This window comes from Paenarthrobacter sp. NPDC057355 (assembly GCF_042667405.1).
Lineage (GTDB): Bacteria > Actinomycetota > Actinomycetes > Actinomycetales > Micrococcaceae > Arthrobacter.
The window spans coordinates 1-113581 of sequence record NZ_JBHVAL010000006.1; the positions used below are offsets into that span (position 1 = coordinate 1).

Consider the following 113581-nt stretch of genomic DNA (forward strand, 5'->3'; position numbering starts at 1 on the left):
GGGGTCGCTTATGGCCCATCCCAAGGGGATTTATGGGCCATAAGTGACCCCGCGTTGCTTGTTGGCTGCTCCTAGCCGAAGTACTTCGGCAGGGTTGCTTCGTGGGCGTCGCGGAGGGCATCCAGGGAGAGCTCGTCCACGCCGTTGATCTCCAGCTTTCCGCCGGCGGCGTCGACAACGCCGATCCGGAGGTGGGCGAAGCCGCGGGCCGTGCACATGTCCTTGAAGCGGACTTCCTCGGAGCGTGGCACGGACACGATCGCCCGGGCCTGGGACTCGGAGAACAGTGCCGTGAACAGGTCCACGCCGTCGCGCTCCATGAGTTCCTCAAGGGCGATACGGGCGCCGACGCCGTAGCGCAGCGAGGACTCAACCAGAGCAGCCGCGAGGCCACCTTCGGAGAGGTCGTGTGCTGCGTCCACCATGCCGTCGCGGGAAGCGTTGATCAGGATCTGGCCCAGTTCACGCTCCGCTGCGAGGTCAACCTTCGGCGGCAGGCCGCCGAGGTGTCCGCGCAGGTTGGACCACTCCGAGCCGTCCAGCTCGGCTGCCGTTGTACCCAGCAGGTAGATGGCCTGGCCATCTTCGCGCCAGCCCGACGGCGTACGGCGGGCGACGTCGTCGAGCTTGCCCAGGACTGCCACAACGGGGGAGGGGTGGATCGGCGTGGTGCCGGTCTGGTTGTACAGGGAAACGTTGCCGCCCGTGACCGGGATGCCGAGTTCCATGCAGGCGTCCGAGAGGCCACGGATGGCTTCGGCCAGCTGCCACATGACATCCGGGTCCTCGGGGGAACCGAAGTTCAGGCAGTCGCTGACAGCCATCGGAACGGCGCCGGAGGTGGCGACGTTGCGGTAGGCCTCGGCCAGGGCAAGCTGTGCACCCTGGTACGGCTCAAGGTAGGTGTAGCGGCCGTTGGCGTCGGTGGCCAGGGCAACACCCAGGCCGGATTCTTCGTCAACGCGGACCACACCGGCGTCGTCCGGGAACGCCATGGCAGTGTTGCCGCCGACGTAGCGGTCGTACTGCTTGGTGATCCAGGACTTGCTGCACATGTTCGGCGATGCAACGAGTTCGGTGACGGCTGCTGCCAGCTCGGACGGAGCAGACGGGCGGCCTGCATCTTCGACCGAACCGGTGAAGGAGTTTGCCTGGACCGAGTCCTGCCACTCCGGGCGGGCGAACGGACGGTCGTAGACAGGGCCGTCGTGCGCTACGGTGCGGGGATCGACGTCGACAATTACTTCGCCTTCCCAAGTGATGATGAGGCGCCCGGTGTCGGTGACTTCACCCAGCCAGGAGTACTCAACGGCCCACTTGTCCATGACGGCTTCGAAGGCTTCGATGTTCTCCGGGGTGACCACGGCCATCATGCGTTCCTGCGACTCGGACATGAGGATTTCGCCCGGGGTCAGCGTGGGGTCGCGCAGGAGCACGGAGGTCAGCTCAACCTGCATGCCGCCGTCGCCGTTGGAGGCGAGCTCGGACGTGGCGCAGGAGATGCCTGCCGCGCCGAGGTCCTGGATGCCTTCAACCAAGGAGCCCTTGAAGAGCTCCAGGCAGCATTCGATGAGGACCTTCTCAGCGAAGGGGTCGCCCACCTGGACGGCAGGGCGCTTGGACGGCTTGGTGTCGTCGAAGGACTCCGAAGCCAGCACCGAAGCGCCACCGATGCCGTCGCCACCGGTGCGTGCACCGAAGAGGACAACCTTGTTGCCCTTGCCGGAAGCGTTGGCCAGGCGGATGTCCTCGTGGCGCATGACGCCCACAGCCAGCGCGTTCACCAGCGGGTTGCCCTGGTACACGGAGTCGAAGACCATTTCGCCGCCGATGTTCGGCAGGCCGAGGCAGTTGCCGTAGCCACCGATGCCGGCAACGGCTCCGTGCATGACTCGTGCGGTGTCCGGGTGGTCGATGGCGCCGAAGCGCAGCGGGTCCATCACGGCTACCGGGCGGGCGCCCATGGAGATGATGTCGCGGACGATGCCGCCGATGCCGGTTGCGGCACCCTGGTAAGGCTCAACGAACGACGGCGAGTTGTGGGACTCGATCTTGAACGTCACGGCCCAGCCGTCGCCCAGGTTGGTCACACCGGCGTTTTCGCCGATGCCCACCAGCATGTCCTTCTTCATTTCCTCGGTGACCTTCTCGCCGAACTGGCGGAGGTGGTTCTTGGAGGACTTGTAGGAGCAGTGCTCGCTCCACATAACCGAGTACATGGCCAGTTCGGCGCCGGTGGGGCGGCGGCCGAGGACCTTGACGATCTCGTCGAATTCGTTCTGCTTCAAGCCCAGTTCGGCCCAGGGAAGTTCCGTGTCCGGGGTCTTGGCAGCGTGCTCAACGGTGTCGATGTTGAACTTCTTGGTGGTTTCCGTGGTCACTTGTCGCCTCCCACAATCTTGGTCAAAACGGAGGTGAAGAAACCGAGGCCGTCGGTGTCGCGGGGAGCGCCGTCGAGGGACTCCGGGCCGAAGCCGGTCTCGACTGCGTGCTCGGGGTGCGGCATGAGGCCCACTACGTTGCCGGCGGCGTTGGAGATGCCGGCGATGTCGCGGCGGGAGCCGTTCGGGTTGAAGCCCACGTAGCGGAACACCACGCGGCCCTCAGCCTCAAGGGCATCCAGGGTCTTCTCGTCAGCGATGTACTGACCGTCCTGGTTCTTCAGCGGCACGATGATTTCCTGGCCGTCGGCGTAGTCCACGGTCCAGGCGGTGTTGGCGTTTTCCACGCGCAGAGTCTGGTCGCGGCAGATGAACTTCAGGTGGTCGTTCTTGATCATGGAACCGGGGAGCAGGTGCGACTCGGTCAGGATCTGGAAGCCGTTGCAGATGCCCAGGACAGGCAGCTTGGCGTCGGAGTTGGCGGCGTCGATGATTTTGGACATCAGCGGCGCGAAACGGGAGATGGCGCCGGCGCGCAGGTAGTCGCCGTAGGAGAAACCACCGGGGATGATGACAGCGTCAACGTCGCCAAGTTCAGAGTCTGCGTGCCAGAGCGAAACCGCCGTGCCACCGGCAAGACGCACTGCACGGGCGGCGTCGCGGTCGTCCAGCGTGCCGGGGAAGGTGACGACGCCGATCTTGGCGCCTGCCAATCGGGGCTCCGCGGCGACGGCCACGGCCTCGCCAATCAAGGGGATCGAAGTCATATCAGGCCTCAACGACCTCGACGTTGACGACATCCTCGATCACCGGGTTGGACAGGAGGGTCTCGGCTGCTTCGCGGGCCTGGGCCAGGATAGCGTCGGTCACCTCGCCGTCGACCGTCAGTTCGAAGCGCTTGCCCTGGCGGACTGCGCTGAAGCTGTTGAAGCCGAGGCGGGGCAGTGCACCCACGATGGCCTTCCCCTGGGGGTCCAGAATCTCGGGCTTGGGCATGACGTCAACGACGATCCGGGGCATCCGGTAACTCCTGTGCGTGAGTTGGGTGAACCTTAAATAAGGCTGCCGCGGAGGTGCCGTCTCACGCCGTTCAGCCGCGTTCAAACATCGTGATCAACACAGGGTTGACCGCGGTTGTGAACAGCATTGTTTGAACGGCATGAGGGCGCTCCGCGAGCTTGCATAACCATTCTACCGGGAGCGGCGCTCATACCCTATTCAGCATGATTCTGCGAGGACACCCCGCCGTCGCGGCAGAAATTGGGCCATTTTGAACGCCCGACGGCGGCACTTGCGGGCGGCTGTCAGTGCTGGCCGCGCCGGGCTCGCGTCACTAGGATTGGCCCATGGCTGAGAAACCGAAATCCATGGTGCTGGGCGTTGTGGCCGCAGCCGTCTTTGCGGGTCTGGGCCGCATGGTGATCCAAAAGATCAAGGCGGACCTGGCTGCCCGGGATCACAGGGTCACCGCCCCCTTGGATGCGGAGACGCGGGCGAAAATCAGCGAAGCCCTGCGCAAGCCCCGATAAACGCTAAGCGGGCCCGATGCAGCCCGACAATAGCGCACGTACAAATGCGCTATTCCAACGGGTTAAACGGCGTGAATCCGGCGTATTTTTGAGTTACATGCGGGGGTTCACCCCCCTGGTAAGACAAAGACAACCAGGAGGAACGATGACCGATCACATTGCAGAAGTATCCGCTTGCAGCGTTGGCAGCTGCGGATTCAACCACGACGGCTGTACGGCTTTTGGGATCACCATTGGCGGTACCCAGGACCACGCTTCCTGCGCAACGTTCATTGACACCAATGCCATGGGCGGACTTCCCAAGGTCCTGGCGCACGTTGGTGCCTGCCAGCGCTCCGAGTGCGTCCACAACAACAACCTCATGTGCGAGGCACACGATGTCAGGGTGGGCCCGGGGCGGGAAGCCGCTGACTGCCTGACATACGAGCACGCCTGATTCTTCCGACTACCGAAAAGCGGGCCCGCCCCCATGAGGAGGACGGGCCCGCTTTTTGCTGCGGGTGCTACTTCTTGGCCGACGCGGACGTGGTGTCCTTGGGGTTGTCGGCCTCCTTCATTTCCTGCTCTGCCGTGGCCTGTATCAAGGCCAGCAGCTCAGGGTCGAGGCCCGGCGCAAGCTCTTCCTTGCGTTCGGGGGACATGGTCATCGGGAAACCGTCCGGCATTGTCTCGGTGCTGAGCTCGGTGCCGTCGTTGGAGGGCGAAGCCCCGCGGTAGAGCTTGCCCGCTTCGCTGAGGTTGTCAGCACTGAATGTGTACTGGACGCTCTGAAGCCCCAGGTCCAGGAGCTTCTTCACTTCCGGGAACTGTTCAGCATTGGTCTTCGGGATCGGCAGGACCTTGCCCCAGTTCACGCCCAGGCTTTCCAATGCCTTGGCATAGGCATTCTCGTGCGCTTGGTCGCGGACAATCAGGTACGCGATGGTGGATCGCGCCGTCTTGTTTTCCGTCATCTCGTAGATGCGGCATTTCTGCAGCCGGCCGGTGGATTCCAGCATCAGGTTGTAGAGCAGGTCCAGGACCAGGTTTCCGCTGTTGTACACATAGGAGCCACTCCACGGGTTCCCCGCCGCGTCAACGGGCAGGGCGCCTTGGGCACCCACCAGGTAGTGGTGGATGTTGCTGTGGTCCAGGGCGATGTTCAACGGGGTGGCACCGCCCGCGCCCGGCTGGTCCACGGGATCGTTCTTCTTGCCTTGGTAGCGGGGCGAACCGTCAAGGAGCTGCGCGATGGTTGTTCCAATGAGTTCAACGTGGCTGATCTCTTCGGTGCCGATGCCCTGAAGGAGGTCCTTATAGGGCTTTGATGCAGGATCCCCGCGGAAGTTCATGCTTTGGAAGAGGTACTGCATCATGGTCCGCATTTCGCCGAATTGCCCGCCCAGGCCTTCCTGGAGGGCGTTGGCGGCAGCGGGGTCGGGTTCGTCAGCGGCGATTTGGTTGATGAGAAGTTCAGTGTGCAGGTACATTGCGATTCCTCACGTTGTTCATGCTGCGTCCGCGGGATGGAAACCCACTGCTGGCCACCCCGGAGTGCCTACCATAAGCATGCTTACTAATTTTGCGCAAGGAACTTCTGAGATCCGCCCGGCCTGCTGCCCGTGTGCCCTGCTGCCTGCCTAGCCAGCCACTTGGTTGGTCAGCGGCTGCCCCTCCTTAAGAGCTTTTACGTTGGCCGTGACCAGCGGGCCGGCACCCTTGGGCCGGTTGCCGGCCACGTGGGGCGTGATGATCAGGTTCGGAGCTGCCCATAGTTGGGAATCGGCGGGGAGCGGCTCCACCTTTGTCACATCCAGTGCGGCCGCGCGCAAGCGGCCTTCCTGCAGGGCCGCCAGCAACGCGTCCTCGTCCACGGTGGCGCCGCGGCCCACGTTTACGAAAATTGCGCTCGCCGGGAGGTGACGGAGGATGTCCTCATGGAGGGCATCGGTGGTTTCGGCGGTGGCGGGCAGGATCGAGATCAGGAGATCCGTGGATCCCAGGACTTCGTGGAACTCATCTGCCGCAACCACCGGAAAGCCGTAGCGCTCGCCTTTGGAACTTGCGACGCCGGTGACCTTGGCACCCAGCGCGGCCAACAGCGGAGCCAGCCGCCCCGCGATGGAGCCGAACCCCCAGATGGTGACGTTGGCGCCGTCGAGCGTGTAGAGCTGTTCGGTGGCGGGATCGGACTGGGCTGTGTTGTACGGCTGGTTCCACGTGGCGGCTTTTTGGGATTCCAAGAGGACATCCAGGCGGCGAACAGCTGCCAGTACCAGGGCCAGGGCATGCTCTGCTACGGGCCCATCGTGAAGCGAGCGGCCCGAGGTGATGGCGACGGTGTCGGCAAACCCGGCGGCCAAAACGGAGTCCGGTCCTGCCGCAAGTGTTTGGACCAGCCGCAGGGATGGCATCTGCTTGGCAGCATCTTCCAGGTTCCCGGCGGTGTTGCGCCAGGCCACCAGCACTTCGGCGTCGCGGTGCGCGCTGGGGATGGGCTGGTCCACCTGATACACCACGATGTCGTTGTCGAGGCTTGTCAGGTCGAGGTCGATGGTGTCCGGGACGAGGATTTTCACTGCGGCTCCAGGGGTCAGTGGGGTGGGTTGGCTCTTCCCCGAGGCTACAGGCTGGCCGGGGTGGCAGCTTTCCCAAGCTTCATCCCTGGCAATGTGACGGCGAGCACCCTATGGTTGTAGGACGTTCGACGTAGCACGTAACACGAACGTCCTGCTTGTATCCGAGAAAGGACAATGGATTTGAGATCCACATCCCCCGCACCGCTCGCTCGCTTGGTCATGGCCGGAGCACTTGGCCTTGGCCTGGTGGCCGGGCTGGGACTGCCTGCGACCGCCGCACCCCTTCCAACCACCGACCCCTCGGCCGCACCCGGGTCGTTCACCGAGGCCAACATCGCAGCGGACCGCGCCGCTGCCAACTTCTTCTACCGCATCCCCGCGCTGACCTACTTGGGCAACAACGCGGTGCTTGCCGCGTGGGACGGTCGGCCGGGTTCAGCCGCCGATGCGCCCAACCCGAACTCGATCGTGCAGCGGCGCAGCACCGACGGCGGCCAGACATGGGGGCCTGTGCAGGTCATAGCCGCCGGCCATGTAGGAGACGCAAGCGGGCCGAAGTACGGCTACAGCGATCCGTCCTATATCTACGACGCCGAGGCGAACAAGGTGTTCGCCTTCTTTGTCTACTCCAAGGACCAGGGTTTCGGCGGCAGCCAGTTCGGCAATGACGACGCCGACAGGACAGTGATCTCCTCAGCGGTCATCGAATCCTCGGACGGGGGAGTCACCTGGAGCCAGCCCCGGCTCATTACCAGCGTCACCAAGCCCGGCACCAGCAAGACGAGCCCGGTGCCAGGGGATGTCCGTTCCAACTTCGCTTCCTCCGGCGAAGGCATCCAGCTCAAGTACGGGCCCTACAAAGGACGCCTGATCCAGCAGTACGCCGGTGACGTCCGCCAGGCCGATGGCAGCAACAAGATCCAGGCGTACAGCGTCTACTCGGACGACCACGGACTGACTTGGAAGAAGGGTGCCAACGTCGGGGACCGGATGGACGAGAACAAGACCGTGGAACTCTCGGACGGACGGGTACTCCTGAACTCCCGCGACAACGCCAACCAGGGCTACCGCAAGGTGGCCGTTTCCACCGACGGCGGAGCCACCTATGGCCCGGTCACGCAGGACACAGAACTGCCTGATCCCGCCAACAATGGCTCCATCGCACGCATGTTCCCGAATGCGGTGCAGGGTTCGGCGGATGCGAAGAAGCTAATCTTCACCAACGCCAATTCCAAGACCGGCCGGGAGAATGTCTCGGCCCGCGTGTCATGCGACGACGGCGCTACCTGGCCCGGCGTCCGCACCATCCGCTCCGGTTTCTCCGCCTACTCCACGGTGACCAGGCTTGAAGACGGCAAGTTCGGGGTGCTCTACGAGGGCAACTACACGGACAACATGCCCTTCGCAAAGTTTGACGACGCCTGGCTGAACTACGCCTGCGCGCCGCTGTCCGTCCCCGCGGTCACCACTGCTCCAGGCGCTACCCAGCAAGTTGCCATCACCGTGACCAACCAGGAAGCCACCACGCTCAACGGTGCCAACGCCACGATCTACACGCCAACAGGTTGGTCGGCCACCACGGTGCCCGTTCCTGCGCTGGCTCCGGGTGCCTCGGCCACCGTCAATGTGGCATTGACGGCGCCCGCAAGCGCCAGCGGCCCACAGAACCTGAACGCAGCATTTACGACGGCGGACGGCCGGGTTTCGCAGTACACCTTCACCGCCACGGTCCCGGTGGCGCCGCAAGTGGGCCTGACAATTACGGGGACGGCCCCTGCCCGTGATGTTGTTGCCAATCCGTACCAGGTGGGCGAGCAGCTCAGCTATTCACTGAACGTCAAGAGCACTTCCAACGTCACGGCCAACTCGGTGCCGCTTTCGGGGACGTTCGACTCCGGCTTCCTGCCGCCGTCGGCCCCTAACTGCCGTTACAACAACCTCGCCGCCGGTGCCAGCTACAACTGCACCACCGCCAAGCACGTGATCACGGCGGCGGATGTCGAGCGTGGCTACTTCGTCCCGGAGGCGAGCTTCAGCATCACTTCAAGCACAACGCCGACGCTCACCAAAACTGTTGCGTTCACCGGTGCTGCGGTCGCCTTGCGCGACGGGCTGGTGACGGCCGACATCAGCGGGGCGCGGGCCGACGCCGGGCGTGACCTCGCAACCCAGCCCTACGCGGCAGGCGACCTTGTCCCGTATTCCTTCACCGTCAGGAACACGGGTCCACTCACGGAGAAAGTGGTTCCGACAGCGGGCAACTTCAGCCCGTTCCTGCCTGAAGGGCCCGGGAACTGCCGCTACCTCTCCTTGGCAGTTGGGCAAAGCTACCAGTGCACCACACCCCGGCATGCCGTCACAGCGCAGGAGGCCGCGCAGGGCTTCTTCGTTCCGGTGACCACGTGGGAAGTCAGTTCAGCGGGCCAGAGCACCAAGACATACCAGATCAATGGGGGCGAGGTGGACCTCAAGGTCCGGGACGCCGCGCTTTCCGCAACAGTCTCCGCCGAGTGGAAGGACGCGGACGGTGACCGCTTCGCCAGCGTTGGCGACCCCGTGACGTACACCTACACCGTGGGCAACGCGGGGAACGTGGATCTGAGCGGTGTGGAAGCTCCCGTCGCCGGGATCTCGGTTGCTTACCTTGCCGCCGGCGACAGTGTGACCGCGACGCGTGAGCATGTGCTGACGGCCGCCGACGTCGCTGCGGGGTCCCTGGCGGCGGTGACTTTCGAGGCCGCGGCCCGCAACGGTTCCTTGGAGGCTGCGGCATCGGCAGCGGGAGATCCCCTGGAGTTGAAGGTCCAGCCCACCCGGCCCGAAAGCAGCCCGGTCCTTAATGTCCAGGATTTGGGTGAGCCGCCCACCGACCTGGGCACCGAAGACAAATACCGTACCGGTCAGAAGGTGGTGCTGAAGGGTCTCGAATACGGGGATTGGTACTACGTGTATCTGAACAAGACGGGGTATCGGCTTGGCTGGATCTTCCCCACGACGGACAACACCGTGGAGTTCATCCTTCCTCCCGATGTGAAGAACGGCCGGGATGACGTCGTAGTACTCGGCAGAGACGGTCAGCAAGTCTCTTTTGATCGGCTGCAGGTGACGCCCAAGGGCTGATTCCTGCGTGCGGGGGAGGCCGCCTGCGACCGCCGGCGGTCTCTCCTTCGGGCTGCCCGGAAATTGTTGCACGCCCCCATAGACTCGGGGTAGCGGGCAGAAGCCTGCTGCATCGTTAAAGAACAAAAGATCCGACTGCAATCGGATCCTTGTTCAGCGCGGTGCGCTCAGTTGGTGCGGTACGAGGGGCATACACCCTCAACCCTCACAAGTTGAGTGTATGTCCCTTGGCGCGAGGGGTGCAAGCATTCATCGCGCTGCCGCACCCTGCCTTATGGGAGGGGTGCTGCAATGACTCGACGGCGGAAACGCAACGAGCCTTGGGGCCGCCTGAACCTGCTGGTCAATCTCAGCCGCCTTGTGGTTGAGTTCGTCCGCTGGCTCTGGCACACACAACCCTAGCGGGTTACGGCAGCCGCAGGCCCTGGTCTGCGGCTGCTGTTTTGACATTTTTCAGCTAACGCCGCGCCACGGGTGTGACAAGACAAATTAACCAAAATGTGCTTTATGTCATATTCGGCTCTCACTAGATACTCTATGACTCGGCTGGTTGCGCGGCTTTGACAAGAACTGTCAAAGGTTCAACCATCTGAAAGTTGACAGGCCTTGGCGATGGAGCCCGGGCCTCCTCAGTGAAAGGTGCAACCACTCGTGAAATCACAAGGAAAGAGCTTCGTCAGAAGCGGGGGACTCCGGAAGGTCGCGGCGCTCGCCGTCGGCTTGCCGTTGCTTCTCTCGTCCATGGCGACGCCGGCCCAGGCCGCCCCAACCCCGGAAGCGCCTGGAAACGTTGCAGGCGTGGCCAAGAAGAACCTTGACCCCGGCTCCTACAAGGACGGCCGCTACATGGTGGTCCTTGCCGAGAAGCCTGCAGCAACATACGACGGCGGAACGGCGGGTCTTGCACCTACCAAGCCGGAAGAAGGCAAAAAGCTCGACGCCGACAGCGCCGAGGTGAAGCAATACCAGCAGCACCTGCAAAAGAAGCAGCAGGAAGTCGCGCAGCAGGAAAACGTCACCATCAAGCGCGAGTTCACCACCGCCGTCAACGGTTTCAGTGCCACCCTCACAGCAGACCAGGCCATCAACCTGGCCAAGGATCCGAAGGTCCTGATGGTCGCGCCCGACACCCAATACGCGCCTGACTACTCCACCACCGATTTCCTGAAGTTGAGCGGCCCCAGCGGCACGTGGGCAACGCAGTACGGCGGCCAGGAAAACGCCGGCAAGGGCACCGTTGTGGGTGTCATCGACACCGGCTATACCCCTTCCAACCCGTTCTTCGCCGGTGAGCCGGTAGGACCCCTGGTCGGCAACCCCCAAGTGGGCGTGCCCTACCGCACTGCGGACGGCAAGATCGCCATGCTTAAGGCCGACGGCGACACTTTCGTCGGCGAATGCCAGCCGGGCACCGGAACTGGCGCCGACTACGACGGCAGTGCCTGCAACTCCAAGGTCCTGAGCACGCACTACTTTGCCGATGCCTTCCTGGAGACTGTCCCGCCGGCAAACCGTGCCCCGGAAGAAGTCATTTCGCCCGTTGACGTGGACAGCCACGGCACCCACACCGCCAGTACCGCAGCCGGCAACGGCAACGTCGATGCCGTTGTGGATGGCCGGAGCTTCGGAACAACCAGCGGCATCGCACCGGCCGCCAAGCTCTCCATCTACAAGGTTTGCTGGGAAGACACCGATCCTTCAACGGGTGGTTGCTACGGCTCCGCCTCGGTGGATGCAATCGAGCAGGCCATCCTGGACGGCGTGGACGTGCTGAACTACTCCATTTCCGGATCCACCACCTCCACCACCGACCCCGTGTCGCTGGCATTCCTCTCCGCGGCTTCCGCAGGGATCTTCGTGGCCACCTCGGCCGGCAACTCCGGACCCACCGCCAGCACCGTCAACCACGGCGCTCCCTGGCTGACGACTGTTGCCGCGACGTCGTTCTCCCAGGAACTCCAAGGCACCGTTGAATTCTCCGATGGCAGCAAATTCCGCGGAGCGAGCATCATGAACCGCGAGGTGCGCGGGGCCGGCGTCGTGCTGTCCACCAATGCCGCCAGCGGCACCGGCAACGCAGCCCTCTGCGCCCCCGGGTCCCTGGACCCGGCCAAGGTGGCAGGCAAGGTTGTGGTGTGTGACCGCGGAGTCGTGGACCGCACGGCCAAGAGCGCGGAGGTCCTTCGCGGCGGCGGTGTGGGCATGATCCTGGTCAACCTGACTGACTCCTCGCTGGACACGGACAAGCACGTCATTCCCACGGTCCACGTGAACCCGCCCGCAACGCAGACCATCAAGGACAAGGTCACGGCCAACCCGGCCATCACCGTGTCCCTGATCAACCGCGACACCACCGGTTTGCCGCTGGAAGCACAGCCGCAGATCGCCGGATTCTCCTCGCGCGGCCCGCTGCTCGCCACCGACTCCGACCTGCTGAAGCCGGATGTCTCAGCACCCGGCGTCGCCATCCTCGCCGGTGTTTCCCCGATCGGAACCGGTGGGGACAACTTCGGCTTCCTGTCCGGAACCTCCATGGCCTCCCCGCACGTAGCCGGCTTCGGCGCACTCATCCTGGCCAAGAACCCGCAGTGGTCCCCGGCCACGGTAAAGTCCGCCATGATGACCACCGCCGGCCCGGTCAAACTGGCCAACGGAACGGTCAACAAGGATGTCTTCGCTACCGGTGCCGGACAGGTTGACCCCGCAAAGGTCCTCAACCCGGGCCTGGTCTACGACGCAACCACCGAGGATTACCTGAAGTTCATCCAGGGCACCGGAATGGATCTGGGTATGGAAGGGCTCGGCACCACAGCTGCGCGCGACATGAATGTTCCTTCCTTCGCACTGGGCAACCTGGCCGGAAAGATCGAGGTGACCCGTACGTTGACGGCGCTGACCGCCGGCACGTACAGGGCCTCCGTTGACGTTCCCGGCGTCAACGTCAAGGTGACACCGTCCGTGCTGACCTTCGGCGCTCCGGGCGAGAAGAAGACCTTCAAGGTCCAGTTCGAGAACAAGAACGCCGAGCTGGGCAAGTTCGCCATGGGCTCGCTGAACTGGCAGGGTGCCAACAAGACCGTCACCTCACCGATCGCCGTCCGTCCCCAGTCCGTGATCGCGGACAAGGCGCTGGCGTTCACGGGCACCGGTCCCAACGGATCGGGCACCATCAACATCACCTCGGGCACCAACCTGCCGGTGGGTGTGACCATTGATGGCCTTTCCAAGGCCGACTCTTCCGCGATCGAACTTGTTCCGGGTCCGTTCGCCGGTGAGACCAACGCGTCCAACTTCGTGAAGAAGGTGACCGTGGGTGCGGGCAGTGCCCTCGCCAAATTCTCCGTGATTTCCTCCAACGAGGCCGCCGACTTCGACATGCTGGTCCTGACACCGTCCGGCCAGCAGCTTCCGGCCGCGACGGCCTCTGCCAGCGAAACGCTGTCCGTTCCCAACCCGGCACCCGGCGATTACTACGTCTTTGCCAACCTCTACGCCAGCCCCAACAACCAAGCCACCAAGGCAACCGTTGATGCCGCCGTACTGGGTGCGAACCAGGGCAACGCCACTGTGACGCCGAATCCGATCCGCCTGCCCAACGGCAAGACGGGCCAGATCTCGCTGAACTGGAAAAACCTTGAACCCGGTTCCTACATTGGCCGCCTGACCTTCGCGGGCACCAGTGAGCCGAGCTTCGTCACGGTCCTGGTCAACCCCGGCGGCGCGGTAGTGGTCCCGGACGAGGAAGACCCCAAGAAGGACAAGAAGGACAAGAAGCCGCGCGGCAAGATCCGCGCTGACGAGCCGACTCAGAGCAACAACGCCGGCTAGTCACCCGCACTAACAACGCGGGGTCACTTATGGCCCGTTCGGGCACCCGTTATGGGCCATAAGTGACCCCGCGTTGCGTCTTAAACGGCGCCGGTCGAGCCTCCGGTGTTGCCCAGCAGCGCCGATACGGCCTTCCAGCGCGCAATCTCGCAGCCGTCGGTCCTGCTGAAGTGGCTGTGCACCTTGCGACCACGGAACCAACCTGTCACTTCGGCCACTTGGGGCCCGCCGTACTGCTGCGTGCAGATCCGGTCCAGCCGTGGTTCCGGGAAGAAAATCTCCTCCCCAAACTGCTCGACGGCGGCAAGCGCCGCAGGCGCGTCCGGCAGGTTCGAGTCCACTGACTCCGGGTCCGGCGACAGGACACCGGCGGCGGACCGGAGGTGGAAGACCCTGCTTTCAGCGCCAGGCGACTCTGTCAGCGTGACGGTGAGGTCGACGTCGTACTCGGTGGGGTTCGGGGAGACCATGGTGACCTTTCGCTGGTGGCGTCGGGTGCTCAGGCGGCCTGCCCGCTCAACTCGGCCAAGAGCGGGCCCACTGCCTGGAGCACACGGGCCCGCAACTCCTGGGATTCGGCTGCGAAGGCCCGCTGGTATTCAACGTACTCGGCCTTGCCGGGTGGTGTCTCAATCCTGATGGGCGCGTAGCCCCATTCTTCGAGGTCGTAGGGCGAGGCCTGCATGTCCATGGCGCGGATCCGCCACGACAACTCAAAGCAATCCATCACCAGTTCACTGGGCAGCGCCGGAGTCAGCTTGTAGGCCCACTTGTAGAGGTCCATGTTGGCGTGCAGGCATCCGGGCTGTTCCATGGTCCGCTGGTTTTCGCGGGTGGGCGTGAGCTCGTTCAGGGGAATGGCGTCCGGAGTGTAGAAGCGGAAGGCGTCGAAGTGCGAGCAACGGATGCGGTTCTCTTCCACCACGGTGTCCGTGCCCTCGCCGCCGAGCCGCAGCTTCAGGTATTCGTGTCGCAGCTCGAACTTCTCCTGCCGGTACACCATGGCCCACTCGTGCAACCCGAAGCAGCCGAACTGCGCAGGGCGCTTTGCCGTGCCGGACAGGATGATCCCCGCGAAGCGGACGGCTTCGGCTCGGTCGGACAGGAAGCCGGCCCGGTCGAAGGTAACCGCAGGCGTACCCTCAGGCAGTCCCACGGAGGCGAGTTCGCCGTCGTCGAGCGTCCTGTAAAACTTCCAGCCGCCGCGTTCCAGCGCCCGCGGGCCACTGAGGACCACGCCGTCCCCGGGGTGCCAGCGCAGCAACTGCCCTGGCTTCTGGGTGTAGTACGTGAAGAGGAAGTCCTCGACCGGGTGCTTCTTGCCTGCAGAACGGCGCGCAAGGTAGGGGTCCGCGTATTGCGCAACGCGGGCTTGATGGGCAGCCTCCAGCCCAAGCCATTGCTCCTGGGGGAGGTGCCGCAGCCTAGTGGCCGCCATCGGATCCGAGGACGGTCTTGGCCGCGTCCCACATACCGATCTGGCAGCCGTCAGTGCGGCTGAAGGCGGCGTTGACTTCCTTGCCCTCCACGGAGCCGGTCACCGTGGCAGTCGCAGGACCGCCGTACTGCATGGTGCATGCACGGTCGGTCTGCGGGGGAGCGGGGCTCAGCAAGGCGGGATTGCTCTTGATCGCCGCGCAGGCCTCTGCAGGGGACGGGTGCTTGCTCTCCGCGGCCGGCACCCCGCCGGTGCAGACCAGCGTGAAGTTTTGGGGCGAGGCCTCCGGGGTCTCCAGGAGCGTGATGGACAGTTGGGCGTCGCCTGAACCGGCTGCGGCGGAGGGGCTGCTGGTGGCCGGGCTGCTGGTGGGGGCCGGGCTACTGGAAGCGCCCGACGACGGCGCCTGGCCAGTGCTGCCCGGGGAACCTGGGGCGGGGGTGCCTGAGCATGCGGCGAGGCCGGCGACAGCAAGTACTGCCAGTAGTAGTCGGACAAATCGCAGGCGCATGGAATCTCCTAGGTTGCTCCCATTTTACGTGGCTCTGGTGGAGGTGCGCTGGGTGGCAGCAATGAGGCCGGTCATGGCTTGATGGAGTTCGGCGACTTCTTCACGGCTGAGCTGCAGGCGATCACGGATTTCACCGGGTACTTCGGTGGCCCTGGCGCGGAGCGCCGCTCCTTTGTCCGTGAGCGTTATGGCGAGTGCACGCTCGTTGCCAGCGACGCGCTCGCGGGTGATGAGCTGCGCTTCTTCCAGGCGCTTCAACAGGGGCGAGAGGGTGGCGGGATCGTGGAGGAGGCTGTCGCTGATGTCCTTCAGCGTCCGGGGGCTACGTTCCCACAGGGCCAGCATCACCAAGTACTGGGGGTGGGTCAGCCCGAGTTTCTCCAGGACCGGTTTGTAGACGCCCACGACGCTCCGTGAGGCAACCGTGAGGGCAAAGCATAGTTGGCGTTCCAACAGGAGGTCGTCGGTTTCCTGGGTGGTGTGGCTGACGGTTGTCATTGCTTCCTCCTGCTCGCTGCACTGACGAGGTTACACGTTGGACTGCGTGAATTAGTTAGCGCACTAATGATTAGCGTACTATGAAGGTATTGAACCGTCGAACACCGAGGAGTCGATCAGCGTGGCAAAGGAATCCTTCACCCGGAAATTCATGCGCGCGACGGGGAAGTTCCGCGTCATCTTTGGGCCGGCGCACAGCAGCTCCCTGGACCACGAAATGACAGAAGCCAACCGGAAGCTGCTCGCCCAGCGGCAGGCTGAAGCGCAGCAATGGGAGACCGTAAGCCGTCCGGACGGCAGCACGTACGTGGTGCCCCGCAATCCCGACGACAAGTCCCTGCGCTAAGCCGCCGTCGGGACCCCGCCGGACAGCCGCCGTCGAAATGGCACTTAATGACAATCCGGCCGCCCCGGATTGTCATTAACTGCCAACTCGGCGCTCCTCTGATCTGGAGCCTTTTTGGGTCCTCCGGCGTAAAATTGCCTCACTGAAGGGCGCCAGCTCCTTCTCTTTCCCGTCCGGGAGGAGGTGGAAGAACATGGGACGCAAGTTGGAGAGCTTCCAGCATGTGACCGAGCGGTTGCAATACGTCTTTGGGCCGGCAACCCACGGCGATACGGATGCTCCGGTGGTGCACAAGCATGACGATTTCGAAACGGCTTCTGAGGAAGACCTGAAGAACTTCGATATCGAGACCGATTCCGAAGGCCATCACTACGCCGTCCGGAACAATGATCCCGGCCCAACATCCACGGACTACTCGGTGTGAGAATCCCTGTTGCAGCAATAATCAGCATGCTTATTATATGAGTGAACCATGCACGTTATCGCCGCAGCTGAAGGGGCAGTCACATGAGTTTTCACGATGATGCCGCAAGAATGCCGGTTGGCCCGGACCGGGAAGAGCGTGGAGCGCCACCGCCCCTTGCCTCAAGCAGCAGGCCGACACGGACGGCAGCGCTGTGGGTGGCTGTTGCCGTGGGCCTGGTGGTCCTGGTGATGCTGATCATTTTCTTCGTCCAGAACCAGGACATGACCACCGTCCGCTTCCTCGGGTTGGAGGGAACGCTGGCTCTGGGCACCACGCTGTTTATCGCGGCTGTGGGTGGCGGAGTCCTGGTAGCCCTTGCCGGTGGTGCGAGGATCCTTCAGTTGAGGATCGCCAGTCATCGGCGCCAGAAAACCCTCAACGGGCCAGGCGCGAGGCCGTAGGTTAAATGCGGAGGGACCGGAGCGTGTGTGCTCCGGTCCCTCCGCAATTTAATCCCGACGGCGGCACTCCCTGACGACGTTCAGTCCGCCGGGGTGGTGGGTCGTCTTAGCCTTCGCAGTCAGTGCAGTAGGCAACGCCATCTTTTTCGCGCGCAATCTGCGAGCGGTGGCGGACCAGGAAACAGGAGTTGCAAGTGAACTCGTCGTTTGCCTGCGGGATGACCTGGATGACCAGTTCTTCGGCGACGATTTCGCCGCCAGGGCCGCTGGCGTCAAGGCCGTCGGTTTCGTCCAGTTCCAGCACGACGCTCTTGGCCGTGGGGGCGCTGGCAGATTGAAGAGCCTGGAGGGACTGCTCCTGGTTCTCTTTTACATCGGTACGGAGTTCGTCGTAATCGGCTGCCACTTTTTAAATGCCTCTTCGTGTTAGGGGGTTACCGGGTATGCAACGTACAGCATGCCATGAAAATTCCATACCATACCCCAGTTCTACAGCTTGTGGCGAAAACCACGTACGCGGCGGTCAAAAAAGGCCGCCACGCACGGAAATCATACTCCTGTATTACCGGAGCTCGATGTCAAGGGACTTCGTCAGCCGCATGGCGACCCACCAGCAGCCGGAACGTGCCTGGCTCAAACTTCCACCCGCCGTAGTGTACGACAAAGACGTGGACATGGCCGAAGGGCTGCGGCAGCTCATCGAAGTCCTCCTGGCGCCCACTCACCCAACTGAGTAACAGATAAGGCCGTTCTGAGCACTCAGAACGGCCTTATCTGTTACTTACATGGGCTGATCGCCCGGGGTGCTTCTTTAGCGGCCGGTGCCGCCGTAGACGGTAGCCTCAGCTTCGCCGTCGAGCTCGAATGCATTGTGGATGGCGCGTACGGCGTCATCGAGGGCATCGGCGCTGGTGACGACGGAGATACGGATCTCGGAGGTGGAGATCATGTCGATGTTGATGCCAGCGTCGGAGAGGGCCTTGAAGAAGGTAGCCGAGACGCCTGGGTGCGAACGCATGCCCGCACCGATGAGGGAGAGCTTGCCGACGTGCTCGTTGTACTCGATGCTCTCGAAGCCGATCTGTGCCTCAGCGGCGCGGAGGGCGGCCAACGCGTCGGCGCCTTCCACGATCGGGAGGGTGAACGAGATGTCCGTGCGGCCGGTGCCGTGCGTGGATACGTTCTGGACGATCATGTCGATGTTCGAGTGGGCATCGGCGATTACCTGGAAGATCGCGGCAGCCTTGCCGGGGATATCCGGGACGCCTACAACGGTGACCTTGGCTTCGGACCGGTCGTGCGCAACGCCGGAGATGATTGGCTGCTCCAAGGCAACTCCCTCTTGAATCGTGAACTTTTCGTCAGCGCCCGGGATGACCCAGGTGCCTTCCTTGTGGCTGAATGAAGAACGGACGTGCAGCGGCACACCGAAACGGCGGGCGTACTCCACGCACCGGAGGTGCAGGATCTTGGCGCCGGAAGCGGCCAGTTCCAGCATTTCCTCGCTGGAGATCCGGTCGATCTTTTGGGCCGAGGACACTACGCGGGGGTCTGCGGTGTAGATACCGTCAACGTCCGTGTAAATTTCGCAGACATCGGCTTCCAAGGCTGCGGCCAACGCGACGGCGGTGGTGTCCGAACCGCCGCGGCCGAGGGTGGTGATCTCGTTGGTGCTGCGGCTCATGCCCTGGAACCCGGCGACGATGGCGATGTGCCCCTTGTCCAGCGCCGTGCGGATGCGGTGGGGGTCGACGTCGATAATCCTCGCCTTGCCGTGGATGCCGTCGGTAATCATGCCGGCCTGGGAGCCCGTGAAGGACTGCGCCGAGGCGCCGAACTTGTTGATGGCCATGGCGAGCAAAGCCATGGAAATACGCTCACCGGCGGACAGCAGCATGTCCATTTCTCGGGCAGGCGCGGAGTCTGTCACCTGTCCGGCCAAGTCCAGGAGTTCATCGGTTGTGTCGCCCATTGCTGAGACAACCACCACAACCTCGTTGCCGGCCTTCTGCGCATCCACGACGCGCTGTGCGACCCGCTTGATGCCATCAGCATCGGAAACCGAGGAGCCGCCGAACTTTTGGACGATCAGCTGCTTGGTAATGGCTGCCCCGCCTGCGAGCTCGTCGATCTTCACTTCGGTAGTGGGCATAGTCATGCGCGCACCCTCACTGCATCAATAGGGTTCGAACGCGGCATGCTGAATTCCAAATTGGAGCACGCCTGCGTAGCTTATTTGCCCAGTTTATCGCCGGGCACAGTGCTGGCAGGAATTGTGACCACATACCGGCCAGGGAGGAGCCCCTGCCCGCCTGGTCACTCACCAACCGGAGGTGGCCGGTCCGCCCTTGAACCTTCTTCCGGAAACGGATGTTGGTGCCGGCCCTCCCGGCGTACCATCCACCTCATGAGGACTGCGAGTGGCGATGGTCCGCGTTCCTGACCACCCGGGCCCGGACGCCGGCTGGGATGAGCCGGGTTACGAGGTAATCGGAGGCGGGCTGGTGGACGATCAGCCGCGTGCAGCCCCGCGCGACGACGCTTCGGAGCCACTGAAGGACACCCCTTTCGCGGAGGCAGTCCGGACCGCCTGGCAGGACGCGGAGAAGTCCTTCAGATCGTGGTTGTTTTGGTTCTCGTGCTGCTTTGGCGTCGGGCTTTCGTGGGCAGCGGCCGCGCTCTTGTTCGTTTCGGCGCGGATGAATGGCTGGGTCCGGGACGAGCTGCCCGCGGCCACGTTCGTCATCACCGCTCTCCTGCTGGCATTTGCGGCCGCCGTCTTGGGAGCCAGCTGGGGATTCAGACAGACTCCCGGAAGCCTTCCGACAACGCTCCTGGCAGGGGCCATGCGGGGATGCGCCTTGGCTGTACCGGCCGCGCTGGTCCTGGTCGTGGTGGGCAGCAGTGCCGGTGGGCCGATCGCACTGGCGGGTGCAGCCGTCGTCGTGATTGTCCTGGAAGTGGCCCTGTTCGGGCTCCTTGGTGCCGGTTCCCGCGCCTGCTTCGCGGGGAAGGCTGCCGGCGTTGCCCTGGTTGCCGTGCTGGTGGCTTTCTTCTGCGTGGGAAACGTGGTTCTCACCATTCTGCTGCTGCCAGGCACTTCGGAGGTGGCCAGCGCATCCGTCCCCGTGAACGTGCAGCGCGATGACGCCGGGAGGACCACTTCCTACGAGTGCGTTGGCGACCTGCATCCGGTGGAGGTGGCACACACGGAAAGGGTTGCTTGGCTGGCTGCTTCCAATCCGGCATTGTTGCTGGGCAGCGTCGGGGCAGGGTTCGTTCCACCGGACAACGAGGTCGCCTGGGTGCTGTCAGGGTTGCAGTTCGCCGCCGACGGGCCATCCGCAGACGTCCCCTGCCTCAACGGTGTGACAAGTGATGGGCTGCCGCCGGCCATGCCCGTGGCACTGACGGGTTTTGCGATTCAGGCTGGCGTGGCAGTCTTGGTGGCGCTCCTGGGGCGCAGGCTGGCGTCCCGTAGGTTGGCTGCCAAGCCCGCCGCTTGAAGGGCTACAACAGGGCGTTCCGACGCCCCTCGAATGCACGACCCAACGTGACCTCGTCGGCGTACTCCAGATCTCCGCCGACGGGCAGCCCGGAAGCCAGCCGCGTCACGGCGACACCGATCGACTTGAGCATCCGGGCAAGGTACGTAGCCGTTGCTTCGCCTTCGAGATTGGGGTCTGTGGCGATGATGATTTCCTGGATGGCGCCGTCGTTGAGCCGGGTGAGGAGTTCGCGGATGCGCAGCTGTTCGGGACCGATGCCGGCGATGGGGTTGATGGCCCCACCGAGGACGTGGTACCTGCCCCGGAAGGACCGGGTCCGCTCTACAGCCAGCACGTCCTTGGACTCTTCCACCACGCAAATAACCGACGGATCACGACGCGGATCACGGCAGATATTGCACGTTTCCTGCTCGGTGACGTTGAAGCAGACGGAGCAGAACTTCACGCGTTCCTTGACGGTGGTGATGGCCGAGACCAGGCGTTTCATGTCCTCGGGGTCGGCCTCCAGGATGTGGAACGCCAGGCGCTGCGCTGATTTCGGGCCCACGCCGGGGAGCCGGCCGAGCTCATCAATCAGCTCCTGAACTGCACCTTCGTACACAATGTCCTCGTTTGTTTGAAATCAATGCTGGAGTCAGCGGGTTTGCAGGGGAGAACCGTCCAAGGCGCGCTCTTCGATCAGCTTTCCGCCCAGAATACGCTCCACGGCTGCCCGCCCAAAGACCCTCGATTCCTCGATGGTTTCGTCCTCCGGGCTTGGGATGTCCTCGGGTGCAGCAACCGGGGCTGCTTGCGTCCGGACGGGTGCTTGGACGCGCCCTGCCTGGGCTTCGGGGCTGTTGGTCAGCCGCTGGTAGAGGCTCTGGCGGCCGTTGGAATTGCCCGACGGCGCGTCCTCCTCGAGCGTGGCAACGGAACCGCGCGCTTCGTCGGGTTGCGTCGCCAAGGAAGGCCAGGTCGGGATGGGGCTGGCGGGCTGTCCGCTCCCGGTTGCCGGGGCGGTGCCTGCCGTGGCCGCCGGCGCTTGCGTTCCTGGCCAGCTCGACGCCGGTGCGACGTCCCAGCTGGAGCTTGGGTTCTGCTCGGCATTGGTTGGGTGACCGTAGGATGCGGTTGCCGTCTCCGGGACCTGGGCTGCGGCGGGCTCGTAATCGGGGGCAGCCACTGAAGGTGCGGGGGCTTCCTCCTGGGTGGACGCTGCCTTGCCCACGTTGGATTCGGTTCCGACCACCCACGTGCCCGGGGCCTGCTCTACTGCGCGGGACCACGGGTCATCGGACGGCTTGGGCGCGGCGGGTGCCTGTGCCGAGGACCCTGCCCCGGAGGGTGCTCCAGCTGCGTTGGGTGCTCCAGCGGGGGAGGCCTCGGGGTACCCCTGGGACCCTGTGCCCCGGCCGTAGCCGGAAGGAGGCTCCCAATCAGCCGGTGGCTCTTCATCCAACGGCGGGGCGTCCTCGTCCAGCGGCGGTCCCCAGTCGTCATCGGGGTAGGAGTAGTCGCCGGCGGCCGCGGCGGGAGCAGCTGCCACGGGTGCGGCTGCCACGGGTGCCGGGGCAGAAGGCGCCGGGGCCGCAGGCGTCACCGGGGCTGCTGCTGGTGCCGGAGTCTGCTTGGGAGCCGGCTCCTGGGGTGAAACCTGCTGCGGGGCGGCCTGGCCAGGGTTCGCTGGCGCAGGAGCCACTTCTGCCGCAGGCGCCAAACCCCATGCGGAGTCAACCGACGACACCTGTGCCGCAGCCGACGAGTCAGCCGCCGACGATACAGCCGTCGACGATACGGCAGAAGCGCCCGTTGGGGATAGGGCAGCCGGGGTCTCCCGGCTAGTAGGCGCTTTTGGGTTTGGCTCAGAGCTCGCTGAGCTGTTGCCGCCAGCCACTGCCACGATCTGGCAGTCGATGCCGATTGTCTTGTGGATCGCCTGGCGTAGGTTCTCGGAATGGTCTGCGCGTCCAAAAGCACCGGCAAGGCCGCCGGTAGTGAACGCGAGGGTAAGCACCTGTCCGTCGAACTGGGCGACCTGTGCGTTGGGTTCAACGAGTGCCCACGTACTGCGCTTGATCTTGGTCAGTGTTTGCAGAACGTCCGGCCACGCCCGCCGAAGTGTCTCGACGTCGCCGCCGCCCGCAGGAGCGGGGCCCTGGGCTGCTGCCTGTGCCACGGGTGGGGCTGCCGGCGGAGCAGCGTGCTCTGCCGGTTGGGTGGTCCGCGGCTGAACGGCCTCCTGCTGGGCAGGTGCCTGCTGAGTGGGCCGTGTTTGGGGAGCCGCTGCTTGGGGTTTCCGGTCTGCGGCAGGGCGGTCCTCGACTGGCCAGTCGTTCGTCGAAACGCGCGGGGCTGTCAGCCCTTCGCGTGCGGCGGCATCGGTAGACGGCGCCTGGGTGGGCGCGGCCGATGGCGCAGGACCAGCAGGAGCCGGGCTTGCTTCCGCACGGGAGGCCGCGGCCTCGGGAACCGGTACTGCTTGGGCAGGAGCTGCGGCAGGCGCAGCCTGGGCCGGCGCAGCAGAAGGAGCCGCCTGCTTTGGAACCTCAGCGGCAGGTGCCGCCGCAGCAACGACCGGAGTACCGGCGTCGCCCGCGTAATTCAGGCGACGTTCCACGCGGTCAATCCGCGCTGCAATTCCGCGCTCCGTTTGCTCGGAGCTCGGCAGCAGAATGCGGGCGCACAGCAGCTCAAGGTGCAGGCGCGGTGACGTGGCACCCGTCATTTCGGTGAGTGCCGTGTTGGTGACATCGGCGGCGCGGGAGAGCTCAGCGGCACCCAGGTTGGTGGCTTGGTTGCGCATCCGTGCGATTTGGTCCTCGGGCATTCCGCGGAGGATCGCCTGGGCACTCTCGGGCATGGCCTGAACGATGATGAGGTCGCGGAACCGTTCCAGGAGGTCTTCGACGAAGCGTCGGGGATCGTGGCCGGTCTGGATGACCCGGTCAACAGCCCGGAAGACCGTGGCGGCATCGGCGGCGGCAACGGCGTCGACGATGTCATCGAGCAGCGACGCGTGGGTGTAACCGAGCAGCGCCACCGCGAGTTCGTAGTCCAGGCCGTTGGGGCCCGCGCCGGCCATGAGCTGATCGAGCACCGAGAGGGTGTCACGGACAGAGCCGCCACCGGCCCGGATCACCAAGGACAGCACGCCCGGAGCGACCGGAACGTTCTCCTGCCTGCAGAGCAACTCAAGGTACTGCATGAGCGGCTCCGGCGGCACCAACCGGAAAGGGTAGTGGTGCGTGCGGGAGCGAATGGTGCCGATGACCTTGTCTGGCTCCGTGGTGGCGAAGATGAACTTGATGTGTTCCGGCGGCTCTTCGACGATCTTGAGGAGCGCGTTGAAGCCGGCCGACGTGACCATGTGGGCCTCGTCGATGATGAAGATCTTGTAGCGGTCCCGGACCGGGGCGAACGTAGCGCGCTCGCGGAGGTCGCGGGCATCGTCCACGCCACCGTGGCTGGCAGCGTCGATCTCGATGACGTCCAGGGAACCCGAACCGCCACGGGCCAGTTCGACGCAGCTGGGGCACTTGCCGCACGGGGTGTCAGTGGGGCCCTCGGCGCAGTTCAGGCAGCGTGCCAGGATGCGGGCAGAGGTGGTCTTACCGCAGCCGCGCGGGCCGGAGAAGAGGTAGGCGTGGTTCACGCGGTTCTTCCGGAGCGCCGTCATCAGCGGCTCCGTGACGTGTTCCTGCCCGATAACGTCCGCGAAAGAGTCCGGGCGGTACCTTCGATACAGGGCAGTTGTAACAGTCACAAGTGAAACCTACCTATAGGGACTGACATTTAAATAAGAGACCCCTCATGCACCCGCCAGAGCCCATCTACCCTTGCTACCTTCCGGTCCTGGGGGAGTTCAACAGGATGACGCCACATGAGGGGCCGTCGACAAGCTTACCCGAACTTGGTTCGCCGTTCGAATCGGGCTCAGTCGGTGTGGAAAACGCTCGACGGCGGGCGGTTGGCAGCGACATCGGTGCATTGTCTGAGGCGTGGAATAGGATCGCCAAACCAGCCCCGCTGCAACGGCCCGGGAGGGTGATTTTCGCATGGGTCGGAGATCTACGGTTTAGGCGGAGGCATGGCGACGTTTGCGTTTATTGACGAGTCCTTAGTGAGTCGTCGAAATGGTGATGATGTCTATGTTCTTGGAGCGGTGGTGCTTGCCCAGTGTGACGTTGACAGTGCTCAGGAAGTCTTGCTGACACTGAAAAGCAGATCGGCCAAGAAGCTCCATTGGCGCGATGAACAAACTCTTTCACGCCGCAGGCTGGTCAAGGAACTGTCCAGCTTGCCCCTGACTTGCTGCGTCGTGGTTCGATCCCAGCCCAAGGGAGACAGCCAGGAAAGGCAGCGAAGACTTTGTTTGGAGCGGCTGTTTCATGAGCTCGATTATCTCGGGGTTTCGCGCGCGGTCATTGAGTCCCGGGGTAACGCAGACGACAGACGCGACATGAAAATGCTTCAAGTCCTGCGTTCGGCACGTGCGATAGGCCCCGGCATTCGGATGGAACACATTCCCGGGCCTAAAGAGCCCATGCTTTGGGCGGCGGATGTCTTATGCGGCGCTGTCGCGCAAGGGGAACAGGGTGTGGCTGATTACTTTAACCAGATAGCTTCCCTGGCCCACGTACATCGGATCTGATGAGAGCTTAAAGCGCGAAGCCCCAGGCCCTGTCATCCGGCAGGAACTCCTGAGGCTCACTTCCACGACCACCTCAATGGTATGGCGTGCTATTAGTATCCGTTGGCAAGGCTGGCCAAGTCAATCGGTGGGGCCAATCACCGCCACCCACTAACCGGCCACGTCATGAAAGCCGGCTCCTCGTAAGGGTGCGCCGCCCGCAGGGCCAGCACTACGCCGTCGAGCGCTGCTTCCTCAACCACGCACTCAACCCGGATTTCCGGCACCTGCTCCTCGATCCCCACCTCTCCGACGAACGGCCGGGCCCCCGGTTGGGGAGTGAACCGGCCAGTGCCTGGTGATGTGTAGAAGCAGTGGGAGTAGTCGCCGATCCGGCCCGCGCCTGCGTCTCCGATGGCCAGCAAAACCTCTTCGATGTGCGTCTCCGGTACGTAAACCACCAATGCATGAAGCTGCGTCATGGAGACATCTTGTCAGCAAATTAGGCTACAAAGCGGTCTCAACCATTGCAAAAGAAGGAACGGCGGCGGACCATGTTTATGTACACCGATTGGGGCAATCTCAAGGTTGTGAGCTGCGGGGCCTGGGGGCGAGGGGCCGGACCCGGTAGCTCAACGGTTGTGCCGCAAGAATGGGCGCGTTGGGGGCGTCCATTTTTCCGTTAAGCGGACCTTCTTCGTGCCTGTCGGGCGGCGCCGATTTCGCTCGATTACACGATGCTGAAATTCTCAGGTACAGTTGTATCTGCTTTCGAATCGGAAGCAAGGAGAATTCGCCTAGCGGCCTATGGCGCACGCCTGGAACGCGTGTTGGGTTAACGCCCTCGGGGGTTCAAATCCCCCATTCTCCGCGTTTGGCCCCAGTCTTCGGACTGGGGCCTTTTGCGTTCCTGGACGCTAACCTGCGTCGGCTGCGTTCCCGGATGCTAACCGGCGTCGGCCTGTTGCTCCGCATCCTGCTGCTGGGCTTCAGCCACCCGCTCCAGGACCTCGCGGCACGCTGCCGTGGCCGGGTGGATCCTGCCGGCCGTCCTGGTGGAGGTGAACACCGTCCGCTTGGGCAGCCCTGGAAGATCAAGCAGTTGGACAGTCCGGCTCCGGCCCGTCCAGACGAGGTCCGGCATGAGGGCTACGGCATTGCCTGACTCAATGAGCCGGATCTGTGCTTGGAGGTCGGCGGTTTCGTAACGCACGTCCGGTTCGAAGCCAGCCGACCGGCATGCCTGCTCGGCCCAGTGGCGGGAAGCCGCACCCCTTGGCTCCATGACCCACGGCATCGATGCCGTGTCCGCGAGCGAGGAAACCGTCTCGCCACCCAGCCCGACAGGGGGAGTGGCCAGGCGGATGGCGTCGCTGGTCAGCGTGACGCGGTCCAACCCGCTGTGGTGCGGCGCAGCATGTCCGGGGTACTGCTCGGCCACCACCAGGTCGAAGTCCCGTGCCCACGTTTCGTAGAGGGCTGTCTCCGGCTCGCGCTGGGTCATTTCCACACGCACTTCCGGGTACTCCTGACGCATGATGCTGAGGAAGCCGGGCAGAAGTGCCAACGCGGCCGATTGGAAGACGGCCAGACGGACTGTTCCGGTGACCATGGACAGGGAAGCGGCGAGTTCGGTTTCGGCCCGCTCCAGCGTCTCCAGCAGGGCAGCGGTGTGCGCCACGAGGATCTCTGCCTGCGGCGTGAGTTGTACGCGGCGGCCGGCCTTGCGCAGCAATTCCACCCCGGCTTCCTTCTCCAGGAGCGTCAATTGCTGGGACACGGACGAGGGGCTGTACTGCATTGCGTCGGCCACTTCGGCAAGGGTGCCGCGGATCTTCAGTTCGTGCAGCAAGCGCAGCCTGCGGACGTCCAACACGATGGCCTCCAAAGGTTCGGGATGGGTAATGAATATTCGTCAGAAAAGATCGCTTTTCCTAATGGGATTGTAGATCCATACTGATGGAAACAAACAAACTTCTCCGCCTCAGAAGGAGCCCCCATGACCAGCACCCTCCCGGATGCCACAGCCCCGCGCACCCAGGATTCCGGGCAGTTCGATGCTCTGGCCCACGAAGCCATTGCGTTGGTCCGCCACTGGTTGACCGAAGCCAGCAAGATCCCCGTCGACGTGTCCGCCCAGCGCCTCGCCGGCGTCCTGAAGGACCCGAACGGCCTGGACTTCACGGTCGGATTCGTCGACGGCGTCATCCGCCCCGAGGATCTGTCCGTCGCCGGCCGCAAACTGGCCGAACTCGCCCCCAAGGTGCCGAAGTTCCTTCCCTGGTACATGCGCAGTGCTGTCCGCGTCGGCGGCGTCATGGCTCCGATCCTCCCGCAGGTGGTTATCCCGATCGCCCGCCGGGTTCTCCGCGAAATGGTGGGCCACCTGATCGTTGATGCCACCGACGCCAAGCTTGGCCCGGCCATCGCGAAGATCAAGCAGGACGGCGTGCACCTGAACGTGAACCTCCTGGGCGAAGCTGTCCTGGGCGAGCACGAAGCACAGCGCCGCCTCGAGGGCACGCTCAAGCTGCTGGCCCGCGACGACGTGGATTACGTCTCCATCAAGGAGTCCTCCACCGTGGCGCCGCACTCTCCGTGGGCCTTCGACGAAGCCGTCGACCACGTTGTGGAAAAGCTCACCCCGCTTTACCGCCTTGCGGCATCCTTCCCCAAGCCCAAGTTCATCAACCTGGACATGGAGGAATACAAGGACCTCAGCATGACCATCGCGGTGTTCAAGCGCATCCTGGACATGCCCGAATTCAAGAACCTCGAGGCCGGCATCGTCCTCCAGGCATACCTTCCCGACGCCCTCGGTGCCATGCAGGAACTGCAGGAGTGGGCCACGGCCCGCCGCGCCCAGGGTGGCGCGCCCATCAAGGTCCGCGTGGTCAAGGGCGCCAACCTTCCCATGGAGCAGGTTGAGGCCTCGCTGCACGATTGGCCGCTGGCAACGTGGGGCACCAAGCAGGACTCCGACACCAGCTACAAGAACGTCATCAACTACGCCCTCACCCCGGAGCACGTTGACGCTGTCCGCATCGGTGTTGCCGGCCACAACCTCTTCGATGTTGCCTTCGCCTGGCTGCTCGCCAAGCAGCGCGGGGTCACGGAGGGCATCGAGTTCGAGATGCTCCTGGGCATGGCAACCGGCCAGGCTACGGCTGTCCGTAAGGACGTCGGCAGCCTCCTGCTCTACACGCCGGTGGTCCACCCGGGCGAGTTCGACGTCGCCATTGCCTACCTGATCCGCCGTCTCGAAGAGGGCGCAAGCCAGGAAAACTTCATGTCCGCGGTCTTTGAGTTGAGTGAAAACGAAGCCCTGTTCAAGCGCGAGCAGCAGCGCTTCCTGAACTCCCTGGCCAACATGAAGGACGAGGTTCCGGCTCCCAACCGCCAGCAGGACCGCCGTCTCCCCGCCGAGCCCGCGCTGACCGAGGGCTTCCGCAACACCCCGGACACCGACCCCGCCCTGCCGGCAAACCGTGCCTGGGGCCGTGACATCCTGGGGCGCATCCCCGGTTCCACGGCTGGGAACAAGATCGTGGAGTCCACCAAGGTTTCCGACGCCGCCGAGCTTGAGCAGATCATCACGACGGCGGTCGAAGCCGGCAAGGCGTGGGGCGCACGCCCCGCCGCGGAGCGTGCAGCCATCCTGCACCGCGCCGGTGAGGTCCTGGAGGCCCGCCGTGCCGAACTCCTGGAGGTCATGGCCTCCGAAACCGGCAAGACCATCGACCAGGGTGACCCCGAAGTCAGCGAAGCAATCGACTTCGCGCACTACTACGCCGAGCGTGCCAAGGACCTGGAAAAGGTCGACGGCGCCACTTTCGTCCCGGCCAACCTCACCGTGGTTACTCCGCCCTGGAACTTCCCGGTGGCGATCCCCGCCGGTTCGACCCTCGCGGCACTCGCCTCAGGTTCCGCCGTCGTCATCAAGCCCGCAAAGCAGGCCCGCCGCTCCGGTTCCGTCATGGTGGATGCACTCTGGGAAGCCGGCGTCCCCAAGGACGTGCTGGCTCTCGTACAGCTCGAAGAGCGGGACCTTGGCACCCAGCTGGTGTCGCACCCGAGCGTTGACCGCGTGATCCTGACCGGTGGCTACGAAACCGCGGAGCTGTTCCGCTCCTTCCGCCAGGACCTGCCGCTGCTCGCCGAGACCTCCGGCAAGAACGCGATCATCGTCACCCCGAGTGCCGACCTTGACCTGGCGGCAAAGGACGTTGTGTACTCGGCGTTCGGCCACGCCGGCCAGAAGTGCTCCGCTGCGTCCCTGGTGATCCTGGTCGGTTCGGTGGCCAAGTCCGCCCGCTTCCACAACCAGCTCATCGACGCTGCCCGCTCCCTGACCGTGGGCTACCCGGAGAACGCCACCACCCAGATGGGCCCGATCATCGAGCCCGCCAACGGCAAACTCCTCAACGCGCTCACCACACTGGGTGACGGCGAAAGCTGGGCGGTTAAGCCCGAGCGCCTCGACGAGACGGGCCGCCTGTGGTCGCCGGGCATCCGTTCGGGTGTCAAGCGCGGCTCCTACTTCCACCTCACCGAGTTCTTCGGACCGGTCCTGGGTGTCATGACCGCCGAGACCCTTGAGGAAGCCATCGCCATCCAGAACGAGATCGAGTACGGCCTGACCGCCGGCCTGCACTCGCTGGATTCCGCTGAAATGGGTGTCTGGCTGGACAAGATCCAGGCCGGAAACCTGTACGTCAACCGCGGCATCACCGGTGCGATCGTGCAGCGCCAGCCGTTCGGTGGCTGGAAGAAGTCGGCCGTCGGTGCCGGAACCAAGGCCGGCGGACCGAACTACCTCATCGGCCTGGGCAGCTGGGTCCCCGCTGAAGCCAAGGCCAAGCGCGGCACCGTCCTTGAAGGTGCGGCTTCGCAGATCCTGGCTGCGGCCAAGTCGGCTGACGTCACCGCCGAGGAACTCCAGACCCTGGAGCAGTCGCTCTTCAGCGATGCCGAGGCTTGGGCAACCGAGTTCGGCACCCGCAAGGACGTCTCGGCACTGACCGCGGAGCGCAACGTCTTCCGCTACCGCTCCCTCCCCGTGACTGTCCGCCTCTCCGAAGGTGAGCGGCTCGCAGAGCTGTTGCGGGTTGTGGCGGCCGGTGCTGTGGCTGGTTCAAAGCTCTCGGTGAGCTCCGCCGTCGTACTTCCCGACGCCGTGGTGAACGTGTTCGCGAACCTGGGCGTTAGCGTGCGGGTTGAGGACGACGCCGCGTGGCTGGCCCGTGCGGCATCGTTCGACGGCGGCCGCATCCGCCTGATCGGTGGAGACTTCGCCGCGCTGAGCGCAGCCATGGGTGGGCGTCCCGACGTCGCCGTTTACCACGGCGCGGTGACCCAGGCAGGCCGGATCGAGATGCTCCCGTTCCTCCGCGAGCAGGCAGTGTCCATCACGGCCCACCGTTTCGGCACCCCGAACCACCTCTCGGACCACCTGATCTAGCGCGTCCAGCTCCAAAGACTGAAAGCCAGCCCTTCGGCGCAACCCCCACTATGTGGGTCCGCGCCGAGGGGTTGGCTTTCTGTTTTCGAGTCAAGCGTCCGCGTAGCCCAGCCGCTGCAACCTGCGCCGGGCCGCTTGTTCGCTGGGCCCATGGGATCCGAGGGCGAGCCGGACCATGGCCAGCACCACCCTGGCAGCCGTGATCACTGGCAGGGGGACCGGCCCAAACCGGGGCCGCTGAAGGCCCAGCAAGTCCCTGTATTTTGGCTCAAGACTGGCGATGGCTGCCCCGAAAAGGATGCTGTAGCCGGGCTTGAGGAGGGGGCTCAGCGGCGGACGTTGAATGAACGAGACCGTCTCGGCCAGCCGTTCATCTGCCCGCAGGATTCCTGATGCGTACCAACCCTCCAGCTCCTCGCGGACCTGGGCTTCGGTGACGGGTGGGTCCTGCACTCCCATGAGCCGGCCGGCCGCTGCCCATTCGCGGACGTAGGCGTCAGCTCCGCCTGGGATGGAGACGCCCCAGATCCGGTTGGCCGTCAGGAACGAGTCCGCGTAGGTCACGTGGACCCAGCGGAGGAGTTCGGGATCGTTGGCAGCGTACTCGTGGACGGCACCGTTCCCGTCCATGTAGGTCCCACGGACCCGTTCGTGGATCCTGCGGACGACGGCGGTGGCGGACTCGGCGGCTTCGGTTGATCCGTACGTCACTGTGAAGATCCAGCGCACGGTGTTGGCCAGGCGGCCCAGGGGATCCTTCTGGAAGCCGGAGTGCTCGTAGACGCCGGCCAGCGCGCCGGGGTGGAGGGCCTGCATCAGCAGAACCCTGATTCCCGCCACGATGGTGGCCACGTGACCATGCACCGCCCAGACGGCCGACCCCGGAAGGTGGTATCCGGCGTCGTTCCCTTCCGCCAGGCGCGGCACCCACTCAGGCGGCGTCCCCGACGTCCCGGTGAACGTGCGCTGGAGCTCGTGGCGGTACTCCGTGAGGTAGTTCCTCATGCATCCTATGAGACCTCACTTCCGCCAGACCGTACAGAGGGAGTTTTCGTACAGCTAATGCCCTTATGAGCGGCTCATAAGGGCATTAGCTGTACAAAAACTAGCGGGTGGCGCCGCGTCGGGAAGGTGCCGCCGCCACCAGCAGGGCGGCGATTGCGACGGCGGCACTCAGGATGAGTCCCGGACGGTACTGTTCCAGCATGGCTTGGGCGCTGACGGTTCCCGCGGCTTGGCCATGCCCGCTCACCAAGGCTGTGGTGACGGCGAGGACCAATGCGGCACCAACCTGCGTGCTGGTCTGGATGAGCCCCGCGGCCAGGCCCTGCTCGGAATCCTTGATGCCTGCCGTGGCCTGCACGTTGATGGACGGGAAGGCCAGGGCGAAGCCGATGCCAAGCAGGACCACCGACGGCAGGATGTCCAGCGCATAGTTCGGGGTAGTGCCGACCCTGAGGAAGAGGACATAGCCCAATCCAAGCGCGGTGAGTCCAGTGAGGATCAGCTGCGTGGCTCCGAACTTTTCAATGAGCCGGTCGGCGAACGGAGCGCTGGTGGCCACCAGCAGGCCCGCCGGCAGCAAGGCCAACGCCATTCCGAGAGGAGTCCAGCCGAGCACGGACTGCAGGAACATGGTGACGATGAACTGGAAGCTCAGGTAGGAGCCGAACAGCCCCACTGCGCTCAAGTTGGCCCGTGCAACCCAGCCTTCTTTGAGGATGCCGAAGCGGATGAGCGGGTGCTTGACCTTGTTCTCGATGATCGCGAAGGCGGCCAGCACCGCGGCAGAGACTGCGAATCCGGCGATTGTTGCCACAGATCCCCAGCCCTGCTCTGGTGCTGACACCAAGGTGTAGACCAGGCCGAGCATGCCCAGGGCGAGCGTGACGGCTCCCCAGATGTCGTGCCCGCTGTTCTCTGCGGATGGCTTGTCCTTGGGGATGAACTTCATGCCCAGCAGGACCACGATCACTGCGATCGGCACGGAAACCAGGAACGTCCAGCGCCAGCTCAAGCTGGTCATCAGGCCGCCGACCACAAGGCCCAGGGAGAACCCGCTGGCACCGAACGTGGTGAAGATGGAGAGTGCCTTGTTGCGCGCGCGGCCCTCGGCAAAGTTGGTGGTGATGATGGAGAACCCGGTGGGGGCGGTGAAGGCCGCTGCCAGCCCCTTCACGAAACGGGTGGCAATCAGGATGGCGGGGTCGTCCACCAGGCCGCCCAGGAGGGACGCGGCTGCGAACACGGTCAAGGCGATGAGGAAGATACGACGGCGGCCCAACAGGTCCGCGAGCCGCCCACCAAGGAGCAGGAGGCTTCCGTAGCCCAGGACGTAGGCGGAGACGATCCACTGCAGGGAATCGGTTCCGAGGTGGAGTTCCTGTCCGATGGAGGGCAAAGCCACGCCGACCATGGAGACGTCCAGGCCGTCGAGGGCAAGGACGGTGCAGACAACCATCAGCAGAAGCCACTGGGCCCGCGTCCAGCGGACCGCTGTTGCTGCTGTTGCCAAGGGTGGCTCGACAGGTGTTTTGAGGGTGGTGGGTGAGGTCATGCGATCAATCTATATGACACGTCATTCAATGACAAGGAATATGACGCGGAATCTTATGACGTGGATTTTAATGCCCGGATGGCCTAGGATGGGGACATGGCAACGACGCGTGACCGCCAACTGGAAGACCGGGAATTGGTTGAGCAGTGGCGCAGCATCCAGGGCTCCTACTTCCGCACCGCAGGAGCAATCGACCGCGCCTTGGAAGCCAAATTCGATATCGGCCTGAACGAGTTCGAGATCCTGGACCTTGTTGCCGACAGCGAAGAATCCTCGTGCCGCATGAAGTCGTTGGGGGAGCGGACACCCATGACCCAGAGCGCCGTGTCCAAAGTGGTGGACCGCCTCGAAAAAGCAGGCCTCGTGACCCGCCAGACCTGCGCCGAAGACCGTCGCTCGCTGTTCCTGGAATTGACCGAGGCCGGCCGCGCACTCCACTCAACTGCCGCTGTCGAACACCGCGCGCTGCTGAAGGAAAACCTGGGCTGACGGGGGTCTGTCGGGCGAACCGCCGGGCGCCACGATGGGTGTGCGCCGATAAGCCGGCGAAGACGAGGCTGACTAGTTGTACTTGTGGGCCTGTGGCCACCCAAGTGCCCTCGACATCCGCCGGACTGACTTTCACTCCCTCTGGAAAGTAGTAACAACCCGTTAGGGCCAGGACCAAAGCCAAACCTGCTCCAGTGAGAACTTACCTCCGCGCTACCAACTCACTTCTTCCGCCCAATAGACTCAGGACGGATGCGCCGAGGCCGTAGCATCGAGCCCGGCCTCCTTTGTAAAGGAAACTCCATCGCCGTCGGGGTCGCCAAAATACCAGACAAGGCGGCGGCCCTTTTGTTGCTCTTCAAAGTGGAGGTGCGAAGATTCGCGAGTCTCCTGAATCGTGATCACGACGCTTCGCCCAATGCGGAGAGCGGCCCGTGGCCGGATCCGGGCGCCTTCGCCTGGCAAGCACTTCATCCAGCCGGATGCGCTAGGTCAGTTCGGGTCCAATGCGTCGTTTCCAAGTATTCGTCTTCTTCCAGTCGCCGAATCAGTTCTTTGGAGCCGCTAACTCTGGTCCTCTGGAGGTCGTAATGGGTTAGAACAAACCATGAGCGATCAACAGCCCACCAATTCGTTGGCGTATATCCATACTTTCCTATGCCGACCAGTGTTGGCAGTTCACGAATTGGACCCCGCCAGAGGTGGTAAGAGTTAAAGTCTTCCGCGGGCAATGATGCAAAGAAGGCAAAACAATCTGCCTCCCCCCGCTCACCAGATTCAGCAGCTATCACATCAACAAGAGTCTCAAAGCTGGCCTGGTCCATTGACCCCTCAGGTGGAGGCGTGACCGCTGCAGGCCAAGACCCCGGTGGAAACCACCTATACCCTGGTCGGGTCTCATGCGGATCACTAAGCCTATGGCCGCTCCGGTGCAGGTACTCCGCCCAGGTCAATCGGGTCCAGCTCGTTTCTGGAGTCGCCACGTAACCCAAAGGGACTCCTGAGTCGATGGTAAGGGCATCTACATTTACCTCGCCAACTAGAAGGGGCATCTCCCCGGCAGCCGCGCGAAACTGCCGCAAGTCTTCGTGGCTTCCGGCCGTAGAGAGTCCCGGGTTTTCAAACATGGTATGTAGAACCCAGATATCGGCTGGCCACCCGTCAGCTTCAAGCCCAACTGAGGAATCAGCTTCAGGAAGTTTCAGCAACCACTCCAACTCATCTTCAGCGTTAGCAACGCGCCTCATTTTGCTCATGTCGCAATCACCGCAGGATCACTTGATGGACGATTCCTCCGGATCACACTATTGCAAAATCCTTGGGGCCACCATCGCGCAAGCGCGGACTGTCCCCATCTCATCTGAGATGTATCTTCCATGGCTGCTGTCCAGAGTTTCCGAAGACATCGATTGTGTCTCCATGGTCATCGCTGAGGCGTCGACCGATGAATGTCCCATCCGGCCGCTCGACAACAGTGCCTTTTCCTCCGCCGTACTTCGGAAAATTATCGGTCGGCTTGGCACCTTGGGCTAGGTCGTTACACACCCCGGCCGGGCCCAGCACCACTTGCCGGCCGCCGGGGCAGTCGGGTGAAGACTTACAGGCCTTCGGGGAGGGGCCGGCCTGGTGGCGCAGGCTGCGGGTTATGAGTCCGGTGAATGGAATTTGAGGCTGAGGTTGTTACCCGTATGTACTGTCACGAGAATGCCGGTTGACCAGTTCGCCATTCTGGCGTCGACCAGCGCCTTGAGCGCGCTGATTTGATCATCGTCGGGTGTGTAGTCCTTGCTCGTGGTGAATTCCATGACGCACCATGGCAGCTCTGTCCCGTCGCCCCCGACCCGGTCGATAGTTGGAAGGGACCCGCTGGCCTTGCCAATAGGGGGCGAGAGTTTCTTTGCGAGATCTTCGCATTCCGCGGCTGCGGCATAGTCGCCTATGCATCCTGTGAGTAGTGGGGTTAGCAGCAGAAGGAGGGCGCCTGATGCCAATCCACGTTTCATGGTCTAAAAGTAGCAGCCCCGGTGGCCTGGGACCGGCTGGTTCGCCGCTGAGGGTGTTCGACAGTCCAACGTCGTTGAACTGCGCTGGTTGGTAGCCCGTAAGGGGATTCACTACCGGATTTTGCGTTGTGGACACGGGTGCGTCTGTCGCACGCCCTTTGATTTCACCTCAGGGTAGATCTGCGGGGTCGGGAGCGTTCTTGCCGAAGGATCCTGATTATCAGAATAATGAGAAAGACATGGAAGAGCGCCAGAAGGATCCCCGCGGGCCCTGAGAGAAAGATAAACGACAACACAGCGGATAGCGCGGAAAAAACTATGGCGGCGGTGAGGGGTTGCCGGCTCATTGTTCTCAGATTCAGCAAATTCCAGACTCCCACGACGAGGCCAAAAAGGGACACCGTCGCGAAGGCCACGACCACGGTCACGACCGTGGCGTTCCATCCCGTAATTGCAGGCGTTCCTACGGTCTGATGGGTCTGGAATTTCTCGTTCAGGTCGACCGTATTCATAAACGTAATCCAGCCGGCGCTACAGCCCAGGATCAGGTCGATGAAACCCAAGCAGTACCGTTGGAACCTCGTTTCCCCGTCAGGAACTAGTGGAAGGGCTTCCTCCATCGGTTCCGTTTCTTCGTCGGCTTCCCTTGTGGAACCGGCGGGGGCCGTTACCGGTTGCTGTTCCTGGTTCAAGTATCGTGCCCTCTCGCGTACAGCGGGCACTACCCGCGGATCAGGAGGAAGTGTATCCCCGTCAGCTCAAGCCAACGGATTGATGAGGCTTGCTGTCGAATGACATCGCCGTCCGCGGCACCCGTCATCATAAGGGCAAAGCGCTGACCCAAGGGTGATGTCATTTGCAGCCTTCTACACTGGCGTTGCCGTGCGGATGCGAGCGTCTTGGTTCTCAACAGTAACCGCAAGGTCATAGCTACCGACCGCGGAAATGGCACGTGGATGGTCTCAGAACCTTAGTGGGAGTGCATAACACGCATGGGTAGCGGCCCCTCCAGAAGTGGAACGAGATCGCTGGGTCAGTGAGCGTCCGCTGGCTTAGTGGTGATGAAGCGCGACCTGCTCTGGAGCGAGAGCCCCGACGAAGATCAGCGTCCAAAACGAGTGCGGCGTCATCGGGTTCGGCATCTGGGCCTGCTGGGAAGGATTGGGCGGCGAACTGATCTTGCGGTTGGGGAGCATGTTGCGATGATCAACTAACGCACGCGAGCCATCATTCTGGAGGGCTCCGCCAATTCGGCAAAACCATATTGGGCGTACAGCCCGTGAGCATCAGCAGTAGACAGTAATATCCGTGACAGATCCAACGGTTCGAGGTCTGCCACGATCCCCGCAGCGAGCATTTTGCCGATACCTTGGCCGCGGGCCGTGGTCGCCACAAAAACATCACACAGCCAGGCGAACGTTACGCCGTCAGTCACCACGCGGCCGTAGGCAACCTGTTCTCCCGTTGCGGTGTTGTAGACCCCGTAGTTCCGGGAGGCGTCGATGGCTGCATCTTGCTTCTCACGCGGCCTGCCTTGCGCCCAATAAGCCTGTTCACTGAGCCATGCGTGTACGAGCCCGCGATCGATTCTGTTCGTCTCTGCTGAGAAGTAGAAAGGTTCAGTCATGGCCAACACATTAGAGGACCGGACAGGCTTGTTGGCCCTGGCAACAGACCGCTCCCAACTCCGGTAACAAAACCTCAAGACATCTTGAGCAAAAACTGATCCAACCTTTCGCTGTACAGCCCCCGGGAAGCCTTTATTTCCAGTGCGATTCCAGCAACAATGGTGCTTGCACGCCAGGCTGGGGTTTGGTGCCGCTGGCTTTGGGGAGTGTTCTGTGGGCAAGCATCATGAATCAGACCGGGCGATTGACCTGATCCGCACCGAAAAATTCCGTCGCGTTCTTATCGCCGGATGTCTTGCCGTTCTGGCCTTCTTCGCCTTCGGCTTCCAACCACTGACGGCCCTTCCGGCAGGAACAGTCGACCCGATGGCCGCCCAGGGCGTCGTTGGACCCACAGCATTGGGGAGCCTGACCCCACCCGACGCGGAAACCATGGTCATCGACCCCACCCAGGCACCACCCGAGCAACTGCCCGGCACGCCCATGGTCTACTTTGACCGGGCGATGGTCCGGACTGTCAGCAAGGACGGTTCCACCGGCCTGACGGTTGCCTCCGCCGGGATGTCCCGGCCACCTGCTGGAAGCCTCTACGTTCCCCTGGAAGTTCTCAACCCAAGTTCCCCGTACGGTTACCGCTACAGCCCGCTGACGGGCCTGGCCGGCGAGTTCCACTGGGGGCAGGACTACGCGGCCCCTTGCGGAACCCGGGTCTACGCAGCCGACGCCGGTGTGGTCCGCGCTGTGGGTTGGCACATCTGGGGCGGCGGCAACCGTGTGGAAATTGAGCACGGCAACGGCCTGGTCACCACCTACAACCACCTCCAAGCCATCGGCGTGACGCAGGGTCAGTCGGTCCGCGTCGGCGAAGTCATCGCCGAGGTCGGTACCACTGGCTGGTCCACTGGATGCCACCTCCATTTTGAAACCATCGTCAACGGTCTCCACACCAACCCGAACGGCTGGACGTATCTGCCCATCAAGCAGGTGGATCCGCTGCAAACCATGACTTTCGTGAACTACCAGCCAGGAGTTGGCACGGGCAGCTCAGCGCCGCAGTGGGCGGTACCCGTGGCCGACGGCACCAACCGCGCGGTCATCGGCGGCGAGCACGAAGAAGAAGTCGCTCCGCCGGTCGTGATCCCGCCCGTCACTTCGGTGGACACACCTGCGCCAGTGGTCACGACACCGCCGCAAACCACGACGCCGGTACCGCCACCGACGATCACACCGACGCCGACTGTCACGCCGACGCCGACTGTCACCCCGACCCCGACGGTCACGCCAACCCCGACCGTAACGCCGACGCCCACCGTAACGCCGACGCCGACTGTCACCCCGACCCCGACGGTCACGCCAACGCCGTCTACAGCTCCGGTCACTCCAACAGAGCAGATTCCAACGGTCCAGACGCCAACAGTCCAAGCACCACTTGTCCAGTCGGCTGTCGCGCCGCCGTCAGCCGCCGTCGTCGAACCTCCTGCTCCGGTTGCTCCTGTCCCGGCCGCAGTGGCACCCGCCCCGGCCGCACCTGCACCCGCGCCAGTCGTAGAACCCGCGCCCGTGGTGGCGCCGGTAGTTCCCGCGGTGACGCAGCCCGTGGCGCCCGCCCCGGCTCCGGTGGCCCCCGCACCCGCACCAACACCCGTCGCGGTCCTGCCCTCGGCGCTCCCGGTAGTGACGCTGCCGCCTGGTTACATCCTGATCGCCCCGGACCTCGTACAGAGGCCGGACGGCGTGATCGTACCGCTGTCCACGCTCATCCTTCCAGCGCCCTAAATCGCCACAAAGCCCGGGCGTTTTCGCGGCCCCAAGCCAGCTCCCGTAAGCTCGATGGCGGCGATCCCGCCAGCCGACGACGTCAGGAAGCGAATCCGATGGCCAGCCTCTACAGCATTCCCATCACCTTCAACGACGGCTCCGAGGACGACTTCGGCCGGTTCGAAGGCAAGGCTGTGATGGTGGTCAACGTCGCTTCCAAATGTGGCTACACCCGCCAATACGCTGGCTTGGAGGAGCTCTACGGAAAGTACCGCGGGCAGGGGCTGGAGATCCTGGGCGTGCCCTGCAACCAGTTCGGCGGCCAGGAGCCGGGTGCCGATGAGGAAATCGCCGAGTTCTGCGAGCGGAATTTCGGCGTGACTTTCCCATTGACCAGCAAGGCGAACGTCCTGGGCAAGGAGCAGCACCCCCTGTTCGCCGAGCTGACCCGCGACGACGACGGCCAAGCGGTGAAGGTGAAATGGAACTTCGAAAAGTTCGTCATCAACCGTTCAGGTGAACTTGTGGGACGGTTCCCATCCGCAGTGGAGCCTGACTCCGAAGACCTGTTGAAAGCAGTGGAAGAAGCGTTGGCGTAAGCCGGCAGAGCTGAAAGGGAGGAAAGTAATTTTCCAACATTCCGCCGGGAGTTAGCCGGTTGTTGGCTTTCTGTCTGGTTGGATTGGACCTACTGGGGTTGACACGGGAGGCGCCGTCTCCCACCAAACGCTAAGGCAGCTATGGAGTTCATCGAGGCCGAATATCCCAAACCAGGTCATGTGCTGCTGCACTTGAGCGATCTTCACCTGGTGGGTGGTCCCGGCACGCTCTATGGCTCTGTGGACAGTGAAACCAGGCTCCAGGAGATCTGCGACCAGATCGTCGCCTCCCGGATCAGGCCCGAAGCCATCATCTTCACGGGAGACCTCGCGGACCGGGGCGAACTCGAAGCCTACAAGCGACTCCGCGACATGATCGAGCCGGTCTGCGATTCGCTGGGAGCCAAGGCCATCTGGGCAATGGGAAACCACGACAACCGGTCGAACTTCCGTTCCGCCTTCACGGATGCGTCAGAGGCCAGCAAGCCCGAGGACCCGGTAGACCGCAGCTACTTCATCAACGGGCTCCGGATCATCACCCTGGACACCACTGTTCCCGGCCACCACTACGGCCAGTTGTCGGAAACACAGCTTGATTGGCTGGCCTCCGAACTGGCTACACCGGCGCCCGACGGCACCATCCTGGCCCTGCATCACCCGCCGGTTCCTTGCGTCCAGGACCTCGCGGTCCTGGTGGAGCTGCGCGGCCAAGCCGCACTGGCCGCCGTCGTCCGTAATACGGACGTCCGCACCATCCTCGGTGGCCACCTGCATTACTCGACGACGGCGAGCTTCGCCGGCATCCCGGTCTCGGTCGCCTCGGCGACGTGTTACACACAGGATCTCGGGGTACGCGCAGGAGGCCAACGCGGACGCGACGGCGCCCAGTCCTACAACATGATCCACGTGTACGAACACACGATCGTCCATTCTGTGGTTCCCCATTCCGGCGGGGTCACCGTGGGCGAGCCTGTGGACGCGGAGGAAGTCCAGCGTCGACTGGCCGCCGCAGGCATCCGCATTCCACGCGAGTCCCGGGTGGGCGCGCACGCCTCACCCGGTACGTTGACGTCCTCGCTGCCGGTTACTTCTCCCAGGGTGCCTTAACGGGGAAGTACTTTTCCAGGAAGTCGGTCACCAGCTCGGCGCGCTCGTCCGCTTCGACCTCCGGGAAACTGCCGTCGTTCAGGCAGAAGAAGTCCATGTGGCGCTTGGCCAACAGCTTGGGCAGGTAGTGAAGGCCGGCCCACATCGTCGTATCCACATAGCGGACCTTGGCCGCCGTCTGGGTGACTGCGCGGCCCGTGAGCAGGGCGTAGTAGTGGTAGAACGAGTTGGTGACCGAGATGTTGTCAGCGGCTCGGAAGCGGCTGGCCGCGGTCTTGGCGAACTCGGCGGGGAATTCCTTCTCCATCCGGGCCACCACGCTGCGCCGCAACGGGGCGGCGGTGTGCTCCAGGTGACGGGTGGTGATGCGGCCGAAGCGTTCCCAGAGGAGCTTGCGGTTGACGCGGGCCGCGTTCTCAAAGCCACTGCGCTCGGCGTCGTTCTCACCCAGTCCAATGCGGGTGTCCGCTTCAATGAACTTGGTGATGCCGCCGGGGGTGAAGAACATGTCCGGCCCCACAGGACGGCCGAAGAACATGTCGTCGTTGGAGTACAGGAAGTGCTCGGACAGACCCTCGATGTGGTGCAGCTGGCATTCCACAGCCTGCGAATTGTGGGTGGGCAGGACCGAGGGATCGGCGAAGAATTCCTCGCTCCGGACGATCGTCACCGCCGGGTGGTCAGCCAGCCAGGCAGGCGCGGGCGAATCCGTGGCAATGAAGATCCGGCGGATCCAGGGTGCGAACATGTGCACCGAGCGCAAGGCGTACTTCAGCTCGTTGATCTGCCGGAAGCGGGCCTCATGGTCGTCGCCTTCGCCTAGCACCGCGCCGGCCTGCTGGGCGCGGCGGCGTGCAATGTACTCCGGATCGCTGCCATCAACCCATGAAAAAACGATGTCGACGTCGAAATCGATGTCGCTGGCATGGTCCGCGAACATGTTCTCGATGGTGGGCCACGTCAGGCCATGCCGCTGCACGGTTCCACGGACGGCGTCCTGCCGCATCAGGGTTCGGCGCGTCAAAGAGTTCTCCACCGGGAGTTCCAGGTGGTCGCCTTCGAACCTCCACAGTTCGAGCTGGACACCCAGTGCAGGGCCGTACCAGAGGCCGCCGCCAACTTCGACGCGGGGACGATAGAGGCGGAAGATGCGGGCCTTCCGGTTGGCCGACAGCTCGCCGTCGGCCACCAGCACGGACGTCTTTTTCCTGGCGTCCACAGTCATGGCGTAGAAGGGTTCGTTCCGGAAGGCTTCAACCAGGGCGTCCCGGACATCCTTGCGGGTTTCCCAGTCGACGGCGATCACGGGCCGCTCGTCATTGCCGCGCACCAGGATGAAGTCGATGCCTGCCGCATCAAGGGCTGCGCGCACGGCCAGGAGATCGGAAACCATGGCCTGTTGCGGGGTCAGGTCGGCGTTGACCAGGGCGTACCGCCCCCGGTGACGGACGACGTCGGACCTGTGCCTGAGGTGCGCGACGACCGCAGGCGAAACCGCCTCCGCAATCGTGTCCTCTTCGACGGACGGGCTGCCGTGGTAAATCGGATCGACCTGTGCTTGTGTGATGGCTGTTTCTCCGGGATCGTCGGTGGTGCGTGTGCAGGTGGTGAAGCTTTAGATGGCCAGGGCCTCGCGCCAGCTGCGGAGGAAGGCTCCGCCGGCGTCGTCGTGGATCACGTCGTCGGCAAGGTCCAGGTCCGCGGCGGTCAGGATGGCGTACGGCTTGACCGGCACGCCGTCCGCAGGCCGGACATCCACGTGCTTCACGTCGTGGTCGTTGTGGTGCAGCCAGTCTGCCATGGCGTAGTCCGTCCGGGAATCTCCCACGGTGCGCCAGGAGCGTGGCGTGATTCCCTGGGCGGCCAGGAGCTCCACGGCGCGGCTTGCTCCGAGGTCCTTGCCGAGCCGCACGGACTCGATGTCCGTGGAGATGATGGTGGGGTCCAGGCGGTAATCCGCGGTGTCGTCGGATCCGGGCGCGTGGTGGTCCAGGATGGCGGCGTTGAGGCCGTGCTGTTCCATGATGCCCAGGGCGTCGGCGTCGAAAAGCTTCTGTTCGGCCAGGTAATCGGCGCTGGCCACGTTCAGGTGTTGCTCCACGGAGACCATGGCGCGCTTGGTCTCGTCGAAGAACATGTGCGTGGCGTAGTCCTCGGCCACGAGCCTGCGGATGTCGTCACCGTAGGCCTTGGGCACGGCGAGTTCGTGGTCCACGTGGATGGGGCCGGGTCCTTCGGCGGTGTAGCTGAACCAGACCGCACCCTTCTCGCAAATGGCGTGGATCACCGTGTTGGCGGGCATGCCCGCGGCAATCATGGGCTCCATGACCTGCTGGGCGATGAAGGCGTCGGAACGGCCGGTGTTGAAGATGACAGGGATCCCGGCCGAGGCGAGCGCCACCAGGTCGGCGATGATGTCCGGCTTGACGTCGCGCGTCACAGGGCTGGCGATGGGGCCATCGACATCCAGCAGCAAAGCCAGTGCGGGCTCAGTGCGGGCAGCGGTCCGGTCAGTACCTTGGAGCGGTTGGGTCATGCCCCTATTCTGTCAGTCCCGCAGACTCCCCACACAGCTGTGACGTTCGACGACGGTTAGTCGCCTTTTGGCTACAACCTGCCTGTGCTGCGGGTCACAAGTTCCGTTAGCGCGGCATCTTCCATAGGCTTGCAGGGTGATCTTCAAAGCTGTGGGCGAGGGACGCCCGTACCCTGACCATGGATACACCGCGCCCAGGGACTGGGCTGCCCTGCCCCCGCGCCCTGTGCGGTTGGATGACCTGGTCACCACCAAACGGACCCTGGACCTGGAGGCGTTGCTGGCTGAAGACTCCACGTTCTTCGGAGACCTGTTCCCGCATGTGGTCCAGTACCAGGGCGTGATGTACCTCGAGGATGGCCTTCACCGGGCGGTCCGCACGGCCCTGCACCAAAGGACTGCGATCCACGCACGTGTATTGGTGATCGATGGCTAGGCAGTCCGGGCTGGACCAAGCTGAGTCCCGGACAAAAAAACATAAGCGTCCCAAGGATGTGACGCAGTTGCACGGCCATCGCGTGGTGACTGGGCCGGAGCTCAGGGCAACGTTTGCCGACGACGCCCCGGTCCGACGCGGGAGTTTCGGGCGCCGCCTGTTCCACGGAATCGTCTTGGTGTTGTTGCTCGGCGTGATCGCCGCTGGTGCAGTAGGTGCCTGGGCAATCATGAACGGCGTCATCAAGGTCCCGACGGCTATTGCCAGCAAGGCGCCCTCCAGCCTCTGCCCGTCCACGACGTTCGACTACGTGCCCAACGACACCGTCCAGCTCAACGTCTTGAATGCCACCTCGCGTGGTGGGTTGGCGGCGACTGTAGCTGACCAGTTCACTGCGCGTGGCTACAAGGTGGCTTCGGTGGGCAACAGCGACACCGCCTATTCCGGCATCGGCGTGGTGGTGTCCGGGGTCAAGGGCCAGGCGGCAGCCTTCAACATCCAGCGCAACCTTGCCGGCACGGACTACTTCCAGGACAACAGGGAAGACGAGTCGGTGGATGTGATCATCACGCCGGGTTATGAAGGCCTGGTGGAGCCGCAGTTGGTGGACCAGACCCCCGGCAAGCTCATGTGCCCGCGCGAGGAATTGCGGATCGCCGACAACTCCAAGTGGCCCATCATCCCCACGCGGCCCGCCGGCTGACAGGCTTACCGGCTTTCGCCAGGTGCTACACGGTTGGTGCGGCGGTGGCCAGTAGGATCGGCCTGCCCGCTTCGTCAAAGCGGGCACCGGCGCCGAGCTGGATGAACTGCACGGTCTGGGCGGTTTGAGCTTCCTGCGCGGCAAGAAGCCCGACGTCGGAGGTCGCGGACGGCGGGGGCGTCTCGCCGTCGGGCGTCCGGTTGCGCCGTGCGGCGCTGGCCGAAAGCGTGCCGTGGATGAGCCGCGCGAGCTGGGCAACATCGATGTCTGGAAGGTAACCCTGCTGCACGCCGTCCTGGAGGATGTCCTGGAGAAGGGCATTCAGCTCGCCCACGTGGTCTGCGAGCTTTGCAAAGGAGCCGGGGGAGAGGACCGCGGCCATGGCCGGTCCAGGCGGCAGATGCCGGCGGCTGAGGTCCTCCACCTGCGCGCGCACGTAGAGTGCCAGACGGTCCACCGGGTTGTGGAGTGCTGCCAGGGAATCCCGGAGGTCCACGAGGAAGCGCTCGGTCTCGTCCAAGGCGTAAGCGATGAGGAGCTGCTCCATGTCCGCGTAGTAGTTGTAGACGGCCGTGCGGCCAACGCCGGCGTGCCGGGCAACATCGGTCATGGTCAGTCCGGGCAGGCCATGGGTGAAGAGGAGCTCGCCAAAGGCGGTGAGAATCCGACGTTGGGTCTCGGCGCGTTGGGCAGCGTTCGTGGCGGCCGTGATCCTGGGCATATAGACACTTTACCGCGATCTGTCAGCAAACCGGGTCATGGCGCGTAAGCTGCAGAACTGGGCGGTAACATCGTGAAAACCGGAAAACCAAAAACCGGAAAATTGCAGCAAGGGGGCGTCTTGCGCGCAACGGTCAAGGACGTGGCGCGCCGCGCGGGGGTCTCACCCAAAACGGTCTCAAATGTCATGAACGGAATCGTTCCGGTGAGCGGACCTACGCGGCTCAGGGTTGAGCGGGCCATGCAGGAGCTGGACTACGTCCCGAATCTTTCGGCGCGGGGACTCCGTAATGGCCGCTCAGGTGTGATCGGTCTGGCCCTGCCGAACCTGGGTACCCCGTTTTCTGCGGAGCTCGCCCAAAGTGTTGTCGAGTTGGCCCATGCCCAGGGCTGGAGTGTGCAGATTGAGGAGACAGGATCCGACCCGCATCGTGAGCAGGAGCTGATGACTCGCGCCCGGGCCAACCTGATCGACGGCCTGATCCTCAATCCCGTAGTACTCGATGAAAGCGCCGTGAGGGTCGGTGTGGCGTTGCCTCCCGTGGTGCTGCTGGGTGAAGTGTCCCAGGAACTGGCCGATCGCGTATTCGTGGACAGCTTTGCGGCCGCCAGGGACATGACTCTGGCCCTCGCCCGTCCCGGGCGGCGCCGCATCGCTGTCCTCGGCATCAACCGTGGAAGGAAGTCGGCCACGGCCATCCAGCGCGCCCAGGGATATGAAGCAGCACTGCGCTCGCTGGGGATACCGCTGGATGAGTCGCTGATGATCGCCTGTGAAGAATGGACCCCGGCCTCCGCAGCGGAGTCTCTGCTGCGGTACCTCGAGAGCAATCCGCTGCCGGAGGCGATCTTCTGCTTCACTGACTCGATGGCCTTGGGTGCCTTGAATGCCTTGTGGAAGCGGGGAGTCCGGGTTCCGGAGGACGTTGCCGTGGCGGGTTTCGACGACATTGCTGACGGCCGGTTCGCCGTGCCGCCGCTCAGCACTGTGTCCGTGGACAAACGGGCCATTGCCGCCGAGGCGCTGCGACTGCTCACCGAGCGCATGGCGGACAGGGGTCATGCCCAGCGCGTTGTGTCTGTTCCGTACACGATCGAAGAGCGGGCCAGCAGCAACTAACGTTGCTCCAGCAGCCGCTGAAGCCCTCCAATAAGTAAAATTGTTCGCGCTAACAATTTTCTCTTGCCCTGCCTATTACAACGATGTAATGTGAGAGCTGCGTCACCCCGGGGCCACCTTTTACCCACGCGAGGAGACGTACCGGAGCCGGACTTCAGTGCAGCAGTGTGTTTCCTTTCAGCGGACCCTTCCAAAGGAGTGACGGGTGAAGCAGTTTGAATCTTTGACCGGGAGAAGTATGTCCCGGAGACAGCTCTTGACGGGCTCGGCGCTGCTTGGCGGCGGGCTTTTGGCCACAGGCCTCACCGGCTGTGGCGGCGCAGCAGGAGCCGCATCCACGCCGACCATCAATTTCTGGCATCTCCTCTCCGGAGGAGACGGCACCAAGATGCAGGCCATGATCGCCAACGCGAACAAGGGGAATCCGGGCTTCAAGGTCCACCCCACGGTGTTGGCCTGGGGCGCGCCGTACTACACCAAGCTCGCCATGGCATCGGCAGGTGGCCGCCCCCCGGAAGTGGCCATCATGCACGCAAGCCGCGTCCCCGGATATGCCCCCGGTGGCCTCATTGAGCCCTGGGACTTGGGCCTGCTCGCGGAGAACGGCATAACCCCGGAGAACTTTGCGCCGCGCATCTGGGAAAAGAGCCAACAAAGCGGAAAAGTGTTCTCCCTGGCACTGGATTCCCACCCCTTCATCATGTTCTACAACACGGACATCGCAGGCAAAGCCGGACTGCTGGAAAGCAATGGCCAGTTGGGCGGCGTGAGCTCGCCGGCGGAGTTCAAGGCCATGGCGCTGGAGATGCAAAAGGTCACCAAAGCCCACGGTTTGTCCTTCGGCTACCTGAATATCGGCTCCCAGATGTGGCGTCTGTTTTACACGCTCTACAAGCAGCACGGAGCCGAAATCGTTCTTACTCCCGGACAACCCATGCAGGCCGACCGGGATGCAGCCGTGGAGTCGCTTGAGTTCATGGCAACGCTCTTTGATGACACTATCGCGGCCAAGGGCAACGACATCAACACCGGTATTGCCGAGTTCGTCCGGGGCGACTCGGGAATGCTTTTCAGTGGCGGCTGGGAACTGCCCACCATGAAAAAGGCAAAGCTGCCCGTTGATGCGCTCACTATTCCCACTCTGTACGGAACCCCTGCTTCCTACGCCGATTCGCACTCGTTCGTCCTTCCCCGGCAGCTCGCAGTCGATGAGGAAAAGCGCAAGGACGCCTACAAGTTCGTCAGCGACATCCTCAAGGGTTCATTGTCCTGGGCCGAGGCAGGCCACATCCCGGCGTACCAGCCCGTGGTGCAGTCGCCGGCTTACAAGGAACTGACCCCGCAGGTCCACTACGCCAATGCGGCCGAGATCATCCAGTACGACCCCGAGGCCTGGTTCAGTGGATCCGGCTCGGACTGGCAGAACTATTTCGCCGAGTTCATCCAGAACGTTCTTCTGGGACGGAGCAAGGCGCAGGACGGTTGGGACGGGTTCGTGGCCCGCACCAACGACCTTCTATTCCGGCCCAACCCGGTCTGACCGGCACCCGCACACCGAGCGACAAAGGAGTCATTCATGAGTTCCTCTACTGTGTCCCGGCAGACCAGCCAAGCACGGACAACAACTGCCCCCGGCATCAAGAACGGTCCCTCCCTGCGCAGGAGCAGGGACAACCTGAGCGGCTGGGCCTTCGCGGCCCCGTTCCTCGTGTTCTTCCTGGTGTTCCTCGTCTGGCCCATCCTTTACGGGTTCTACATGAGCCTGACGGGAAAATCCCTGACCGGCGCCAACGACGCCCTCATTGGTTTTTCCAACTATTCCGAGGCCTTTGCCGACGCCGGGATGTGGCGTTCCCTGGGCAACACACTCTATTTCACGGTGATCAGCACGGTTCCACTGGTGCTGGTTGCGTTGGCTATGGCGGCGCTGCTGAACATCGGCCTTCCGGCCCAATGGTTGTGGCGATTGAGCTACTTTGCGCCTTTCCTCCTGGCCTCCACCGTGGTGTCCATGTTCTTTGTGTGGATGTACAACCCGCAGCTTGGCCTGATCAATGATTTCCTCTCCAAGTTCGGCATCCCGAAGGTCGGGTGGCTCAACGATCCCAACGTGGCCATGTGGTCCATCGTGATCGCAACGCTCTGGTGGACGGTGGGCTTCAACTTCCTTCTCTACCTGGCCGCCATGCAAAACATCCCCGCGCAGCACTACGAAGCGGCGTCGCTGGACGGCGCCGGCGCCTGGCGGCAGTTCTTCTCCATTACGCTGCCGCAGCTCACACCCACCACGGTGATGATCGTGCTGCTCCAGATCCTCGCTTCGCTGAAGGTCTTTGACCAGATTTACCAGATGACCGCCGGCGGCCCGGGCGGCTCCACCCGTCCGGTGGTCCAGTACATCTTCGAAACCGGGTTTACCGGATACCGGCTGGGGTACTCCGCAGCCATCTCCTACATCTTCTTCGGACTGATCGTGCTGGTCTCTGCCCTGCAGTTCGTCATCACCCGTCGCAGGAGCGCATAGCCATGGCAAATACAACCCTCACCCGTTCCCTCCCGCGTACCGGTTCCGGCCAAGTCCTGCGTCAGCCAGGCAAGAAACTGACTGTTGGCAAGACCGCCGCTGTCGTGGTTGCTGCCGTTCTTGCAGTCCTCTGGATGGTTCCCTTCGCCTGGGCAACTGTCACCGCTTTCAAATCCGAAGCGGATGCTTCAGCGTCGAAGGTCAGCTGGATCCCGCCGTCGGGCTTTACCTTCGATGCTTTCGCCAGCGTGTTCCAAGCCGGCAACATCCCGCTCTGGACGTGGAACTCGCTCTACACCTCCGCGGCCATCACGCTCATCACGCTGGTGATCTCCGCCCTCATCGCCTACGCGTTGTCCAGGATCGAGTTCAAGGGCAAAAAGGTGCTGATGGTGGCCATTATCGCCAGCATCATTGTGCCGCCACCGGTGCTCATGATCCCGCTTTTCTACCAAATGCTCGCGTTCAAGATGATCGATACCTCCTGGGCCATCATCCTCCCGCAGGTCATCCACCCCGCCATGGTGTTCGTGCTCAAAAAGTTCTTCGACCAGATCCCGCGGGAGCTTGAAGAAGCGGCCGTGATGGATGGAGCCAGCCGGATCCGGATTTTCATGACGATCATCCTGCCCCTGTCCCGGCCCATTCTGGCCGCCGTCGCAATCTTCACGTTCATCGGCGCCTGGAACAACTTCCTCTGGCCGTTCATCTCCACCAATGACGACTCCCTGCTGACCCTTCCGGTGGGCCTGCAGACCATCAAGAGCGCCTACGGCGTGCAGTATGCGCAAAACATGGCGTCGGCTCTGCTGGCCGCGCTGCCGCTGATTGTGGTGTTCCTGTTCTTCCAGCGCCAGATCATCAAGGGCATTTCCACTACAGGGCTCGCCGGAACCTGACCGATACCAACCGCTGACCAACAGTTTCAGAACCATCCAAGGAGATTCATGTCCCGCGCACGCATCACCCTCGACCGCGACTTCACGGTTGGCGAAGTACCCCGCCGCCTCTTCGGCTCCTTCGTGGAGCACATGGGCCGCTGCGTCTACACCGGAATCTACGAACCCGGACACCCCGAAGCAGACGAGCAAGGCTTTCGGCAGGACGTCCTCAAGCTCGTCAAGGAACTCGGCGCCACCGTCATCCGGTACCCGGGCGGCAACTTCGTCTCGGGCTACAACTGGGAAGACGGGATTGGTCCGCGCGAAAACAGGCCCCGCCGCTTGGATGGCGCCTGGCACACCGTAGAGACCAACGCCTTTGGCCTGCATGAATTCGTCGACTGGTCCAGGCAGGCCGGCACGGAAATCATGGAGGCGATCAACCTGGGCACCAAGGGAGTGGAGGAAGCCCGCGCCATCGTGGAGTACTCCAACCACTCCGGCGGCACCTACTGGTCGGACCTCCGCGCCAAGAACGGCCACAAGGATCCGTTCGACATCAAACTCTGGTGCCTGGGCAACGAGATGGACGGGCCGTGGCAGATCGGACACAAGACGGCCGATGAATACGGCCGCCTGGCCCAGGAAGCCGCCAAGGCCATGCGCTATGTGGATCCGTCCATTGAACTCGTGGCGTGCGGCAGCTCAAATTCCCGAATGCCCACGTTCGGCGATTGGGAGCAGACTGTCCTCACGCACACCTATGACGAGGTGGACTACGTCTCCCTGCACGCCTACTACTTCGAAGAAGAAGGCGACGTCGGCAGCTTCCTGGCTTCCGCCGTCGACACCGACTTCTTCATCGAGTCGGTCATTGCCACAGCGGACGCTGTCCGGGCCAAGGGCAAGCACAAGAAGCACATCAACCTGTCCTTCGACGAGTGGAACGTCTGGTACCAGCGTGGCCGTGACACGGAGGATCAGCTGCGCAACATCGTCAAGGGGCCATGGCGTGAGCACCCGCGGGTCATCGAGGACCACTACAACGTGACGGACGCCGTGGTGGTTGGGACCTTGCTGAACTCCTTGCTCCGGCACGGCGACAGGGTCAAGATCGCCAACCAGGCACAGCTGGTCAATGTGATCGCGCCGATCCTTTCGGAGGAAAACGGGCCGGCGTGGAAGCAGACCATCTTCCACCCGTTCGCCCGGATGGCGGAGCTCGCCACGGGCCAGATCCTGCGGCTAGCGGTGGATTCTGACAAGTACTCGAACGACCGTTTCGGGGACACCGACCTCGTGGATGTCAGCGCCACGTGGAACGAGGAAACCGGCCGGGTCGCCTTGTTCTTCGCGAACCGCGGCTTGGAGGAAGCAGCCGACGTCGAGACCGCACTGCGCGGCTTCGACGCCCGGCAGGTTGTCCGCGCCGAAGTCCTGGAAATTCCCGACGGCGGCGGCCGCTTCAGCATCAACAGCCAGGAACAGCAGGACCGCGTGGGTTTGAAGCCCTTGGAGAACGTCAAGGCCACTGGCTCTGAGCTTCGACTGACGCTGCCCGCATTGTCCTGGGCCGTCGTCGAGCTTGAGGTCGCCAAAGCCTAGCGCCCCGCCCAACTGAGTAACAGCAAACGTCGCAATGAGCGCTCATTGCGACGTTTGCTGTTACTTACTTGGGTTAACGCACGACGGCGGGGGCTGCTTAGATCGCGCAGCCGTCGGGGCCGCAGGCCTCGGCGTCGGAGGCGCCCACCGGGATCAGCGGGTTGGCTTCCTGCCACGCCTGGTTCAGGGCCTGGGAGAAGAGCTCGGCCGGCTGGGCGCCGGAAATGCCGTATTTGCGGTCGATGACGAAGAACGGAACGCCCGTCACGCCGATGGCGCGGGCTTCGTTGATGTCCTGATTGACCTCTTCGGTGAACTTGTCCGTGCTGAAGAGCTCTGCAACTTCCTCGGCAGGAAGGCCCAGGGAAACACCGAGCGCGCGCAGGTACTCCTGGTTGCCGATGTCCTTGCCGTGCTCAAAGTGGTCGCTGAGCAGCTGTTCCTTCGCGGCATCCTGCTTCCCATGGGTGGCAGCGAGGTGGATGAGGCGGTGTGCGGTGAAGCTGTTGGCCACCACCACCTTGTCGAAGTGGTAGTCCAAACCTTCGCCCTTGGCGGTCTCTGTGACGTGGGCGAACATCTGCTTGACCTGCTCCGGAGCCATTCCCTTGCGCTTGCTCAGGTAGTCCAGTTCCGTGCCGTCATAGTGCTCGGGGACGGAGGGATCCAGCTGGTAGCTCTTCCACTGAACATCCACGGATTCGCGGTGCGGGAACTGTGCCAAGGCAGTCTCGAAACGGCGCTTGCCGATGTAGCACCACGGGCAAGCGACGTCTGACCAGATCTCAATCTTCATGGTTTCGTCAACCCTGGACGGCACAGGGGCATTCCAAACACAAGCTGTTATTTTCCTCACTGCGCGAATAGCCTTGAGGTGGGTTGTGAAGCCAGCCCACCGTAGAGGGGGTTATGCGCGGAGGCCCGCATGCGCATCGGACTCATTGTTGGACCCTGGTTTACCGTCCCGCCGGAACGCTATGGCGGAACGGAACGGGTGGTGGATTGCCTGGCCCGGGGGCTGGTTGATGCGGGGCACGAAGTCCTGTTGGCAGCAGCTTCGGACAGCACTTGCCCGGTGCCCCAAATGCCCGGTTTCGGCACCAGCCGCCCGGAGGAAATTGGGCTGAGCCTCAGCGAGCTGAGCCATGTCATCACGGCGTACCGCGGCATGGACGGTGTGGACATCATCCACGACCACACGCTGGCGGGTCCTCTCTACGCGCACCGGCCTCACGATATCCCGGTGGTCACCACCATCCATGGACAACTCACCGACCAATCCGCGGAACTGTACCGTGCCATGCAACGTGACACCTCCATCATCGCGATCTCCCATGACCAACGGTCCATGCTCCCGGACCTCAACGTGGCGGCCGTCATCCACCACGGCCTGGACCTGTCCACCGTGTCCGTGGGAAGCGGCCAAGGCGGCTACGTTTGCTTTGTAGGCCGGATGTGCGCGGACAAGGGCCTCATGGAAGCTGTGGCGATTGCCCGTGAAGCCGGAGTTCCCCTGAAGATAGCCGCCAAGATGCAGGCCAAAGAGGAACAGGAATTCTTCCACGACGTCGTAGAGCCTGCGCTGGGGCCGCAGGAGGAATTCCTGGGAGAGCTTTCCGACCCCGAGAAATATGAGCTGATGGGCGGAGCAACGGCACTGATCAACCCCATCCAATGGCCCGAACCCTTCGGACTGGTCATGATCGAGTCACTGGCCACGGGCACGCCCGTGGTGGCAACTCCCATGGGTGCCGCACCGGAAATCGTCACGCACGGAGTAACGGGCTTCCTGGGAGAACTTCACCACCTTGCGGGGTTCGTGGATGAGGCTGCCCGGTTGAATCGGGCGGACTGCCGGCATTCCGTGGACGAGTACTTCAGCGCCGGGCGCATGGCAGCCGAACATGTGGACCTTTATTCACGCGTCCTTGAACAATTCGACAGCAAAGGGGTTCACGGCAGCGCCTACGTGCAAGAGAATCAAAGGCAGGCCCGTTAGGCTGCCGGTCCCGAACCCCCAACCCCGAAGGAGCCTCGGCATATGACCGCTTGGAACGCAGACACAGAAGCCGGAGCCTCCGAACTGGGGGCAGTGACGGTGGTCGAGGGCTCGTCCTTCTGCATTTCCGCGCATTCGGGCGACATCCATGGCGGTGGTTCACAGGGGGCCTACTACCAGGACACGCGCATCGTCTCCCGCTGGGTGCTGCGGATCAACGGCGAACCCCGGGAGCCCCTTGTGGCGCGCAACCGGGCGTCGTTCCAGGCCGAATACGTAGGCAGGGCCTGCACGGAAGACGGGCGCTTCGAAAGCCCGCTGCTTGTCCGGCACCAGCGCAGCATCGGCTCGGGATTGCGAGATGACATCACCATCACCAACTACTCCGGAACGCCGTCCACCTGCACCATCGAACTGCTCCTGGACGCCGACCTTGCCGACCTCTTCGACGTCAAAGGCGGCCGGGTGGGAACCGCAGAGGAGACCATCAGGGCTGCACAGGAAGACGGACTGCACATCGATTCGCTGCACTCCAGCGGCCAGCGGCGCGGGGTGTTGTTCCAGGCGGAAGGGGCAAAAGTCACCAGTGAAGGGTTGACCTTCAACGTCACCATTCCCGCCCGGGAGGATTGGTCCACCACCATCATTGCCCTGCCCCTGGTCAACGGCGAGGCGCCTGAAGACCGCTTCACCGTGGGAACACCCCTGCAGCACAGCACAGGAGCCCGCCGGCAAACCCAATGGGAGGAACACGTTCCGCGCGTCACGGTCACCGACCGGAACGTCACCGACGTCCTGGAGCAGAGCCAGCGGGACCTCGGGGCGCTGCGGATTTTCGACGACGAACACCCCAACCGTGCCGCCATCGCCGCCGGGGCACCCTGGTTCATGGCCCTGTTCGGGCGGGACTCGCTGCTTGCCTCCTACATGTCCCTGATGGTGGACCCGAGCCTTGCCGCAGGCACGCTCCAGACCCTGGCCGGACTGCAGGGCAGCAAAGTGGACAACGATTCCGAAGAAGAACCCGGACGCATGCCGCACGAAGTGAGGCTGGGTATCACCGCGGGACTCTCACTGGGAGGCACGGCCTACTACGGCACCGCCGATGCCACCCCGCTGTTCGTCTCAACCTTGGGTGAGCTGAGCCGTTGGGGGCTCGGGGATGACATCATCGAGTCCCTCCTTCCCCACGCGGACCGGGCCATCGAATGGATGGAGCAGTACGGGGACCGGGACGGCGACGGGTTCATCGAATACAAGAGGCCCAACGAGCACGGCCTGGTGAATCAGGGTTGGAAGGACTCGTGGGACGGGATCAATTTCGCGGACGGCCGGATGGCGGAGGCGCCCATCGCACTCTGCGAAGTCCAGGCCTACGCCTACGCGGCCTACGTGGGCCGGTCCCTGTTGGCGCGCGCGGCGGGGGACACCGCCGTCGAACGCCGTTGCGCGGATCGCGCCGAAGAACTCAAGGAGGCCTTCAACAAGACGTTCTGGCTGCCGGACAAGGGTTATTTCGCGCTGGCGCTGGACAAGGACAAGCAGCCGGTGGATTCCTGCACGTCCAACATGGGGCACTGCCTCTGGGTGGGCATCGTGGATGAAGACAAGGCGGCGCAGGTGGCGGAGCGGCTCATGTCTCCGGAGATGTTCACCGGTTGGGGCATCCGCACGCTGGGCTCCGACATGGGCGCCTACAACCCCGTCAGCTACCACAACGGCTCTGTCTGGCCCCACGACACCGCGCTCGCTGCCACCGGTCTGATGCGCTACGGCTTCACGGACGAAGCCAGCCGGGTAGCCAGCGGACTGTTCGACGCCGCCGAGCACTTTGGCGGCCAGCTTCCCGAGTTGTTCTGCGGCTTTGACCGTGGGGACTTTTCGGAGCCCGTCCCGTATCCGACGGCGTGTTCCCCGCAGGCGTGGGCGGCTGCGGCTCCGGTGCAACTGGCCCGGATCCTGCTGCGGTTCGACCCCGACTTCACGCGGGATGTGCTGCACCTCGCGCCGATCCTCCCGCCGTCATTCGGCGAGTTCACGGCCGAAAATGTGCTGCTGGGGAGTTCCCGGCTGACCGTGCGGGCGGCGGGCACTTCCGGGACGGTGGAAGGCCTGCCGGAGGGGCTCCAGTTGCGCAACGATCCGCGGCCGCCCCTGGCCGGTGACCTGTTCGGCTAGAGCCTGTTCTCCATGACGAAGTCGTGTTCCACGGTGTTGCCGAGCTTGAACGACTTGGTGCCTACGCGCTGGAAACCGCTCTTCTCGTAGAAGCGGATGGCCTTGGCGTTCTGGCTGTTCACTCCAAGCCACACGCCCGCTGCGCCCTTGTCCGTGGCCAGTGCAAGGGAGGCGTGGATCAGCCTCGATGCTGCGCCCTTGCCGTGGTGGTCGGGGTGGACGTAGCACTTGCTCAGCTCTGTCGAGGGCAGCGCCGAAAGCACGGAGGCGACGTCGGGGTCTCCTGTGGGCTTGGCAACCAGCATGGTGTAACCGTTGAGCTGCCCGTCGTCGTCGAGCACCATGATGGTGATGTTCGCGTCGGCGAGGTAGTCCGAAAAGTTGGCTTCGCTGAGCGTCTTTTCAAGGTGCGCCTGGATGTCCGCCGGTGAGGAGCCGGGAGGGCATGCCAGCGGGAAGGTGACGGCCGCGAGCTCAGCCAACTTCCCGGCGTCGTGTGCTGTTGCGGTGCGAATGGTCTCGGCCACGTATTCCCCCTTGCGAGTTTTTGTACAGCTAATGCCCCTAAGAACGCATCTTAAGGGCATTAGCTGTACGAAAACTCCACGTTAGGGGGTGGGCCGGATGGCGTTGACGGCCCGGTCTGCGCTGATTTGGGTTTCCCGGCCCGAGTCGAGGATGGTGTTCCGCGCCGATTCCGGGTCCACCAGGACTGCTGTCACGGCCATATCCTCAGCAGCGTCAGTGGTCAGCAGGGCATCCACCTGGGCCTCGAAGCAGTCATCGCTGGCGGTGGCGTGCACGTTGCGGGCCACCACGTGGTTGTTCGACACGAAATTGCCTGTGCCTTCACGCAGCCTGACAGTGACCGGCGTCGCGCCTTCCGGACGGATGTGTTCCGAATTGATGATCTGTGAAAAGTGGTTGCCGATCACCGAGTTGTTGCTCCCGCTTACGCTGAGGACGCCGTGGAGGTCATCCAGCCCATTGTCGATCCCGAGGAACGGCGTCCAGGGCTCGTGGTCGCGGAGGAAATGGTTGGTGGCCACGAGATTCTCCGAGCTGTTCCGCTCCAGGACCACCATGCCCGGATAGAAGGAATGCAGCCGGTTGTTGGTGATACTGGAGCGCGTCACGCCGCTGAAATGGACGCTGCTGGCACCCCGGGGGAAGACGTTGTTCGCCGTCACCAGGAGTCCGCCATGGTTCTCCGCGTAGATCGAGTGGCCCTTGAATCCCGCTCCGATCAGGTTGTCCGTGATCTTCGAAGCCTGACCCCAGCCGCGCAATTCGATGCAGCTTCCGCACTCGGCAATGAAGTTGTTGTGGATGGAGAGGGCATCGGCGTTGTGGATGGTCAGGGCGTGTTCGAGGTAGATGAAGCCCATCTCGTTGACGCGGAAAGAGTCGTTGGCGCTGGCAACGTGGATCCCGGTCTTGCCGTTGACATAGGTATTCTCCGCCGGCAGGTCTGAGCCGTCCGGGGCAAAATGCAGCCCGTCGATGCAGAAGTTGGCGAACTCCACGGAACTGATCCGGGGGCTGCCCGCACGCTCAACACGGAAGGCGGCCCCGCTGGCCGGGTCCGAGCTGTCAGCAGCAGGAAGATCAACCAACACGCGGCTGCCACCGGGCCACAGCTCATGGAGATCGGGCCATTCGTCCTTGGGAACGTTGAACCTGATGCTGGAAGACGTGAAACCGTGGCCCGAGCCCTGGATCCTGAGGAAACTGATGTCGATCAGGACCTGCGTGCGCAGGCGGTAGTCGCCCGGCGGCAAGTAGATCACGGCACCGGGCTTGCCGCCGTCGTTCACGTCTGTGGCGTTCTGGCGTTCCTTGACGTCGGCGATGATGCTGTTGATGACCTCGCCGACATCCTTGGACGGGTCGCCGACGGGCCAGGTGGTCACGTCGTAGTAGTTGCTGCTGGACATGCTGTGTGGGTCCCCTTTCAGGTGATGAGGCGTTTAGGCAGTCTGGTGTTCGGGCAGTTCGGCCAGCAGCTCGTCCGACGTCGGCGGGTTGGCGCCCGCACGACGTACAGTGATGGCCGCGGCCTTGGTGGCCCTGCCGCCCAACGACTCCAAAACCCCCGGCGTGAGCCGGTCAACTCCGGTCTGGAGAAGCCCGTAGATCAAGGCGGACATGTAGGAGTCGCCTGCGCCGATGGTGTCAGCCACAGCGGACGTGACCGAGGGAACCAGGACCTGGGCGCCGCGGGTCGAGAGCATGGAGCCCTCCGAGCCCCTGGTCACCACCACGAGGCCCGTCCCGAGTTCCAGGATGCGCCGGGAAATGTCCTGGATGGATAAGGACGGGTAGAGCCACTGCGCGTCCTCATCACTGAGTTTGACCACGTCGGTGAGAGGAACGATGTCCTCGAAAGTGGCGGTTGCCTGGGCCTGGCTGCCCAGCAAAGCCGGCCGGACATTGGGATCGTAGGTGACGACGCAGCGCCGATGGACCTGTTCCAGCAGCGCGCGTACCGCTGCCGCCCCGGGCTCCAGGAACGTGGCAATCGACCCCGTGTGCAGGATCTTTGGCAGGGTGGTGGGGGTGATCCGGGGGAGCTCCCACTGGATGTCGAAGTCATAATGGGCCGAACCGTCCGAGGCCAGGGTGGCGGTTGCCGTAGCGGTTCGGACGCCTGGGCGGGCATCGGCCAAAAGTTCGACGCCGGCACTCGCCAGGTGCCGTTCGATGGCGGCCCTGTGGTGGTCGTCTCCGATCGAGGTCAACAAGGCGGTTGGCACGCCGAGGCGTCCGAGGCCGTAGGCCACGTTCGCGGGCGAGCCTCCGGGGTGCTCCACGGTTCCCCGCGGGGAGACGACGATGTCCACCAAGGCTTCACCAACAACCACCACTTCCGTTGCCGGGTTCGATGCCGGCCCTGTGAGGTTCTGCGGCTCTGGGATGATCTGCATGACGTACTCCTTAGGCGGTTTGGGAGACTGCGAGCTTGAGAACCGTGGCTGTGCCGCCCTCTGCGGTCAGCCAGTTCTCCTGGCTGGTGGCTTCGGGGAACACCAGATCCGTCAGGACCACTTTGCCGTCCTGGGCGAAGACTTCCACGGAGCACTGGTCCACCACAATAAGCAGCTTGAGGAGGCCGTCCTCCAGGGCAACAGGGGCGGATTCGACGGAGGCGAACTTTTCGTGGAAGGCGGTGTCTCCCGAACGGGTGCGGTCGAGAGTGAGTCGTCCACTGCCCGGGGTGTAGCTCAGGACAGCGCCTTGGCGTCCGTCGGAGCTGGCGAGCAGTCGCAGCCCAACACGCTCTGCGGTTCCAGGGAGGAACTCAGCTTCGATGACCTGGGCTGCACCCGGTACGGCGTCCGGCAAGCGGAGGGCTGATGCTCCCACCCCGATGGAGCCCGCGTGAAAGAGCTCCTCTTTCGGGTCCCCGAGGACCGGACGCTGGACCAGCCGGGCGGCCCCGTCCACCGTTTCAAGGCGCAGCTCGCGGGCAAGGGTCATCGACGAACGCCATGGTGCGGTGGGCAGCTGGTTGGCGTAGTCCCAGTTGTTCATCCAGCCGATGATGATGCGCCGGTCATCCGGGGCGTTGCTGAAGGAAACGGAGGCGTAGCAGTCGCGTCCCCAGTCCAGCCACAGGCTCTGTTGCAGTGCTTCCGCCCGGGCAGAACCCTCCGGCAGGGAGCTGATTCCGGAAGGCGCCGCGAGTGAGCCTGCATCCGGATCGAAACTGACGCCGTCGAACTCTCCCACAAAGTACTGTCCGCCCGAGCCCCCTGCGACAGCGCCCGGGTTCACATTGACGATCAGCACCCACTTGATGTTTTCGGGATCCCCGTCTGCAGCCAGGGGGAAGAGGTCCGGGCATTCCCATTCGCCGGCGTCGGCGTTGGCCGGGCCGAAGTCGCTGAGGAAGTCCCAGGTCTTGAGGTCGTCTGAACGGTAGAGGACCACCTTTTGCTGCTGGGCTTCGACGGCGACCATCACCCAAAAGGCCCCCTCGGCGCCTTCGTAGCGGAAGACTTTGGGATCGCGGAAGTGGGCTGAGTCCCGGGTGAGCACCGGATTCCTGCCGTACTTTTGCCAGGTCATTCCCGAATCGGAGCTGTACGCCAGGGATTGGGCCTGCGTGCCACCGTGTGGCCCTGCCTTGAATGCGCTGGTGTACACAGCCACCAGGGCCGGCGACTCCGTGGTTCCGAAACCGGAGGTGTTAGCGTGGTCCACCACCACGCTTCCGGAGAAGATGTCCTCTGTTTCATCCCCGGCAATGGCCACGGGATGTTCCGCCCAGCGCAGGAGGTCGCGGGAGGTGGCGTGACCCCAGGACATATTGCCCCAGACGTTGCCGAAGGGGTTGTTCTGGAAGAAAAGGTGGTAAAGACCGTCATGGAAAACCAGCCCGTTGGGATCGTTAAGCCAGGTGTCCCGTGCCGTGAAGTGGATGGCAGGCCGGAACCTGGGAGTGAGTGCCGGGGCTGTTTCCGGGCGTGCGGCGTCAAGGCTGCTGGACATGAAATGCGTTCCTTTTGGGACGTTTGAAGTGGTTTGTTGGGCTTTACCGGGGAGCCGCGACGGAATCGCGACGAACCAGCGGACAGCCCAGGACGGTGGGGTGGAGCGCCATCAAGGAAAGATCTTCTTTGCCCTCGATGGCATCAATAAGGTGATCCGTTGCCCAGGCCCCCATCTCGTAGTGGGGGAGGGCCACGGTGGTCAGGCCGGGGTAGAGGTTGGCTGCAATGAGCTCCTGGTCATCGAAGCCCACCACGGAAAGGTCGCCCGGAATGCTGAGCCCCAACTCGGCAGCGGCCCGGTAAGCGCCCATGGCCATCCGGTCGTTGTAGCAGAACAGTCCAGTGGGCCGGTCCTCGCGGGACAGGATCCGCTTGGCGGCCTCATAGCCGCCCTGCACTTCGGAGACCTCGGACTCGACAGGCGCCGCACCGCCGTCGAGCCCTGCCTCGGTCAGCATGGCCCGGAAGGCCTGCAGCCGCTGGCGGGTAGCGGGAACATCGTCGGTGTTGTTGATGAAGCCAACCTTGGTGTGGCCGGCGTCGAGAAGTGCCCCGACAGCAGCCCGGGCGCCGCCGTCTTCGTCCGGGACCACGGCCGTGATGTTCCCGGCGGTGGCAACAGAGTCCACCAGGACGGAAGGGACACTGCCCAGGTTGCCCGGAAGCTCAACGTTCCGGTGGTACATCGTGGCGTACAGGATGCCGTCAACCCTCCGCTCCAACAAGGCCTGGACGTCCGCTTGCCGGGATTCAAGACTGGCCGAGCCCGGGGTGTTGATGATCATGAGGTTGTAGCCCCGGGCCTTCGCGGCCTCGTCCGCGCCCAGAATGATCCGGCCAGCGTGGGGCGTGGTGGCGATTTCCTCGCTCACCAGTCCCAGCATGCCGGTTCTTTGCGTGCGCAGGGCTTGGGCCAGGCGGTTGGGACCGTAACCGAGCTGTTCGGCGGCCGAGCGGACCTTGTCCCTGGTTTCCTCGCTGATCCGGGCGTAGGAGACCTCGTTGAGAACGTGGGAAACGGTGGTGACGGACACGCCGGCGGCGACGGCAACGTCCTTGATACCGATGTTCTTGCTGCTCATGTGGGTCCCACGTCCTTATGGTTGGCGATGCCCCGGAGGGCTATCAGTAGGCTACTCGTTGATGGTGGTGCTGGGCCCTTGGTGGCGCTAGCCCTTCACGGCGCCCAGCGTCATGCCCGCTACGATCTTGCGCTGCAGCAGGAGCGTCAGCAGGATGACCGGGATCGAGTACACGGCCGCGAGGGCCGTCATGGATCCCCAGTCCAAGCCGAACTGGGTCTGGAAGTTCGCGATCACCACGGGAGTGGTCTGCGAACGGATGGCTGTCATGAGCAGAGCGAACAGGAACTCGTTCCACGATGCCAGGAAGGCAAAGATCGCGGTGACCGCGATTCCTCCGGAGACCACCGGGATCACTACCCGCCACAGGGCGCCCAGCCTGCTGCAGCCATCAACCGTTGCAGCTTCCTCCAGGTCGCGGGGGACGGATTCGAAGAAGCTGGACATCAGCCAAATGGAGAGCGGCAAGGAGATGGTGGTGTGCGCAATGGAGAGGGCAATCGGGGTATCGGCCAAGCCAACCGAGGCCATCATGGATGCCAGCGGGATGCCGATCGCCACCGGCGGCACCATCCGCGTGACCAGCGCGGCCATGATGAAGACCCGGCCACTCGGTGTCTTGTAACGCGTGATTCCGTAGGCTGCCGGGACCGCAAGAATCAGCGAAAGCAAGGTGCTGATGACGGCCGTTTGGATGCTGTTGATGAAGGACGCCACCACGCCGCTGCGGCCCAGGGCGTTGGTGTAGTTCTCCAACGTCCATTCCTTGGGCAGGATGGTGGGCGGAACGGCGATGGTGTCGATCGGGGTCTTGAACGAGGTGAACAGCAGGTACAGGAACGGGAACCCATAGAGAACCATGGCAACGGCCAGCAGGATCCACAGGATGGTCCGGGTGCTGCGGCGGCCCGCTTCGAGTCCTTCCCGGTTGACCCCCCGCCGCTTGCGCAGCGGCTGCGCTTCCGGGATGCCCGACGGCGGCTGGCTGGCCATGGTGGCGACGCTCGTGGTGCTCATCAGTTGTCCTTTCCTGGCCGCCAGATGGTGCCCACTGCAACGAAGGCAATGGCCAGCATTGCCAGAAGGTAGATCGTGCCCATGGCACTGGCCAGGCCGGGGTCGCCGAAGCGGATCATGGTCCGGTAGATCAGCAAGCTCATGGTTTCCGAGGCCGACTGGGGTCCGCCGTTGGTCTGGATAAGGATGGTGTCAAAGGCCCTCGCCGCATCGATTCCGCGGACCACCAGTGCTACGGCAATCACGGGACGAAGCAGGGGAAGGATGATCCGGAACAGGAGCGCCGGAGCCCGTGCACCGTCCAGGCGGGCGGCCTCGAGGAGGTCGCCGGGGATGTTCTGGAGCCCTGCGAACAGCACCAGGCACATGAACGAGGTGGTAAGCCAGATATCCGGGATGGCCACGGAGAACAACACGATGTTGGGGTCGGAGAGCCAGCCGATCTGGTTGGGGTCGGACAGGATGCCCGCCTGGTGGAGGAGCGTTCCGATCAGGCCGAAGTTGTCGATCATCAGGAACTTCCAAAGCAGGCCTGCCACGATCGGGGCGATCATCAGCGGGTAGAGGAAGACGGTCCGCCAGATCTGGGACTTTTTGCCGAGCGTAGTGAACAGCAAAGCCATGCCCAGGCCCAGGGCGAATTCGAGGGTCACCACCACCAGGGTGTAGGCGAACGTGCGCCATCCGGCGCTGGTGAAGGCCTCGGAGGTGAACGCGGTGACGTAGTTCTGGAACCCCACGAAGTCGCGGGGGCCGCCGGCAATGGGGGAGATCTTGAAGAAGCTGTCTGCCACCAGGCGGAAGAGCGGGTAGGCCACAAATACGGCCAGGAACAGTGCCGCGGGCGTCATCAAATAGAGGGCGAAGCGGCGATCGGAGATACGCACGGTATTTCTTTTCTGCTGGTTGGGACCGCGGCCGGCACTGTTTTTCGCGCGGTGCGCGTGCCGGTGCCGGCCGCGGAGTCTTACTTCAGGAGGTCCTGGATCTGCTTCTTGGCATCAGCCAGGAGGGCGGAGGTGTCGCCACCGGCCACGGCCTTCTGCAGCAACGGGATCAGGACGGTGTCAACGATCTGCTGCCACTTGGCGGTGGCGGGCCGGGTGGCCGTGGCCTGGCCGTTGAGGGTCTCGATCAGCGGCTTGAAGCTCTCGTAACCAGGCTGGTCCTGGTACTTCTGGAAGGCACTGATGCGGGAGGCCAAGCCAAGCTTGGATTCAATTCCCTTGTCGTTGTAGTCGTAGGCGCACTTGATGAACTTCTTGGCAGCGTCCGTGTTCTTGGTTGCCTTGGGAACGGACAGGTACCACGGTCCCGGAACGCCTGCGACGCCGGCGCTGCCGCCGATCATCGCTGCGGCTCCTACCTTTCCTGCCACCGGAGCATCGGCAGGAATCTGGCGGTAGGCGTGGGCCCAGAAGCGGGTCATGGCGGTCTTGCCCTGGTTGAACAGGTTCTGGGCTGCGGCCCAGTCAACCTGTGCAGCGCCACTCGGGGCGTCTTTGGCCAGGCTCACGTAGAAGTCCAGGGCTTCCTTGTGGGCGGCGTTGTCGATCACCACGTTGTTGTCCTTGTCCAGGACCATCGGTGAGCCGGCCTGGAGGACGTGGGCAAGCCATTCGGTTTCCACGGCGCCCTTGACGTCCGTGCCGTACATTCCGTCCCTGGTGAAGAAAGCGGAAATGTCCTGGTACTGCTTCCACGTTTTGGGGGCGGCGAGCTCGTAGCCGTACTTGGCCTGGAAATCGGCCTTGTTCTTGGCGTCCTCGAACAGGTCCTTGCGGTACAGGATGATCTCGGCGTTGGTCCAGGCCGGCATGCCGATGAAGTGGCCGTCCACGTTGGCTTCCTTCACCAGGGCCGGGAAGATGTCCTTCTTTGCCTCGTCGGTGAAGAGCTCGTCGATGGGCTGGACGGCGTCCTTGAAGCTGGGGAGCCATACGGAGTCCAGCGCCGCGACGTCGAAGGAGACGTTGCCGGAGGAGAATTCGCTGGAGAGTCGGTTGAACATGCCGTCGTAGGGGAGTTCGACGAAGTTCACGTCCACGCCGGCGTCCTTCTTGCACTGCTCGGCTACGCCGGTCAGTTCGGCGTGGCCGCCGGCTTCGACCAGGACGTTGATGGAGCTGGAGCCGCCTGAACCGCCTGAGGAGGGTGCGGGACCGCCGGCGCCACAACCGGTGGCAACGAGTGCGACGGCGGTGCACAGCCCGCCGAGGGTGACGAGCTTGGAGATGGTGTTTCGAGTGGACATCTCTGTCGACTCACTTTCTCTTGAACGGAAATTGCAGAGAGATGGGGATGACACGTCTTTGGCTTGAAAAATCGTTTTGCCAAAACGACTTGGCAACGACATTAGGGCCGGGTGGTCGGGCGTGTCAACTGTTTCCCTCGAAACTTTTCGGACTCTTGACGCTTGGGATTGGATGCCCATAAAGTGATCCGCGCCACTCGACAAATCGTTTTGGCATATTTTGGCTGATTTGGCAAGTTTTTGGCAAGGCCCTGGTTGCTTGGCCGCACCCGTTTGCGCCGATGGCACCCGTACCCCGGGGTGCGCCGGGCGGGAACGGGTGCGTCCCATCCCACGAAGGGGTGCGCCGGGCGGGAACGGGTGCGTCGCGCGTTCCATCGTCCTTGGACACGTCCACCATGGCCGATCAAGCAACAACCAAAGCAGTCACCGAGTTCGAAGGAGAACCATGGACCCATCCCTGCCCCTGAGCCGGAGGAGCATCCTCCGGTTGATTCCCGCGGCGGCAGTTGCGGCCACCGCCGTCGTGCTGTCCGCGAAGGAAGCCTTGGCGAAAGAACCAACCCAGCAGGCAGTCGCCCCAGAGACCCCGACAACCACGGGTCACCGCGCAATCATCGGCATGCTCTAGCGCCACGCCAGCACTACCCAGCACCAAGCAAGGCCACTCAAGCAGTACCCCCAACGATGTGAGGAGAACACGCTGTGACCACTGTCTACGACGTCACCACCTGGACTGTCCCCGGAAACCCATCCGCCACGCCCTACAACGACATCGGGCTCATCATCAACAGCATCATTGCCGATGTGAAATCACAGCAGACCAACCAGGCATCCAAACCGGGGGCCGTTGTCTACATCCCGCCGGGAGACTACTCACTCAAGACCCGGGTCAATGTTGACGTCAGCTTTCTGACCATCCGTGGATCCGGGCACGGCTTCACATCCAGCAGCATCCGCTACAACGCCGGCAATACTTCCAGCTGGCATGAAATCAATCCCGGGGGTAGCCGGATCCGGGTGGAAAACACAGACGGAAACACCGACGCCTTCAGGGTTTACCGCACCGGCGACCCACGCCTGAGCTCCATCGTGTTCCAGAATTTCTGCCTGGACGGGGTGTCCTTCAACTCCAACCAGAACTCCTACGTCAACGGCAAGACAGGCATCCGCTTCGATTCCGCGAACGACTCCTGCCGGGTGGAAGGCATGGGCATGGTCTACCTGGAACACGGCCTGGTGGTCCGGGACACCGACGCCCTGAGTGTGAGCGGCAACTTCCTGGCCGAGTGCGGAAGCTGCGTGGAACTCACCGGTTCCGGGCAGGCCTCCAAAGTCACAGACAACCTGATCGGTGCAGGCTACGTTGGATTCTCCATCTACGCGGAGGGCCACATGGGCTTGTTGGTCAGCGCCAACAACGTCTTCCCCCGGGGCAAGAGCAGTGTGCACTTCAAGAACTGCACCCGCTCCACCATCACCAGCAACCGGTTCCACGCGTTCTACCCCGGCATGTTCAACTTCGAGGGAAGCTGCACGGAAAACCTGGTGGGAGCCAACCACTTCCTGAGGCAAATGGAACCCTTCGATCCCCTCAAGCCCTACAACAATGGCTTGGATGACCTGTTCGGCCTGGTCCATCTGGCAGGCAGTGGGAACACAGTGACCGGCAACCACTTCAGCTACGACGTGCCCTCGGGTTCAGTGACCCCGTCTGGCCAGAAACCCACCATCATCCTGGTGGCCTCCGGTGCCAACAACTACATTGCCGCGAACAACACCATCTCCTCGGTGGCTGCGAACACGGTGGTGCTGGACGGTTCAACCACCGGCACCAAGGTGCTGGACAGCGGTGGTGCCGGCGAATTTGTGCACTACACCAGCTCCTACTCGTTCCGGGCAACCCCTTAGCGCCGGGCCGAGCAGGAAGGTCTGTCAATGATGACAAGACGCACCAAACCGCCGATGGTCGCCTCGGTGATTGCCGCCGTCGTGGTTTCACTGTCCCTCGTGGCGACAACAGCTCCGGCGCACGCCACCGATCCTGACCCCGCAACCCAGCAGTACCGTCCTTCTGTGCACTACACCCCGTTGAAGAACTGGATGAACGATCCCAACGGGCTGGTCTACAACAACGGCACGTACCACATGTACTACCAGTACAACCCTTACGGGACGACGTGGGGAAACATGAGCTGGGGCCACGCGACCTCCACGGATCTGCTGCATTGGTCCGAACAGCCGTTGGCCATCCCACAGACCGTCAACGGCAGCGGACAGGCCACGGAGGACATCTTCTCCGGTTCCATCGTGGTGGATTCGCAGAACACCAGTGGCTTTGGAACGCTTCAAAACCCGCCGATGGTGGCCGTTTACACCAGCAATTTCACCGGCAACCATCCCCTCTATCCGGGGAAGCAGGCCCAATCCCTGGCTTACAGCACGGACAACGGGCAGACGTGGACCAAATACTCCGGAAATCCCGTGCTTAGCAGGAACACCACGGACTTCCGGGACCCCAAAGTGTTCTGGTACCAGGGCCCTGCCGGTTCCTACTGGGTCATGTCGGCCGTGGAAGCCAATGAGCACAGGGTCCTGTTTTACAAGAGCAGCGACTTGAAGAGCTGGACTTACCTGGACGACTTCAAGCCGGCCAATGCCACCGGCGGGCAGTGGGAATGCCCGGACCTTTTCCCCTTGGCGGTGGACGGCAACACCAACAACACCAAATGGGTCCTGGTGGTGAACATCAACCCGGGATCAGTGGCCGGCGGCAGTGGAGGCCAATACTTCGTCGGAAGTTTTAACGGCACCACCTTTACCTCCGAAACCACCGATCCGGTCGACGTTGCTCCGCCGGGGACCTTGATTGCCGGGTTCAATGGCGGTAGTTACAGCGGCTGGAATGTCGGGAATGACCCGGCCAACCCTTCAGGTCCATGGGGCAGCAGCCCTGCTTCCGGAACGCTGGCGGGTCAGCAAACTGTGACCGGGTCCATCGGTGCCGGGCTCGTGAACGGGTTCAACGGCGGAGATGTCCCCACAGGCACCTTGGAGTCGGCGCCCTTCACCGTTACCAAGGACTACGTCAACTTCCTGGCGGGCGGCGGAAACCACCCGCGGCAACCGGGGGAGCAGATTGGCAACACCCCGCCGCCGGGCTACCTCCTGTTCGACGGCTTCGATTATCCGGGAACACTCAGCGCTGCCGGCTGGCAGCTGACCGGTGACTTCGAGGCAGCCAGGAACCCGTCGTCGGCGGGTGGTGAGTACGCCATAGGAAAGCGCATCAACACCTTCGAAGGCGGACCCAACGCCGATAACAACACTGGAACCATCACCTCACCCGAGTTCTATCTGACCAACACCAATATCGGGTTCCTCCTGGGTGGTGGCAACCGGACGGACGGCACACTCCAGGTGGAACTGTTGGTGGGCGGCGTTCCCGTCCGGAGCACCACAGGCAGCAACTCCGGCGATCTGAACTGGAAGAACTGGGATGTCTCCCAGTATTACGGCCAGATCGCACGGATCCGGATCGTGGACAACGCCACCGGACCTTGGGGTCACCTGACACTGGACAACATGGTTCTGGGCTCACAACCGGCGCAGCCGCGAAGCAGCGAGACCACGGTGAACCTGATGGTCAACGGGCAAGCCGTCCGCACCACCACCGGCTCCGATTCCGAGCACCTGGACTGGAAGGCCTGGGACGTCAGTGCCTACAAGGGAAGCCAGGCGACCATCCGGATCGTAGACAACAACCGCGGCGGGTGGGGTCACATCCTGGCGGACGAGTTCGTGGCTTCCGACATCACCCGCTTGGAACAGCACGACTGGCTGGACTGGGGAAGGGACTACTACGCGGCCGTCTCGTTCAACAACGTCCCGAACGGCAAGCGGATCATGCTCGGCTGGATGAACAACTGGGACTACGGGCAGTCCACACCCACCAGCACCTGGCGGGGTTCCATGGCCCTGCCCCGCGAAGTCCAGCTCACACAGACCAGCCAGGGTCCCAGGCTCACCCAGAAAGCTGTCCAGCAGGTGGATAGCCTGAAGAACACAGGGGCTGCCTACACGGCTCCCGCCCAGGACATCGCGTCGGGAACCAGCAGTCTTCCCATTTCCGGGGACGTGCTGCAGATCGATGCGCAGTTCTCTCCGGGAACGGCTACGGCGTTCGGGCTGAAGGTCCTGGGCGACGGCACGGAGGCTACCACGATTGGCTACACAACAGCCTCGGGGCGGGCATTCATTGACAGGACCGCCTCGGGAAACGAGGGCTTCCACCCTGCCTTCGCGTCTCTGGACGACGCGCCGGTCCAGCTCATCAATGGCAAGCTCACCCTGCGGATCTATGTGGACAAGGCCTCCGTGGAGGTGTTTGCCCAGGATGGCCTGACGACGCTCACGGATCAGGTCTTCCCTTCGGCAGGCGCCACCTCCCTGTCCCTCTTCTCGGAAGGAGGGACCGCCCGGCTCGAAAGCCTCACCGTCACGCCGCTCAACAAGGCGATGTGGTAGCCGGTGATTAAGTACGACGGCGGCCGGTCGCCAAGGTGACCAGCCGCCGTCGTGCGTGTGAGTTTTTGTACAGCTAATGCCCTTAAGAACGCGTCTTAAGGGCATTAGCTGTACGAAAACTCTCCTAGTCGGCTTTGACGGCGAGGACCGGGCAGTCCGCCTCCAGAAGGATGCGCTGGGACACGCTGCCCATGATGAGTTTGCCCACCGGGCTGCGGCGCCGGAGGCCGATGACGATCAGCGCGGCGTCGTGCTCCTCAGCGGCGTCAAGTACTTCCGCCGCTGCGTCATGGCCGCGAATGGGCTGCTTGATGACGTGCTGGACGCCGTGCCCGGCCAGCCGGTCCTCGATGCTCTGGATCTCCGGCTCCTGCGCGAAACGGTTGTCCACCAGGGCGTCACCCTTGGACGAGTTGATGACCAGCAGGGTGTCGTTGCTCTTCTTGGCCTCGGCGATCGCCTGCGTCAACGCAGCCTCGCCCTCTGGTGTGGGGACGTATCCCACCACGATGGTCATGGTTTCTCCTGTTCGATGTGGCTTGTGCTTAGTCGCTGTAGTCGGCTGCGCCGGAATTTGCCGGGAGCAGAGGGGCTTTCGCCGGACGGTTCCGCCGGATGAGCTTGAACACCAGCGGCCAGGCCAGGATGATGCCGATGATGACATAAATCCCGACGGCGATCGGCTCGCTGAAGAGCCCTGCCGGGTCGCCGGCGCTGAGCTGGAGGGTCTTGCGGAGCTGGCCTTCCAGACGCGGACCCAGGATGACGCCGAGGATGAGCGGCAGTACGGGGAGCCCGAACCGGCGCATCATGAAGCCCAACGCGCCCAGGACCAGCAGGATCACCAGATCGAATGCCTGGAGGTTCACCGAGTAGGCACCCAAGGTGGCAAAGAACAGGATGCCTGCGTACAGGTACGGGCGGGGCAGCTGCAGCAGTTTGGCCCACAACGGCGCCAGGGGCAGGTTGATGAGAAGGAGCAGCAGGTTACCGATGAACAAGCTCGCGATCAAGGCCCACACCAGGGGTCCCTGGCTCGAGAAGAGTTGTGGACCCGGCTGGATGCCGTAGGACGTGAACGCCGCGAGCATCACCGCGGCTGTGGCGTTGGTGGGCAGGCCGAGTGCCAGCATGGGGGTGAGGGTACCGGCGGCCGCAGCGTTGTTCGCAGCTTCCGGACCCGCGACACCTTCGATGGCTCCGTGGCCGAACTCCTCAGGATGTTTGCTGAGCCGCTTCTCAGTGACGTAACTCAGGAACGTGGGGATCTCAGCGCCACCGGCGGGCAGGGCGCCGAACGGGAAACCGAAAACGGTGCCGCGAAGCCAAGGCTTCCAGGAACGCTGCCAGTCCTTCTTGCCCATCCAGGGACGGCCGACCGGAATGATGTGCAGCGGGGTGCGGCGCAGGTGGGCAGCCACCCAAAGGGCTTCTCCCACAGCGAAGATGGCAACTGCCACCACCACGATGTCCAGGCCGTCGGACAGCAGCGGCTGGCCGAAAGTGAGGCGGCTCTGTCCCGTGACGGAGTCCAGGCCCACCAAACCGATCGCCAGTCCCAGCCCGAGGGAGGCGAAGCCGCGCAGCCGCGAGGATCCCAACACCGCAGTGACGGCAAGCAGGGCAAGCAACATGATGGCGAAGTAGCTCGGAGAGCCCAGGCTGACCGCGAACTTCACAACAATCGGCGCACAGACCGCGAGGAGGGTAGTGCCGATGGTGCCCGCGACGAACGAGCCGATGGCCGCCGTCGCAAGCGCTTGGGCGGCGCGTCCCGCCTTGGCCATCTTGTTGCCTTCGATGGCCGTCACCACCGACGACGATTCACCGGGGGTGTTCAACAGGATGGACGTGGTGGAGCCGCCGTACATGCCGCCGTAGTAGATACCGGCGAACATGATGAACGCGCTGGTCGGTTCAAGGGCATAGGTGACGGGGAGGAGCAGTGCCACGGTCATGGCCGGGCCCAGTCCGGGGAGGACACCGACGGCGGTGCCCAGGATGACGCCGATCATGGCGTACATCAGGTTCATGGGAGTCAGGGCGGTGGAGAAACCGTCCATCAGGGAGGACCAGACGTCCATCAGAGGATTCCTTCCAGGAGTCCGGCCGGCAGCGCAATGCCGAGGCCGAGGTAGAAGCCGTAGAAGGTCAGCAGTGAAAGGGCCACGGAGATGAGCCCGTCACGGATGTAGCGGCGGCTCCCAAGAGCCAGGACGCTGCCCCAGAAAAGCACTGTGCCGGAGATGACCCAACCGGCCCAGTCGATGAGCAGGATATTGAGGATGAATGCTCCCGCGAGCGGCAGCACTGTCTTCCAGTCCGCAGGGTGGGCGAGGTCAACATCCTCGCCGCCTTCGGCTTCACCCCTGCCGCCACGGAGGACGTTGATGGCCAGCAGGATGGCGCAGACCACCAGCAGACCGGCAACGATGAAGGGGACAGTCTTTGGACCCACCGGGTCCGATTTCGAATACGGGGTTACCAGGCCGTTGGCATCCAGGAAGACAAGGACCCCGACCACGCCGAGCAGGAGGGCGACCCCCAGCTCGGCGCGGCCTTTCAAGCCTGTTGCTGGAGAGCTCACGCCAACCCGAGCTTGGTGAGGACATCAGCTACCCGCTTGTCCTGGTCGGTCAGGAAGGTCTTGAACTCATCACCGGTGACAAAAGCATCCGTCCAGCTGTGGGTCTTCAGCGCTTGCTTCCAGCCTTCAGAAGCGTGCATCTTCTCCAGTGCGGCGATCAGCGACTTCTTGTCGGCGTCGCTGATGCCCGGAGGGGCCACGATGCCGCGCCAGTTGCTGAACACGAGGTCGATGTTCGATTCCTTGAGCGTCGGGGCATCCACGCCGTCAAGCCGCTTCTCGCCACTGGTGGCCAGGACGCGGACTTCTCCGGACTTGATCTGCTCCAGGTCCTCACCGGCACCGGAGGCGGCAAAGCCCAGCTTGTTGCCGAGGATGGCGGGAAGGAGATCGCCGCCGCCGTCGTAGGAGACAAAGTTGACCTTGGTGGCGTCAATGCCGACAGCGCCGGCAAGCTGCATTGGCAGGAGGTGGTCAGGTCCGCCGGGGGAGGAGCCGCCACCTACGGAGATGGACGCCGGGTTGGCCTTCCAGGCTTTCACGAGGTCGTCGATGGTCTTATAGGGGGAGTCCTTGCTGACCATGATGGCGCCGGGCTCTTCAATCAGCTTCGCCAAGGGAGTGGTGTCCGTCAGCTTCGACTGGGATTTGTTCGTGTAGCTGGCACCGACGACGCCCAGGCCCATCAGCATGGTGAGGTCGCCGTTGCCCTTTTCGTTCACCACGCGCGCCAGGCCAACGGTTCCGCCTGCGCCTGCGAGGTTGAAGACCTCGGTGTTGTTGGCGATCTTCTCGTCGTCGAGGACCTTGGCCGCTGCCCGGGCGGTGGTGTCGTAGCCGCCGCCGGGGGTGTTCGGAACCATGATCTGGAGGCCGGTGACGGGTCCGGCGGCAGCGCCGGAGCTTTCAGAACCAGTGGAGCTCTTGCCCGTGGCACCGCAACCGGTGGCCATCAGGGCGAGGCCGGCGGCGACGGCGGCGACTCGCAATGCGCGGATCTGGCGCATGGTGTTCCTCTTCTCAGTGTTGAATTCTGTGCAGGGCGATCAACGTTGTGCCCCGTGCATTGATGCTAGGGGTGGCCGTGACGGCGATCACTCTTGTGTTCGCAGTGATCTTTAAGTTCATTGCGTTCACGGTCGTGGAAGGTCCCCTGCGGCTCTGGGGTATAGTTCCGGTACGCCACGCGGAGCGCCCCCAACATGCTCCACTCTCTGGCACCACCAAAGGAATTTTCAGTGACTCGAAGAAGAGGAATGTCCCTTGCCGGGCAGTACCTTGTGCTGCAGTTGCTGATTGTCCTGGCCGTTTTGGTGGCGGTGGTGGCCATCTCCCTGGCACAGTCTGCCGCGGCTTTTGAACGAACCGAGGGCCGCCGGGCACTGTCCGCTGCCGAGGCCCTGGGCAACAACCCCACCGTGAGGGCTTTGCTCCCTACTGCCGAACCACGCGGAGGTTCGGCGCTCCCGGCCGTCGCTGAATCCGTCAGGACGGTCTCTGGTTCAGCCCACGTGGCCCTCGCCAAACTGGACGGCACCGTCATCACGGCCTCGGACCCTGGCTTGATCGGCCGGCCCTTGCCCTTGGGCGAGAGCAGGGTGATGGAGAGGCGGGCCTGGACCGGGGTCCTCCACGGCAACACCGGGGCCGTTCTCTCTGCCCATGTGCCGGTGATCGACGATTCCGGGGAAATGATCGGGATTGCCTCCATCAGCCGCAACTACCCCTCCACCCTGGAAAGGCTCGGCGACGCTGTCCCCAATCTCCTGACCTACCTTGGCGTGGCCAGTGTCCTCGGTGTGGCTGGCTCTCTTCTGCTGTCCCGACGCGTCAAACGGCAGACCCTCGGCATGGAGCCACGGGAAATCACGGGACTGGTGGAAAACCGGGAAGCCATGCTGCAAGGCCTGAAGGAAGGCGTGGTGGCGCTGGATCCGCACGAACGGATTACCGTGGCGAACCAGAGCGCCCGCCAACTGCTTGGATTACCCGATGATTGCGTGGGCAAGAAGCTCCGTTCCCTTCCTGTGGATCCGGCGTTGAAAGTGGTGCTGACCCGTGAGCAGTCGGACCCCGACCAGTTGGTGCTGGTGGGGGAACGGCTGGTGGTGATGAACCGCGTGGCCCTCCGTTCGCATGGGCGCGACATTGGATCGGTGACTACCCTGAGGGACCGCACCGAGTTGTCGTCCCTTGAGAGCGAACTCGGCGCCACCCGCACGGTCACGGACACCCTCCGGGCGCAGGCCCACGAGTTCGCCAACCAGCTCCACGTCATCTCCGGCCTGATCCAGATCGGCGAGTACGATTCCGTGGTGCAGTTCGTCAACGGCGCCACCGTGGAACGCACCCGGCTCAACGATGACGTGACCCGCCGGATTGAGGACCCGGCGCTCGCCGCCCTGTTGATCGCGAAGGCCAGCCTGGCCACGGAGCGCGGCGTGGAGCTGAAGCTGGATCCGCAGTCCGCGCTTCCGCGCGTCAAGGACGAACTTTCGCGGGACATCACCACCGTGGTGGGCAACCTGGTGGATAACGCGTTCGACGCCGTCACTGGCCTTCCCGGGGCATCGGTCAGTGTGCTGGTGGTGGACTCGCCAGACGACGTGGTGGTGACTGTCCAGGACAACGGACCCGGAGTGCCTTCCGGTTCTGCCGAGAACATCTTCCAGCAGGGGTACTCCACCAAGGAGCCGGGGCCAGGTGATGCGAGGGGTTTCGGTCTGGCTTTGTCGCGGGTTATCTGCCGGCGCAGCGGCGGCGACCTGACCGTGGCAAACGATTCCGGCGCGGTGTTCACCGCGCGATTCAGCAAGCACGATCCTGGTGCGAGTAAAGGAGCGATACGACCGTGATCAAGGTCCTGATTGTCGATGACGACTTCATGGTGGCCAAAGTTCATGCCGGATTCATCCAGCGGAGTCCCGGCTTTGGGGTGGTGGGCGTAGCTCATACAGGTGCCCAGGCGTTGGCGGAAACTGAGCGGCTGCAGCCCGATCTTGTCCTTTTGGATATCCATCTTCCGGACATCAACGGATTGGACCTGATGCATCAGCTGCGCGACGTCGCCCCGGACCTGGACGTGTTGGTGATCAGTGCTGCCCGCGAGGTGGAGACGGTGCGCAAAGCCCTTCGCGGCGGGATTGTCCATTACCTGATCAAGCCGTTCTCCCAGTCCGATCTCCAGGAACGGCTGGAGCACTATCTCAGTGCCTACCAGGGGTTGGATGCCTCGAAACGCCAGGCCGAGCAGTCCGACGTCAACAGGGTTTTCGGGCTCAGTGTGTCCGAGCGTTCGCTGCCCAAAGGATGCAGTGTGGAGACGCTGGAGCTCGTTGAGTCCGCTTTGAAATCGGCGCCGGGTGACCTATCCGCAGCGGAGGTTGCCGAGCAGTTGGGCACGTCCCGGGTCAGTGCCCGCCGCTACCTTGAGTACCTCCATGACGAAGGTGCGCTGGACGTGAGACTCAAGTACGGCGTCGGGCGTCCTGAGAGGCGGTACGTGCTGAAGGGGCGGTGATCGCGCGGGCCAGACCCAGCTCCGTTTTGACTTCATCCCAAGGAACAGCGGTTGCGCCGGACTCTGTCATTTCGGCACGTGCAGCGTTTGCCGCGCGGAGGTCGTCGAGGTCTTCCGCATCGATCAGGGCTGGCATCCGAACACTGGTTGAAAGGGTTGATTGCTGCGCGGGCGTGAAGGTTCTTGTGGCCTGAGTCATCGAAATTCCTTTCTGTTCCTTAGTGCGCGCCGACAGACGATCATGACGGCGCCTCTAGGTACGGAGTTGGTAGCATGCTTCCGTGGCGATTAATCTGAGTGTCCCCGAAGACCCGGATCGCCGACTGGAAACGTTGGCCGCGGAGGAACACACGTCCAAATCTGCCCTTTCGTTGCAGCGGGCAGAACTGGTGCTGCGGCGACATGCGCGTCGACGCGAAATCAGTGAAGGCCTCGATTTCGTGATGAGCCACGATGCTGAGCTGCTGACTCGGCTCGAGGACGCGTGACAGCATAGCTCGATATTGAAGACGCCCTTCAGGTGGTTGATCGCTACGGCTTCCATGTCCGCGACGTTTGTCTGTTGGCCTCCGCGCTGACGGGAACAAGAGGACTGCGTGGGCACCATTGAACTGCGGGATTCATTGGCCGACATCACTCGGCAATTGGTGCCGCGCCCTTAAACCCCCACCGTCTTCAGGTAGTTCCGGATCCCGTCCACCACCAACTGATGGTCCTCATCAGAGCTCAGACCGGACACCGTCACAGCCCCGATCACCCCTGCACCGCGCACACGGAGAGGGAAGGAACCACCCGCCAACGTGTAGTCCTCGTGCGCCAGCCAGCCGCCGCCGACTGGACTGTGACCGCGGGCAGCAAATTCCTCGGAGAGCAACGCAGTACTGTGTTCAAAACGCAGCACAGAAGCGGATTTACGGCGGATCCACTCTTCCTGGTCGGACGTAGCGCCGGGCAGGACGCAGCGGAAGAGCACGATGTTGTGGCGGCGGATGTCGATCGCTACCCCGAACCCGGAAGCGATGGCGTGGTTGGCGATCAGGGAACCGAGCCGCCAGGCATCGTGGTGGTCGAAGCTCGCGAAAACCAGCTCTTCCTCCTGCTGCCGGAGTTCGTTGAGCCGCGGTGAATCAGTCATTGTCGTCTCCCTCCCCGACAGCGTCAGCTTCGTAGCGGAGCCCGATCTGCCGCCGGATTTCGTCCATGGCTGCCATGATGGCCACGCTCTCGCCCGGGGGCAAGATCGTTCCGGCAGCGGAACCCTCCCTGACCAGGCGTTCAACTTCGGCAGCCTGGTACTGCATTCCGCGGCCGTCCACCGGCTGGTCGTACCGCTCCACGACGCTGCCATCCACGGCGTGAACCGTGAACGGAACGGGGTTGTACCAAGTGTGCTCGACGTCGATCCACCCCTCGGTGCCGATGACCAACGCGCGGTTGGCGCTGGCTGCGTCAAGTTCGCAGTCCACCAAAGCCTGCGCACCGCCGTCGTAATCGAAGATCGCCGCCGTTTGGCGGTCAACTCCGGTAGCAGTCATCGACGCGCTGGCGCGGATGGCAGACGGTGCGCCCAGGATGTCGAACGCGAAGGAGATGGGGTAGATGCCCAGGTCCAGCAGCGCACCGCCTCCCAGCGCGGGATCGTTGAGGCGATGGGCGGGATCCTTGGGCAGGCTCTGGTTGTGGCTGGCGATGACTTTCCGGACCTCGCCAACGGTCCCGGCGGCGATGATCTCGCGGATCCGGACCATGTGGGGAAGGAAGCGCGTCCACATGGCCTCCAGCGCGACGAGCCCCTTGGACGCAGCGAGCTGAACGATTTCCTGTGCTTCGCGGGCGTTCATGGTGAACGACTTCTCCACCAGAACGTGCTTGCCCGCGTTCAGTGCCAGCAGGGCGTTGGCATGGTGCATGGGGTGCGGCGTGGCGATGTAGACCACGTCCACCAAGGGGTCAGCCACCAGGTCTTCATAGCTGCCGTGCGCGGTGGCTACCGCATGCTCTTCCGCGAAGGCCCGGCTGGTATCCAGCGACCGCGAACCGACGGCCTGCACGGTGAAGCCGTTGTCCTTCAAGTCCTGCGTTTGAAGTCCGGCGATGAATCCGGTGCCGAGGATCCCCCAGCGGATGGTGCCGTCGGAAGTGCCATTGCTAAGCGTCACGTGGTTGGTCCTTTGCTGGGTCAGTAAGCGGGTACGCCACAAACGCAAAGCACGCGGAATCCGGCGACCAGCTGTTGACGTTGAGGGTACCTTGACCACCGGAAAGTGGCCACGTCCTGAGCGGGGCGGCCCAGTTTTCGGTCGAAACAAGCACGACGTCGACAGGCAAGTCAGCGGGGTGGCCTACCGTGCCGCGGGGGAACCGGAGGTAGCTGGCATAGCGGCCATCCGGGGAAAGATGCGGGAACCAGTCAACGGATTCGGACTGGAGCAGCTGCTCGAAGCCGCTGCCGTCCGGGCGCACACGGGCGAGTTGTGCGTGGCCTTTGGCCGTGCCGAAGGATTCGGTGTTCAGGTACAGCCATGCACCGTCAGCCGAGTACTCCGGCCCGTCGCAGTGTCCCGGGCCGACGTCGATGCCGGCGGCAGCACCGCCGTCGGACGCCATGACCATGAGGCGACCTGGCTGCGAAAAGTCGCCTGCTTCGATGCCCACGTAGGCAAGTTCCGTGCCGTCCGGGCTCACGCCGTGGAGGAAGTGGAAGCAGCCGTCGTCCTTGGTGATGCGCTCAGCTCTGCCGCCCGCCAAGGGGGCACGGTAGATGTGGCCGTCGTTGGCGGAGAGGAAGATGCCTTCGCCGTCGGGAGCCAGGACGTGGTCATTGTTGAGGTCGGGGAGGCCCGCGAGGGGAATCTCGGAGAGCTGCGCGGAGTCCACGTCCAGCTTCCAGAGCTTCCCGTCTCCGTTCAGGATCAGGGACTGACCGTCACGGGTCCAGTTGGCGGCTTCGAGGAGGATATCCCCGGTGCTGTAAAGGAGTTCGCTGCGGCTGGAGACCGACGCGATCCGCACCTCGCAACGCTGGCCTGGTTGAAGTGTGCGGATCACGCTTGGCTCCTTGCCGCATGTGATGGGAGTTTTTGTACAGATAACGCCCTAAAGAAGGCTTCTAAAGGGCGTTATCTGTACAAAAACTCCGGAGGGGGAGGGGAGGGGTTAGTCCTGGCTGAAGGCGGCGTCGAAGCTGGTTTGCGACGCCGGGAAGTCGAACTTCTTCAGCGCGGCCAGGGCTTCGGGGGCGCCGTGGAGGCGGTCCATGCCGGCGTCTTCCCACTCGATGCTGATGGGGCCGTCGTAGCCGATCGCGGTGAGGGCGCGGAAGGAGGATTCCCACGGCACGTCGCCCCGTCCGGCGGAGACGAAGTCCCAGCCACGGCGTGGATCGCCCCAGGGCAGGTGCGAGCCCATGACGGTGTTCCGGCCGGTCGGGCGGAGCTTGGTGTCCTTGCAGTCGACGTGGTAAATCCGGTCCTTGAAGTCCCAGATGAAGGAAACGGGATCGATGCCCTGCCACATGAAGTGGGACGGGTCCCAGTTCAGGCCGAACGCTTCACGGTGCCCGATGGCTTCGAGGGTCCGGACGGTGGTCCAGTAGTCGTAGGCGATCTCGGATGGGTGGACTTCGTGGGCAAACTTCACGCCGCATTCGTCGAAGACGTCCAGGATGGGGTTCCAGCGGTCGGCGAAGTCCTGGTATCCGGCCTCGATGACCTTCTCGGGGACGGGCGGGAACATGGCCACGTACTGCCAGATGGAGGAGCCGGTGAATCCGACCACGGTGTCCACGCCGAGCGCCTTGGCGAGGCGGGCGGTGTGCTTCATTTCCTCGGCGGCGCGTTGGCGGACGCCTTCGGGTTCCCCGTCGCCCCACACACGCGAGCCGACGATGGCCTCGTGGCGGAAGTCGATGGGGTCATCGCAGACGGCCTGGCCCTTGAGGTGGTTGGAGATCGCCCAGACTTTGAGGTTGTACTTCTCCAGCAGTTCGAGCTTGGATTCGACGTAGCCGGGTTCGTCCCAGCGCCAGGCGTCCAGGTGGTCTCCGGAGACGGCGATTTCCAGGCCGTCGTAGCCCCAGCCCGAGGCAAGCTTGGCGACTTCCTCAAGGGGGAGGTCGGCCCACTGGCCGGTGAACAGGGTGTACGGGCGGGGCATGGTCAGGCTCCTTCGGTAGGGGTGTTGATTGGTTTGGGGGACAGCTGGATCAGTGAGCTTTTGGCGGCCGCTGACTCTTCGACGGCGGCCAGGATGTGCTGGACGTTCAGGCCCTCCTCGAACGACGGCGACGGCTGGCTTCCGTCGCGGATGGCGGTCAGGAAGTCCCGGATCTGGTGCGTGAAGGTGTGTTCCCAGCCGATGATGTGCCCTTGCGGCCACCATGCTTCAAGGTACGGGTGCTCAGGCTCATTGACCAGGATCCGCCGGAAGCCCTGCTCCCGGACAGGGACTGTCGCATCAAGGAATCCGAGTTCGTTCAACGCCTCGAGGTCGAAAAGGATAGTGCCCTTGTCGCCGTAGATTTCGAGGGTGAGGGAGTTCTTCCGGCCAGTGGCCACACGGCTGACTTCCACCGAGGCGATTGCCCCGGAGGCGAGGGTCAGCGTGGCCCAGGCGGCGTCGTCGACCGTTACTTCTTCCAGTCCTGCCTCTCCGGGGCGGTGGTCGACGAAGGTCTGCAGGCGGCCGGAGACTTCCGTGACGGCATCGCCCAGCAGATAAAGGACCTGGTCGATGGCGTGCGAAGCGATGTCGCCGAGAGCGCCCGAGCCGGCGGTTTCCTTTCGCAGCCGCCAGGTCATGGGGGATTCGGCGTCGGAGAGCCAGTCCTGCAGGTAGGCGGCCCGGATATGGCGGACAGTGCCGAGGCGGCCCTCCGCGATCAACTCGCGGGCCAGGGCGAGGGCGGGGACGCGGCGGTAATTGAAGCCGATCATGGATTGAACGCCACGTTTGCGGGCTTTGGCAGCGGCGGCGGTCATGAGTTCGGCTTCGCCCAGCGTGTTGGCCAGCGGCTTCTCCACCAGCACATGCTTGCCGGCCTCAAGGGCGGCGATGGCTATCTCGGCGTGCATCCAGCCCGGCGCGCAGATATCGATGATGTCGATGTCGTCGCGCTCGATGACTTCACGCCAGTCGGTAGCCGATTCGGCCCAACCGTACTTGGCTGCGGCCTCCGCCACCTGGGTGGCGTCCCGGCCCACGAGCACTTTCTGCTCGAAGGCCGGGACGTCGAAGAAACTGGCCACATTCCGCCACGCATTCGAGTGGGCCTTCCCCATGAAGGCATAGCCGATGGCGGCCACGCCGAGGGGGCGGTCGGTGCTGTCCTTCGACAGTGCGGGCGTCTGCGCCGTGTTCATTGTGATGCTCCTAAATAGGGGTCCGGGACGGTGCCCGAAGACGGGGTGGTCTGCGGCTACTTGACGGCGCCGGCCGAAAGACCGGCCACAAGGTGCCGCTGGACCAGGATGAATCCGATGAGGACCGGCAAACTGACCACCACGGAGGCGGCCATGAGCTGGTTCCAGAACACATCCGATTCGCTGGCGTAAGCCTTCAAGCCCAAGGACAGGGTCTTGGTCGATTCATTGGTGAGGACCGAGGCAAACAGCACCTCACCCCACGCCGAGATGAATGAGTAGACCGCCACCGCGATGATGCCCGGCTTGGCAACCGGGAGGATGACGCGGAAGAGTGCGCCCATGCGTCCGGTGCCGTCAATCATGGAAGCTTCCTCCAACTCCTTGGGAATCGAAGCGAAGTAACCGCTCAGCATCCAGATGGCGAAAGGCAACGTGAACGTCATGTACGTGATGATCAGGCCGAGGTAGGAACCCTGAAGCTGAAGGCCGGTGATGTTCCGGATCTGGGTGAAGATCAGGTAGAGCGGCAGCAGGAACAGGATGCCCGGGAACATCTGGGTGGACAGGACAGTCAGGCTGAATATGCGCTTGCCCTTGAACGGCAACCTTGCGATCGCGTAGGCGGCCAGGACAGCGACGGTTACGGAGCACGCCGTGGCAGCAATGGTGATGATGAGGCTGTTCTGGAAGTACTTCGCCAGCGGAACCGTGGTCCAGATATCAAAATACGGCGCCAAGGTGATCTCGCGCGGAATCCACTGGAACAGCCCGGCGACGTCCTTCAACGGCTTGATCGATGTCGAAACCACCACGAAGAGCGGCACTGCTACCCAGATGGAGAGGATGGTCAGGACCACGTTCCTCAGGATCCGGAAGTTGCGGGTCTCAATCATTGTCGGCTCCCTTTGGCAGCACCATGCGGATGTAGAAGACAGAAGCGATAAAGAGTGCGATCAGCAGGAGAACGCTCATGGCTCCGCCGAGGCCGAAGTTCCAGCTGCCAAACGAGTTTTGGTAGATCAGGGGCGAGATGAGAGTGGCTTCCTTGGGGGAAGTTGCGCCGAAGAGGACAAACGGAATGTTGAACTGGTTGAACGTCCACAGGGACATCACCATCAACAACACTCCGTTGGCCGGGCGGACCATGGGCAAAGTGATGGTCCGGAACTGCTGCCAGAGGGTGGCGCCATCGATGGCTGCGGCCTCGTAGACGTCGTTCGGAACGTTCTGCAGTGCCGCCATCAGCATGAGGAAAGCGAAGGGCCACAGCTGCCAGACGTTCACTACCACCATGGCTCCGAACGAGTTCTCGCCCAGGAGCCAGAACGGGCGGTGGTCACCGAAGAGATGGAGGGTGTCCACCAGGATCTGGTTTACCGCACCGTCACGCTGGTTGAACATGAAGGCCCAGGCGATGGTTCCGACGTAGGCGGGAAGTGCGTAGGGAACCAGGAAGAAGGTCCGCAGAAGGGCGCGGCCCTTGAAGTTCGAGGAAAGGAAGACAGCACCGGCCATACCGAGTACCCATGAGAAGCCGACCACGAGGATGGTGTAGAGCAGGGTGCGGCCGACTGTGCTGAAGAAGGCCTGCCCGATGGTGCTTTCCGGGTTGAGGCCGTTGATGAAGTTCTGCAAGCCCACGAAAGGGGCGTTGAGCCAGTTCGTGAGGTTGAGCTGGGTCAAGGAGATGAACGCGATCCACACGCCCAGGAGCATGGGGCCGATGTGGATGAGGAGTTCGAGGATGGCGGCCGGGGCGATCAGGCCGTAGGGGAGGAAGGACCGGCGCCGTTTGCGGACCGGCGTCGAAGGGGTGGGCCCGTCGGGCTCAGGATGGGCGGCCGTTGTGCTGCCCGCAGCGGCTTTTCCGCTGTCCAGCGCTGAATGTGACATGGAAACTCCTTTGCCGGGGTGGAGGCGCCACCGTCGGTGACGCCTCCACCCTCAGGGCATGGTTACTGGGCCGCGGCCATCTGGTTATTGGCGTCCTTGAGGGCCGCCTTGATGTCGTCTTCGGAAACAGTTCCGGTTGCTGCCTTGGCAAAGAGGTTCTTGATCGCGGTACCCGTCAGGGTCTCCATCTGTCCTTCTTTGGCGATCAGCGGCATCGGCAGGGAGTGGTTGGACAAGGCTTCGTTCTTGGCCTTGACCTCCTCAGTCTGGAAAGCGGCATCCTTGGAAGCGGCGCTGACCACGGGGAGGGAAGAGTAGGCCTTGTTCAGCGCTACCTGCTCCTCGTCACTTGTCAGGAAAGCAGCGAGCTTGATGGCGTTTGCCTTGTTCTTGCTGTTCTTGAATACGCTCAGGTTGATACCGGCCACGTGGCTCTGGGTGGCGCGGTCGCCCGTTGCATCAGCGGTCATCATCGGGATGGCGGCAACGCCCCAGTCCTTGAAGTCGCGGGCTGCGAAGTTCTTCAGCGGGCTCTGGTCAAACATCATGGCTGCCTTGCCGTTGATGAGGTTGTCCACCTTCTGGCTGCCCTGGCTCAGTTCAGCGTCAGAGGGCGACATCACCTTGTCCACGGCCATCAGGTCAACGAACTGCTTGACGCCCTGGACCTGGGGGTCGCTGTCGAACGTCGGCTTGCCGTCCTTGTCGAAGAGCGTGCCGCCGTTTTGGAGGCCGCGGACGAACGCCTGGTGCGAGTTGGCCGAAACTGAAGCGCCGGCTGCGGTGAAGCCCCACTGGTCAGGCTTGCCGTCGCCGTCGACGTCCTTGGTCAATTTCTTGGCGTCAGCCACGAACTCGTCCCAGGTGACCGGCGGCTTTTCAATGCCGGCTTCCTTGAACATCTTGGTGTTGTAGTACAGGTTGTAGGCCAAGCCATACAGCGGGATCGACGTCGGCGTCTTGCCTTCGGCGCCACCGGTCGACCAGCTGGTCTGCAGGAAGCGGTCCTTGCCGCCGATGGCGTTGAGGAGCTCGCCTTCCACAGGCTCAAACGCTCCCGTTTCCTGCAACGTCACGGCCCAGGTGTTACCGATGTTCAAGACGTCGGGACCGTCCCCACTGGTGACTGCCGTAAGAATACGGTTGTAGAGGTCGGTCCAGCCGATGACTTCCAGCTTGACCTTGACGCCGGTCTTCTCGGTGAAGCGATCGAGGGTGGGCTTCAACTTGGCCGCGGTGTCGTCAAGGCTGTTGCCCTGGTCGGAGGCCCAGTAGGTGATGGTGTCGCTGGAAGCCTGAGGAGTGTCGCCTCCACCGCAGGCGCTCATGCTCAGGGCCAGGGCGGCTGTGGCGGCGAATGCAGAAAGGACTTTTAGCGGGTTCTTCATTATTGCTCCGATTTCTCGTCGTCGAGCTGGGGCTATGTTGATTGGGGCTGGTGTGTGCTGCTGATCAGGCGGAGAGAGTTGCTGCGGTGGGGTCCCAGTCCTCGGGGAGGGCGGGAACCTTGTCAGCGGAGCTTTCGACGTCGACGAAGGCCCGGTTGTCGATCGACTCCGCAATGGAGGCCATCGTGTCCAGGACGTGGAAGGCCAACTCGCCCTGTGCACGGTGCGGACGGCCTTCGCGGATGGCGCGGGCCATTTCAAGGACGCCGGCGCCCCGGCTCGCGGTTGAGCCCACGGACGGAACGGTGGTCCAATCGTCGGAACCCAGCTTGCAGATCCTGATGTCGCCGTCGAACATGTTGGGATCCGGAAGCGCGATGGTGGCGTCCGTTCCCGTGATCTCGACAAATCCTGCCCGCTTGAGCGGGGAATCGAAGCTGAAGATGCTCTGCGCGGACTCGCCGCCTTCAAACTCCAGGATGGAGCTGACGTGCGTGGGAACGGTGACGTCGAATACTTCGCCGGCCTTGGGGCCTGAACCGATGGTGCGGGTCTCACGGGACTTCGAACCGAAGGCGGCAACCCGGCGGATGCTGCCGAAGGTCTGGACCAAGGTGGTGAGGTAGTAAGGGCCGATGTCGAACAGTGGACCCGCGCCGTCCTGGAAGAGGAAGGCGGGGTTGGGGTGCCACGACTCCGGGCCGGGGGACTGCATGAGCGTCAGGGCGGTCAGCGGGGTGCCGATGTCGCCGCGCTCGATCATGCGGCGGGCAGTCTGGAGGCCGGCGCCCAGGAAGGTGTCCGGCGCGCAACCCAGGCGCACACCCGCAGCATCAGCCACCTTGAGCAGGCCAAGTCCGCTTTCGCGGTCCAGGGAGAAGGGCTTTTCACTCCAGACGTGCTTTCCGGCGTTGACCGCTTGGGTAGCTACTTCAACGTGGGCGGCCGGGATGGTCAGGTTGACGACGATTTCGACATCGGGATCAGACAGGACGGTGTCGACCCCACCGTGCTTCCCGATTCCGTACTCTGCGGCGCGCGCGGCTGCCGCTTCTTCGAACAGATCGCCAATGGCAACTACCTTGACGTCCGGGAAGCTGGTGAGGTTGTCCAGGTACTGCTTGCTGATGACGCCGGCGCCGATGATACCGACTCCGACCGGGCCGGAGCCCACGGGGCCGAAGGATGCTCCTGTTGCGTGGCTCATGCGTTGACCTTTCCAGCGCTGAGGTAGTTGTAGCTGTCACGGACGGCTTCGAACATGTCGCCGTCGAAGTCGTCAAGCTCGACGACGCCGGCCTCAAGCGAACCTGCCGCTTCAAGAACCTCCCAGATGGGCATCTTGCCGTCGCCGACAGCCAACTGCTGGGACGGATCCGAGGTGACGGGGCCGTCCTTGATGTGGATGAACTTCACCCGGTCACCGAGGCGTGCGAGGAGTTCGGCCGGGTTCTGGCCACCAACGGCTGCCCAGTAGGTGTCGAGCTCCAGGACCACCCCAGGAGCCAGGTGGTCGGCGAGGTGCTCAATGGCGGTTTTCCCGTCGATGACCGACTCAACTTCCCACCAGTGGTTGTGGTAGCCGACGCGGACTCCGTACTCCGCACCCTTGGCGGCGGCGGCGTTGAGCTGGCTGGCGGTTTCCTTGATGTCTTCGATGGTGTTCCAGCGGTCGATGGGAACGTGGGGGTCGATGACCGTGCCAATGCCCAACTGCTGCGCGGCAGCGAAGATTGCGTCTTGGTCGTCGCTCAGCAACGGAGCGTGGCCGGAGGGAGCGGTGAGGTTGTTCTCTGCCAATGCCTGCTTCAGCTCAGCGGCCTTGGCGACAAAGCGGTACGGCTCCACCATCGTGAAACCAATTTCTGCCAATCGCTGGATGGTTCCAGCAAGATCCTCTTCCAAGGCCTTTCGGACCGTGTAGAGCTGGATCGAATATGACACTGTCTCTCCTCGTCATTGTGGGTGAGTGCGGATCGGCCGGGGTGATAACCACCATCTGCGGTCGTGATGTGCTGCTCATCACAACCTAGGGTGACTTTTGTCGGCGGTCAAGCAAAAGTTGAAATATGGCCGACAAACTTTTATTGCATGACACGCATAAGCAATCGTGCTTCACTAAGTGCATGACTCCAGCACCCGCAAACGACGCCGGAAACGCCCCGGTCTTAGAGGCCGGCAATTTGTCGCGCGCTGGTGATCTCTTCCAACTTCTCCGCGACGGACAGGCCCGGACCCGCGCTGAGCTGGCCCTCACCACGGGGTTGGCCCGCTCCACAGTCGCCTCCCGCATCGACGCCCTCATCAATTCCGGACTGGTCGGTCCGGCCGGGGAGGCGAGCTCCAGTGGCGGCAGGCCGCCGTCGCGCTTTGCCTTCAACCCCGCCGCGCGGGTGGTCCTGGCGGTCGACGTCGGAGCGACCCACATGATTGTCGCCGTCACCGACCTCGGGGGCAGTGTCCTCGCGGAGCGGCGGCTGAAGCAGGAAGTGGCCGACGGGCCAGAAGCGGTCCTGGGCCGTGTGGTCTCTGCCGGCCGTGAACTCCTTGCCGAGGCAGGGCGGGAGCTTACAGACCTTGCGGGCATGGGCATCGGGCTGCCCGGTCCCGTGGAGCACGACACGGGACGGCCCGTGAAGCCGCCGATCATGCCCGGATGGGACGGGTTCGACGTCGTCACTTACGTCCAGCGCTCGCTACCTGTTCCCGTGTTGGTGGACAACGACGTCAACATCATGGCGCTGGGCGAACGGACCGCGTACTGGCCGGACCACGACAACTTCCTCTTCATCAAGGTCGCCACCGGCATTGGTGCGGGCATCATCAGCAGCGGTGAGTTGCAGCGTGGCGCCAACGGCACCGCCGGCGACCTCGGCCACGTCCGTGTCCCACGCGGAGACGACGTCCTTTGCCGATGCGGCAACTACGGGTGCCTCGAGGCACTGGCATCGGGTCCCGCCGTCGCGCATCAACTCCGGACGCAAGGGCTGGAAGCCAGCAACGGCGCGGACGTCCTGCGCCTCGTGGGCGAGGGAAACCTGCAGGCAATCCAGGCGTTGCGGCAGGCGGGGCGCGACGTCGGGGACGTCCTGGCCACCGTGGTCAACCTGCTGAACCCTTCCATGATCATCATTGGCGGCAGTGTGGGAGAGGCCGGCGAGCACTTGGTGGCCGGCATCCGCGAGGTGGTCTACCGGCGATCGCTGCCGCTGGCCACGACGCACCTCCGCATCGGTATTTCAATGGCCGGCGAACGTTCCGCGATCCTTGGCGCGAGCCAGATGGTGACCCGGTACGTCCTTTCGCCCGCGGTGATCGAGGCCACGCTGCAAGCCACGGGTTGAGGCTTCATGGATGCCGGTGGGGGCGCGCAGGCGTGATAGCAATGAAACTGATGAAAACGTTTCCTGCCACTTGCCGGCCCGCACCATGACCCAGTTCCTCGCCAAAGTTCCCCGGGGCTGGCTGCTGCTGGCATGTATCGGGCTGATTGCCCTGAATATGCGCGGGCCGTTCGTGGCGGTGGCACCCGTGGTGGATCTGCTCCGACAGGACCTCGGCTTCTCGCCGGTGGAACTTGGGTTGCTGACGGGCATCCCTGTGCTCTGCTTCTCGCTTGCCTCGCCGGTGGCGTCATTGGCCGGACGCCGGCTGGGCGCCGAGTTCGCGGTGATGCTGACCCTGCTCGGAGTGCTGGCCGGTGTGGTGATCCGCTCCGTCGGTGGCGGCGCGCTGGTGATGGCGGGCACGGTGGTCATCGGTTTGGCGATCACCATCGGGAACATCGCGGTCCCGCTGATCATCCGGCGTGACTTCGCTCCCAGGCGGCAGGCGACTGCGATGGGTGTCTACACGGCGGCGCTGAACATCGGCTCGTTCCTCACCTCTGTTGCCACGGCACCGTTGGCTGAACTGGTGGGGTGGCGGCTCTCCCTCGCCGCAAGTGCGTTGCTGGCGCTGGCCGCGATCCTTTTCTGGGTCCCGACGGTGGGCGCGAGGCGCGCTCTGGTGCCTGCCGCCGTCGCGCCTTCCGCGCAGGCCGGTTCGGGGCGAGTCGCCGGAGTTGGATGGCTGACCGCCGGCCTGACCCTGGGCTTTGCCGGCCAGGCGTTTTCCTACTACGGCGTCACAGCGTGGCTCCCGAGCTTCCTGTCCGACGAACTCGCGATGGACACGGCCCAGGCGGGTGCCGGTTCCTCGCTGTTCCAGATCTTTGCGATCCTGGGCGGCCTGGGAGTGCCGCTCCTGGCCCGTTTCAGCAGTACGACGGCGGTGGCGGCCACCTTGAGCGCGCTGTGGCTGACCGTCCCCGTGGGCTTGCTGCTGGCGCCGTCGTGGTGGTGGATGTGGTCTTCGCTGGGTGGTGTAGCCCAAGGCGGCGGGATCACGGTGATCTTCATTGCCATCATCCAGTTCGCCCGTTCCCAGGCTGCCGCGGGGAAGATGTCTGCCGTTGTCCAGGGTGTGGGCTACTGCTTCGCTGCCTTGGCGCCGACGATTGTTGGTTACGTCCACAGCGTGTCCGACGGCTGGACTGCGCCCTTGTTGGTGATCCTTGGTTCGGTGCTGGCGTTCTGTGTGTGCACCACGTTGTCCGTGCGCTGGGTATCCCGCCAGGCCTAACCCCAGTCCCGGCCTGACCCAACTGAGTAACAGCAAACGCTCCACTGAACGTTCAGTGGAGCGTTTGCTGTTACTCAGTTGGGTGGTTGTTCCGGTGCTGGGCTGCCTCCCCGGCCTTCGGGGTCACTTGTTGCGAAGAGTGCAGGCAGCCCAGCGTCGGGGCTTGTTGGGTTGCTTCTGCTAGGCGGCGACCAGTTCTTCTTCCGTAGCCTCTTCCTTGGCTTCGGTCAGGAAGCGGGCGTAGGCGGGGATGGTCAGGAAGGTTGGGAATTCCTCGGCCAGAGTCACTTCTTCGAAGATCGCCCGTGCATCAGCGAAGCGGTCGCCGTCAAAGCGTTCCAGACGGGCGAATTCCTCGTCCAGCATGTCCTCGACCCATTCCCGGGTGATGATGTCGCCCTGGTCGGTGATGGCGTGGGAGTGGATCCACTGCCACAGCTGGGACCGGGAAATCTCGGCAGTGGCGGCATCCTCCATCAGGTTATGGATGGCAACCGCACCGTTGCCGCGCAGCCAGGACTCGATGTAGCGGATGCCTACTTCGATGTTGAGGCGAACGCCGTGTTCGGTGATGGTTCCTGTGGTGGTGGAGATGTCGATGAGTGCACGATCGTCCGGGGTGACGTCCTCGCGGGTTTTGCTGAGTTGGTTCGGCTTCTCTCCGAGCACCTCGTCAAAGACCTCGCGGCATACGGGCACCAGGTCCGGGTGGGCAACCCAGGAGCCGTCGAAGCCGTCGTTGGCTTCGCGGGTCTTGTCGGCACGGACCTTCTCGAAGGAAGCTGCGTTGGCGGCCTCGTCCTTACGGTTCGGAACAGCTGCTGCCATGCCCCCAATTGCCATGGCTCCGCGTCGGTGGCAAGCCCGGACCAGTTGCTCGGTGTAGGCCCGCATGAACGGTTGGGTCATGGTCACCTGGCCGCGGTCCGGGAGTACAAAACGGGGTCCACGGGTGCGGAAGTTCTTGATCAGCGAGAAGATGTAGTCCCAACGGCCGGCGTTCAATCCACTGGCGTGGTCCCGCAGTTCGTACAGGATTTCTTCCATCTCGAACGCGGCCGTGATGGTTTCGATCAACACGGTGGCGCGGATGGTGCCCTGCGGGATGCCGAGCAGGTCCTGGGCCAGGATGAAGATGTCGTTCCACAGCCGGGCTTCGAGGTGGTTCTCGATCTTGGGCAGGTAGAAGTACGGGCCCTTGCCCTGTGCGAGCAGGCGGCGGGCGTTATGGAAGAAGTACAGCCCGAAGTCCACGATTCCGCCGGCGATCGGCTTTCCGTCGATGAGCATGTGCTTCTCCGGCAGGTGCCAACCACGCGGACGCACCACGATGGTGGGCAGGTCCTCGGCAGCCTTGAGCTTGTATTCCTTGCCCTCAGGAGAAGTGAAGTCGATCCGGCGCTCCAGCGCATCGGTCAGGTTCAGCTGGCCTTGGATCACGTTGCGCCACGTCGGCGTGGAGGAGTCCTCCATGTCCGCGAGCCATACCTTCGCACCCGAGTTCAGGGCGTTGATGGTCATCTTCTTGTCCACAGGTCCGGTGATTTCCACGCGGCGGTCTTCCAGGCCCGGTGCCGGGGGAGCAACACGCCAGGACGGGTCGTTGCGAATGCCCTCGGTCTCCGGCAGGAACCGTGGGTCCTGGCCACTCGAAATCGCGTTACGCCGTGCGTGCCGTGCCTGCATCAGCTCCTGCCGACGATCAGCAACAGCACGGTGCAGCTTGCCGACGAACTCAAGCGCATCCGGAGTGAGGACCTCGTTCTGCCGCGAGATGGGCTGCGCGGTCAACGTAATGCCATTAATAGTGAAGTTGTCGGTGAAGCTGTTCATTGGATTGTCCTTTCAGGAACCCAACTGGGTGACAGCAGATGTCGTTCTGGACGTTCAGTACGACATCTGCTGCTACTTGGTTGGGAGAAGATTTAGTGGAACTGGCCTTCTTCGGTGGATCCCACCAGGGCCAGGGTGGAAGCGTTCGGGTTGAGCGCTGTGGCGATGTCGTCGAAGTAGCCGGTGCCGACTTCGCGCTGGTGCTTCGTGGCGGTGTAGCCGCGTGATTCGGAGGCGAATTCCTTTTCTTGGAGCTCGACGTAGGCGCTCATGCCTTCGCGGGCGTAGCCGTGGGCGAGGTCGAACATCGAGTAGTTCAGGGCGTGGAAGCCGGCCAGGGTGATGAACTGGAACGTGAAGCCCATGGCACCGAGTTCGCGCTGGAACTTGGCGATCGTGGCGTCGTCCAGGTGCTTGCGCCAGTTGAACGACGGCGAGCAGTTGTAGGAGAGCATCTGGTCCGGGAACTCGGCCTTGACCGACTCGGCGAACTTGCGGGCCAGCTCCAGGTCCGGGGTGCCGGTCTCCATCCAGATGAGGTCGGAGTACGGTGCGTAGGCCTTGGCGCGGGCGATGCAGGGTTCGATGCCGTTGCGGACCTTGTAGAAGCCCTCGGCGGTACGTTCACCGGTGATGAATTCCTGGTCGCGCTCATCGACGTCGGAGGTGATCAGGGTTGCTGCCTCGGCGTCGGTACGGGCGATGACGACGGTCGGGGTACCGGCGACGTCGGCTGCCAAGCGGGCTGCGTTCAGGGTCCGGATGTGCTGCTGGGTGGGGATCAGGACCTTGCCGCCAAGGTGTCCGCACTTCTTCTCGGATGCGAGCTGGTCTTCCCAGTGAACGCCCGAGGCACCGGCGGTGATCATGGATTTCATGAGCTCGTAGGCGTTGAGCGGGCCACCAAAGCCGGCTTCGGCGTCGGCGACGATCGGCACCAGCCAGTCCTCAACAGTCTTGACGCCTTCGGCGTATTCGATCTGGTCTGCGCGGAGCAGGGCGTTGTTGATGCGGCGGACGACCTGCGGAACCGAGTTGGCGGGGTACAGGGACTGGTCCGGGTAGGTGTGGCCGGAGAGGTTGGCGTCGGCTGCAACCTGCCAGCCGGACAGGTAGATGGCTCGCAGGCCGGCCTTGACCTGCTGGACGGCCTGGTTGCCGGTCAGTGCACCAAGGGCGTTGGTGTAGCCGCCGTTGGGGGCTTCCTCGGTGAGCTGCTTCCAGAGCTTTTCCGAACCGCGGCGGGCCAGGGTGTGCTCTTCGGAGACGCGGCCGCGGAGGCGGACGACGTCGGAAGCCGAGTAATCGCGGGTGACGCCCTCCCAGCGCGGGTTGGCGGACCATTCAAGTTCCAGCGCTGCTGCCTGCTGCTCGGCGGTCTGCTCTGCTGGTTCAAACGATGCGGTCATTGCATGTCTCCTATGTGGTGCCCGGGCCGGCCTCCACAGCTTCCTTGCTGCTTCGGCCGGCTGACCGGGGTCTGTATTTCTTTTTCGTGAGAACTACTTTTCTGTACTTTCAAGGGCCTTTCTAGAGGAAAAGTATGGAAAGAAATGCAGTTCTTCGCGTATTCTCAAGAAATGTCGCCTTCAAGCTGGAATCGCGACGTCGCGTCGCCGTCGTCGTCCCCAACGTCCCCCGAACTGGACGTCATCAGCCTCGGCCGCCGCGTGCGCCATCTGCGCAAGCAAGCCGGCCTGACGCTCGATGACCTGAGTGCCGCCGTCGGCACCGCGCCCAGTCAGCTGAGCCTCATCGAAAACGGCAAGCGTGAACCCAAGCTGGGACTTCTTCAGCAACTGGCTGCGTCGCTCAATGTAAGCATCGACCAGCTTCTGGGAGCCGAGCCGCCGAGCCGCCGCGCCGCCCTGGAAATCGAGCTGGAACGGTACCAGCGCGGACCCCTGTACGAGTCGCTGAACCTGCCCAAAATCCGCATCAGCTCGCGGCTTCCGCTGGAGGTCCTGGAATCGCAGGTGGGGCTGCTTCAGGAGCTCGAGCGCAAACTTAACGAGCAAGCCGCGACGCCGGAGGAAGCCCGCCGCGCCAACGGCGAGTTGCGTGCCATGATGCGCGAGCGCGGTAACTATTTCCCCGAGTATGAGGCCGAGGCGCAGAAGGTCCTCAAAGGGGTCGGCTACACCACGGGTCCGCTGAGCCAGCACGTCATTGCGGACATCGCCGAGAACCTCGGTTTTTCGCTTCACCATGTGGGCGACCTGCCCCATTCAACGCGTTCCGTGACGGATTTGAAGAACCGCAGAATTTATCTGACCCAGAACCAGCGGCAGGACCACGACCCCCGCTCTGTGCTGCTGCAGGCGCTGGGGCACTACGTCCTGGGGCATGAAACTCCGCGGAACTACGGGGATTTCCTGGCGCAGCGTGTGGCCACCAACTATTTCGCTGCGGCCTTGTTGCTGCCCGAGCACGCCACCGTGGAGTTCCTGCAAAAGGCCAAGGCTGCCAAGGAAATCGCCGTCGAGGACATCCGCGATGCCTTCGCCGTCTCCTATGAAACAGCCGCCCACCGCTTCACCAACCTGGCCACCAAGCATCTGGGCATCACCACGCACTTCCAGAAGACCCACCAGTCCGGCATCATCTACAAGGCCTACGAGAACGACGGCGTGACGTTCCCGCAGGATCACACCGGGGCGATCGAGGGGCAGCCGTCGTGCAAGGCGTGGACCTCGCGGGCTGTGTTCGATGTGCCCGACAAGTTCAGCGCGTACAGCCAGTACACGGATACGCCGTCCGGGACGTACTGGTGCACGGCCCGCACCGAGCGCTCGGCCTCGGGGGAGTTTTCCCTGAGCATCGGGGTTCCATACCAGCATGTGAAGTGGTTCCGCGGGCGTGAAACCACGGCCAGGGCAACGTCGAACTGCCCGGATCCCAACTGCTGCAAGCGTCCGCCGGCCGCATTGGCCGACGAATGGGCCGGAAACGCGTGGCCTTCGGCCCGGGCCCACTCGCACCTGCTCGCTGCTATGCCTCCGGGAGCATTCCCCGGCGTGGACGAGACCGAGGTGTACAGCTTCCTGGAGGCGCACTCGGGGCGCTGATTTTTTGGCGGGCCTGCGCTCGAGTTCGCGGGAAGCGTGCGGGGTCGCTGGTTTCCGTGCGATCTCGCCGGTTTCCCGCGAACTCGCGATCTCGCCGGGGCTAGGGGTTCAAAGCGTTCGCCCAGGCCAGCGCGCTTTCTCTCCGGGTTTCCGACGGGTCGATGAGCTCGATACGTTCTGCCAAGGTGATCGGGTCAATGAGTTTCGACTCAACAAGGGCGAGAACAAATGCATGGTCCTTGATCCTGGCGGCAATCAACTTCGCGGCGCACAGGTCGTAGGGGTCGAGGCAGAGGCCAGTGCTGTTCTTGGTATTTTCATTCCGGACGCTAACAAGGCGGTATTCCCAGTCCTTGGGAAGTACAGCGGTCTGTCTGCCAACGCCCTGGACATAGAAACCGAATTCGGCATGGAAGGGGGACCACTCGCCGATGGCAGCGTCGATGCGGTCCGCCAACGTTCCCGCGTCATCATCTGCCAGCGGTGCGATGTCCACTTCGTCTGACATGGTGGCGGCAAGTGGCAGTTGGTCTTCGGTGTAAGTGCCCAGGATCGACTGGCTACCAATAACAATGACGCGGTCGTTGTGGATGATCTCGGTAGCTGCCCGAATGGCATGTTCAAGTTCCTCACGGCGCAAGAGCGGCTGCCTTCTTAATTGCAATGAGGCGTTCTTGCTCCGAGAGCGCACCCGCGAAGGGGCTCATCTGCCTGAGCTCTGTGGCGAAGGGGCTGTCTTCGAGCATTGCCTCTTCGATCTCTTCAACCGGCAGACCCAGGAGCTCATCCCAACGGTTAACCCACTCGTCAGCGACGGTGCTTCTGGGCCGTTCACGCATCTTTTCAACGCCGGCACGCCCGATGCTCCGGATGCGTTGTTCGTCGAGATGGAGCTTGAGACTCAGCTCGATGTGAAGTTCGAATGGGATGCGCTCTTCCCTGCGAAGCAAGCGAGGGCGTCGGGATCGTGCGGACTTGATCGACGACTGCACCACGGAAGGGCTGCAATCGATCCTCTTCGCGATTTCACGGATTGATAGTCCCAAAGCATGAAGAGACAAGATTGCTTCTTGCCGCCGGTGGGCAGCAACGAGTTGCCTTCGCCGCAAATCCTCGCTGATCCTGCCCAAGTCCTCGGCTTCCTGAATCAGCTCATCCATGTCGATGTCCACCCCTGTATGGTACCCCCATACACCCGCCTAGGGAACCAGCCGCGCCACCAAGACTGCCGCAGCGTTTACGACGTCGTCCGCCGCCTTTTTGGTGGCACTCAAGGCGACCTCGTGGCCGGCGACCGTAATGATGTCCGTGATCACCGCGACCGTGAGCCGGCCCAAGGTGTCCTCGCTGGTACCGAGCAGCACGGAGTTCTGGCGGACCCACTCGCGTCCGCGTTCCCGCCGGAGCATCTCAAATCCCGGGGGAGTGTCGCCCTCAATGAAGACCCGCTCCAGGTCGCGGTGCTTCCAGGTGTACTCGAAGTAGCTGCGGCTGCCGATGTCGAACAAGGCGAGGGGTTCGCTTTCGCCGGCTTTGCGGGCCTTGGCTACTGCGGCAGCCACGAGGCGTTCGTGCTCGTTTTGGTAGTCGTCCCAGAGTGCGAGGAACAGCTCAGTCTTACCGCCGAAGTGGTGGTAGAGGCTGCCAACGCTTGACCCGGCACGGGCGACGATGTCGGAGATGCTCGCATCCGTGAAGCCATGTTCAACGAACACTTCGGCGGCTGCATCCAGTAAGTTTCGCTGCGTCGCTGCGGTGCGGGTCCACTGCCAGGAGCCCGTGGAGCTGGCTGCTTCGGAGGTTTTTCGGACCAAGCCGGAACTCCCTTCACGAACTGGCCAAGAACCGGCGTGTTGTACGGCTACTTTCTGGAATCCTACCTTCCGATTTATCCTCATAGCCACCCAAAAGCCTTGACCGAGTCATGTACTGCAGGAAATAATTTTGGAAACAGGTTCTAGAAATATGTATTGCGGCATGTTTCCGAATGCTGCGATTTTTGACGTGGGACGCCTCGAAACCCGGGTGCCGTTTTCGCCGTCGGGCTGCAACTGGTTGAATCGCTATATAGCGCCAACTGGTCGCAGCCAACCAAGCCAGAGAGGAACGCGGCCTGATGTCCGTTTCAAGCAAGTCGTCCGGGATCACGTCGAACAGGTGGTTCAAGCCAGTCGTCGTCACTGCGGGAGCTTTGGTGGTGGCCCTGATCCTGGTTCTCCTGGCACAGTGGCTCCGAACCCTGCAGCCGGTGCAGCAATTCCTGACGGATTACCCTGGCCACTCATCGATCCCCGAAGGTACCCCTACGGGCTTTCCCGCGTGGCTTGGCTGGCAGCACTTCCTGAACATGTTCTTCCTTGTCCTGATCATTCGTTCGGGCTGGCAGGTGCGCACCACCACCCGGCCTCCGGCGTACTGGACCAGGAACAACAAGGGATTCATCAAAACCAAGAACCCGCCGAGCAAAATCAGCCTGGACCTCTGGTTCCACCTGACACTGGACGCATTGTGGGTCTTGAACGGCATCATTTTCATCGTTCTGCTCTTCGCGACCGGGCAGTGGCTGCGGATCGTTCCCACCAACTGGGACGTCTTCCCGAACGCGCTTTCGGCCGGCCTTCAGTACGCCTCGCTGAACTGGCCCGTTGAGAACGGCTGGAACAACTACAACAGCCTCCAGCTCCTGACCTACTTCGTCACTGTCTTCATTGCCGCGCCCCTGGCCATCATCACCGGTATCCGGATGTCCGGTGCGTGGCCCAAGAAGGCCGCGATCAACAAGTTCTACCCCATCGAGCTGGCGCGCAAGATCCACTTCCCGGTGATGATCTACTTCGTGGCATTCGTGATCGTCCACGTCACCCTGGTGCTGGCCACCGGCGCGCTGAACAACCTGAACCACATGTACGCGTCCAACAACGACTACAGCTGGTGGGGCTTCGGGATCTTCGCGGCCTCCATCGTCTTCACGGCAGCTGCGTGGTTCCTGGCCCGGCCGTTGTTCCTCCGCCCCATCGCCTCATTGATGGGCAAGGTTTCGCGCTAGCCCCTAACAAAAACAGCCGCTCCGGAAGGGTTTCCGGAGCGGCTGTTTTGGTCTTAGGAGGCGCTAGCTCTGAGGCATCCAGCGTTTCGCCGTTCGTAAAGGCGTGCCTGGACCACGACTCAGCCCAGCGGCGAATCCGTTACCCAGTGGTGGAACCTTGTAACGCTAAGCCCGCTGCTCTCAGGATATCGCCCAGGATCGCGACCTCGTGGTCAGCTGCAGCAACGTTTGGCAGGCGTAGGGTGCGGTGTGACAGGACTCCTTGGGCCTGCAGAGCTGCCTTGGCCATCACAGCTTGGGCGCCGGCATCGTTCAGCGCATCGACGACCGGGATAGTGGCGTTAAAGACTTCCAGCGCTCCGCTGGGGTCGCCGGCATCCCAGCGGCGGACTACCTCGGCGAATTCGGCGCCCACGACGTGTGAGGCGACTGCGACAACCCCGGCTCCGCCAATCGACAGAAACGGCAGAAACAGTCCGTCATCGCCTGAATACCACGCCAAGCCGGTGGCCGCCTTGAGTTTGGCGGCAGCGTAGAGGTCGCCCGTGGCGTCCTTGTTAGCCACAATCCGCGGATGTTGCGCCAACCGCATCCAGGTGTCGGGAGAAATCCGCACGCCTGTTCGTCCCGGGACATCGTAGAGCATGATGGGAAGCTCGGTGGCATCGGCAACCGTCGTGAAGTGGAGGTAAAGGCCGTCCTGCGTGGGCCTCGAATAGTAAGGCGAGACGAGCAACAGGCCGTCGGCTCCCGCCTCACCCGCCTGCTCCGCCATCCGCATCGCATGGGCCGTGTCATTCGAACCAACGCCCGCCAGGACGGCGGCCCTGTCGCCAACTGACTCAACGACCGCCGCCACGAGGGCGGCTTTCTCCGGGCCGTGCGTCACAGGTGACTCGCCGGTGGTGCCGGACAGAACCAAGCCGTCGCTGCCCTCGTCAACTAGCTTCTTCGCCAGCCTCACCGCAGATGGCAGATCCAGAGCACCGTCGGGAGTCATCGGGGTAACCATAGCGGTGAGGACAGCGCCGAACGGGCGCCCAGGGGTCATTGGCAGAACCATGATGCGACCCTACCGCCTTCCGGGCCGCGCGCGGAAGGTATTTCGGCCCGGATGTGAGAGGGGTGTCTCGGGGTGATTCAGCCAGCTGGCGACAGGGGAGACGGATTATGCAAACAATCGACAAACGCGCCGAAGCGAAAAAGACCGCTAGCTCAACGCCCCACCCTGCCACAGCGCATCAAACGGGGCGCCGGAGGAAACCCTGTTCTTGATGCCCGCTGTGACGAAGGCCTTGGCGGTGCGGGCAGCTTCCAAGGGAGTGGCGCCCTTGGCCAGCTCCGCGGTCACGGCCGCAGCAAGCGAGCAGCCGGCACCGGAGACCGCAACCTCGCCAACCTTCGGAGCGCGCAGGACTTCCAGCGTCTCGCCGTCGTAGTAGACGTCGACGGCGTCGGGCCCTTCCAGCCGCACCCCGCCCTTGGCGAGGACTGCTGCGCCGCTGATCTCGTGGATCCTGATGGCTGCGGCCTTCAAAGACTCCTCGTCCATGATGGCGAGTCCGGACAGCGATTCGGCTTCGAAGTGGTTCGGGGTAACGAACGTGGCCAGCGGCAGGATCTGCGCCTTCAAAGCCTGGTCGGTGTCCAGGGCGTGGCCCGGCTCCTGGCCCTTGCAGATCAACACGGGGTCGAGCACCACGTGCTTGAACGAGCCGCCGGTCAGGGCATTCTCCACGGTGCTGATGGTTGCCGGGCTGCCGAGCATGCCGATCTTCACGGTGTCCAGAACCGAAGGTGCGCCTGAAGCGGCACCGTAGGCCGCCGTCGTGGCTTCCAATTGGTCCGCAATGACCTGCTGGTCCACCGGCACAAAACGGTGGTTCCAGCTGTCCTGCGGGTTGAAGGAAACGATGCAGGTGAGGTTCGCGATTCCGAACACACCGAGTTCCTGGAAGGTCTTGAGGTCGGCCTGCGCGCCGGCGCCACCGGTCGCTTCGGAGCCGGCGATGGTCAGAGCAATGGCTGGGGCAACGGCTGAAGTCATGACTCCATTTTGGCGTTGCTCCTGTGCGACTCCTAAACGGGGCTAGCCGTGCAGGGCCCGGTAGGCGGACTCGGCGGCCGGATGCAAGGGCACTCCCGCGGTGTTGATCAGCGTTTCCGGGCTGAGGAACTGGACTCCTGCGCTGGACTTCGGCACCAGGTCCTGGGCCTGTTCCACCATGAGCTCCACGGTCTGCCGGACGACATGGTCCGCCAGGTCGCTGCGGCACAAGAGCAGGTTGGCCACGCCCACGGTCCACACCGCAGGAGCGTTTCCGTAGCTGTTGGCTGGAATGAGGACACGGTCGTAGAAGAACCCGGACTGCTCACGTGTCGCAGGGATGAGATCGGAGAGGTCAAGCAGCCGGACGGGCAGACCCTGCGCAGCAGCGGCGATGGGCGCCGTCGGGACGCCTCCGGACTGGATCATGACATCAATGGAACCGTCGGCCAGGGCCGCGATCGCCTGGTTCAAGCCGAGGTTGACCTGCTTCAAGGCTCGTTCCGGCGCTGCCGACTGAGGTGCCAGCCCGGCTGCGGCGATGATCCTTCCCGCGGTAAGGGTGGTTCCCGAACCAACTTCGCCCACACCCGCGGTTTTGCCGGCGAGGTCCGCGAACGTCCGGATGGCACTGTCCTGGCGCACGATGCAGTGGACGTAGTTCTGGTACACCTTGCCGAGGGCCACCAGGCGTCCTTCGCTGTGGCTGCTGGCAGCGGGTTGCGCAGCAGCATCGGCAAGGGCGACGGCGAAGGTCGCCTCGCCGGACAACACCCGCTGGATGTTATCCAGGCTCCCGCCGGTGGTCAGGGCCCGGGCGTTCTCCGCGATGCGTTCCCGTTGCAACAAGTTCGCCAGAAGGGTGGCGAATTCAAGGTAAAAACCGCCCTGTTCGCCGCCTGCCACAGTGAGTTCTTGCGGCTTCTCCGAAGGGGAGCAGGCAACAGCCGAGGCCAGCACACCGAACATCATGGCGGCTTTGATGGCGTTGCGCCGGGAAATCGCAGGCACCTCAAACATCGGCCCCCTCCCCTGGGTGCCCGAATTCCAGGCGAACCGTCAACCCGTGTGGCTTGCTGTCTTCCAGCACCAACCTCGCCCCGTTCGCCTCGGCCAACCGTTCCACAATCGTCATCCCCAAGCCGTTGCCGGGGATGCTGCTGTGCTGCGGTGCCCGCCAGAACCGGCTGGTGGACGCTGCGCGCTGATCGGCTGGGAGGCCCGGGCCGTCGTCGGAAATCACGACGGCGGTGCCTCCTTGGGCAGGTTCGGTCGCCACTTGGATGTGGGCGCCCGGGGCGTACTTGATCGCATTGGCCAGGACCTCACCCACCATGTGCGCGAGTTCTTCCGGGTTGCAGGCAATGGTGACCGGCCGTGATGGCTGGATGAGCGTGATCGTGGCACCTGCCTGTGCGGCTGCGGGGGCTGCCCGTTCCACCTCTCCTTGCAGGACGGGAAAGGGGTCGATCACCGAAAGCAGCTGGTGCCCGCTTTCCTGATCCACCCGGGCAGCCCCTGCAGAGGCGCGATGTTCCGCGGTGGCCAGCTTCAGCACGCCGTCGAGCATCCCTTCCACCCGCTCAAGCTCGGCTACGACGCCGGCCGCGGCGGCCTTCTCCGGTTCGGACCGCAGTGCCAGCTGCAGCAGGTCGATCCTCAACCGCAACGCCCCGACCGGGTTGCGCAGCTGGTGCGATGTGTCCGCGATGAGCCGGCGCTGCGATTCCATGCTCTGGCTCACCGTGTTGGCCATGGCGGTGAAGGAGCGGCTGAGTTCGCGCAGTTCGGGTGGGCCGGCTTCGGGGAGTTGGCTGGTGGTGCCGGTGGCTTCGAGTTCGTGGACCGCTTGGCTGAGCCGCTGGACCGGGCGCAACACCCAACCGGTGATGCGCGCTGCCGCCACCAGAAGCAGGGCGCCAAGCGCCACGGCAGCCAGCCCGACGACGAGCCACCGCTCCCGCAGCTTCTGCCGGGCGACGTCGAGATTCACTTCCACCACTACCTCGCCCAGGACCTGGCTGGCCGTGCCGAAGGACCGGGAGATGGTCTCGTTGGCCGTCCCGAAGGCGCGGATGGGGTCAAGGGTGGTGTCACTCAGGTTCAGGCTTGCCCTGTCGAGCGCATCACGGACCTGCGGTTGGTCATCGTTAAGGTCCCCCGAGTGGAAGGTTTGGCCCTGCATATGGATCAGGATTCCTTCGCCATACAGCTCGGAGTAGCGGTCCATTTCGCGTTGGAGCTGGGTTGTGTTGTTGTCCTCCAGGGCGTCACTTGCCAGCTGCGCGAAGCGGTTCAGGGCGGCGACACGGTTGATTTGCAGCTCCTGGGTGAGTTCCCGGCTGGCCGATGTCAGGATCACGCTGGATACCGTCACCACGAGGACCACCACCAACAGGCTCAGAATGCCCAGGACCCGGAGTTTCACGGCTGCTCGACGCGATAGCCCACGCCGCGGACGTTGATGATGAACCCAGGCATCTTGAGCTTGGACCGGAGTCCGGTCAGGTGCACGTCCAGTGAACGCGAATGGGCCAGGAAGGCATCGCCCCAGAGCGCGTCAAGAATCTGTTCACGGGTAACCACGGAACCCGCATGCCTGACCAGGAGTCCCAGAAGGTCGAATTCCGTTGCCGTGAGGGGAAGCTCCCCGTTGCCAACCGATGCGATGCGACGGTCTAGGTCCACTTCGAGCTCTCCGAGGACGATCGTGTGCGGCGCTGCCTGGCCGACGCGGTTGGTCCGCCGCGTCACAGCTTCGATGCGGGCCAGGAGTTCGACGAGTTTTACGGGTTTGACCAGGTAGTCGTCCGCGCCTGAGCGGAGGCCGAGGACCACGCTGCGTTCGTCATCGCGGGCCGTCAGGATCAGGATCGGGATCTGGGTGACTTGGCGCAGTTTCCTGAGGACGTCCAGGCCGTCCAGATCCGGCAGGCCCAGGTCCAACAGGATCACTTCGTGCTGGCGATGGGCCAGGAGTGCGTCCTCGCCTCTGGAGACCCGGGTGTGCTTATGCCCGGCAGAGGCGACGGCGGCACTCAAGGCTGAGGCCATGGCGTCGTCATCCTCGACGATGAGCACGTGCACGGTGATTCCTTCCTGTCTCGGGGCTTTGGGTCCGTCTTGGAGGTTACTCCTTTCCAAGAGCGTCCGCCCCTTCGGCGGCCGGCCCGGGCACCCAAGCCCGGCAGCCGCCGTCGTACATCCCAACGCTCGATCACCTACAGGCGCCTTTTTTGAAACCCTCCATCACCCCCTAACGTTGCGAGGCCCGCTCTGCGTCCTCCGGGAGTACCAAAGGGCGCAGAACGGGCCTCGCAATCGGGTGGGTCAGGCGTCGATCAGGTCCTTTTTGTCCCCGCGACCTTCCCAAGCGTGGCCCTGTTCCGTGTCCAGATGCGTGGCCTTCTTGTTTTTCAGGGCGAAGACATACACCAGCAGCGAAATGAAGATGGCCGCCGTGACGTAGGTGAAGAACAGGTCCTCCTGCCCGGCCTTCTGCAGCGCCGCACCGATCAGCGGGACCGTGCCACCGAAGAGCGAGTTCGCGATTGCGTAGCCCAGGCCGACGCCGAGGGCGCGGATGGAAGCCGGGAACAATTCGGCTTTCACCAGGGCATTGATGGAGGTGTAGCCACCAACCATCAGCAGGCCGCCCATCATGAGCAGGAAAGCAACGAAGGGATCCTTGGTGCCTGCAAGAGTGGAGAGCAGCGGCCACGTAAACAGCACGCCGGTCACACCGAACCATACGAGCAACGGCTTGCGGCCGATCTTGTCCGAAATCAGGCCATACACGGGCTGGAGCAGCATGAAGATGAAGAGGGCCCAGAAGTTGATCACGGAGGTGTCGGTCTTGGCAATGCCGGAGGTATCGTTCATGAACTTCAGGATGAAGTTGGTGTAGGTGTAGAACGCCACCGTGCCGCCAAGCGTGATGCCGATGCAGATCAGCAACGGCTTCCAGTGCTTGGTGAACAGGAGCTTCATGGTGCCGGGCTGAGCTTCGCCTGCAACCTTGACGTGTGCCGCACGGATCTGGTCAGCGGAGACCGTTTCTTCCATGGAACGGCGAAGCCAAAGCACTACAAGCGCTGCCACGCCGCCAATGGCGAACGGGATACGCCAGCCCCATTCAGTCAGGGCTTCCTTGGTCATGGTGTTCTGCAGGATCACGAGCACCAGAAGCGCCAGCATCTGGCCACCCACGAGCGTCACGTACTGGAAGCTCGAGAAGAAACCACGGCGCTTGGCCGTCGCGGCCTCGGACATATACGTCGCGCTTGTGCCGTACTCACCGCCGACGGAGAAGCCCTGGACTACCCGGACGAAGACCAGCAAGATGAGCGCCCACAGGCCAATGACATCCTGGGTTGGGAGGATGGCGATAGCGAATGAACCGGCCGACATCATGGTGACGCTCAGCGTCAGCGCGGCTTTGCGGCCCTTCCGGTCCGCGTAGCGGCCGAAGAACCAGCTGCCGATAGGACGCATGAGGAACGACGTCGAGAAGACGGCCATCGCTTCGAGGCCGGCCTGGAGGTCGTCCGAGGAGTTGAAGAAGTGCGACTGGAAATACGCCGCAAACGCCGTGTAGACGTACACGTCGAACCACTCCACGAGGTTGCCCGCGGAGCCCTTGAGGATGTTGCTCACGGCCCTGCGGGTCTGGGCGGCTTCGCTCAGAGGTGCAGCTTGTTGGGTGCTCATCAATGAACCTTCCTGGACGGCAGCAGCTGAGGCGGCCGTGTCTTGCCTGTGTTCGTTCTGTCCATGAAGCGGGTGCTCATGGCTTCGTTGCGCATGGCTCGTCGTCGACTAAGAAAGGCCCTCTTGGGGATGAAGAGGACGTATTCCAAACTATGGGTGATGCACGGCACAGCCAACGCGGGAACGGATTTCCTAACACTTCCTTAGGTTTCCGGCGCACGCTCGCTCACGTTCCGCGGGCTTGGGGTGGACGCTCGTTCACGTTCTGTGGGTTTGGGGTGGACGCTCGTTCACGTTCTGTGGGTTTGGGGTGGACGCTCGTTCACGTTCTGTGGGCTTGGGGTGGACGCTCGCTCACGTTCTGTGGGTGGTGGCCTTCAAGCGAGGGCGGGAATAGTGTTCCTGGCATGGGCACATTTCAGCGGGCAGTCGTCATCCTGAAAGAGGAAGCCGGACGAGTACCCCTGCCGCCCGGTCAAGTGGTTGGACTCGTGCTGGACTATGTCCTGGAGCGCCTGCACGGCACTCCTGTGCCACGGGCTCGGGGTTTGCAAAAAGTTGTCGGGACAGGTCTGATTCTGGCCGGCATGGTAATGACGGCTTGGGCTGTCGTGGAACGTCGACAACACACGGTGGGAAGTTTCGCCTTAGGTCGTCCCGAGACATTGGTAACCAGCGGCCCCTATGCCGTCAGCCGCCATCCGATGTACCTGGGCTGGTGGATGATCCATGCAGGTGTGGCGATTCTCAACGGTTCATACTGGGCTCTGGCCACCCTGCCTGCCGGAGTCTTGGTTGAACATCTGGGTGCGCTGTGGGAGGAAAAGATGCTCCAGCAGGAGTTTGGCGAACCATACCTTGAGTACATGAAGGATGTGCCGCGTTACGTCGGAATTCCAAGGCACAGGGAGTAATCCGGTCCTGACTGTCGAGAGAGGGTTGGATTCAAGAGGCATTTTGGTGCGAGAGCGTTGTGTTCACGTTGCGCACGCGATCTTGTTCAAGGCTCCTGCCAGCGACGGGTACTCAAACTTGAACCCCGCATCCACCAACTTCCGGGGCTCCACCCATCTGCTCTTCAGCACGAGCTCGGTCTCAGTCCGGATGAGAACAGCCCCGGCCTCAAGCAGCCACGCCGGGGTCGGAATGCCGAACGGGACACCCAGGCTCTGTCGCACCAAACCCATGAGCTCACGATTATCCACCGGGTAGGGCGAGGCGGCGTTGACCGGACCAGTCAACCCGGGCCGTCCGTGAATGAACAACACCGTTCGAAACAGGTCCTCGACGTGGATCCAGCTGAACTTCTGCGTCCCGCGACCCATGTGCCCACCCAAGCCAAGTCGGGCGAGGTTCCGGAGGGGGCCCATGACGCCACCGGCGCCCAGCACGATCGCAATGCGCAGCGCCACTTTCCGCGTAGACGGCACGACGGCGGCCGCCAGCTCATCCTCCCAGGCCCGGGCCACCTCCACGGAAAATCCGCTGCCCAACTCTCCCGAAATCTCGGACTGCGCATGGTCTTCCGCATGCCGATAAATGGTTCCGGTGCTCGAGTTGATCCACGTCCGGGGCGGTTCGGCACACCCGGCAACTGCACGCCCCAAGGCACGCGTCGTCTGCACCCGGGACTCCAGGATCTCCCGCTTGTGGCGCTCGTTGTAACGGCAATTCACGGATCGTCCGGCGAGGTTCACCAACAGTTCGGCGCCGTCCAGCGTTTTGGTGATGGCGCCGTCGTCGTCCCATTGCGCGTCAGCCGTCGCGGCCCGCCCAACCGTCCGGACCTGCCAACCATCCTCATGAAAGCGCCGCGCGAAGTAGCTGCCGATGAAGCCGGACGCCCCTGCGATCACCACAGTTTTCACGAGGCTTCCTTCACGCTGCGCACGAGCCCGAGGACGTCGTCGAACACCTTGCCGACCCCCGGGATCTTTGCGAGCGACAGGCCGCGGGCAACCAGCGGCGCTGCGCCGTCGATGAGCCTGCGTGTGCGGCGTTGGCCCTCGGATTTGTCGTAGACCCAAAACAGCGCGACACCCATGTACGCCAGCCACAGCAGTTCGGGCAGCTCGCCGCGCAGTTTCTTGGCGACGGCGGGCGAGGAGCCGTCGACGGCGGTGCGGAAGGTCGCGAGCGACGCGTCCCGGGCGGCGGTGGACGCCTCTCCGAACGGATTGACGGGCGACGTCGGACGGATCGCCGTTGAGATGAAGTCGGAACCGAACTGGTGGTACGGAGTCATAACGTCGATCCCGGTGTGAAGGACTGCCTTTAGCCGGCCGGCGAGATCCTGGACGTTTTCGAGGGCTTGGGCGGCAGCCACGGCGTGTTCATCCTGCACCTGGAGGTAGAGCTCCTGGACCAGCTCGTCCTTGGACGCGAAGTAGTAGTAGGCATTGCCCACCGACACCCCAGCCTCCTGGGCTATGGCGCGCATGGTGGTCTTCTCGAAACCGATCTCGCGGAACATCTTCAGCGCGACGTCGGCCACCAGTTGGCGGGTCTGTTCACTTTTGGCAGCCATTCGTCACTCCTCGCCTTTTGAACACGTTCAGAAATTCAGTATGGCATGAAATTGAACATGTTCAAAAGTGGCAGTGAGTGAGGGTTGGGGTGAAGGGAGTGGTTTGTGATGGATGGTCCGGTTTTAAGCGCGGTTTTGTGAGCGAGGGTTGGTGGGGCGAGGTGGGAGAATGGAACCGGTGCGGGCTGCATGCCCCACCGCCCAGTGCTAATACAGCGGGGCTGCCTCCGAAAGGGGGTGCCTGCGCGAACCACTACGAAATGGATGACCCATGCCCACGCCCTCTGGCTCCAGCACGCTCAGCAAACCGGCACCGCGCTTTGCCTCGATCGGTTCCCCCTACTTCGGCATCATGTTGGCCGTCATGGCCGTGGTGCTGATCCTCTCCAACATCGGAGCCTCCAAGGGCGTGGTGCTCGGCCCGATCATCACGGACGGAGGGTTCTTCCTCTTCCCGCTGGCCTACATCCTGGGCGACGTCATGAGTGAGGTCTACGGCTTCAGAGTGGCGCGCAAGGCGATCATCACCTCCTTCGCCCTTTCCGTGTTCGCGTCGCTTTGCTACTGGGTGATCATCATCCTGCCGGGCTTCGACGATGATTACGGAACGGCCAAGCAGGCGGCCATCGAGGGCGCGCTGGGGCCCGTTCCGCAGATTGTGCTGGCGTCGCTGCTCGCCTTCCTTGCAGGCCAGACCATCAACTCCTGGATTCTGGTGAAGATGAAGGCGCGCACTGGCGAAAAGAGCCTGTGGGCGCGTCTGATGGGTTCCTCGGTGGTGGGCGAATTCGTGGACACCCTGATCTTCTGCAGCATCGCGGCATCGGTGATCGGTATCTCCGACGTGGGTTCGTTCGTGAACTACGTCCTGGTGGGCTTCCTGTACAAGACCGCCGTCGAGTTCATCTTCGTGCCGATCACCGTGCTGGTGGTGGGCTGGATCAAGAAGCGTGAGCCGAGCTACGGGGTAGTGGCGGCCTAGCCCTTTTCGCCGGGTTCGCTGGAAAGGCGCGGGGTCGCTGGAAGTTTCCGGGCGCCGTCGCACGTTTCCCGCGAACTCGGCGGCGCACCCCCACCAAGCAACAGCTACGAGTAATACCGCCCCAGCGTCTCCGCCTTGAACTCGAAGAAGTCCCCGGATTCAATGGCCAGGCGGGCATCGTCCACCATTTTCACCACGAAGCGCTCATTGTGGATGGAGATCAGGGTTGCCGACAGCATCTCCTTGGCCTTGAACAGGTGGTGAATGTACGCGCGCGAGTAGTTGGCGCAGGCGTAGCAGTCGCAGCCTTCCTGCAAGGGGCCAAAGTCGTTCTTGTACTTTGCTCCGGACAGGTTGAAGCGCCCAAACGGTGTGTAGAAAGCGGAGTTCCGGGCCACGCGGGTGGGGGAGACGCAGTCGAAGGTATCGGCTCCGTTCTCGATGGCCGTGAAGATGTCGTCCGGTTCGGAGATGCCCAGCAGGTGACGGGGCTTGTCCTCCGGAAGCTCCTCATTGCACCAACGCACAATCGTGCCCAGGTTCTCTTTCTCCAAAGCCCCGCCAATGCCGTACCCATCGAAGGGCATCGCGCCAAGGTCACGGCACGCCTTCCGCCGCAGGTCCTCATACTGCGCGCCTTGGATCACGCCGAACAATGCCTGGTACGGCTTGCCCACACGCGAGGCAGTCAGAGAAGCGTGCTCCTCCAAGCACCGCAAGGCCCAGAGCCGCGTGCGCTCCAGGGACTCTTCCTGGTAGCCACGGGAGTTCTGCAGCGTGGTGAGCTCGTCGAAGGCGAACATGATGTCCGCGCCGATCTGGTGCTGGACCCGCATGGAGATTTCGGGGGAGAAGCGGTGCCGGTCCCCGTTGAGGTGGGACTTGAACCAGACTCCGTCGTCGTCGATGTGCGCCAGCCGTTCCTTGCCGGGGGCAACGGCGTCGTCAGGTCCCGAAGAGTCCACGTTCTTCATGTCGATGACCTTCTTGAACCCGGAACCAAGGCTCATCACCTGGAATCCGCCGGAGTCCGTGAACGTGGGTCCGGACCAGTTCATGAACGCGCCGAGGCCACCCGCGGCGTCGAGGATTTCCGGTCCCGGTTGCAGGTAGAGGTGGTAGGCGTTGGCAAGCACGGCCTGGGCGCCGAGGTCCGCAATGGACTCGGGAAGCACGGCCTTGACGGTGGCTTTGGTTCCGACGGCGATGAACGCGGGCGTCTGGATGGTCCCGTGCGGTGTGGTGATGGTTCCGGTCCGCCCCAAGAACGCACCCCCGTTCGCCTCCACGAGGGAGGACGACGGCGAACACGTTTCGGTCAGGCGCTTGCCCACCGAAAAGGAGAATTCGGATTGCCGGCCTGACAAACCGGGCAGCGCAGGGGAAGAAGCAGGAGCAGAGGAGGAAGCTGGCACGCTACCAAGTGTGCCAGCTTTACCGGGAGCAGCCTGCCGAATACGCCCTAGGAGCCGTAGTTTTCAGCCTTCCAGTTGTCCCACGAGGACCGGATGTCGGCCAGCGTGTGGGCCCCCAGATCGTAGGTCGAGGCGATGACCATGGACCCGCCGTCGGGCCTTTTTTCCGGAATCGGCAGCTGCTCGGCGACGATCAACAGGCCATCCCCGTGCTCGGCATAACTGTGGACCGTGAGGCCCACCTGGTGCCGGCTCTTGAACCAGACTTTGCCGGAGATCTTCTCACCCGTAGCGAGCGTGAGCGAGTACTCCTCCCCAACCGGAGGCAGATCCCCGAGGCCCAGCTTCTCAATGGCAGGACCACCTTTGCCGGGCAGAGACACGAAATGGGTCCGCCGCTGCCCATGGGGGTGCCGCTCCAAAGCAAAACGCAACTGGTGCAGGAAGGTCAGCCAACCCTGCGTAATGTCCTCGTCCCAGTCGGCCCACTCGGAATCGTGGTCCAAGGCAACCCTTGTGACGCGGACTTCCGTGCCGCCCGAGACGGGGTGGAGCTCAAAGACGTCCCCGCCATTGACGGTCAGGCTCGTGTGCTCGGGGCCTTCCACGACGTCAGTGTTGAAGTAGATCTGTTTGATTTCATCGGCGAGATCGTCGGCTTCCCAACCGTGCCATTGGGCCACCAACGACGGTTCACGCAGCATGGTCCACACCTGCTGCGCATCGGCATTAACCACAACGCTCAGATTGTTCGTCATGGCCCCGAATCTACCGCCGTTCGTGCCCACATAACAGGGCTTGAAATTCCGCGGCCCAAGGCGCAGGAAAAGCTACGCGCGCACGGATTCCAATTCGTTGCCGATCCGCCTGGCGAGCTCTTCCTCGCTGATGGTGTTCGAGCCGCCGTGTGCCCGCAGGAACAGCAGCGCTTCGAGGCGGAGGAAGCGCCAGTCCCGCTCGGCCTCGTGGTTGCCGTTGTCGATCGCGCGGAAGATTTCCTTGTCGTACAGGTTGGGTTCGTTCAGCGAGCGTTGCCTCACCCGGGCGTTGATCCGGGCCTTGAAGGGGTCTTCCTCCTGGGATTCCGGGGCGCGAAGCAGTTTCTCGTACACAGCTGCACGTTCGGTTTGTCCGGCTTCCCTGCAGATGAAGCTGGAAAGTGCCAGGGCCCGCTCGATCGAGGCCCACCTGTCGAGGTTCCCGTCGAAGGGCAGCACGTTCAGCAGGTCCGCCACAGCCAGGGCGTTGTCCGGATCGCGAAGCACGATGCACAGATCGAACGCCAGGTTGCTGAGGTCTCGGAGGCAGCTTCCGGACTTGGTGTTGATGCCTTTTGCGAGCCTGTCCGCCAGCACCTGGACGCCGTTCTTGCCTTTGTGGTTCGCCGCAGCGGCCCGCACCACGGCTTCGGGCGTCCCGTCCGGCTCGGGAATGAGCGCGAGTTCCTCGGCGCTGGGGCCGGTGTAGGTGGGCGGGGTTTCGGGTCGCGGCGGAACGACGACGGCGGGACCGGCGGGAGCGTCGGCGTCGGCTTCCGCTGCGGTGCTGGAGTCCGGGGTGCTGGAGCCGTGGCTGCGGGAGCCGTGGCTGCCGGAGTCGGTCTCCGCCGGAACGCCGTCTCCGGCAGGAATTCCGTCACCCACTGGAACGCTGGACCCAACAGCGATCCGCACCATACCGCCGTCGTCCATGGTCACGCGCAGCAAAGCAGCCACGCCGTAGTCATCGTTCTCAGCGTCGATGCTGATGATTTCCTGGGCCGGCCCGTCGCCGGGTGGGAACACGAAATCCCCGGGCCGCAGGTCCCCAGCCTGCTTTTCCCTGTACTGCTGTGTGGCTGGGCTGTGAGTCATCGGAAATCCTTTGGTTCTCTTGGGGTCCGCCGTCCAGTCTACAAAGATCGGCTGTCAGAGGGGCCGTGACCCGCTAGAGAACGACGCCCGAGAAAGCCAGCGCCTGGCGCACGAGGTTCCCGCGTCCGCCGTCGAATTCCTGCTGGACGGTGTCGCTGAGTACCTCTTGCGGGGTCATCCATGTCAGTTCCAAAGCGTCCTGCCGGGGTTCGCATTCGCCCGTAACAGGGATGACGTAGGCAAGCGACACGGCGTGTTGTCGTTCGTCGGTGAAGCCTGTCTGTGAGGGGGCCGGGAAGTATTCGGCCACCGTGAAGGGTACGGGGCTGATGGGCAGCTGCGGGAACGCAAGGGGGCCGAGGTCCTTTTCCATGTGCCGCAGGAGCGCAGCGCGAATGGTCTCGCGGTAGAGCACCCGGCCGGAGACGAGGTAGCGGACCATGTTGCCATCGGCGTCGCCCTGCAGGAGCGTGCCAACCTCGTTGACATACCCGAGCGGATCCAGCCTGACCGGAACAGCCTCCACGTAGACCATGGGGAGACGGCCGCGGGCTTCGAAGAGGTCTTCATCGGAAAGCCAGCCTGGATACGGGTCGGGTGTACGTACGCTCATGGTTAAGTTCTACCGCATCCCCGCCCGAAGTTCCGTGGAGGCGTCCCGGTGGCTGCGCGGTTACGCTCTCGGCAGCATTAGAGGGCCAGAATGGATTCGAGCGGCTCGCCGGATGCTATGCGTGCCAGGATGTCCGGCTCGGCGGCGTCCGATTGCAGCGCCTTCCCCAGGATGTCCTGTGCAGCTTCCGGTGAAAGCACGATCAGCCCGTTATCGTCTCCCAGCACCAAATCGCCGGGGTTGACCTCCACGCCCCCGCAACGCACAGGGACGTTCACGGCGGACCCGTTGCCGTGGAGCCTTTTGGTGGTCAGGCAGGACGTCCCGCGCGCGAACACCGGCAAGCCACTTTGCCGCAGTTCCAGTACGTCGGTGGCCACACCATCAACCACGACGCCGACAGCGCCTTGGGCGAGCGCCGCGGCTGCCGTCACCGCTCCGACGGGCGCATGCAGATGGTCGCCGAGCATGTCCACCACCAGGACGTCCCCGGGGCTGAGCGCCAACAGTGCACGGTTCATGGCGATGGCGTCGTGCCCGGCGATCCGGACGGTGACGGCTGGGCCGGCGATCTTCACGTTGTCCAGAAGGGATTGGATGGCGGGTGAGATGAAGCCCTCTTCAAGGAAGTGGCCGATGGTCGGGTAACTGACATCGGTCAGCTCGCGCACGAGTGTGGCGGTCACAGGGCAACCTCCGGGTTCCCGGCCAGGACGGCCACGCATTCGATTTCCAAGGAAACTCCCCACAGGCTCACACACACGGTGGTCCGGGCCGGCTTGGCGGTTCCGAAGTACTCCACGTACACGCGGTTGTACTCTTCCAGCTGGTCCTGGCTGGTCAGGTAGGTGTTGACCTTGACCACGTGCTCCAGGCTCGATCCGGCGGCTTCCAACACCCCCGCGAGGTTCTGGATGGTTTGCCGGACCTGCCCTTCGAAGGTGTCCGGCTGGTCATCCAGTCCGGAGATGGCGGGGATCTGGCCGGAGGTGAAGACAAAACCGTTCGCAATGACCGCCGGGGAAAAGGGCCCGACGGCGGGCGCCTGGCCCGGGATTCCGGCCAGGCGCTCGATGGTGGTGACGGTCACCGGGCTGCCGCGGCTTCCGTGGAGCCAGCGGTGGCGGGTGCCTCATCGACGGCATCGATGTTGCCGTACCGGGTTTCGGTCAGCAGGAAGAGTGCCACCAGGGAAAGTCCGGCCGCGGCCATGATGTACCAGGCAATCGAGGAACTCTGCCCCGTCATGCCCAGGAGCCACGTGGTGACGAACGGGGTGGCGGCGCTGCCCAGGAGACCGGACAGCATGTAGGCCACCGACAGTCCGGAGTAGCGGACCTTGGAGCCGAACAGCTCGGCCAGGAACGTGGCGATGGGCCCGTAGTTGGCGCAGAACGCGGTCATCATGGCCAGGTAGGCGACGAAGAGCAGTGCCACCGACTTGGTGTCCATGAGCCAGAACATCGGGAAGGCGAATGCTGCCTCGGCCGCCACACCAGCGAAGATGATGGGTTTACGCCCGTACCTATCCGAAAGCCTGCCGAAGAACGGGATGAGGAAGAGCCCCAGGATGCAGGAGGCCAGGACCACCCAGAGCATCAGGCTCTCGGAGTGGCCGAGTTCCTTCTTGCCGTAGGAGACGCCGGAGGCCACCAACAGGGTGAAGGTGCTGCCCGTGGAAAGGGTAGCGACACCGCCCAGGACAACTTGCTTCCAGTACTTGGCCATCAGCGCGGCGAACGGCATCTTGGCCTTGGCACCGGCGGTCTTGACGGCCTGGAAGGACGGAGTTTCCTCGATGTGCAGGCGGATGTAGATGCCCACGGTGACCAGGAGGACCGAGGCCAGGAACGGGATGCGCCAGCCCCACGAGTACAGGGCTTCGGTGCTGACGGTGGAGGCGACAATGAGGAAGGCCACGTTGGCGATCAGGGTGCCGGCGGGAACGCCAACCTGCACCAGCGAACCGTAGAAACCACGGCGGGAAGGTGGCGCGTGTTCAACAGTCATGAGCACGGCACCGCCCCATTCGCCGCCGAGGGCCAGTCCCTGGATGACGCGAAGGAGGAGCAACAGGAGCGGCGCCATGATGCCGATGCTGTTGTAGTCGGGCAACAGGCCAATGGCGAACGTCGCCGCCCCCATGGTCAGGAGGGAGACCAGAAGCATGGACTTGCGGCCCATACGGTCACCGAAGTGTCCGAAGATGATGGCGCCAACCATGCGGGCAATGTAGGCGGAAGCGAAGGTGCCGAAAGCCAGCATCGTGCCGACGATCGGGTCGAAGCTGGGAAAGAAGATCTTGTTGAAGACGAGGGCCGACGCCGTCCCGAAGACGAAAAGGTCGTACCACTCGACGGTGGTGCCAATAACGCTGGCGAGGGCAATCTTGCGCATCTTTGCCAGGTTCAGCCTGGATGTCGATGCGGAGGCAGTATCTACCGTGTGGGCCATCTGATTCTCCGGATGGGGTGCGGGGACGAGTGTCCGGTGCAAGGTAGCTACAACTATGGTGTGTGCCCGATCACACCATCAATGGCATAACTTCCATCAAACCGTGCCCGGGAATGTGAGAACACACATCTTCGCTGGTTCCGCCTAGGCCCAGGCCACTACCAGCCGGGCCGTCTTTGCAGGAACGGCGAGGTCTATCCCCGTCAGTTCCTGGAAGCGGTTGAGGCGGTTGAGGATGGTGTTGCGATGGCAGAAGAGTTGCTCGGAAGTGGCGGTGATGTTGCCCGTGCTGAGATAGTTCCGGACCGTCTCCAAGAGCCGTTCGCGCTCGCCGCCGCGACACTCAGCCAAGGCCTCCTCAAGTTCTGCGGCGAGGTCCAGCCCGGCGTCCTGCAGGTTCTGTTGGGCCAGCCGCGCCCAAGCGGAATCGGCGGAGAGGGGGCCCGAGTCCCGGGGGCGGAGCAGGGCGGCCAGGCTCTCGGCCGTGCGGGCGGCTCCAGGCAGTGCGCGCAGGCCAAGGACTTCGGGGACGTAGCCGCACGGGACGTCCACGACGCCGGGTGGCAGCTGATGGCTGTCGGCTTCGGTGCTGTGGGTCTCGCCTCGGAGTTCAGGTCCGCGCGTCCGCGAGGCCGGCAGCGCCCAGAACACGTAGGTGTTGCCGCCGGATTCGTGCAGGAACAGCCGTTGCCGGGTGTGCTGCCCTGAGCCGAACTGGGATGTTGCAGCCCGCAGTCGCGCACCGGGTTCACCGCTGGCCGCCACCAAGGCGAATCGCGCCT

At 63.4% G+C, this 113581-nt stretch carries 104 protein-coding genes, 1 tRNA gene and 1 other RNA gene (1 of these 106 cut by a window edge); 38 read left to right on the top strand and 68 right to left on the bottom strand.

Annotated features, from left to right (window positions below):
- Window positions 1-71 precede the first annotated feature (71 nt).
- From purL to purS, 3 genes are read right to left on the bottom strand one after another with little or no spacing between them, the layout of a single operon-like run.
- Entirely contained in the window at window positions 72-2381 is a 2310-nt protein-coding gene (gene purL, locus ACFUOZ_RS08940; protein ID WP_377546967.1) for a phosphoribosylformylglycinamidine synthase subunit PurL, read from the bottom strand.
- A complete protein-coding gene (purQ, locus tag ACFUOZ_RS08945; RefSeq protein WP_377546969.1) occupies window positions 2378-3148 on the bottom strand; it encodes a phosphoribosylformylglycinamidine synthase subunit PurQ in 771 nt (256 codons plus the stop codon). Before purQ ends, purL begins: the two co-directional genes overlap by 4 nt.
- A 1-nt stretch (window position 3149) precedes the next feature.
- Complete coding sequence (gene purS, locus ACFUOZ_RS08950; RefSeq protein WP_011773385.1) at window positions 3150-3401, bottom strand: phosphoribosylformylglycinamidine synthase subunit PurS; 252 nt, start codon at window positions 3399-3401, stop codon at window positions 3150-3152.
- 326 nt (window positions 3402-3727) lie between these two features.
- Between purS and ACFUOZ_RS08955 the strand changes: the two genes are divergently transcribed.
- Together ACFUOZ_RS08955 and ACFUOZ_RS08960 are read left to right on the top strand one after the other, a co-directional pair.
- Complete coding sequence (locus tag ACFUOZ_RS08955) at window positions 3728-3910, top strand: hypothetical protein (protein ID WP_377546971.1); 183 nt, start codon at window positions 3728-3730, stop codon at window positions 3908-3910.
- A gap of 145 nt (window positions 3911-4055) precedes the next feature.
- A complete protein-coding gene (locus ACFUOZ_RS08960) occupies window positions 4056-4346 on the top strand; it encodes a DUF1540 domain-containing protein (RefSeq protein WP_144661422.1) in 291 nt (96 codons plus the stop codon).
- A gap of 67 nt (window positions 4347-4413) precedes the next feature.
- Here the strand turns inward: ACFUOZ_RS08960 and ACFUOZ_RS08965 are convergent, their stop codons facing one another.
- Both ACFUOZ_RS08965 and ACFUOZ_RS08970 read right to left on the bottom strand, forming a co-directional pair.
- Window positions 4414-5379: a manganese catalase family protein gene (locus tag ACFUOZ_RS08965; RefSeq protein WP_377546973.1), complete on the bottom strand. Its 966-nt coding sequence runs from the start codon at window positions 5377-5379 to the stop codon at window positions 4414-4416.
- Between the two features lie 150 nt (window positions 5380-5529).
- Complete coding sequence (locus ACFUOZ_RS08970; RefSeq protein WP_377546976.1) at window positions 5530-6468, bottom strand: NAD(P)-dependent oxidoreductase; 939 nt, start codon at window positions 6466-6468, stop codon at window positions 5530-5532.
- Window positions 6469-6642: 174 nt separating this feature from the next.
- On the opposite strand from ACFUOZ_RS08970, the gene ACFUOZ_RS08975 reads away from it, so the two are divergent.
- Together ACFUOZ_RS08975 and ACFUOZ_RS08980 are read left to right on the top strand one after the other, a co-directional pair.
- Window positions 6643-9588, top strand: a complete 2946-nt coding sequence (locus ACFUOZ_RS08975; RefSeq protein ID WP_377546978.1) for an exo-alpha-sialidase — start codon at window positions 6643-6645, stop codon at window positions 9586-9588.
- Between the two features lie 741 nt (window positions 9589-10329).
- Window positions 10330-13416 carry a S8 family serine peptidase gene (locus tag ACFUOZ_RS08980; protein WP_377547398.1) on the top strand — a complete coding sequence of 1029 codons (3087 nt, stop codon included), beginning with the start codon at window positions 10330-10332 and terminating at the stop codon, window positions 13414-13416.
- An 80-nt stretch (window positions 13417-13496) separates the two neighbouring features.
- On the opposite strand, the gene ACFUOZ_RS08985 is transcribed toward ACFUOZ_RS08980, so the two are convergent.
- From ACFUOZ_RS08985 to ACFUOZ_RS09000, 4 genes are read right to left on the bottom strand one after another with little or no spacing between them, the layout of a single operon-like run.
- A complete protein-coding gene (locus tag ACFUOZ_RS08985; RefSeq protein WP_262277175.1) occupies window positions 13497-13886 on the bottom strand; it encodes a serine protease inhibitor in 390 nt (129 codons plus the stop codon).
- 29 nt (window positions 13887-13915) lie between these two features.
- Window positions 13916-14854 (bottom strand): 3-methyladenine DNA glycosylase, encoded by a 939-nt coding sequence (locus ACFUOZ_RS08990; protein WP_377546980.1) that lies wholly within the window; start codon window positions 14852-14854, stop codon window positions 13916-13918.
- Entirely contained in the window at window positions 14841-15365 is a 525-nt protein-coding gene (locus ACFUOZ_RS08995) for an SSI family serine proteinase inhibitor (RefSeq protein ID WP_377546983.1), read from the bottom strand. The genes ACFUOZ_RS08990 and ACFUOZ_RS08995 overlap by 14 nt, the downstream gene beginning before the upstream one ends.
- 24 nt (window positions 15366-15389) lie before the next feature.
- Window positions 15390-15863 (bottom strand): MarR family winged helix-turn-helix transcriptional regulator, encoded by a 474-nt coding sequence (locus tag ACFUOZ_RS09000; RefSeq protein WP_377546985.1) that lies wholly within the window; start codon window positions 15861-15863, stop codon window positions 15390-15392.
- 121 nt (window positions 15864-15984) lie between these two features.
- On the opposite strand from ACFUOZ_RS09000, the gene ACFUOZ_RS09005 reads away from it, so the two are divergent.
- The 3 genes from ACFUOZ_RS09005 (at window position 15985) to ACFUOZ_RS09015 (ending at window position 17076) form a co-directional block, all read left to right on the top strand.
- Window positions 15985-16209: a hypothetical protein gene (locus ACFUOZ_RS09005; protein WP_377546987.1), complete on the top strand. Its 225-nt coding sequence runs from the start codon at window positions 15985-15987 to the stop codon at window positions 16207-16209.
- A 193-nt stretch (window positions 16210-16402) separates the two neighbouring features.
- Window positions 16403-16633 carry a hypothetical protein gene (locus ACFUOZ_RS09010; protein ID WP_377546990.1) on the top strand — a complete coding sequence of 77 codons (231 nt, stop codon included), beginning with the start codon at window positions 16403-16405 and terminating at the stop codon, window positions 16631-16633.
- Between the two features lie 83 nt (window positions 16634-16716).
- Window positions 16717-17076: a lipopolysaccharide assembly LapA domain-containing protein gene (locus ACFUOZ_RS09015; RefSeq protein ID WP_377546993.1), complete on the top strand. Its 360-nt coding sequence runs from the start codon at window positions 16717-16719 to the stop codon at window positions 17074-17076.
- A 106-nt stretch (window positions 17077-17182) separates the two neighbouring features.
- On the opposite strand, the gene ACFUOZ_RS09020 is transcribed toward ACFUOZ_RS09015, so the two are convergent.
- Window positions 17183-17482, bottom strand: coding sequence for a DUF4193 domain-containing protein (locus ACFUOZ_RS09020; protein WP_363930968.1), 300 nt, complete (start codon window positions 17480-17482; stop codon window positions 17183-17185).
- Window positions 17483-17675: 193 nt separating this feature from the next.
- Here ACFUOZ_RS09020 and ACFUOZ_RS09025 point away from each other — a divergent pair, with 193 nt between their 5' ends.
- Entirely contained in the window at window positions 17676-17813 is a 138-nt protein-coding gene (locus ACFUOZ_RS09025; protein ID WP_377546996.1) for a hypothetical protein, read from the top strand.
- A 74-nt stretch (window positions 17814-17887) separates the two neighbouring features.
- Here ACFUOZ_RS09025 and ACFUOZ_RS09030 read toward each other — a convergent pair whose 3' ends face one another.
- Complete coding sequence (locus tag ACFUOZ_RS09030) at window positions 17888-19234, bottom strand: aspartate kinase (protein ID WP_377546998.1); 1347 nt, start codon at window positions 19232-19234, stop codon at window positions 17888-17890.
- A 268-nt stretch (window positions 19235-19502) separates the two neighbouring features.
- Here ACFUOZ_RS09030 and ACFUOZ_RS09035 point away from each other — a divergent pair, with 268 nt between their 5' ends.
- Window positions 19503-20582 (top strand): hypothetical protein, encoded by a 1080-nt coding sequence (locus tag ACFUOZ_RS09035; protein WP_377547399.1) that lies wholly within the window; start codon window positions 19503-19505, stop codon window positions 20580-20582.
- A 4-nt stretch (window positions 20583-20586) separates the two neighbouring features.
- Here the strand turns inward: ACFUOZ_RS09035 and recR are convergent, their stop codons facing one another.
- The 3 genes from recR to ffs form a co-directional block, all read right to left on the bottom strand.
- A complete protein-coding gene (gene recR / locus ACFUOZ_RS09040; RefSeq protein WP_377547000.1) occupies window positions 20587-21186 on the bottom strand; it encodes a recombination mediator RecR in 600 nt (199 codons plus the stop codon).
- A 33-nt stretch (window positions 21187-21219) separates the two neighbouring features.
- Window positions 21220-24330, bottom strand: a complete 3111-nt coding sequence (locus tag ACFUOZ_RS09045; protein WP_377547002.1) for a DNA polymerase III subunit gamma and tau — start codon at window positions 24328-24330, stop codon at window positions 21220-21222.
- Window positions 24331-24363: 33 nt separating this feature from the next.
- An RNA gene (gene ffs / locus ACFUOZ_RS09050) (signal recognition particle sRNA small type) lies at window positions 24364-24460 on the bottom strand.
- 194 nt (window positions 24461-24654) lie between these two features.
- Here ffs and ACFUOZ_RS09055 point away from each other — a divergent pair.
- Window positions 24655-25218: a DUF3800 domain-containing protein gene (locus ACFUOZ_RS09055; RefSeq protein WP_377547004.1), complete on the top strand. Its 564-nt coding sequence runs from the start codon at window positions 24655-24657 to the stop codon at window positions 25216-25218.
- Between the two features lie 137 nt (window positions 25219-25355).
- On the opposite strand, the gene ACFUOZ_RS09060 is transcribed toward ACFUOZ_RS09055, so the two are convergent.
- A complete protein-coding gene (locus tag ACFUOZ_RS09060) occupies window positions 25356-25679 on the bottom strand; it encodes a hypothetical protein (protein WP_377547006.1) in 324 nt (107 codons plus the stop codon).
- 304 nt (window positions 25680-25983) lie between these two features.
- On the opposite strand from ACFUOZ_RS09060, the gene ACFUOZ_RS09065 reads away from it, so the two are divergent.
- Window positions 25984-26068, top strand: a tRNA-Ser gene (locus ACFUOZ_RS09065).
- A 75-nt stretch (window positions 26069-26143) separates the two neighbouring features.
- On the opposite strand, the gene ACFUOZ_RS09070 is transcribed toward ACFUOZ_RS09065, so the two are convergent.
- Window positions 26144-27073: a LysR substrate-binding domain-containing protein gene (locus tag ACFUOZ_RS09070; protein WP_377547009.1), complete on the bottom strand. Its 930-nt coding sequence runs from the start codon at window positions 27071-27073 to the stop codon at window positions 26144-26146.
- Window positions 27074-27196: 123 nt separating this feature from the next.
- Between ACFUOZ_RS09070 and ACFUOZ_RS09075 the strand changes: the two genes are divergently transcribed.
- Window positions 27197-30658, top strand: a complete 3462-nt coding sequence (locus ACFUOZ_RS09075; protein ID WP_377547011.1) for a proline dehydrogenase family protein — start codon at window positions 27197-27199, stop codon at window positions 30656-30658.
- 90 nt (window positions 30659-30748) lie between these two features.
- On the opposite strand, the gene ACFUOZ_RS09080 is transcribed toward ACFUOZ_RS09075, so the two are convergent.
- Window positions 30749-31663: an oxygenase MpaB family protein gene (locus tag ACFUOZ_RS09080; protein WP_377547014.1), complete on the bottom strand. Its 915-nt coding sequence runs from the start codon at window positions 31661-31663 to the stop codon at window positions 30749-30751.
- A 100-nt stretch (window positions 31664-31763) separates the two neighbouring features.
- Window positions 31764-33215 carry an MFS transporter gene (locus ACFUOZ_RS09085; RefSeq protein ID WP_377547016.1) on the bottom strand — a complete coding sequence of 484 codons (1452 nt, stop codon included), beginning with the start codon at window positions 33213-33215 and terminating at the stop codon, window positions 31764-31766.
- Between the two features lie 96 nt (window positions 33216-33311).
- Here ACFUOZ_RS09085 and ACFUOZ_RS09090 point away from each other — a divergent pair, with 96 nt between their 5' ends.
- Both ACFUOZ_RS09090 and ACFUOZ_RS09095 read left to right on the top strand, forming a co-directional pair.
- The gene (locus ACFUOZ_RS09090; RefSeq protein ID WP_377547019.1) at window positions 33312-33704 is read left to right on the top strand and encodes a MarR family winged helix-turn-helix transcriptional regulator; all 393 of its coding nucleotides are present in this window, start codon (window positions 33312-33314) and stop codon (window positions 33702-33704) included.
- Window positions 33705-34985: 1281 nt separating this feature from the next.
- Window positions 34986-35237 carry a hypothetical protein gene (locus ACFUOZ_RS09095; RefSeq protein ID WP_377547021.1) on the top strand — a complete coding sequence of 84 codons (252 nt, stop codon included), beginning with the start codon at window positions 34986-34988 and terminating at the stop codon, window positions 35235-35237.
- A gap of 110 nt (window positions 35238-35347) precedes the next feature.
- Here ACFUOZ_RS09095 and ACFUOZ_RS09100 read toward each other — a convergent pair whose 3' ends face one another.
- The 3 genes from ACFUOZ_RS09100 to ACFUOZ_RS09110 all read right to left on the bottom strand — a co-directional run bounded on the left by ACFUOZ_RS09100 (window position 35348) and on the right by ACFUOZ_RS09110 (window position 37334).
- Window positions 35348-35707 carry a hypothetical protein gene (locus tag ACFUOZ_RS09100; RefSeq protein ID WP_377547024.1) on the bottom strand — a complete coding sequence of 120 codons (360 nt, stop codon included), beginning with the start codon at window positions 35705-35707 and terminating at the stop codon, window positions 35348-35350.
- Between the two features lie 164 nt (window positions 35708-35871).
- Window positions 35872-36399 carry a hypothetical protein gene (locus ACFUOZ_RS09105; protein ID WP_377547026.1) on the bottom strand — a complete coding sequence of 176 codons (528 nt, stop codon included), beginning with the start codon at window positions 36397-36399 and terminating at the stop codon, window positions 35872-35874.
- Between the two features lie 518 nt (window positions 36400-36917).
- The gene (locus ACFUOZ_RS09110) at window positions 36918-37334 is read right to left on the bottom strand and encodes a GNAT family N-acetyltransferase (RefSeq protein WP_377547028.1); all 417 of its coding nucleotides are present in this window, start codon (window positions 37332-37334) and stop codon (window positions 36918-36920) included.
- A gap of 214 nt (window positions 37335-37548) precedes the next feature.
- On the opposite strand from ACFUOZ_RS09110, the gene ACFUOZ_RS09115 reads away from it, so the two are divergent.
- The 3 genes from ACFUOZ_RS09115 to ACFUOZ_RS09125 all read left to right on the top strand — a co-directional run bounded on the left by ACFUOZ_RS09115 (window position 37549) and on the right by ACFUOZ_RS09125 (window position 40799).
- Entirely contained in the window at window positions 37549-39111 is a 1563-nt protein-coding gene (locus tag ACFUOZ_RS09115; RefSeq protein ID WP_377547031.1) for a M23 family metallopeptidase, read from the top strand.
- A gap of 98 nt (window positions 39112-39209) precedes the next feature.
- The gene (locus ACFUOZ_RS09120) at window positions 39210-39692 is read left to right on the top strand and encodes a glutathione peroxidase (protein ID WP_377547034.1); all 483 of its coding nucleotides are present in this window, start codon (window positions 39210-39212) and stop codon (window positions 39690-39692) included.
- Window positions 39693-39833: 141 nt separating this feature from the next.
- Entirely contained in the window at window positions 39834-40799 is a 966-nt protein-coding gene (locus tag ACFUOZ_RS09125) for a phosphodiesterase (protein ID WP_377547037.1), read from the top strand.
- On the opposite strand, the gene ACFUOZ_RS09130 is transcribed toward ACFUOZ_RS09125, so the two are convergent.
- Window positions 40777-42192 (bottom strand): stealth family protein, encoded by a 1416-nt coding sequence (locus ACFUOZ_RS09130; protein ID WP_377547039.1) that lies wholly within the window; start codon window positions 42190-42192, stop codon window positions 40777-40779. The genes ACFUOZ_RS09125 and ACFUOZ_RS09130 overlap by 23 nt on opposite strands.
- 222 nt (window positions 42193-42414) lie before the next feature.
- Window positions 42415-43335 carry a hypothetical protein gene (locus ACFUOZ_RS09135; protein ID WP_377547042.1) on the bottom strand — a complete coding sequence of 307 codons (921 nt, stop codon included), beginning with the start codon at window positions 43333-43335 and terminating at the stop codon, window positions 42415-42417.
- A 136-nt stretch (window positions 43336-43471) separates the two neighbouring features.
- Between ACFUOZ_RS09135 and ACFUOZ_RS09140 the strand changes: the two genes are divergently transcribed.
- Window positions 43472-43771: a type II toxin-antitoxin system VapB family antitoxin gene (locus tag ACFUOZ_RS09140; RefSeq protein WP_144661451.1), complete on the top strand. Its 300-nt coding sequence runs from the start codon at window positions 43472-43474 to the stop codon at window positions 43769-43771.
- 58 nt (window positions 43772-43829) lie between these two features.
- On the top strand, window positions 43830-44474 hold the full coding sequence (locus ACFUOZ_RS09145) for a LytR C-terminal domain-containing protein (RefSeq protein ID WP_377547045.1): 645 nt from the start codon (window positions 43830-43832) through the stop codon (window positions 44472-44474).
- Window positions 44475-44499: 25 nt separating this feature from the next.
- Here the strand turns inward: ACFUOZ_RS09145 and ACFUOZ_RS09150 are convergent, their stop codons facing one another.
- Window positions 44500-45195, bottom strand: a complete 696-nt coding sequence (locus ACFUOZ_RS09150; protein ID WP_377547048.1) for a TetR/AcrR family transcriptional regulator — start codon at window positions 45193-45195, stop codon at window positions 44500-44502.
- Window positions 45196-45315: 120 nt separating this feature from the next.
- Here ACFUOZ_RS09150 and ACFUOZ_RS09155 point away from each other — a divergent pair, with 120 nt between their 5' ends.
- The 5 genes from ACFUOZ_RS09155 to ACFUOZ_RS09175 all read left to right on the top strand — a co-directional run bounded on the left by ACFUOZ_RS09155 (window position 45316) and on the right by ACFUOZ_RS09175 (window position 51324).
- On the top strand, window positions 45316-46314 hold the full coding sequence (locus ACFUOZ_RS09155) for a LacI family DNA-binding transcriptional regulator (protein WP_377547051.1): 999 nt from the start codon (window positions 45316-45318) through the stop codon (window positions 46312-46314).
- A 205-nt stretch (window positions 46315-46519) separates the two neighbouring features.
- Window positions 46520-47854, top strand: coding sequence for an extracellular solute-binding protein (locus ACFUOZ_RS09160; RefSeq protein ID WP_377547054.1), 1335 nt, complete (start codon window positions 46520-46522; stop codon window positions 47852-47854).
- 36 nt (window positions 47855-47890) lie between these two features.
- Window positions 47891-48838 (top strand): carbohydrate ABC transporter permease, encoded by a 948-nt coding sequence (locus ACFUOZ_RS09165; protein WP_377547056.1) that lies wholly within the window; start codon window positions 47891-47893, stop codon window positions 48836-48838.
- Window positions 48839-48840: 2 nt separating this feature from the next.
- Window positions 48841-49737 (top strand): carbohydrate ABC transporter permease, encoded by an 897-nt coding sequence (locus tag ACFUOZ_RS09170; RefSeq protein ID WP_377547059.1) that lies wholly within the window; start codon window positions 48841-48843, stop codon window positions 49735-49737.
- 48 nt (window positions 49738-49785) lie between these two features.
- On the top strand, window positions 49786-51324 hold the full coding sequence (locus ACFUOZ_RS09175) for an alpha-N-arabinofuranosidase (RefSeq protein WP_377547061.1): 1539 nt from the start codon (window positions 49786-49788) through the stop codon (window positions 51322-51324).
- Between the two features lie 97 nt (window positions 51325-51421).
- On the opposite strand, the gene ACFUOZ_RS09180 is transcribed toward ACFUOZ_RS09175, so the two are convergent.
- Window positions 51422-52120 (bottom strand): DsbA family oxidoreductase, encoded by a 699-nt coding sequence (locus tag ACFUOZ_RS09180; RefSeq protein WP_377547063.1) that lies wholly within the window; start codon window positions 52118-52120, stop codon window positions 51422-51424.
- A gap of 129 nt (window positions 52121-52249) precedes the next feature.
- Here ACFUOZ_RS09180 and ACFUOZ_RS09185 point away from each other — a divergent pair, with 129 nt between their 5' ends.
- Window positions 52250-53323: a glycosyltransferase family 4 protein gene (locus ACFUOZ_RS09185; protein ID WP_377547066.1), complete on the top strand. Its 1074-nt coding sequence runs from the start codon at window positions 52250-52252 to the stop codon at window positions 53321-53323.
- A 42-nt stretch (window positions 53324-53365) separates the two neighbouring features.
- Window positions 53366-55501 (top strand): glycogen debranching N-terminal domain-containing protein, encoded by a 2136-nt coding sequence (locus ACFUOZ_RS09190; RefSeq protein ID WP_377547068.1) that lies wholly within the window; start codon window positions 53366-53368, stop codon window positions 55499-55501.
- Here ACFUOZ_RS09190 and ACFUOZ_RS09195 read toward each other — a convergent pair.
- From ACFUOZ_RS09195 to ACFUOZ_RS09230, 8 genes are all read right to left on the bottom strand, one after another.
- The gene (locus tag ACFUOZ_RS09195; protein ID WP_377547070.1) at window positions 55498-56028 is read right to left on the bottom strand and encodes a GNAT family N-acetyltransferase; all 531 of its coding nucleotides are present in this window, start codon (window positions 56026-56028) and stop codon (window positions 55498-55500) included. The two genes, ACFUOZ_RS09190 and ACFUOZ_RS09195, sit on opposite strands and share 4 nt — an antisense overlap.
- Before the next feature lie 81 nt (window positions 56029-56109).
- Entirely contained in the window at window positions 56110-57438 is a 1329-nt protein-coding gene (locus ACFUOZ_RS09200) for a NosD domain-containing protein (protein ID WP_377547072.1), read from the bottom strand.
- A gap of 33 nt (window positions 57439-57471) precedes the next feature.
- A complete protein-coding gene (locus tag ACFUOZ_RS09205) occupies window positions 57472-58428 on the bottom strand; it encodes a carbohydrate kinase (protein ID WP_377547075.1) in 957 nt (318 codons plus the stop codon).
- A 10-nt stretch (window positions 58429-58438) separates the two neighbouring features.
- On the bottom strand, window positions 58439-59995 hold the full coding sequence (locus ACFUOZ_RS09210) for a glycoside hydrolase family 32 protein (protein ID WP_377547078.1): 1557 nt from the start codon (window positions 59993-59995) through the stop codon (window positions 58439-58441).
- Between the two features lie 43 nt (window positions 59996-60038).
- Complete coding sequence (locus tag ACFUOZ_RS09215) at window positions 60039-61079, bottom strand: LacI family DNA-binding transcriptional regulator (RefSeq protein WP_144661465.1); 1041 nt, start codon at window positions 61077-61079, stop codon at window positions 60039-60041.
- A gap of 87 nt (window positions 61080-61166) precedes the next feature.
- The gene (locus tag ACFUOZ_RS09220; protein WP_377547401.1) at window positions 61167-62072 is read right to left on the bottom strand and encodes a carbohydrate ABC transporter permease; all 906 of its coding nucleotides are present in this window, start codon (window positions 62070-62072) and stop codon (window positions 61167-61169) included.
- 23 nt (window positions 62073-62095) lie between these two features.
- Entirely contained in the window at window positions 62096-62983 is an 888-nt protein-coding gene (locus ACFUOZ_RS09225; RefSeq protein WP_144661466.1) for a carbohydrate ABC transporter permease, read from the bottom strand.
- 80 nt (window positions 62984-63063) lie between these two features.
- Entirely contained in the window at window positions 63064-64350 is a 1287-nt protein-coding gene (locus ACFUOZ_RS09230) for an ABC transporter substrate-binding protein (RefSeq protein ID WP_377547082.1), read from the bottom strand.
- Between the two features lie 448 nt (window positions 64351-64798).
- On the opposite strand from ACFUOZ_RS09230, the gene ACFUOZ_RS09235 reads away from it, so the two are divergent.
- The 3 genes from ACFUOZ_RS09235 (at window position 64799) to ACFUOZ_RS09245 (ending at window position 68877) form a co-directional block, all read left to right on the top strand.
- On the top strand, window positions 64799-64981 hold the full coding sequence (locus ACFUOZ_RS09235) for a hypothetical protein (protein WP_377547085.1): 183 nt from the start codon (window positions 64799-64801) through the stop codon (window positions 64979-64981).
- Between the two features lie 74 nt (window positions 64982-65055).
- Window positions 65056-66261 (top strand): NosD domain-containing protein, encoded by a 1206-nt coding sequence (locus ACFUOZ_RS09240; protein WP_377547087.1) that lies wholly within the window; start codon window positions 65056-65058, stop codon window positions 66259-66261.
- Window positions 66262-66288: 27 nt separating this feature from the next.
- Window positions 66289-68877: a GH32 C-terminal domain-containing protein gene (locus tag ACFUOZ_RS09245; protein WP_377547089.1), complete on the top strand. Its 2589-nt coding sequence runs from the start codon at window positions 66289-66291 to the stop codon at window positions 68875-68877.
- Between the two features lie 124 nt (window positions 68878-69001).
- On the opposite strand, the gene ACFUOZ_RS09250 is transcribed toward ACFUOZ_RS09245, so the two are convergent.
- From ACFUOZ_RS09250 to ACFUOZ_RS09265, 4 genes are read right to left on the bottom strand one after another with little or no spacing between them, the layout of a single operon-like run.
- Window positions 69002-69394 (bottom strand): universal stress protein, encoded by a 393-nt coding sequence (locus ACFUOZ_RS09250; protein WP_377547091.1) that lies wholly within the window; start codon window positions 69392-69394, stop codon window positions 69002-69004.
- A 28-nt stretch (window positions 69395-69422) separates the two neighbouring features.
- Window positions 69423-70961 carry a tripartite tricarboxylate transporter permease gene (locus tag ACFUOZ_RS09255; RefSeq protein ID WP_377547093.1) on the bottom strand — a complete coding sequence of 513 codons (1539 nt, stop codon included), beginning with the start codon at window positions 70959-70961 and terminating at the stop codon, window positions 69423-69425.
- Entirely contained in the window at window positions 70961-71464 is a 504-nt protein-coding gene (locus ACFUOZ_RS09260; RefSeq protein ID WP_377547096.1) for a tripartite tricarboxylate transporter TctB family protein, read from the bottom strand. Before ACFUOZ_RS09260 ends, ACFUOZ_RS09255 begins: the two co-directional genes overlap by 1 nt.
- Window positions 71461-72471 (bottom strand): Bug family tripartite tricarboxylate transporter substrate binding protein, encoded by a 1011-nt coding sequence (locus ACFUOZ_RS09265; RefSeq protein ID WP_377547099.1) that lies wholly within the window; start codon window positions 72469-72471, stop codon window positions 71461-71463. Before ACFUOZ_RS09265 ends, ACFUOZ_RS09260 begins: the two co-directional genes overlap by 4 nt.
- 249 nt (window positions 72472-72720) lie before the next feature.
- On the opposite strand from ACFUOZ_RS09265, the gene ACFUOZ_RS09270 reads away from it, so the two are divergent.
- The 3 genes from ACFUOZ_RS09270 to ACFUOZ_RS09280 all read left to right on the top strand — a co-directional run bounded on the left by ACFUOZ_RS09270 (window position 72721) and on the right by ACFUOZ_RS09280 (window position 75472).
- Window positions 72721-74319 (top strand): ATP-binding protein, encoded by a 1599-nt coding sequence (locus ACFUOZ_RS09270; protein WP_377547403.1) that lies wholly within the window; start codon window positions 72721-72723, stop codon window positions 74317-74319.
- On the top strand, window positions 74316-74984 hold the full coding sequence (locus ACFUOZ_RS09275; protein WP_377547101.1) for a response regulator: 669 nt from the start codon (window positions 74316-74318) through the stop codon (window positions 74982-74984). Before ACFUOZ_RS09270 ends, ACFUOZ_RS09275 begins: the two co-directional genes overlap by 4 nt.
- Before the next feature lie 281 nt (window positions 74985-75265).
- Window positions 75266-75472, top strand: a complete 207-nt coding sequence (locus ACFUOZ_RS09280; RefSeq protein ID WP_377547103.1) for a hypothetical protein — start codon at window positions 75266-75268, stop codon at window positions 75470-75472.
- A gap of 170 nt (window positions 75473-75642) precedes the next feature.
- On the opposite strand, the gene ACFUOZ_RS09285 is transcribed toward ACFUOZ_RS09280, so the two are convergent.
- From ACFUOZ_RS09285 to ACFUOZ_RS09330, 10 genes are all read right to left on the bottom strand, one after another.
- Window positions 75643-76119 (bottom strand): heme-degrading domain-containing protein, encoded by a 477-nt coding sequence (locus ACFUOZ_RS09285; protein WP_377547106.1) that lies wholly within the window; start codon window positions 76117-76119, stop codon window positions 75643-75645.
- Window positions 76112-77143 (bottom strand): Gfo/Idh/MocA family protein, encoded by a 1032-nt coding sequence (locus ACFUOZ_RS09290; protein ID WP_377547109.1) that lies wholly within the window; start codon window positions 77141-77143, stop codon window positions 76112-76114. The genes ACFUOZ_RS09285 and ACFUOZ_RS09290 overlap by 8 nt, the downstream gene beginning before the upstream one ends.
- Window positions 77133-78032, bottom strand: a complete 900-nt coding sequence (locus ACFUOZ_RS09295; protein WP_377547112.1) for a TolB family protein — start codon at window positions 78030-78032, stop codon at window positions 77133-77135. Before ACFUOZ_RS09295 ends, ACFUOZ_RS09290 begins: the two co-directional genes overlap by 11 nt.
- 108 nt (window positions 78033-78140) lie before the next feature.
- A complete protein-coding gene (locus tag ACFUOZ_RS09300) occupies window positions 78141-79139 on the bottom strand; it encodes a sugar phosphate isomerase/epimerase family protein (RefSeq protein ID WP_377547114.1) in 999 nt (332 codons plus the stop codon).
- Window positions 79140-79141: 2 nt separating this feature from the next.
- Window positions 79142-80344 (bottom strand): Gfo/Idh/MocA family protein, encoded by a 1203-nt coding sequence (locus ACFUOZ_RS09305; RefSeq protein ID WP_377547117.1) that lies wholly within the window; start codon window positions 80342-80344, stop codon window positions 79142-79144.
- A gap of 56 nt (window positions 80345-80400) precedes the next feature.
- Window positions 80401-81240: a carbohydrate ABC transporter permease gene (locus tag ACFUOZ_RS09310; protein WP_377547119.1), complete on the bottom strand. Its 840-nt coding sequence runs from the start codon at window positions 81238-81240 to the stop codon at window positions 80401-80403.
- Entirely contained in the window at window positions 81233-82240 is a 1008-nt protein-coding gene (locus ACFUOZ_RS09315; RefSeq protein ID WP_377547121.1) for a carbohydrate ABC transporter permease, read from the bottom strand. The genes ACFUOZ_RS09310 and ACFUOZ_RS09315 overlap by 8 nt, the downstream gene beginning before the upstream one ends.
- A gap of 62 nt (window positions 82241-82302) precedes the next feature.
- Window positions 82303-83628 carry an ABC transporter substrate-binding protein gene (locus ACFUOZ_RS09320; RefSeq protein ID WP_377547124.1) on the bottom strand — a complete coding sequence of 442 codons (1326 nt, stop codon included), beginning with the start codon at window positions 83626-83628 and terminating at the stop codon, window positions 82303-82305.
- 64 nt (window positions 83629-83692) lie between these two features.
- Window positions 83693-84835, bottom strand: a complete 1143-nt coding sequence (locus tag ACFUOZ_RS09325) for a Gfo/Idh/MocA family protein (RefSeq protein WP_377547127.1) — start codon at window positions 84833-84835, stop codon at window positions 83693-83695.
- A complete protein-coding gene (locus tag ACFUOZ_RS09330) occupies window positions 84832-85572 on the bottom strand; it encodes a sugar phosphate isomerase/epimerase family protein (protein WP_377547129.1) in 741 nt (246 codons plus the stop codon). Before ACFUOZ_RS09330 ends, ACFUOZ_RS09325 begins: the two co-directional genes overlap by 4 nt.
- Before the next feature lie 182 nt (window positions 85573-85754).
- Between ACFUOZ_RS09330 and ACFUOZ_RS09335 the strand changes: the two genes are divergently transcribed.
- Together ACFUOZ_RS09335 and ACFUOZ_RS09340 are read left to right on the top strand one after the other, a co-directional pair.
- The gene (locus ACFUOZ_RS09335; protein ID WP_377547132.1) at window positions 85755-86972 is read left to right on the top strand and encodes an ROK family transcriptional regulator; all 1218 of its coding nucleotides are present in this window, start codon (window positions 85755-85757) and stop codon (window positions 86970-86972) included.
- 85 nt (window positions 86973-87057) lie between these two features.
- Window positions 87058-88251, top strand: coding sequence for a CynX/NimT family MFS transporter (locus ACFUOZ_RS09340; protein ID WP_377547134.1), 1194 nt, complete (start codon window positions 87058-87060; stop codon window positions 88249-88251).
- Between the two features lie 180 nt (window positions 88252-88431).
- On the opposite strand, the gene aceB is transcribed toward ACFUOZ_RS09340, so the two are convergent.
- Together aceB and aceA are read right to left on the bottom strand one after the other, a co-directional pair.
- Entirely contained in the window at window positions 88432-90084 is a 1653-nt protein-coding gene (gene aceB, locus ACFUOZ_RS09345; protein WP_377547136.1) for a malate synthase A, read from the bottom strand.
- Between the two features lie 92 nt (window positions 90085-90176).
- Window positions 90177-91493 (bottom strand): isocitrate lyase, encoded by a 1317-nt coding sequence (aceA, locus tag ACFUOZ_RS09350; RefSeq protein ID WP_281449569.1) that lies wholly within the window; start codon window positions 91491-91493, stop codon window positions 90177-90179.
- Between the two features lie 144 nt (window positions 91494-91637).
- Here aceA and ACFUOZ_RS09355 point away from each other — a divergent pair, with 144 nt between their 5' ends.
- On the top strand, window positions 91638-93152 hold the full coding sequence (locus ACFUOZ_RS09355) for a helix-turn-helix domain-containing protein (protein ID WP_377547139.1): 1515 nt from the start codon (window positions 91638-91640) through the stop codon (window positions 93150-93152).
- 100 nt (window positions 93153-93252) lie between these two features.
- Here the strand turns inward: ACFUOZ_RS09355 and ACFUOZ_RS09360 are convergent, their stop codons facing one another.
- From ACFUOZ_RS09360 to ACFUOZ_RS09370, 3 genes are read right to left on the bottom strand one after another with little or no spacing between them, the layout of a single operon-like run.
- Entirely contained in the window at window positions 93253-93792 is a 540-nt protein-coding gene (locus ACFUOZ_RS09360; RefSeq protein ID WP_377547141.1) for a DUF6036 family nucleotidyltransferase, read from the bottom strand.
- Window positions 93782-94324 carry a helix-turn-helix domain-containing protein gene (locus tag ACFUOZ_RS09365; protein WP_377547143.1) on the bottom strand — a complete coding sequence of 181 codons (543 nt, stop codon included), beginning with the start codon at window positions 94322-94324 and terminating at the stop codon, window positions 93782-93784. The genes ACFUOZ_RS09360 and ACFUOZ_RS09365 overlap by 11 nt, the downstream gene beginning before the upstream one ends.
- A 27-nt stretch (window positions 94325-94351) precedes the next feature.
- Window positions 94352-94966: a TetR/AcrR family transcriptional regulator gene (locus ACFUOZ_RS09370; RefSeq protein WP_377547145.1), complete on the bottom strand. Its 615-nt coding sequence runs from the start codon at window positions 94964-94966 to the stop codon at window positions 94352-94354.
- Window positions 94967-95268: 302 nt separating this feature from the next.
- On the opposite strand from ACFUOZ_RS09370, the gene ACFUOZ_RS09375 reads away from it, so the two are divergent.
- Window positions 95269-96198 carry a cytochrome b/b6 domain-containing protein gene (locus ACFUOZ_RS09375; protein ID WP_377547147.1) on the top strand — a complete coding sequence of 310 codons (930 nt, stop codon included), beginning with the start codon at window positions 95269-95271 and terminating at the stop codon, window positions 96196-96198.
- A gap of 139 nt (window positions 96199-96337) precedes the next feature.
- Here ACFUOZ_RS09375 and dapA read toward each other — a convergent pair whose 3' ends face one another.
- The 6 genes from dapA to ACFUOZ_RS09405 all read right to left on the bottom strand — a co-directional run bounded on the left by dapA (window position 96338) and on the right by ACFUOZ_RS09405 (window position 102955).
- On the bottom strand, window positions 96338-97261 hold the full coding sequence (dapA, locus tag ACFUOZ_RS09380) for a 4-hydroxy-tetrahydrodipicolinate synthase (protein WP_377547150.1): 924 nt from the start codon (window positions 97259-97261) through the stop codon (window positions 96338-96340).
- A 147-nt stretch (window positions 97262-97408) separates the two neighbouring features.
- A complete protein-coding gene (locus ACFUOZ_RS09385) occupies window positions 97409-98245 on the bottom strand; it encodes a hydroxymethylpyrimidine/phosphomethylpyrimidine kinase (protein ID WP_377547152.1) in 837 nt (278 codons plus the stop codon).
- Window positions 98246-98287: 42 nt separating this feature from the next.
- Window positions 98288-99265: a TAXI family TRAP transporter solute-binding subunit gene (locus tag ACFUOZ_RS09390; protein ID WP_377547154.1), complete on the bottom strand. Its 978-nt coding sequence runs from the start codon at window positions 99263-99265 to the stop codon at window positions 98288-98290.
- The gene (locus tag ACFUOZ_RS09395; RefSeq protein WP_377547157.1) at window positions 99258-100673 is read right to left on the bottom strand and encodes an ATP-binding protein; all 1416 of its coding nucleotides are present in this window, start codon (window positions 100671-100673) and stop codon (window positions 99258-99260) included. The genes ACFUOZ_RS09390 and ACFUOZ_RS09395 overlap by 8 nt, the downstream gene beginning before the upstream one ends.
- Entirely contained in the window at window positions 100670-101332 is a 663-nt protein-coding gene (locus ACFUOZ_RS09400; RefSeq protein ID WP_377547159.1) for a response regulator transcription factor, read from the bottom strand. The genes ACFUOZ_RS09395 and ACFUOZ_RS09400 overlap by 4 nt, the downstream gene beginning before the upstream one ends.
- A gap of 243 nt (window positions 101333-101575) precedes the next feature.
- Window positions 101576-102955, bottom strand: a complete 1380-nt coding sequence (locus tag ACFUOZ_RS09405) for an MFS transporter (RefSeq protein WP_377547161.1) — start codon at window positions 102953-102955, stop codon at window positions 101576-101578.
- 407 nt (window positions 102956-103362) lie between these two features.
- Here ACFUOZ_RS09405 and ACFUOZ_RS09410 point away from each other — a divergent pair, with 407 nt between their 5' ends.
- Window positions 103363-103869: a methyltransferase family protein gene (locus ACFUOZ_RS09410; protein ID WP_377547163.1), complete on the top strand. Its 507-nt coding sequence runs from the start codon at window positions 103363-103365 to the stop codon at window positions 103867-103869.
- A gap of 63 nt (window positions 103870-103932) precedes the next feature.
- Here the strand turns inward: ACFUOZ_RS09410 and ACFUOZ_RS09415 are convergent, their stop codons facing one another.
- Window positions 103933-104823 (bottom strand): TIGR01777 family oxidoreductase, encoded by an 891-nt coding sequence (locus tag ACFUOZ_RS09415; protein ID WP_377547166.1) that lies wholly within the window; start codon window positions 104821-104823, stop codon window positions 103933-103935.
- A complete protein-coding gene (locus ACFUOZ_RS09420; protein ID WP_377547169.1) occupies window positions 104820-105482 on the bottom strand; it encodes a TetR/AcrR family transcriptional regulator in 663 nt (220 codons plus the stop codon). Before ACFUOZ_RS09420 ends, ACFUOZ_RS09415 begins: the two co-directional genes overlap by 4 nt.
- A gap of 271 nt (window positions 105483-105753) precedes the next feature.
- Here ACFUOZ_RS09420 and ACFUOZ_RS09425 point away from each other — a divergent pair, with 271 nt between their 5' ends.
- Window positions 105754-106464, top strand: a complete 711-nt coding sequence (locus ACFUOZ_RS09425) for a queuosine precursor transporter (RefSeq protein ID WP_377547171.1) — start codon at window positions 105754-105756, stop codon at window positions 106462-106464.
- A gap of 104 nt (window positions 106465-106568) precedes the next feature.
- Here the strand turns inward: ACFUOZ_RS09425 and tgt are convergent, their stop codons facing one another.
- From tgt to ACFUOZ_RS09465, 8 genes are all read right to left on the bottom strand, one after another.
- Entirely contained in the window at window positions 106569-107879 is a 1311-nt protein-coding gene (gene tgt, locus ACFUOZ_RS09430; protein ID WP_377547173.1) for a tRNA guanosine(34) transglycosylase Tgt, read from the bottom strand.
- A 47-nt stretch (window positions 107880-107926) separates the two neighbouring features.
- Entirely contained in the window at window positions 107927-108637 is a 711-nt protein-coding gene (locus ACFUOZ_RS09435; protein WP_377547176.1) for an SRPBCC domain-containing protein, read from the bottom strand.
- 72 nt (window positions 108638-108709) lie between these two features.
- On the bottom strand, window positions 108710-109732 hold the full coding sequence (locus tag ACFUOZ_RS09440) for a DUF6707 family protein (protein ID WP_377547178.1): 1023 nt from the start codon (window positions 109730-109732) through the stop codon (window positions 108710-108712).
- Between the two features lie 73 nt (window positions 109733-109805).
- Complete coding sequence (locus tag ACFUOZ_RS09445) at window positions 109806-110345, bottom strand: NUDIX hydrolase family protein (protein WP_377547180.1); 540 nt, start codon at window positions 110343-110345, stop codon at window positions 109806-109808.
- A gap of 77 nt (window positions 110346-110422) precedes the next feature.
- Window positions 110423-111031: an RraA family protein gene (locus tag ACFUOZ_RS09450; RefSeq protein WP_377547182.1), complete on the bottom strand. Its 609-nt coding sequence runs from the start codon at window positions 111029-111031 to the stop codon at window positions 110423-110425.
- The gene (locus ACFUOZ_RS09455; protein WP_377547184.1) at window positions 111028-111435 is read right to left on the bottom strand and encodes a RidA family protein; all 408 of its coding nucleotides are present in this window, start codon (window positions 111433-111435) and stop codon (window positions 111028-111030) included. The genes ACFUOZ_RS09450 and ACFUOZ_RS09455 overlap by 4 nt, the downstream gene beginning before the upstream one ends.
- A complete protein-coding gene (locus ACFUOZ_RS09460) occupies window positions 111432-112799 on the bottom strand; it encodes an MFS transporter (RefSeq protein WP_377547186.1) in 1368 nt (455 codons plus the stop codon). The genes ACFUOZ_RS09455 and ACFUOZ_RS09460 overlap by 4 nt, the downstream gene beginning before the upstream one ends.
- 144 nt (window positions 112800-112943) lie before the next feature.
- A protein-coding gene (locus ACFUOZ_RS09465; protein WP_377547188.1) for a PucR family transcriptional regulator crosses the window boundary here: on the bottom strand, window positions 112944-113581 show its 3' portion. It continues 574 nt past the right edge of the window; only the last 638 of its 1212 coding nucleotides appear in the window; the start codon falls outside the window, past its right edge; it ends in the stop codon at window positions 112944-112946.

Coding starts and splice junctions, on each gene's coding strand:
- purQ (WP_377546969.1), bottom strand. CDS start 3,148: ATGACTTCGATCCCCTTGATTGGCGAGGCCGTGGCCGTCGCCGCGGAG.
- purS (WP_011773385.1), bottom strand. CDS start 3,401: ATGCCCCGGATCGTCGTTGACGTCATGCCCAAGCCCGAGATTCTGGAC.
- ACFUOZ_RS08955 (WP_377546971.1), top strand. CDS start 3,728: ATGGCTGAGAAACCGAAATCCATGGTGCTGGGCGTTGTGGCCGCAGCC.
- ACFUOZ_RS08960 (WP_144661422.1), top strand. CDS start 4,056: ATGACCGATCACATTGCAGAAGTATCCGCTTGCAGCGTTGGCAGCTGC.
- ACFUOZ_RS08965 (WP_377546973.1), bottom strand. CDS start 5,379: ATGTACCTGCACACTGAACTTCTCATCAACCAAATCGCCGCTGACGAA.
- ACFUOZ_RS08975 (WP_377546978.1), top strand. CDS start 6,643: ATGGATTTGAGATCCACATCCCCCGCACCGCTCGCTCGCTTGGTCATG.
- ACFUOZ_RS08980 (WP_377547398.1), top strand. CDS start 10,330: ATGGCGACGCCGGCCCAGGCCGCCCCAACCCCGGAAGCGCCTGGAAAC.
- ACFUOZ_RS08985 (WP_262277175.1), bottom strand. CDS start 13,886: ATGGTCTCCCCGAACCCCACCGAGTACGACGTCGACCTCACCGTCACG.
- ACFUOZ_RS08990 (WP_377546980.1), bottom strand. CDS start 14,854: ATGGCGGCCACTAGGCTGCGGCACCTCCCCCAGGAGCAATGGCTTGGG.
- ACFUOZ_RS08995 (WP_377546983.1), bottom strand. CDS start 15,365: ATGCGCCTGCGATTTGTCCGACTACTACTGGCAGTACTTGCTGTCGCC.
- ACFUOZ_RS09000 (WP_377546985.1), bottom strand. CDS start 15,863: ATGACAACCGTCAGCCACACCACCCAGGAAACCGACGACCTCCTGTTG.
- ACFUOZ_RS09010 (WP_377546990.1), top strand. CDS start 16,403: ATGGGACGCAAGTTGGAGAGCTTCCAGCATGTGACCGAGCGGTTGCAA.
- ACFUOZ_RS09015 (WP_377546993.1), top strand. CDS start 16,717: ATGAGTTTTCACGATGATGCCGCAAGAATGCCGGTTGGCCCGGACCGG.
- ACFUOZ_RS09025 (WP_377546996.1), top strand. CDS start 17,676: ATGGCGACCCACCAGCAGCCGGAACGTGCCTGGCTCAAACTTCCACCC.
- ACFUOZ_RS09030 (WP_377546998.1), bottom strand. CDS start 19,234: ATGACTATGCCCACTACCGAAGTGAAGATCGACGAGCTCGCAGGCGGG.
- ACFUOZ_RS09035 (WP_377547399.1), top strand. CDS start 19,503: ATGGTCCGCGTTCCTGACCACCCGGGCCCGGACGCCGGCTGGGATGAG.
- ACFUOZ_RS09055 (WP_377547004.1), top strand. CDS start 24,655: ATGGCGACGTTTGCGTTTATTGACGAGTCCTTAGTGAGTCGTCGAAAT.
- ACFUOZ_RS09060 (WP_377547006.1), bottom strand. CDS start 25,679: ATGACGCAGCTTCATGCATTGGTGGTTTACGTACCGGAGACGCACATC.
- ACFUOZ_RS09075 (WP_377547011.1), top strand. CDS start 27,197: ATGACCAGCACCCTCCCGGATGCCACAGCCCCGCGCACCCAGGATTCC.
- ACFUOZ_RS09080 (WP_377547014.1), bottom strand. CDS start 31,663: ATGAGGAACTACCTCACGGAGTACCGCCACGAGCTCCAGCGCACGTTC.
- ACFUOZ_RS09085 (WP_377547016.1), bottom strand. CDS start 33,215: ATGACCTCACCCACCACCCTCAAAACACCTGTCGAGCCACCCTTGGCA.
- ACFUOZ_RS09090 (WP_377547019.1), top strand. CDS start 33,312: ATGGCAACGACGCGTGACCGCCAACTGGAAGACCGGGAATTGGTTGAG.
- ACFUOZ_RS09095 (WP_377547021.1), top strand. CDS start 34,986: ATGGACGATTCCTCCGGATCACACTATTGCAAAATCCTTGGGGCCACC.
- ACFUOZ_RS09100 (WP_377547024.1), bottom strand. CDS start 35,707: ATGAAACGTGGATTGGCATCAGGCGCCCTCCTTCTGCTGCTAACCCCA.
- ACFUOZ_RS09110 (WP_377547028.1), bottom strand. CDS start 37,334: ATGACTGAACCTTTCTACTTCTCAGCAGAGACGAACAGAATCGATCGC.
- ACFUOZ_RS09120 (WP_377547034.1), top strand. CDS start 39,210: ATGGCCAGCCTCTACAGCATTCCCATCACCTTCAACGACGGCTCCGAG.
- ACFUOZ_RS09125 (WP_377547037.1), top strand. CDS start 39,834: ATGGAGTTCATCGAGGCCGAATATCCCAAACCAGGTCATGTGCTGCTG.
- ACFUOZ_RS09130 (WP_377547039.1), bottom strand. CDS start 42,192: ATGGTTTCCGATCTCCTGGCCGTGCGCGCAGCCCTTGATGCGGCAGGC.
- ACFUOZ_RS09135 (WP_377547042.1), bottom strand. CDS start 43,335: ATGACCCAACCGCTCCAAGGTACTGACCGGACCGCTGCCCGCACTGAG.
- ACFUOZ_RS09150 (WP_377547048.1), bottom strand. CDS start 45,195: ATGCCCAGGATCACGGCCGCCACGAACGCTGCCCAACGCGCCGAGACC.
- ACFUOZ_RS09165 (WP_377547056.1), top strand. CDS start 47,891: ATGAGTTCCTCTACTGTGTCCCGGCAGACCAGCCAAGCACGGACAACA.
- ACFUOZ_RS09170 (WP_377547059.1), top strand. CDS start 48,841: ATGGCAAATACAACCCTCACCCGTTCCCTCCCGCGTACCGGTTCCGGC.
- ACFUOZ_RS09175 (WP_377547061.1), top strand. CDS start 49,786: ATGTCCCGCGCACGCATCACCCTCGACCGCGACTTCACGGTTGGCGAA.
- ACFUOZ_RS09180 (WP_377547063.1), bottom strand. CDS start 52,120: ATGAAGATTGAGATCTGGTCAGACGTCGCTTGCCCGTGGTGCTACATC.
- ACFUOZ_RS09185 (WP_377547066.1), top strand. CDS start 52,250: ATGCGCATCGGACTCATTGTTGGACCCTGGTTTACCGTCCCGCCGGAA.
- ACFUOZ_RS09190 (WP_377547068.1), top strand. CDS start 53,366: ATGACCGCTTGGAACGCAGACACAGAAGCCGGAGCCTCCGAACTGGGG.
- ACFUOZ_RS09200 (WP_377547072.1), bottom strand. CDS start 57,438: ATGTCCAGCAGCAACTACTACGACGTGACCACCTGGCCCGTCGGCGAC.
- ACFUOZ_RS09205 (WP_377547075.1), bottom strand. CDS start 58,428: ATGCAGATCATCCCAGAGCCGCAGAACCTCACAGGGCCGGCATCGAAC.
- ACFUOZ_RS09210 (WP_377547078.1), bottom strand. CDS start 59,995: ATGTCCAGCAGCCTTGACGCCGCACGCCCGGAAACAGCCCCGGCACTC.
- ACFUOZ_RS09215 (WP_144661465.1), bottom strand. CDS start 61,079: ATGAGCAGCAAGAACATCGGTATCAAGGACGTTGCCGTCGCCGCCGGC.
- ACFUOZ_RS09220 (WP_377547401.1), bottom strand. CDS start 62,072: ATGGCCAGCCAGCCGCCGTCGGGCATCCCGGAAGCGCAGCCGCTGCGC.
- ACFUOZ_RS09230 (WP_377547082.1), bottom strand. CDS start 64,350: ATGTCCACTCGAAACACCATCTCCAAGCTCGTCACCCTCGGCGGGCTG.
- ACFUOZ_RS09235 (WP_377547085.1), top strand. CDS start 64,799: ATGGACCCATCCCTGCCCCTGAGCCGGAGGAGCATCCTCCGGTTGATT.
- ACFUOZ_RS09245 (WP_377547089.1), top strand. CDS start 66,289: ATGATGACAAGACGCACCAAACCGCCGATGGTCGCCTCGGTGATTGCC.
- ACFUOZ_RS09250 (WP_377547091.1), bottom strand. CDS start 69,394: ATGACCATCGTGGTGGGATACGTCCCCACACCAGAGGGCGAGGCTGCG.
- ACFUOZ_RS09255 (WP_377547093.1), bottom strand. CDS start 70,961: ATGGACGTCTGGTCCTCCCTGATGGACGGTTTCTCCACCGCCCTGACT.
- ACFUOZ_RS09265 (WP_377547099.1), bottom strand. CDS start 72,471: ATGCGCCAGATCCGCGCATTGCGAGTCGCCGCCGTCGCCGCCGGCCTC.
- ACFUOZ_RS09270 (WP_377547403.1), top strand. CDS start 72,721: ATGTCCCTTGCCGGGCAGTACCTTGTGCTGCAGTTGCTGATTGTCCTG.
- ACFUOZ_RS09285 (WP_377547106.1), bottom strand. CDS start 76,119: ATGACTGATTCACCGCGGCTCAACGAACTCCGGCAGCAGGAGGAAGAG.
- ACFUOZ_RS09300 (WP_377547114.1), bottom strand. CDS start 79,139: ATGCCCCGCCCGTACACCCTGTTCACCGGCCAGTGGGCCGACCTCCCC.
- ACFUOZ_RS09305 (WP_377547117.1), bottom strand. CDS start 80,344: ATGAACACGGCGCAGACGCCCGCACTGTCGAAGGACAGCACCGACCGC.
- ACFUOZ_RS09310 (WP_377547119.1), bottom strand. CDS start 81,240: ATGATTGAGACCCGCAACTTCCGGATCCTGAGGAACGTGGTCCTGACC.
- ACFUOZ_RS09315 (WP_377547121.1), bottom strand. CDS start 82,240: ATGTCACATTCAGCGCTGGACAGCGGAAAAGCCGCTGCGGGCAGCACA.
- ACFUOZ_RS09320 (WP_377547124.1), bottom strand. CDS start 83,628: ATGAAGAACCCGCTAAAAGTCCTTTCTGCATTCGCCGCCACAGCCGCC.
- ACFUOZ_RS09325 (WP_377547127.1), bottom strand. CDS start 84,835: ATGAGCCACGCAACAGGAGCATCCTTCGGCCCCGTGGGCTCCGGCCCG.
- ACFUOZ_RS09335 (WP_377547132.1), top strand. CDS start 85,755: ATGACTCCAGCACCCGCAAACGACGCCGGAAACGCCCCGGTCTTAGAG.
- ACFUOZ_RS09340 (WP_377547134.1), top strand. CDS start 87,058: ATGACCCAGTTCCTCGCCAAAGTTCCCCGGGGCTGGCTGCTGCTGGCA.
- aceB (WP_377547136.1), bottom strand. CDS start 90,084: ATGAACAGCTTCACCGACAACTTCACTATTAATGGCATTACGTTGACC.
- aceA (WP_281449569.1), bottom strand. CDS start 91,493: ATGACCGCATCGTTTGAACCAGCAGAGCAGACCGCCGAGCAGCAGGCA.
- ACFUOZ_RS09355 (WP_377547139.1), top strand. CDS start 91,638: ATGCAGTTCTTCGCGTATTCTCAAGAAATGTCGCCTTCAAGCTGGAAT.
- ACFUOZ_RS09375 (WP_377547147.1), top strand. CDS start 95,269: ATGTCCGTTTCAAGCAAGTCGTCCGGGATCACGTCGAACAGGTGGTTC.
- dapA (WP_377547150.1), bottom strand. CDS start 97,261: ATGGTTCTGCCAATGACCCCTGGGCGCCCGTTCGGCGCTGTCCTCACC.
- ACFUOZ_RS09385 (WP_377547152.1), bottom strand. CDS start 98,245: ATGACTTCAGCCGTTGCCCCAGCCATTGCTCTGACCATCGCCGGCTCC.
- ACFUOZ_RS09390 (WP_377547154.1), bottom strand. CDS start 99,265: ATGTTTGAGGTGCCTGCGATTTCCCGGCGCAACGCCATCAAAGCCGCC.
- ACFUOZ_RS09405 (WP_377547161.1), bottom strand. CDS start 102,955: ATGAGCACCCAACAAGCTGCACCTCTGAGCGAAGCCGCCCAGACCCGC.
- ACFUOZ_RS09410 (WP_377547163.1), top strand. CDS start 103,363: ATGGGCACATTTCAGCGGGCAGTCGTCATCCTGAAAGAGGAAGCCGGA.
- ACFUOZ_RS09420 (WP_377547169.1), bottom strand. CDS start 105,482: ATGGCTGCCAAAAGTGAACAGACCCGCCAACTGGTGGCCGACGTCGCG.
- ACFUOZ_RS09425 (WP_377547171.1), top strand. CDS start 105,754: ATGCCCACGCCCTCTGGCTCCAGCACGCTCAGCAAACCGGCACCGCGC.
- ACFUOZ_RS09435 (WP_377547176.1), bottom strand. CDS start 108,637: ATGACGAACAATCTGAGCGTTGTGGTTAATGCCGATGCGCAGCAGGTG.
- ACFUOZ_RS09440 (WP_377547178.1), bottom strand. CDS start 109,732: ATGACTCACAGCCCAGCCACACAGCAGTACAGGGAAAAGCAGGCTGGG.
- ACFUOZ_RS09445 (WP_377547180.1), bottom strand. CDS start 110,345: ATGAGCGTACGTACACCCGACCCGTATCCAGGCTGGCTTTCCGATGAA.
- ACFUOZ_RS09460 (WP_377547186.1), bottom strand. CDS start 112,799: ATGGCCCACACGGTAGATACTGCCTCCGCATCGACATCCAGGCTGAAC.